The organism is Pseudomonas sp. GW821-FHT01E05 (assembly GCF_059422425.1).
The window spans coordinates 1-115,343 of record NZ_JBWKWW010000009.1; the positions used below are offsets into that span (position 1 = coordinate 1).

Annotated in this window: 108 protein-coding genes and 4 pseudogenes (1 of these 112 running past the window's edge); 50 read left to right on the forward strand and 62 right to left on the reverse strand. The window is 57.3% G+C overall.

Translation table 11 applies throughout. From position 1 onward, the window contains the following. Positions 1-217: 217 nt before the first annotated feature. Positions 218-1,105 (forward strand): threonine/homoserine exporter RhtA, encoded by an 888-nt coding sequence (rhtA, locus tag AC07W5_RS19955; RefSeq protein WP_494993852.1) that lies wholly within the window; start codon positions 218-220, stop codon positions 1,103-1,105. 168 nt (positions 1,106-1,273) lie between these two features. Continuing rightward, positions 1,274-1,555 carry a hypothetical protein gene (locus tag AC07W5_RS19960; RefSeq protein ID WP_494993851.1) on the forward strand — a complete coding sequence of 94 codons (282 nt, stop codon included), beginning with the start codon at positions 1,274-1,276 and terminating at the stop codon, positions 1,553-1,555. A gap of 12 nt (positions 1,556-1,567) precedes the next feature. Here AC07W5_RS19960 and AC07W5_RS19965 read toward each other — a convergent pair whose 3' ends face one another. Then, the gene (locus AC07W5_RS19965; protein ID WP_495024190.1) at positions 1,568-2,137 is read right to left on the reverse strand and encodes a TetR/AcrR family transcriptional regulator; all 570 of its coding nucleotides are present in this window, start codon (positions 2,135-2,137) and stop codon (positions 1,568-1,570) included. Positions 2,138-2,229: 92 nt separating this feature from the next. Here AC07W5_RS19965 and AC07W5_RS19970 point away from each other — a divergent pair, with 92 nt between their 5' ends. Together AC07W5_RS19970 and AC07W5_RS19975 are read left to right on the forward strand one after the other, a co-directional pair. Next, entirely contained in the window at positions 2,230-2,970 is a 741-nt protein-coding gene (locus AC07W5_RS19970; RefSeq protein WP_495024191.1) for an SDR family oxidoreductase, read from the forward strand. A 36-nt stretch (positions 2,971-3,006) separates the two neighbouring features. Further along, a complete protein-coding gene (locus AC07W5_RS19975; protein WP_495024192.1) occupies positions 3,007-3,597 on the forward strand; it encodes a 2-hydroxychromene-2-carboxylate isomerase in 591 nt (196 codons plus the stop codon). Here the strand turns inward: AC07W5_RS19975 and AC07W5_RS19980 are convergent. Continuing rightward, positions 3,594-4,592: a zinc-dependent alcohol dehydrogenase family protein gene (locus AC07W5_RS19980; RefSeq protein WP_495024193.1), complete on the reverse strand. Its 999-nt coding sequence runs from the start codon at positions 4,590-4,592 to the stop codon at positions 3,594-3,596. The genes AC07W5_RS19975 and AC07W5_RS19980 overlap by 4 nt on opposite strands. A 113-nt stretch (positions 4,593-4,705) precedes the next feature. Between AC07W5_RS19980 and AC07W5_RS19985 the strand changes: the two genes are divergently transcribed. After that, positions 4,706-5,620, forward strand: coding sequence for a LysR family transcriptional regulator (locus AC07W5_RS19985; protein ID WP_495024194.1), 915 nt, complete (start codon positions 4,706-4,708; stop codon positions 5,618-5,620). A gap of 15 nt (positions 5,621-5,635) precedes the next feature. Here AC07W5_RS19985 and AC07W5_RS19990 read toward each other — a convergent pair whose 3' ends face one another. The 4 genes from AC07W5_RS19990 to AC07W5_RS20005 form a co-directional block, all read right to left on the reverse strand. Next, entirely contained in the window at positions 5,636-7,444 is a 1,809-nt protein-coding gene (locus tag AC07W5_RS19990; protein WP_495024195.1) for an aminopeptidase P family protein, read from the reverse strand. 55 nt (positions 7,445-7,499) lie between these two features. Beyond that, positions 7,500-8,669: an aminotransferase class V-fold PLP-dependent enzyme gene (locus AC07W5_RS19995; RefSeq protein WP_495024196.1), complete on the reverse strand. Its 1,170-nt coding sequence runs from the start codon at positions 8,667-8,669 to the stop codon at positions 7,500-7,502. A gap of 207 nt (positions 8,670-8,876) precedes the next feature. Beyond that, the gene (locus tag AC07W5_RS20000) at positions 8,877-9,491 is read right to left on the reverse strand and encodes a LysE family translocator (protein ID WP_494993843.1); all 615 of its coding nucleotides are present in this window, start codon (positions 9,489-9,491) and stop codon (positions 8,877-8,879) included. A gap of 98 nt (positions 9,492-9,589) precedes the next feature. Then, positions 9,590-9,859, reverse strand: coding sequence for a hypothetical protein (locus AC07W5_RS20005; RefSeq protein ID WP_495024197.1), 270 nt, complete (start codon positions 9,857-9,859; stop codon positions 9,590-9,592). A gap of 399 nt (positions 9,860-10,258) precedes the next feature. On the opposite strand from AC07W5_RS20005, the pseudogene AC07W5_RS20010 reads away from it, so the two are divergent. From AC07W5_RS20010 to AC07W5_RS20020, 3 genes and pseudogenes are all read left to right on the forward strand, one after another. Continuing rightward, positions 10,259-10,369 (forward strand): annotated as a pseudogene (locus tag AC07W5_RS20010) (FMN reductase); the annotation flags it as partial. A gap of 53 nt (positions 10,370-10,422) precedes the next feature. Beyond that, positions 10,423-11,568 (forward strand): FMNH2-dependent alkanesulfonate monooxygenase, encoded by a 1,146-nt coding sequence (gene ssuD / locus AC07W5_RS20015; protein ID WP_495024198.1) that lies wholly within the window; start codon positions 10,423-10,425, stop codon positions 11,566-11,568. A 140-nt stretch (positions 11,569-11,708) separates the two neighbouring features. Then, positions 11,709-12,020: pseudogene (locus AC07W5_RS20020) on the forward strand (acyl-CoA dehydrogenase family protein); the annotation flags it as partial. A gap of 144 nt (positions 12,021-12,164) precedes the next feature. On the opposite strand, the pseudogene AC07W5_RS20025 reads toward AC07W5_RS20020, so the two are convergent. Next, positions 12,165-12,498 (reverse strand): annotated as a pseudogene (locus tag AC07W5_RS20025) (MetQ/NlpA family ABC transporter substrate-binding protein); the annotation flags it as partial. Continuing rightward, positions 12,478-12,680: pseudogene (locus AC07W5_RS20030) on the reverse strand (ABC transporter permease subunit); the annotation flags it as partial. The pseudogenes AC07W5_RS20030 and AC07W5_RS20025, both read right to left, overlap by 21 nt. Positions 12,681-13,120: 440 nt before the next feature. On the opposite strand from AC07W5_RS20030, the gene AC07W5_RS20035 reads away from it, so the two are divergent. Continuing rightward, positions 13,121-13,582, forward strand: a complete 462-nt coding sequence (locus AC07W5_RS20035) for a VOC family protein (RefSeq protein WP_495012801.1) — start codon at positions 13,121-13,123, stop codon at positions 13,580-13,582. A gap of 69 nt (positions 13,583-13,651) precedes the next feature. Here the strand turns inward: AC07W5_RS20035 and AC07W5_RS20040 are convergent, their stop codons facing one another. Together AC07W5_RS20040 and AC07W5_RS20045 are read right to left on the reverse strand one after the other, a co-directional pair. Next, positions 13,652-14,086 carry a DoxX family protein gene (locus AC07W5_RS20040; RefSeq protein ID WP_494993839.1) on the reverse strand — a complete coding sequence of 145 codons (435 nt, stop codon included), beginning with the start codon at positions 14,084-14,086 and terminating at the stop codon, positions 13,652-13,654. Between the two features lie 103 nt (positions 14,087-14,189). Next, complete coding sequence (locus AC07W5_RS20045) at positions 14,190-15,611, reverse strand: MltF family protein (RefSeq protein WP_494993838.1); 1,422 nt, start codon at positions 15,609-15,611, stop codon at positions 14,190-14,192. A 234-nt stretch (positions 15,612-15,845) separates the two neighbouring features. On the opposite strand from AC07W5_RS20045, the gene AC07W5_RS20050 reads away from it, so the two are divergent. The 3 genes from AC07W5_RS20050 (at position 15,846) to AC07W5_RS20060 (ending at position 18,924) form a co-directional block, all read left to right on the forward strand. After that, entirely contained in the window at positions 15,846-16,652 is an 807-nt protein-coding gene (locus AC07W5_RS20050) for a TatD family hydrolase (protein WP_495024199.1), read from the forward strand. A gap of 231 nt (positions 16,653-16,883) precedes the next feature. Further along, positions 16,884-18,365: a methyl-accepting chemotaxis protein gene (locus AC07W5_RS20055; protein ID WP_495024200.1), complete on the forward strand. Its 1,482-nt coding sequence runs from the start codon at positions 16,884-16,886 to the stop codon at positions 18,363-18,365. 196 nt (positions 18,366-18,561) lie between these two features. After that, the gene (locus AC07W5_RS20060) at positions 18,562-18,924 is read left to right on the forward strand and encodes a terminase (RefSeq protein WP_494993835.1); all 363 of its coding nucleotides are present in this window, start codon (positions 18,562-18,564) and stop codon (positions 18,922-18,924) included. A gap of 6 nt (positions 18,925-18,930) precedes the next feature. On the opposite strand, the gene AC07W5_RS20065 is transcribed toward AC07W5_RS20060, so the two are convergent. From AC07W5_RS20065 to AC07W5_RS20075, 3 genes are all read right to left on the reverse strand, one after another. Continuing rightward, the gene (locus AC07W5_RS20065) at positions 18,931-19,728 is read right to left on the reverse strand and encodes an acyl-CoA thioesterase (protein ID WP_494993834.1); all 798 of its coding nucleotides are present in this window, start codon (positions 19,726-19,728) and stop codon (positions 18,931-18,933) included. Between the two features lie 277 nt (positions 19,729-20,005). After that, a complete protein-coding gene (locus AC07W5_RS20070; RefSeq protein WP_494993833.1) occupies positions 20,006-20,773 on the reverse strand; it encodes a CHAD domain-containing protein in 768 nt (255 codons plus the stop codon). 91 nt (positions 20,774-20,864) lie between these two features. Beyond that, on the reverse strand, positions 20,865-21,143 hold the full coding sequence (locus AC07W5_RS20075) for a hypothetical protein (protein WP_494993832.1): 279 nt from the start codon (positions 21,141-21,143) through the stop codon (positions 20,865-20,867). A gap of 222 nt (positions 21,144-21,365) precedes the next feature. Here AC07W5_RS20075 and AC07W5_RS20080 point away from each other — a divergent pair, with 222 nt between their 5' ends. Next, entirely contained in the window at positions 21,366-22,406 is a 1,041-nt protein-coding gene (locus AC07W5_RS20080) for a patatin-like phospholipase family protein (RefSeq protein ID WP_494993831.1), read from the forward strand. Between the two features lie 21 nt (positions 22,407-22,427). Here the strand turns inward: AC07W5_RS20080 and AC07W5_RS20085 are convergent, their stop codons facing one another. From AC07W5_RS20085 to kdpF, 6 genes are all read right to left on the reverse strand, one after another. After that, a complete protein-coding gene (locus tag AC07W5_RS20085) occupies positions 22,428-23,123 on the reverse strand; it encodes a response regulator (protein ID WP_495012796.1) in 696 nt (231 codons plus the stop codon). A gap of 48 nt (positions 23,124-23,171) precedes the next feature. Further along, a complete protein-coding gene (locus AC07W5_RS20090; RefSeq protein WP_495024201.1) occupies positions 23,172-25,829 on the reverse strand; it encodes a DUF4118 domain-containing protein in 2,658 nt (885 codons plus the stop codon). Positions 25,830-25,965: 136 nt separating this feature from the next. Beyond that, the gene (gene kdpC / locus AC07W5_RS20095; RefSeq protein ID WP_494993828.1) at positions 25,966-26,511 is read right to left on the reverse strand and encodes a potassium-transporting ATPase subunit KdpC; all 546 of its coding nucleotides are present in this window, start codon (positions 26,509-26,511) and stop codon (positions 25,966-25,968) included. Between the two features lie 83 nt (positions 26,512-26,594). After that, positions 26,595-28,676, reverse strand: a complete 2,082-nt coding sequence (gene kdpB, locus AC07W5_RS20100; protein ID WP_494993827.1) for a potassium-transporting ATPase subunit KdpB — start codon at positions 28,674-28,676, stop codon at positions 26,595-26,597. A gap of 17 nt (positions 28,677-28,693) precedes the next feature. Next, positions 28,694-30,397, reverse strand: coding sequence for a potassium-transporting ATPase subunit KdpA (gene kdpA / locus AC07W5_RS20105; RefSeq protein ID WP_495012793.1), 1,704 nt, complete (start codon positions 30,395-30,397; stop codon positions 28,694-28,696). Between the two features lie 8 nt (positions 30,398-30,405). After that, positions 30,406-30,495, reverse strand: a complete 90-nt coding sequence (kdpF, locus tag AC07W5_RS20110) for a K(+)-transporting ATPase subunit F (protein WP_007899818.1) — start codon at positions 30,493-30,495, stop codon at positions 30,406-30,408. Between the two features lie 450 nt (positions 30,496-30,945). Here kdpF and eat point away from each other — a divergent pair, with 450 nt between their 5' ends. Together eat and AC07W5_RS20120 are read left to right on the forward strand one after the other, a co-directional pair. Next, the gene (gene eat, locus AC07W5_RS20115; RefSeq protein ID WP_495012792.1) at positions 30,946-32,310 is read left to right on the forward strand and encodes an ethanolamine permease; all 1,365 of its coding nucleotides are present in this window, start codon (positions 30,946-30,948) and stop codon (positions 32,308-32,310) included. Positions 32,311-32,428: 118 nt separating this feature from the next. Continuing rightward, the gene (locus AC07W5_RS20120) at positions 32,429-32,596 is read left to right on the forward strand and encodes a DUF2897 family protein (RefSeq protein ID WP_494993824.1); all 168 of its coding nucleotides are present in this window, start codon (positions 32,429-32,431) and stop codon (positions 32,594-32,596) included. 132 nt (positions 32,597-32,728) lie between these two features. Here the strand turns inward: AC07W5_RS20120 and AC07W5_RS20125 are convergent, their stop codons facing one another. The 13 genes from AC07W5_RS20125 to AC07W5_RS20185 all read right to left on the reverse strand — a co-directional run bounded on the left by AC07W5_RS20125 (position 32,729) and on the right by AC07W5_RS20185 (position 47,365). Further along, entirely contained in the window at positions 32,729-33,580 is an 852-nt protein-coding gene (locus AC07W5_RS20125; RefSeq protein ID WP_495012791.1) for an urea carboxylase-associated family protein, read from the reverse strand. A gap of 15 nt (positions 33,581-33,595) precedes the next feature. Then, on the reverse strand, positions 33,596-34,249 hold the full coding sequence (locus tag AC07W5_RS20130) for a GntR family transcriptional regulator (protein ID WP_495012790.1): 654 nt from the start codon (positions 34,247-34,249) through the stop codon (positions 33,596-33,598). A gap of 82 nt (positions 34,250-34,331) precedes the next feature. Next, positions 34,332-35,606 (reverse strand): beta-ketoacyl-ACP synthase II, encoded by a 1,275-nt coding sequence (gene fabF / locus AC07W5_RS20135; protein WP_494993821.1) that lies wholly within the window; start codon positions 35,604-35,606, stop codon positions 34,332-34,334. A 38-nt stretch (positions 35,607-35,644) separates the two neighbouring features. Further along, positions 35,645-36,439, reverse strand: coding sequence for an SDR family NAD(P)-dependent oxidoreductase (locus tag AC07W5_RS20140; protein WP_495012789.1), 795 nt, complete (start codon positions 36,437-36,439; stop codon positions 35,645-35,647). Between the two features lie 223 nt (positions 36,440-36,662). Beyond that, positions 36,663-36,995, reverse strand: a complete 333-nt coding sequence (locus tag AC07W5_RS20145) for a ComEA family DNA-binding protein (protein ID WP_494993819.1) — start codon at positions 36,993-36,995, stop codon at positions 36,663-36,665. Positions 36,996-37,427: 432 nt separating this feature from the next. Then, positions 37,428-38,534 carry a glycosyltransferase gene (locus AC07W5_RS20150; RefSeq protein WP_494993818.1) on the reverse strand — a complete coding sequence of 369 codons (1,107 nt, stop codon included), beginning with the start codon at positions 38,532-38,534 and terminating at the stop codon, positions 37,428-37,430. Further along, a complete protein-coding gene (locus tag AC07W5_RS20155) occupies positions 38,531-39,490 on the reverse strand; it encodes a glycosyltransferase family 2 protein (RefSeq protein ID WP_495012788.1) in 960 nt (319 codons plus the stop codon). Before AC07W5_RS20155 ends, AC07W5_RS20150 begins: the two co-directional genes overlap by 4 nt. 88 nt (positions 39,491-39,578) lie before the next feature. Further along, positions 39,579-40,250 carry an acetyltransferase gene (locus AC07W5_RS20160; protein WP_494993816.1) on the reverse strand — a complete coding sequence of 224 codons (672 nt, stop codon included), beginning with the start codon at positions 40,248-40,250 and terminating at the stop codon, positions 39,579-39,581. A 34-nt stretch (positions 40,251-40,284) separates the two neighbouring features. Next, positions 40,285-41,367, reverse strand: coding sequence for a DegT/DnrJ/EryC1/StrS family aminotransferase (locus tag AC07W5_RS20165; RefSeq protein ID WP_494993815.1), 1,083 nt, complete (start codon positions 41,365-41,367; stop codon positions 40,285-40,287). Positions 41,368-41,390: 23 nt separating this feature from the next. Continuing rightward, positions 41,391-42,299 (reverse strand): class I SAM-dependent methyltransferase, encoded by a 909-nt coding sequence (locus AC07W5_RS20170; protein ID WP_494993814.1) that lies wholly within the window; start codon positions 42,297-42,299, stop codon positions 41,391-41,393. Next, positions 42,286-43,602 carry an ABC transporter ATP-binding protein gene (locus AC07W5_RS20175; RefSeq protein WP_494993813.1) on the reverse strand — a complete coding sequence of 439 codons (1,317 nt, stop codon included), beginning with the start codon at positions 43,600-43,602 and terminating at the stop codon, positions 42,286-42,288. Before AC07W5_RS20175 ends, AC07W5_RS20170 begins: the two co-directional genes overlap by 14 nt. Beyond that, positions 43,592-44,410, reverse strand: coding sequence for an ABC transporter permease (locus tag AC07W5_RS20180; RefSeq protein ID WP_494993812.1), 819 nt, complete (start codon positions 44,408-44,410; stop codon positions 43,592-43,594). The genes AC07W5_RS20175 and AC07W5_RS20180 overlap by 11 nt, the downstream gene beginning before the upstream one ends. 960 nt (positions 44,411-45,370) lie before the next feature. After that, positions 45,371-47,365, reverse strand: a complete 1,995-nt coding sequence (locus tag AC07W5_RS20185; protein WP_494993811.1) for a polysaccharide biosynthesis protein — start codon at positions 47,363-47,365, stop codon at positions 45,371-45,373. 342 nt (positions 47,366-47,707) lie between these two features. Here AC07W5_RS20185 and AC07W5_RS20190 point away from each other — a divergent pair, with 342 nt between their 5' ends. Continuing rightward, on the forward strand, positions 47,708-48,700 hold the full coding sequence (locus tag AC07W5_RS20190) for a glycosyltransferase family 2 protein (protein ID WP_494993810.1): 993 nt from the start codon (positions 47,708-47,710) through the stop codon (positions 48,698-48,700). A gap of 143 nt (positions 48,701-48,843) precedes the next feature. On the opposite strand, the gene AC07W5_RS20195 is transcribed toward AC07W5_RS20190, so the two are convergent. The 16 genes from AC07W5_RS20195 to mtnA form a co-directional block, all read right to left on the reverse strand. After that, positions 48,844-49,854 (reverse strand): MraY family glycosyltransferase, encoded by a 1,011-nt coding sequence (locus AC07W5_RS20195; RefSeq protein WP_494993809.1) that lies wholly within the window; start codon positions 49,852-49,854, stop codon positions 48,844-48,846. Then, entirely contained in the window at positions 49,851-50,813 is a 963-nt protein-coding gene (locus tag AC07W5_RS20200) for a UDP-glucose 4-epimerase family protein (protein ID WP_495024202.1), read from the reverse strand. Before AC07W5_RS20200 ends, AC07W5_RS20195 begins: the two co-directional genes overlap by 4 nt. Beyond that, a complete protein-coding gene (locus tag AC07W5_RS20205) occupies positions 50,810-51,733 on the reverse strand; it encodes a glycosyltransferase (RefSeq protein WP_495024203.1) in 924 nt (307 codons plus the stop codon). The genes AC07W5_RS20200 and AC07W5_RS20205 overlap by 4 nt, the downstream gene beginning before the upstream one ends. Before the next feature lie 56 nt (positions 51,734-51,789). Beyond that, positions 51,790-52,680 carry a glucose-1-phosphate thymidylyltransferase RfbA gene (gene rfbA, locus AC07W5_RS20210; protein ID WP_495012810.1) on the reverse strand — a complete coding sequence of 297 codons (891 nt, stop codon included), beginning with the start codon at positions 52,678-52,680 and terminating at the stop codon, positions 51,790-51,792. After that, entirely contained in the window at positions 52,680-53,573 is an 894-nt protein-coding gene (rfbD, locus tag AC07W5_RS20215; RefSeq protein ID WP_494993806.1) for a dTDP-4-dehydrorhamnose reductase, read from the reverse strand. Before rfbD ends, rfbA begins: the two co-directional genes overlap by 1 nt. After that, positions 53,570-54,646, reverse strand: a complete 1,077-nt coding sequence (gene rfbB / locus AC07W5_RS20220; RefSeq protein ID WP_494993805.1) for a dTDP-glucose 4,6-dehydratase — start codon at positions 54,644-54,646, stop codon at positions 53,570-53,572. The genes rfbD and rfbB overlap by 4 nt, the downstream gene beginning before the upstream one ends. A 250-nt stretch (positions 54,647-54,896) precedes the next feature. After that, positions 54,897-55,136, reverse strand: a complete 240-nt coding sequence (locus AC07W5_RS20225; RefSeq protein ID WP_495024204.1) for a LapA family protein — start codon at positions 55,134-55,136, stop codon at positions 54,897-54,899. Between the two features lie 24 nt (positions 55,137-55,160). After that, on the reverse strand, positions 55,161-55,457 hold the full coding sequence (gene ihfB, locus AC07W5_RS20230) for an integration host factor subunit beta (RefSeq protein WP_065886416.1): 297 nt from the start codon (positions 55,455-55,457) through the stop codon (positions 55,161-55,163). A 293-nt stretch (positions 55,458-55,750) separates the two neighbouring features. Further along, complete coding sequence (rpsA, locus tag AC07W5_RS20235) at positions 55,751-57,445, reverse strand: 30S ribosomal protein S1 (RefSeq protein ID WP_494993803.1); 1,695 nt, start codon at positions 57,443-57,445, stop codon at positions 55,751-55,753. A 123-nt stretch (positions 57,446-57,568) separates the two neighbouring features. Further along, a complete protein-coding gene (gene cmk, locus AC07W5_RS20240) occupies positions 57,569-58,255 on the reverse strand; it encodes a (d)CMP kinase (protein WP_494993864.1) in 687 nt (228 codons plus the stop codon). Further along, the gene (locus tag AC07W5_RS20245; RefSeq protein WP_495024263.1) at positions 58,255-60,462 is read right to left on the reverse strand and encodes a bifunctional prephenate dehydrogenase/3-phosphoshikimate 1-carboxyvinyltransferase; all 2,208 of its coding nucleotides are present in this window, start codon (positions 60,460-60,462) and stop codon (positions 58,255-58,257) included. Before AC07W5_RS20245 ends, cmk begins: the two co-directional genes overlap by 1 nt. Before the next feature lie 28 nt (positions 60,463-60,490). Further along, positions 60,491-61,603: a histidinol-phosphate transaminase gene (hisC, locus tag AC07W5_RS20250; RefSeq protein WP_494993802.1), complete on the reverse strand. Its 1,113-nt coding sequence runs from the start codon at positions 61,601-61,603 to the stop codon at positions 60,491-60,493. Positions 61,604-61,613: 10 nt separating this feature from the next. After that, complete coding sequence (gene pheA, locus AC07W5_RS20255; RefSeq protein WP_494993801.1) at positions 61,614-62,708, reverse strand: prephenate dehydratase; 1,095 nt, start codon at positions 62,706-62,708, stop codon at positions 61,614-61,616. After that, entirely contained in the window at positions 62,708-63,793 is a 1,086-nt protein-coding gene (gene serC, locus AC07W5_RS20260; protein ID WP_494993800.1) for a 3-phosphoserine/phosphohydroxythreonine transaminase, read from the reverse strand. The genes pheA and serC overlap by 1 nt, the downstream gene beginning before the upstream one ends. Before the next feature lie 220 nt (positions 63,794-64,013). Next, positions 64,014-66,674 carry a DNA gyrase subunit A gene (gene gyrA / locus AC07W5_RS20265; protein WP_495024205.1) on the reverse strand — a complete coding sequence of 887 codons (2,661 nt, stop codon included), beginning with the start codon at positions 66,672-66,674 and terminating at the stop codon, positions 64,014-64,016. 423 nt (positions 66,675-67,097) lie between these two features. Then, positions 67,098-68,174, reverse strand: a complete 1,077-nt coding sequence (gene mtnA / locus AC07W5_RS20270) for an S-methyl-5-thioribose-1-phosphate isomerase (protein ID WP_494993798.1) — start codon at positions 68,172-68,174, stop codon at positions 67,098-67,100. Positions 68,175-68,281: 107 nt separating this feature from the next. Here mtnA and AC07W5_RS20275 point away from each other — a divergent pair, with 107 nt between their 5' ends. The 5 genes from AC07W5_RS20275 to AC07W5_RS20295 all read left to right on the forward strand — a co-directional run bounded on the left by AC07W5_RS20275 (position 68,282) and on the right by AC07W5_RS20295 (position 73,260). Next, positions 68,282-69,613 (forward strand): TRZ/ATZ family hydrolase, encoded by a 1,332-nt coding sequence (locus tag AC07W5_RS20275; protein ID WP_495024206.1) that lies wholly within the window; start codon positions 68,282-68,284, stop codon positions 69,611-69,613. Between the two features lie 64 nt (positions 69,614-69,677). Then, positions 69,678-70,376 carry a bifunctional 2-polyprenyl-6-hydroxyphenol methylase/3-demethylubiquinol 3-O-methyltransferase UbiG gene (ubiG, locus tag AC07W5_RS20280; protein WP_494993796.1) on the forward strand — a complete coding sequence of 233 codons (699 nt, stop codon included), beginning with the start codon at positions 69,678-69,680 and terminating at the stop codon, positions 70,374-70,376. A 4-nt stretch (positions 70,377-70,380) separates the two neighbouring features. Further along, positions 70,381-71,052 (forward strand): N-acetylmuramic acid 6-phosphate phosphatase MupP, encoded by a 672-nt coding sequence (gene mupP / locus AC07W5_RS20285; protein ID WP_494993795.1) that lies wholly within the window; start codon positions 70,381-70,383, stop codon positions 71,050-71,052. Positions 71,053-71,227: 175 nt separating this feature from the next. Beyond that, the gene (locus AC07W5_RS20290; protein ID WP_494993794.1) at positions 71,228-71,968 is read left to right on the forward strand and encodes a YciK family oxidoreductase; all 741 of its coding nucleotides are present in this window, start codon (positions 71,228-71,230) and stop codon (positions 71,966-71,968) included. A 365-nt stretch (positions 71,969-72,333) separates the two neighbouring features. Further along, the gene (locus AC07W5_RS20295) at positions 72,334-73,260 is read left to right on the forward strand and encodes a GGDEF domain-containing protein (protein WP_494993793.1); all 927 of its coding nucleotides are present in this window, start codon (positions 72,334-72,336) and stop codon (positions 73,258-73,260) included. A gap of 15 nt (positions 73,261-73,275) precedes the next feature. Here AC07W5_RS20295 and AC07W5_RS20300 read toward each other — a convergent pair whose 3' ends face one another. The 7 genes from AC07W5_RS20300 to AC07W5_RS20330 all read right to left on the reverse strand — a co-directional run bounded on the left by AC07W5_RS20300 (position 73,276) and on the right by AC07W5_RS20330 (position 81,213). Continuing rightward, positions 73,276-74,028: an iron-containing redox enzyme family protein gene (locus AC07W5_RS20300; RefSeq protein ID WP_494993862.1), complete on the reverse strand. Its 753-nt coding sequence runs from the start codon at positions 74,026-74,028 to the stop codon at positions 73,276-73,278. Positions 74,029-74,106: 78 nt separating this feature from the next. Next, a complete protein-coding gene (locus tag AC07W5_RS20305) occupies positions 74,107-76,566 on the reverse strand; it encodes an EAL domain-containing protein (protein ID WP_495012783.1) in 2,460 nt (819 codons plus the stop codon). 202 nt (positions 76,567-76,768) lie between these two features. Next, on the reverse strand, positions 76,769-78,595 hold the full coding sequence (locus AC07W5_RS20310; protein WP_494993791.1) for an ABC transporter ATP-binding protein: 1,827 nt from the start codon (positions 78,593-78,595) through the stop codon (positions 76,769-76,771). Then, positions 78,588-79,190, reverse strand: a complete 603-nt coding sequence (locus tag AC07W5_RS20315) for a DsbA family protein (RefSeq protein ID WP_494993861.1) — start codon at positions 79,188-79,190, stop codon at positions 78,588-78,590. Before AC07W5_RS20315 ends, AC07W5_RS20310 begins: the two co-directional genes overlap by 8 nt. A 36-nt stretch (positions 79,191-79,226) precedes the next feature. Then, complete coding sequence (gene trhO / locus AC07W5_RS20320; RefSeq protein WP_495024207.1) at positions 79,227-80,165, reverse strand: oxygen-dependent tRNA uridine(34) hydroxylase TrhO; 939 nt, start codon at positions 80,163-80,165, stop codon at positions 79,227-79,229. Positions 80,166-80,376: 211 nt separating this feature from the next. Then, entirely contained in the window at positions 80,377-80,676 is a 300-nt protein-coding gene (locus AC07W5_RS20325) for a BolA family protein (protein ID WP_494993789.1), read from the reverse strand. 12 nt (positions 80,677-80,688) lie between these two features. Further along, positions 80,689-81,213 (reverse strand): DUF2059 domain-containing protein, encoded by a 525-nt coding sequence (locus AC07W5_RS20330; protein ID WP_494993788.1) that lies wholly within the window; start codon positions 81,211-81,213, stop codon positions 80,689-80,691. Between the two features lie 192 nt (positions 81,214-81,405). Between AC07W5_RS20330 and AC07W5_RS20335 the strand changes: the two genes are divergently transcribed. Next, positions 81,406-82,800: a class II fumarate hydratase gene (locus AC07W5_RS20335; protein WP_494993787.1), complete on the forward strand. Its 1,395-nt coding sequence runs from the start codon at positions 81,406-81,408 to the stop codon at positions 82,798-82,800. 163 nt (positions 82,801-82,963) lie between these two features. Here AC07W5_RS20335 and prmB read toward each other — a convergent pair whose 3' ends face one another. Continuing rightward, complete coding sequence (gene prmB / locus AC07W5_RS20340; RefSeq protein WP_495024208.1) at positions 82,964-83,872, reverse strand: 50S ribosomal protein L3 N(5)-glutamine methyltransferase; 909 nt, start codon at positions 83,870-83,872, stop codon at positions 82,964-82,966. A gap of 238 nt (positions 83,873-84,110) precedes the next feature. Here prmB and AC07W5_RS20345 point away from each other — a divergent pair, with 238 nt between their 5' ends. The 5 genes from AC07W5_RS20345 to AC07W5_RS20365 all read left to right on the forward strand — a co-directional run bounded on the left by AC07W5_RS20345 (position 84,111) and on the right by AC07W5_RS20365 (position 86,885). Next, positions 84,111-84,701 carry a cysteine hydrolase family protein gene (locus AC07W5_RS20345; RefSeq protein ID WP_494993785.1) on the forward strand — a complete coding sequence of 197 codons (591 nt, stop codon included), beginning with the start codon at positions 84,111-84,113 and terminating at the stop codon, positions 84,699-84,701. A gap of 132 nt (positions 84,702-84,833) precedes the next feature. Next, positions 84,834-85,154 carry a hypothetical protein gene (locus tag AC07W5_RS20350; RefSeq protein ID WP_495012780.1) on the forward strand — a complete coding sequence of 107 codons (321 nt, stop codon included), beginning with the start codon at positions 84,834-84,836 and terminating at the stop codon, positions 85,152-85,154. Between the two features lie 76 nt (positions 85,155-85,230). Then, positions 85,231-85,788: a Smr/MutS family protein gene (locus tag AC07W5_RS20355; protein ID WP_494993783.1), complete on the forward strand. Its 558-nt coding sequence runs from the start codon at positions 85,231-85,233 to the stop codon at positions 85,786-85,788. A 77-nt stretch (positions 85,789-85,865) separates the two neighbouring features. Continuing rightward, a complete protein-coding gene (gene folE / locus AC07W5_RS20360) occupies positions 85,866-86,411 on the forward strand; it encodes a GTP cyclohydrolase I FolE (RefSeq protein ID WP_494993782.1) in 546 nt (181 codons plus the stop codon). Positions 86,412-86,513: 102 nt separating this feature from the next. Further along, complete coding sequence (locus AC07W5_RS20365; RefSeq protein WP_495024209.1) at positions 86,514-86,885, forward strand: glutathione S-transferase N-terminal domain-containing protein; 372 nt, start codon at positions 86,514-86,516, stop codon at positions 86,883-86,885. A gap of 156 nt (positions 86,886-87,041) precedes the next feature. Here AC07W5_RS20365 and AC07W5_RS20370 read toward each other — a convergent pair whose 3' ends face one another. Together AC07W5_RS20370 and AC07W5_RS20375 are read right to left on the reverse strand one after the other, a co-directional pair. Next, complete coding sequence (locus AC07W5_RS20370) at positions 87,042-87,644, reverse strand: glutathione S-transferase family protein (RefSeq protein ID WP_494993780.1); 603 nt, start codon at positions 87,642-87,644, stop codon at positions 87,042-87,044. Positions 87,645-87,655: 11 nt separating this feature from the next. Continuing rightward, the gene (locus tag AC07W5_RS20375) at positions 87,656-88,822 is read right to left on the reverse strand and encodes an aminotransferase-like domain-containing protein (RefSeq protein WP_494993779.1); all 1,167 of its coding nucleotides are present in this window, start codon (positions 88,820-88,822) and stop codon (positions 87,656-87,658) included. 81 nt (positions 88,823-88,903) lie between these two features. On the opposite strand from AC07W5_RS20375, the gene AC07W5_RS20380 reads away from it, so the two are divergent. The 3 genes from AC07W5_RS20380 (at position 88,904) to AC07W5_RS20390 (ending at position 91,748) form a co-directional block, all read left to right on the forward strand. After that, positions 88,904-89,344: a MarR family transcriptional regulator gene (locus tag AC07W5_RS20380; RefSeq protein ID WP_495024210.1), complete on the forward strand. Its 441-nt coding sequence runs from the start codon at positions 88,904-88,906 to the stop codon at positions 89,342-89,344. Positions 89,345-89,707: 363 nt separating this feature from the next. Continuing rightward, complete coding sequence (locus AC07W5_RS20385) at positions 89,708-91,057, forward strand: NCS2 family permease (protein ID WP_494993777.1); 1,350 nt, start codon at positions 89,708-89,710, stop codon at positions 91,055-91,057. A 64-nt stretch (positions 91,058-91,121) separates the two neighbouring features. Then, positions 91,122-91,748, forward strand: coding sequence for a LysE family translocator (locus AC07W5_RS20390; RefSeq protein WP_495024211.1), 627 nt, complete (start codon positions 91,122-91,124; stop codon positions 91,746-91,748). A 225-nt stretch (positions 91,749-91,973) separates the two neighbouring features. Here the strand turns inward: AC07W5_RS20390 and uraH are convergent, their stop codons facing one another. Continuing rightward, positions 91,974-92,327, reverse strand: coding sequence for a hydroxyisourate hydrolase (uraH, locus tag AC07W5_RS20395; protein WP_489357023.1), 354 nt, complete (start codon positions 92,325-92,327; stop codon positions 91,974-91,976). Positions 92,328-92,763: 436 nt separating this feature from the next. On the opposite strand from uraH, the gene puuE reads away from it, so the two are divergent. The 8 genes from puuE (at position 92,764) to AC07W5_RS20435 (ending at position 100,418) form a co-directional block, all read left to right on the forward strand. Further along, a complete protein-coding gene (puuE, locus tag AC07W5_RS20400; RefSeq protein WP_495024212.1) occupies positions 92,764-93,693 on the forward strand; it encodes an allantoinase PuuE in 930 nt (309 codons plus the stop codon). After that, positions 93,690-94,205, forward strand: coding sequence for a 2-oxo-4-hydroxy-4-carboxy-5-ureidoimidazoline decarboxylase (gene uraD / locus AC07W5_RS20405; protein WP_494993774.1), 516 nt, complete (start codon positions 93,690-93,692; stop codon positions 94,203-94,205). Before puuE ends, uraD begins: the two co-directional genes overlap by 4 nt. A gap of 90 nt (positions 94,206-94,295) precedes the next feature. After that, positions 94,296-95,291: an allantoicase gene (gene alc, locus AC07W5_RS20410; RefSeq protein ID WP_494993773.1), complete on the forward strand. Its 996-nt coding sequence runs from the start codon at positions 94,296-94,298 to the stop codon at positions 95,289-95,291. 139 nt (positions 95,292-95,430) lie between these two features. Further along, entirely contained in the window at positions 95,431-95,934 is a 504-nt protein-coding gene (locus AC07W5_RS20415) for an ureidoglycolate lyase (protein ID WP_489072066.1), read from the forward strand. Positions 95,935-95,984: 50 nt separating this feature from the next. Continuing rightward, entirely contained in the window at positions 95,985-97,283 is a 1,299-nt protein-coding gene (locus tag AC07W5_RS20420; protein WP_495012774.1) for a urate hydroxylase PuuD, read from the forward strand. A 142-nt stretch (positions 97,284-97,425) separates the two neighbouring features. Beyond that, positions 97,426-97,956, forward strand: a complete 531-nt coding sequence (locus tag AC07W5_RS20425; protein WP_495024213.1) for a solute carrier family 23 protein — start codon at positions 97,426-97,428, stop codon at positions 97,954-97,956. A gap of 573 nt (positions 97,957-98,529) precedes the next feature. Then, positions 98,530-99,315: an outer membrane protein OmpK gene (locus tag AC07W5_RS20430; RefSeq protein WP_494993769.1), complete on the forward strand. Its 786-nt coding sequence runs from the start codon at positions 98,530-98,532 to the stop codon at positions 99,313-99,315. A 248-nt stretch (positions 99,316-99,563) separates the two neighbouring features. After that, positions 99,564-100,418: a pirin family protein gene (locus tag AC07W5_RS20435; protein WP_495024214.1), complete on the forward strand. Its 855-nt coding sequence runs from the start codon at positions 99,564-99,566 to the stop codon at positions 100,416-100,418. Between the two features lie 67 nt (positions 100,419-100,485). On the opposite strand, the gene AC07W5_RS20440 is transcribed toward AC07W5_RS20435, so the two are convergent. Further along, entirely contained in the window at positions 100,486-101,658 is a 1,173-nt protein-coding gene (locus AC07W5_RS20440; protein WP_494993767.1) for a patatin-like phospholipase family protein, read from the reverse strand. 39 nt (positions 101,659-101,697) lie between these two features. Beyond that, positions 101,698-102,630 carry a lipid A biosynthesis lauroyl acyltransferase gene (locus AC07W5_RS20445; protein ID WP_494993766.1) on the reverse strand — a complete coding sequence of 311 codons (933 nt, stop codon included), beginning with the start codon at positions 102,628-102,630 and terminating at the stop codon, positions 101,698-101,700. Between the two features lie 121 nt (positions 102,631-102,751). Here AC07W5_RS20445 and minC point away from each other — a divergent pair, with 121 nt between their 5' ends. From minC to AC07W5_RS20480, 7 genes are all read left to right on the forward strand, one after another. Beyond that, complete coding sequence (gene minC / locus AC07W5_RS20450) at positions 102,752-103,486, forward strand: septum site-determining protein MinC (RefSeq protein ID WP_495012808.1); 735 nt, start codon at positions 102,752-102,754, stop codon at positions 103,484-103,486. 200 nt (positions 103,487-103,686) lie between these two features. After that, positions 103,687-104,499, forward strand: a complete 813-nt coding sequence (minD, locus tag AC07W5_RS20455) for a septum site-determining protein MinD (protein ID WP_494993765.1) — start codon at positions 103,687-103,689, stop codon at positions 104,497-104,499. Beyond that, a complete protein-coding gene (gene minE / locus AC07W5_RS20460; protein WP_007928666.1) occupies positions 104,499-104,753 on the forward strand; it encodes a cell division topological specificity factor MinE in 255 nt (84 codons plus the stop codon). The genes minD and minE overlap by 1 nt, the downstream gene beginning before the upstream one ends. Positions 104,754-104,939: 186 nt before the next feature. Further along, positions 104,940-105,575: an RluA family pseudouridine synthase gene (locus tag AC07W5_RS20465; protein ID WP_494993764.1), complete on the forward strand. Its 636-nt coding sequence runs from the start codon at positions 104,940-104,942 to the stop codon at positions 105,573-105,575. Between the two features lie 224 nt (positions 105,576-105,799). Next, on the forward strand, positions 105,800-107,089 hold the full coding sequence (locus AC07W5_RS20470) for a M18 family aminopeptidase (protein WP_494993763.1): 1,290 nt from the start codon (positions 105,800-105,802) through the stop codon (positions 107,087-107,089). A gap of 135 nt (positions 107,090-107,224) precedes the next feature. Beyond that, positions 107,225-107,401: a hypothetical protein gene (locus tag AC07W5_RS20475; RefSeq protein WP_495024215.1), complete on the forward strand. Its 177-nt coding sequence runs from the start codon at positions 107,225-107,227 to the stop codon at positions 107,399-107,401. Positions 107,402-107,479: 78 nt separating this feature from the next. Continuing rightward, positions 107,480-109,639: a mechanosensitive ion channel family protein gene (locus AC07W5_RS20480; protein WP_495024216.1), complete on the forward strand. Its 2,160-nt coding sequence runs from the start codon at positions 107,480-107,482 to the stop codon at positions 109,637-109,639. A 158-nt stretch (positions 109,640-109,797) separates the two neighbouring features. Here the strand turns inward: AC07W5_RS20480 and AC07W5_RS20485 are convergent, their stop codons facing one another. Then, the gene (locus AC07W5_RS20485; protein ID WP_494993760.1) at positions 109,798-110,511 is read right to left on the reverse strand and encodes a UTRA domain-containing protein; all 714 of its coding nucleotides are present in this window, start codon (positions 110,509-110,511) and stop codon (positions 109,798-109,800) included. Between the two features lie 361 nt (positions 110,512-110,872). Here AC07W5_RS20485 and AC07W5_RS20490 point away from each other — a divergent pair, with 361 nt between their 5' ends. From AC07W5_RS20490 to AC07W5_RS20510, 5 genes are all read left to right on the forward strand, one after another. Continuing rightward, on the forward strand, positions 110,873-111,940 hold the full coding sequence (locus AC07W5_RS20490) for an ABC transporter substrate-binding protein (protein WP_495024217.1): 1,068 nt from the start codon (positions 110,873-110,875) through the stop codon (positions 111,938-111,940). 131 nt (positions 111,941-112,071) lie between these two features. Further along, the gene (locus AC07W5_RS20495) at positions 112,072-112,878 is read left to right on the forward strand and encodes an alkaline phosphatase family protein (protein WP_495012769.1); all 807 of its coding nucleotides are present in this window, start codon (positions 112,072-112,074) and stop codon (positions 112,876-112,878) included. 62 nt (positions 112,879-112,940) lie between these two features. Beyond that, the gene (locus AC07W5_RS20500) at positions 112,941-113,720 is read left to right on the forward strand and encodes an ABC transporter permease (protein ID WP_494993859.1); all 780 of its coding nucleotides are present in this window, start codon (positions 112,941-112,943) and stop codon (positions 113,718-113,720) included. Beyond that, the gene (locus AC07W5_RS20505) at positions 113,707-114,507 is read left to right on the forward strand and encodes an ABC transporter permease (RefSeq protein ID WP_495024218.1); all 801 of its coding nucleotides are present in this window, start codon (positions 113,707-113,709) and stop codon (positions 114,505-114,507) included. The genes AC07W5_RS20500 and AC07W5_RS20505 overlap by 14 nt, the downstream gene beginning before the upstream one ends. Then, on the forward strand, positions 114,504-115,343 hold the 5' portion of the coding sequence (locus AC07W5_RS20510; RefSeq protein ID WP_495024219.1) for an ABC transporter ATP-binding protein. It continues 150 nt past the right edge of the window; 840 of the gene's 990 nt are visible here — the first part of the coding sequence; the start codon lies at positions 114,504-114,506; its stop codon lies beyond the right edge, outside the window. The genes AC07W5_RS20505 and AC07W5_RS20510 overlap by 4 nt, the downstream gene beginning before the upstream one ends.

Genomic DNA, 115,343 nt, shown 5'->3' on the forward strand with positions numbered 1-115,343 from the left:
GACTGCGCCGGAAGTGGGGCGAATTATAGGCTTCCAGATTCTGCCGTCAAGGGTTAATTCAAATTATCTATCAACAATGGTCGAAAACGTCGAAAGCCCTGCTTATATAAGAGGCGCACAAACAGTGTGAGCAGTATATTGCTCATGACGTATGAGTTGAGCATCATGTACCGCGCATATACCTTTCTGTCTCTACTACTCCGGATGATGCCTCGTAATGACTGACCAGCCCCGCAGCCTCGCCTCGACTCTGTTCCCGGTCGGCCTGCTGCTTATTGCCATGGCTTCAATCCAATCCGGTGCCTCTCTTGCCAAAAGCATGTTCCCCGTTGTGGGAGCCCAAGGCACTACGACGCTACGCCTGATTTTTGCCAGCATCATCATGTTGCTGCTGCTACGCCCTTGGCGCGCCAAACTCACAGCCAGGTCCTTGCGCACGGTAATCGTCTACGGGATGGCACTTGGAGGCATGAACTTCCTCTTCTATATGTCACTCAGAAGCGTCCCTCTGGGAATTGCGGTTGCCCTGGAGTTCACCGGCCCCCTGGCGGTTGCTATATATGCGTCACGCCGGGCGATCGACTTTCTGTGGATCGGCTTGGCGGTCATCGGCCTGCTACTGCTGATCCCCGCGGGCGACACCAGTGCCGGAATCGACCTTATAGGTGCTGGTTATGCGCTTGGCGCGGGTATCTGCTGGGCGTTATATATCCTGTTCGGCCAAAAGGCCGGTGCAGACAACGGCGTTCAAACCGCCGCACTGGGTGTAATGATTGCCGCTTTATTCGTAGCGCCTATCGGCATCGTCCATGCAGGAGCAGCCTTATTGACTCCGTCCTTGATCCCGATAGCCATTGGAGTCGCCATTCTCTCTACTGCCCTGCCCTACACCCTGGAGATGGTGGCCCTCACCAGAATGCCAGCTCGCACCTTTGGCACCTTGATGAGCATCGAACCTGCTTTCGGTGCCTTGTCAGGGCTGTTGTTCCTTCACGAATACCTGTCCCTGGCCCAATGGCTGGCCATTGCTTGCATCATCCTCGCCTCCGTCGGTGCCACCATGACTATGCGCCGCGAATCCAGTCCCTTGCTCGCAGCCGATTGAAACTGGATTTGACGAAGCTCTGGCATTTACCGCTCAATTAGGCCATGTTTAGGCTGTAACTCTGTGTAAGCCTTGGATTTTTCGAATAGGGACATCGTCAACGCGACACGCTAGAGCGGATAAAGCCAGACTCGGGTGCCAGACCCGAAGCGAGCTAAAAGGAAGGGCATGAAACGAGTTTTGATACTGTTAGCCGTACTTGCCATTGCAGGCTGTGCTGCGACCTCAAAAACCGAAACAAAGCGCGGAAAGACGGGACTGCATATCAACTGCTCTGGCCTGTCCTCTTCCTGGGACAAGTGTTACACCAGTGCCGCCAATTCATGCGGCGCCAAGGGCTACAAAGTGATCGCCAAATCGGGCGACGCTGTAGAAGACCCCGGTGACTACCCCTTCGGCCTCAATCCCGCCGGCTATACGAGCCGCAGCATGATCGTCATCTGTAAATAAGCTGACACCGCTTCATTCAACGTGCAGTCTTCTGATCTGGTGACCGATCTCGGCGTAACTCGACTCCAGGACTTTGCGTTGAATCCGGGGATTTACCAGCATCCGCGCCACAACCAGCGCGCCAATGCATTGCGACAAAATCGCCCACGCCAGAGAGTCGCTGCCTAATGTCCGGGCCCAGCATTCCTGCAATCGGCAAATCCACTGCTCCGCCTGCTGCCGAACAGCGATGTCGGAGCGAGCGATTTCGGCTCCCAACGCCGGCAAGGCACAACCTGTCTCGGGCTGCTCAACGTGCGCCATGCTCAAATAATGTTTGAGACAACGCTCAAGCCTTGCCCGATTCTGCTCACCATCCCCGCTTAACCGCTCAAGACTCTGACTCAGCTCACGCTCGACAATCGAACTGAACAGCTCATCTTTTGACGAAAAGTGACTGTAGAAAGCCCCACCGCTGAGCCCTATCGCTTTCATCAAACCATCGACGCCGACCGTGGAAAAACCTTCTTTCTTGGCCGACACAGCACTGCTTTCCAGCAATCGCTCTCTGGTTTCCTGCTTGTGGCTGGCTGAATAACGCATCGTTCCCCCTATGAATCTATCACCTTGACGCATTTGAGATCGTAGCATAACGTTCGTTTAGCTAACGATCGTTTACTAAAAAGGCGATACCCATGACTACAGCCATAAATAACAACAAAGTCGTATTGGTGGTCGGCGCAGGCGATGCCACCGGTGGCGCAATAGCCAAGCGTTTTGCCCAGGAGGGATTTATCGCCTGCGTCACTCGGCGTAGCGCTGACAAGTTGCAACCCTTGGTCGATGCTATCCAGGCAGCAGGGGGCCAGGCACATGGCTTCGCCTGCGATGCACGCAAAGAAGAGGACGTGATTGCGCTGGTCGAACAGATCGAGAGCCAGATTGGCCCGATCGAAGCCTTCGTCTTCAACATCGGCGCCAATGTACCGTGCAGCATCCTTGAAGAAACCGCGCGCAAGTATTTCAAGATATGGGAAATGGCCTGCTTCTCGGGATTCCTGAACGCTCGTGAAGTCGCCAAACGCATGGCCACCCGCCAACGGGGCACTATCCTGTTCACCGGTGCGACAGCCGGGATGCGTGGAGCTGCCGGTTTCGCCGCGTTTGCCGGCGCCAAACATGGAGTTCGCGCATTGGCCCAAAGCATGGCCCGCGAACTGGGTCCTATGAACATCCATGTCGCTCATATCGTCGTCGACGGTGCCATTGATACGGACTTTATTCGCGACAGCTTCCCGCAGAAGTACGCGCTCAAGGATCAAGACGGCATCCTTAATCCGGAACACATTGCCGAGAACTATTGGTACCTGCACTGTCAGCCGCGAGATGCCTGGACCTTCGAGCTGGATCTACGACCATGGAGCGAACGTTGGTAAGCCCTCCCCCATAACAATAATCAGAGAGCACCCACCATGAGTAAAACCGTAGAATTCTTCTTCGACCTCGGCAGCCCCAGCACTTACCTGGCCTATACCCAATTACCAAAAATCTGCGCCCTAACCGGCAGCCAGCTTATCTATCAACCCATGCTGCTGGGCGGTGTATTCAAAGCCACCGGCAACGCCTCCCCCATCAGCATTCCAGCCAAAGGGCGCTACATGCTTGACGATCTGGAGCGTTACGCCAAACGCTATCAGGTTGCGCTCAATTTCAATCCACACTTTCCGGTCAACACCCTTTTACTGATGCGCGCAGTCACCGGCATGCAACTGCGTGATCCGGAACGTTTCCTCGATTTTATCGACTGTCTTTTCCGCGCATTGTGGGTTGATAAGCGCAACCTCAATGACCTTGCGATAGTCGCTGCGGTGTTGACGGAGAAGGGCTTTGACCCGACCGAAATCCTGGCGCTGACCAACGATGAGGAGATCAAAGCCGCCCTAAAGGACAAAACCGAACAGGCGTTGCAACGTGGCGTGTTCGGCGCGCCGAGCATGTTTGTCGATAACCAGCTGTTCTTCGGCCAGGACCGTCTGGACTTTGTCCTCGAAGCCTTGAGCTAAATCTCGATGACCAGCCGACCCTGCGCTTGCCCCGCAACAAGCAGGTCATAGGCGGCTTCGGCGGTTTGCAAACCGAACTGCCGAGGATCGAGCAAAGGAGTCAGCTTGCCGGCTTCGATCAACCGAGTCGCTTGAGCAAGAATTTGCCCGTGATGATCACGGCCCTTGCCCGTCAGCAACGGCAATAACGTGAACACTCCAGAATAAGTCGCGCCCCGAAAGGACAATGGCGCAAGGCTGTGTTGCCCCCAACCGAGGCAGCTCAGCACATGACCGTAATAGTTGCGCACAGCCTTGAACGACGCATCCAGCGTTTCACCGCCCACCGTGTCGTAAACGATATCGAACCCCTCGCCTGCCGTGTGCTCCTCTACATAGTGTTCAACCGGGCTTTGCCGATAGTCGATAAAGGTCGCTCCAAAACCTTCGATAATGCCCCGCTGCCTGGCTGAACCAGTGGCAAACACATCGGCACCGAAGGCTTGAGCGAGCTGCACTGCAATATGTCCGACGCCTCCCGCGCCACCGTGAATCAACACCGACTGCCCTGCTCGTACGTGAGCGCGATCCACCAACCCTTCCCATGCGGTAATCAGCACCAAGGGCAGCGCCGCTGCTTCACGCATACTCAAATTGCGCGGTTTGAGCGCCAACAATTGCGCATCGACGACGGCGAATTCGGCCAGAGAACCTTGCAAACCCGCGATACCGGTCGCCATGGCATAAACCTCATCGCCGATCTGCCATCCGCTTACGCCGGCACCCAGCGCTTCAACGGTTCCTGCCAGGTCCATACCCAGCACCGCAGGCAAAGGTTGACGTGCGTGGGCTGCTTGTCCCGCACGTATCTTTGCGTCCAGCGGATTGACCCCGCTGGCTGCAATCCTGACCAATACCTGGCCCGCTGCTGGTTCGGGGACGTTTAAAACAGCCAAGCGAAAAGGCGCATTAGCCGAATCGACAATCAGAGCATTCATCTCACGTATGTCAGTCATTTTCGCGATCTCATGTCAGGGAAGTTGAGTTGATCATCCACCACCCGACTCATACCGATAAGACGTTATATAACTATAGTGAGCATGCCCATTTGGCATGAATGAGAACACCCATGGACAAGCTCAATGCAATGGCGATTTTTGTTCGAGTGGTAGAGCGCGGCAGTTTTTCCGCTGTCGCCCGGGAATTGCAGACCAGCCAACCCACCATCAGCAAAGTGCTGAGAGCGCTGGAGATCGAGCTGGGCGGCAAACTGATTTCCCGTAGCACCCGGCAACTGTCGCTGACCGATGAAGGTCAGCGTTACTACACGCAATGTCGGCAAATCCTCGCCGCGGTGGACGCCGCGCAACACAGCTTTCAGTCGGGCCGGGAAACCGTGGCCGGCAACTTGCGGGTCGGCTCATCCGTCAGTTTCGGGCGTTTGCAGATTGCCTCGCGCCTGCCGGGCTTTCTGGCGAGTTATCCACAGGTGCAAATTGACCTGCAACTCAACGACCACAATCAGGATCTGGTCAGCGAGGGCCTGGACGTCACCTTCCGGATCGGCGAACTGAACGATAGCGGCCTTATCGCCCGCAAGGTCGGTACCACCTACCGTGTGACGGTTGCCAGCCCTGACTATCTCGCCCGCCAGGGCCTGCCACTCACGCCCGAAGAACTGAGCCTGCACAACTGTCTGCTGTTCAACCTGCTGAGTAGCCAGAACCAATGGATTTACAAGAAGAATGGAGAACGCCACAACGTGCGGATCAAGGGCAATGCCCAAAGTAATAGCTCGGAGGCGATACGCGAAATGGTGCTCACAGGGCTAGGCATTGCGCTGTCGCCCGTGTGGTTGTTCAGTGAGGATTTACGGGCCGGTCGGGTAGTGGCGATTCTGCAGGACTACAGCCCACAGTCGCTGCCAATTTATGCCGTGTCCCCGGCGAATCGTCGCCAATCCGCCAGGGTCAATGCATTCATCGACTATATGACCGAGGCGCTGGCTCACGCGCCTGAGCTTGCGCCACCGCCCCAGGGCTGATGACGCTGAGCTGATTTAAATAGCCGCCGTTCGGGTGTTCAGCCACTCCAGAGCGGCGCCTTCAAGCAGCGGACTCAAACGCTCACGCACTTGCGCGTGATAGCCGTTGAACCACTCTTTCTCGTCTTGAGTCAGCAACGCCGGCTCCAGGCAACGGGTATCGATCGGGCACAGGGTCAGGGTTTCGAACTTGAGGAACTCACCGAACTCGGTGCTGCCCGCTTCACGATTCAACACCAGGTTCTCGATCCGCACACCCCAGCGGCCAGGACGATACGTGCCCGGTTCTATTGAGGTGATCATTCCCGGCTGCATCGCCGTTTGTGGTGCCGGCGCCGCCTGGTAGGCAATCACCTGCGGACCTTCATGGACGTTGAGGAAGTAACCGACACCATGACCGGTGCCGTGACCGTAATCGACACCCTCGGCCCAAATCGGCGCACGGGCGATGGAGTCCAGCAGCGGCGACAGAATGCCCCGTGGGAATTGCGCCCGGGACAACGCGATCACGCCTTTGAGCACCCGCGTGCAGTCACGCTTCTGCTCTTGAGTCGGCGTACCGACCGGCACCATGCGGGTAATGTCGGTGGTGCCGCCCAGGTACTGACCGCCGGAGTCGATCAGCAGCAAACCATCGCCTTCGATCAGCGCGTGCTCTTCTTCGGTGGCGTGGTAGTGCGGCATCGCGCCATTCGCATTGAACGCCGCGATAGTGTTGAAGCTCAACGAGACATAGCCCGGACGACGGGTACGCGCTGCCGTCAGGTGCTCATCGATGGTCAGTTCGGTAATCCGCTCGCTACCCAACGCAGTGTCCAGCCAGGTGAAAAACTCACAGAGTGCCGCGCCGTCCTGCTCCATGGCCTGACGAATATGCTCGGCATCGGCGAGGCTTTTTTGCGATTTGGCCAAGGTGGTCGGGTTCAGCCCTTCGATCAGTTTTACACCGCTGCCCAGGTTATCCAGCAGACCCGCCGTCACCCGCGCAGGATCGACCTGCAGGCTCGCGCCGCTCGGTACTGTGCTCAATGCCGCGGCGACTTCGCTGTAATCGCGCAAGGTCACGCCATCCTGTTCGAGGATCGCGCGCAGTTGCGCATCGACTTTGCTCAGCGCCACAAACAGTGTCGCCTGCTGCTGCCCGATCAATGCGAACGAAACGAACACCGGGTTGAACGACACGTCAGCGCCACGCAGGTTGAACAGCCAGGCAATGTCATCGAGGGTCGCGATGAAATGCCAATCGGCACCGCGCTCCTTCAAGCTCTGGCGCAGCCTGGCGAGTTTCTCGCCACGGCTTATGGTGGCCTGAGGCGGCAAGTGTTGATAGATCGGTTGATTCGGCAGCGCTGGACGGTCTTGCCAGACTTCGTTCAACACATCGATATCAGTGCGCAGCCGAGCGCCACGCTCCTGGAGTTTACTGCCCAGACTACGCGCCGAAGCCAGCGCCATGACCGCGCCATCGACGGCCACCACACCACCTTCGGGCGTTTGCTCAGCGAGCCAGTCCAGCGGGCCTGGTTGCCCAGGCTGGAGTTTCACCAACTCGATGCCGCTGCCCTTGAGCTCCTTGGTCGCCTGCTCCCAATAACGGCTGTCAGCCCAGACGCCGGCGAAATCCGCGGTCACGATCAGCGTGCCGACCGAACCATGAAAACCCGACAACCATTGCCGTCCCTGCCAATAGCCCGGCAAATATTCCGACAGATGTGGATCGGCCGACGGCACCAGCAGGGCGTGGATACCCTCCCGGCTCATCAGCTCGCGTGTTTGCGCCAGGCGCCGGGAAACCACTCCGTTGGTCAAAGACTGCGTGCTCATTGTGTCTCCTGCTAATCACTCATCATTATTATTGGGTGCAGATGCGGATCAGCCCTTATGGCTGGGCAGCTGCCCAGAACGCCGGTGCACTGGCGAATGAAGCTTTAATCAATTGTGCCGCTTGATCGACATCCTGCTCGGTGGTGAAGCGCCCGAGGCTCAGACGGATCGTGCGACTCGCCGCCCACGCGTCATGTCCCAACGCAAGTAATACATGGGACGGCGCGTTACTCGCCGAGTTGCAGGCCGAGGTTGCCGAAAAAGCAATCGAAGCACTTAACGCCGCCGGATAGAACTCGCCCTCGTTGAACGTCAGGCTCAAGGTATGGGGAATGCGCTGGGTCGCGCTGCCGTTGAGCTGCAATCCAGGAAGACTGCCGAGTTGCGCCAGCAACCGCTCACGCAAGCGCACAATGGTTGCAGCCTCTTCGTCGAAGAACTCTGCCGCAAGGGCAAACGCCGCGCCCATGGCTGCGATCTGATGAGTCGCCAGGGTCCCGGAACGCAAACCGCCTTCGTGCCCGCCACCATGGATCTGCGCCTGCAAACGTTGCTGCGCACGTGGGCCGACGTATAGCGCACCAATGCCCTTGGGACCATAGATCTTGTGTGCGGAGAACGACATCAGATCCACCGGCCACTCGGCCAGATCGATCGCCACTTTGCCAGCGCCTTGGGCGGCATCGACGTGAAACAACGCGCCTCGTTCACGCACCACCTGGCCGATGGCCGGGATGTCGTTGACGGTGCCGAGTTCGTTATTGACCAGCATCAGCGACACCAGAAAGGTGTCCTCGCGCATCGCTTCACTGACCGCCTGCGCGGTGATCAGACCTTCGGCATCCGGCACCAGATAGGTCACGGCGACGCCGGCATCCTGCAACTGCCTGGCCGTATCGAGAATCGCCTTGTGTTCGATTTGACTGGTAATGATATGCCCACCCGCAACACCGCGAGCCTGGGCGACGCCCTTGAGAGCGAGGTTGTTCGATTCAGTGGCGCCGGAGGTCCAGACGATCTGCGAAGGCTCTGCGCCGACCAGCTCAGCCACCTGTCGGCGAGCGTGCTCAACTGTTTGTCGAGCCTGTTGGCCGAAGACATGGGAGCTGGAGGCCGGGTTACCGAAGTTACCGCTGAACCCCAGACAGTCGACCATCACCTGGATCACCCGCTCATCCACCGGCGTGGTAGCGGCGTAGTCGAAATACAAAGGACGTTTATTCATAAAAAGACTCGCAGAGCGTGTTCCGGGATCAGGTGTGCTCGGTGGTGAAAACGTTGGCCGGCGCCAACCCGGGAGCGGCGCAAAACGGTAAAACGTCAGCAATACCTGATCGGATGCAGTTAAAGGAAGACAACTTCTCTTAAAAGTGCGTAGGAACGCTCCTGAAGTTGAGCTTAACAGGCATCGGACTCCGGGTTGAAGCCTAAGTCAGCTAAAGCTTTCGTGCAGCATCGGGTACAGGGAGGCCACCAACAGCAGAGCCATGCCCCAATTGAACACTCGCAACCAGCGCCGATCACGCAGGACATTGCGCAACAGGCTGCCGCAGGCCACCCAGACGCTGACGCTCGGCAGGTTGATCACGGCGAAGACCGCGGCAATGACAATCACATTGGTGAAATAACCCTGCAACGGCGTGTAGGTGCTGATGGCACCGATCGCCATGATCCAGGCCTTGGGATTGACCCATTGAAATGCCGCCGCCCCCCAGTAACTGACAGGTTTGGCGTGACCTTGTCCGGTCTCGGAGACTGGACCGCTATGAGCGATTTTCCACGCCAGGTACAGCAGATAGGCCGCGCCGACATAACGCAACACGGTGTAAAGCAGCGGATAGGTTTGAAACACCGCACCCAGGCCAAACCCGACGGCGAGCACAAGAATGAAGAAGCCGCAGGTGATGCCAAGCATGTGGGGGATGGAGCGGTTGAAACCGAAATTGACGCCCGAGGCCAGCAGCATGGTGTTGTTGGGGCCTGGGGTGATCGAGGTGACAAGGGCAAACAGGGCGAAGCCCAATAGCAAATCCAGCGAGAGGGTCATGGGCGCATTCCATTAGGGTCAGTCAGGTGTTGACCCTATCGCAGCGCCTTGGCGAAACCCACGGACAGTTGCCTCAAAGTTTGAGCAGTACAGTCCACTCAGCTTGGGCGCCGATGGTGGCTCACGCCGCGCTCGGCGTTCATTTCGCCTTTCGTGTCGAAACCAAATGCTTTCTGTGGCTGGCCGAGCAGTTCGGCTTTTTTCATTTGGTATTCATCGTACGACAACCCGCGACGGTTCAATGCCTCCAGCGCCAATTCCTTGCTTTCCTCGGCGGTGTACGGCCGCAATTCAGGGGAAGGATGGCTCGCACAACCGGCGAGAACAGAGGCGGCAAGCAGCATAGAAGTGACGAATAAACGATTCATGAGGGGCTCCTGACAAGCTGGCGTTACGCAATGGATACAGGCTACTCCCGCGCCTTCACCGACAAAAATCAACGCTCTCGATAGTCGCTATTGGTTTGGGCAACAGCCGTTCAGGCAAATTCCACATATTCACTATAGTTCTATAAATATCTATTTACGATATTTTGAGGAATAACAAAGAGCCTTTATAACGGACCTGCGCCGCGCTGACTGTTGGCCAGGCAACTGTTGGCCCTGCAACAGTCAATCAACAAAACAGCGCCCAACAAACACACAGCAGCCTGAATAGAAACCGCTGAAAGCCCCGCAGACAAAGGCTTCGGCCGCTTGGTACAGCTCTTGCTCAAACCCGCTCACTACTCACTGCTCCTTGAGCAACTGCTTGAAAAGGAACTGTTCATGTCGCGCCCTATGAACGTCGTAGCCCTCTCGGGTGGCACTTACCGCCCCTCCCGCACATTGGTGCTGACCCAGGCCGTGCTCGCGGAATTGGCCAGGCAGTTGCCGATACGTTGTTTCGCGTGCACCCACACAATTTGCTGAAAATCGCTTAAGGACCTGTCATGGATGTTTTCTGGTTTCTCCCCACTCACGGCGACGGCCATTACCTGGGCACCACCCAGGGCGCGCGCCCGGTCACGCTCAATTATTTGAAGCAAGTGGCTCAGGCCGCGGACAACCTCGGCTATCACGGTGTGCTGATCCCCACCGGGCGTTCGTGCGAAGACTCGTGGGTGATCGCCTCGGCCCTGGTGCCGTTGACCGAACGCCTGCGTTACCTGGTAGCCATTCGTCCGGGGATCATCTCGCCGACCGTTTCGGCGCGCATGGCCGCGACCCTTGATCGGCTGTCCAATGGCCGTCTGCTGATCAACGTGGTGACTGGCGGTGACCCGGATGAAAACCGTGGCGACGGCAGCTTCCTCGATCACAGCGAACGCTACGAAGTCACTGACGAATTCCTCAAGATCTGGCGCCGGGTGCTGCAAGGCGAGTCGGTGGACTTCGAAGGCAAGCATTTGCGGGTGCAGAACGCCAAGGCGCTGTATCCGCCGGTGCAGAAGCCTTATCCGCCGCTGTATTTCGGTGGTTCTTCCGAGGCTGCCCATGATCTGGCCGCCGAGCAGGTCGACGTCTACCTGACCTGGGGCGAGCCGCCGGCGGCTGTCGCCAAAAAGCTGGCCGATGTCCGTGAACGCGCGGCTCGTCAGGGCCGTACCGTGAAATTCGGGATTCGCTTGCACGTGATCGTTCGCGAAACGGCCGACGAAGCCTGGAAAGCCGCCGACAAGCTGATCGAACACATCAGTGACGAAACCATCGCCTCGGCACAGAAATCCTTCTCGCGCTTCGATTCCGAAGGTCAGCGACGCATGGCCGCGTTGCATGACGGCCGGCGTGACAATCTGGAGATCGCCCCCAATCTTTGGGCCGGCGTCGGTCTGGTGCGTGGCGGTGCCGGGACAGCGTTGGTGGGCGATCCGCAGCAAGTGGCGGCGCGGATCAAGGAGTACGCGGATTTGGGCATTGAGAGTTTCATCTTCTCTGGCTACCCACATCTGGAAGAGGCTTACCGCTTCGCCGAGCTGGTGTTCCCGCTACTGCCGGAACCCTACGCCAGCCTCGCCGGTCGCGGTATCACCAACCTCACCGGGCCATTCGGCGAAATGATCGCCAATGATGTTCTGCCTACAAAAGCCACAGCCTGAACCCCACCTTGCCTCTGTAGGAGCGAAGCTTGCTCGCGATGCAGTCACCGCGGTTTGTCCAGTCGGACCGCGTTATCGTTCATTGCGGGCAAGCCTCGCTCCTACGCAGAGATTGGATCGTCACATAGAAGGAGCATCGCGTGACCGACAAGCCGCAAAGCGCCCTGTTGTCCCCGTTGCAGACCGCCCGTGCATTGGCTGCCGAGTTTGCCCAAACCGCTGTTGAACACGATGAACGCGGCGACACGCCGAAAGCCCAGCGTGACGCCTTGCGCCAAAGCGGTCTGCTGGCCCTGAGTATTCCTGCCCAATACGGCGGCCTCGATACTGGCTGGAGCGAAACCCTGAACATCGTCCGCGAGTTCGCCAAGGTCGACAGTTCGATTGCCCATGTCTTCGGTTTTCATCACCTGATGCTGGCCACGGTTCGGCTGTTCTCGCGACCGGAACAAATGATCATTCCCACGCTCCCGCGTGGGAATGCAGCCCGTGACGCTCCGCGTCACATAAAAGCGGACGCGGAGCGTCCAATGAGGCATTCCCACGCAGAGCGTGGGAACGATCAACGCCGCATGTGGGAACGATCATTGAATCCCTCAAAACCCCGGCGCAATCTGCCCTTTGTACCGGGTCAGGATGAACTGGCGGACCTCAAACGCGAGATCCACCTGGCTGATCGAACGCGCCAGCAACGTCCCTTCCAGCTCGCGAATTTTCAGATGTTTGGGGTTTTCAATGATCTCGCGCTGAGTCGCCAGGGTATTGCCCGGATCCTTGAGTTTGATCAATCCGGCTTCGTGCAGCAGCACCAGCGCCCGGCCGGTGTTCACCGGATCGTTAGGGATCGACACCGAGGCACCGTCCTTCAAGTCAGCGATGTTCTTGATCTTCGTCGAGTAGGCGGTGCACCCCGACCACCGGCACCAGATCCGCCGTGTAATCCACCAGCACAATGGCCCTAACGGTGACGGCTGCCAGCAGCCCGCCTCGGGCAATAATGTGTGGCGAATGATTTGCCAGGTGTTGGCGCCCATTGCCTGGGTCGCTTCCACCACACCACGGTCGACTTCGCGCAAAGCGGTTTCCACTGACCGAGCGAATGTTGGAATACAGATCAACAATGTCGACGGGCACCTGCCGACTGCGATCGCGCTCGGCGTCCTGTTCCAGCAGTACCGCAGCCACGCGCTCGGCCACGAGCTGGGCTTGGGCGTCCTCACGGATCAGATCGGCGGCCGGAGGATGGATCGGATAATCGGCAGATTCAGGCAAGGCAGACATACAACGCTCTCGGGTCAACAGTGATTGCAATGAGCAATTGCAGCTTCTGTGCCTGAACGCTTGCCCCTTTGTTTTCAGTGGGTTGGGAGCCTCTTATAGCCATTCGATTTAGTGCAGCGAAGCAAACTGCTGCTTTGCTGTTGATGGCTGAACAGTAGCCATGCTGCTGCCCGTCGGCCCCTCAGTTGCGCTACCTGTCGTGGCCTATAGTGAATCGACCGGAAAACGGTGAAGGATTACGTTCATCCCCAGCAAAAAAAGGAGAACCAACATGAGCGTTAAACCGATACCCGAGGGTTACCACAGCATCACGCCCTATCTGGGCATCAAAAAAGCCGCCGAAGCGATCGAGTTCTACAAGAAAGCGTTCGGTGCGACTGAAGTCATGCGTCTGGTGGCGCCCAACGGCGACATTGGCCACGCCGAACTGCGCATTGGCGACTCGGCCATCATGCTCGCCACCCCATGCGCAGCGGCGTCCCTGAGCAGCCCTGAACAGGCCGGCATCTCGGTGGGGCTGCATTTGTATGTGAACGATGTCGACAAGCAGTACAAGCAGGCGATTGCTGCTGGAGGTGTGGCTGTCTCTGAAGTGAAAGACCAGTTCTACGGCGATCGCTCAGGCACCCTGAAAGATCCATACGGTCATTTGTGGTTTATCTCCAGCCGTAAGGAAAATCTGTCGAAAGAAGAAATCGCCAAACGTGCCGCAGAGATGTTCAAGCAGGGATAAGCAGCAGGCATAAAAAATCCGGAATCTTTCAGATTCCGGATTTTTTACTGATCAAGGTTGTGTCGACAGTTACTTGGCAATGATGCGATCCAGCGACAGCTTGCCAGCACCTTCGAGCAGAACCGCTACCGTACCGCCCAGCAAGGCCAGAGCGAATTCATAACCATTGTTGGCCATGAACAAACCGTTGCTGATATGCACCGAGAAGATCGCCACCAGCAGCGTGAACGTCAGGCCCAGTGCCGCAGGACGGGTCAGTAAACCGATGATCAGTGCCAGGCCGCCGAAGAACTCGGTACCACCCGCCAACAGGGCCATCAGATGCCCCGGCGCCAGACCGATGCTTTCCATCCACTGCGCCGTGCCGGCCAGACCGTAACCGCCAAATAGACCAAAGAGCTTTTGCGAGCCGTGAGCAGCGAAGATGATGCCGACGAAGATCCGCAGTACAGCCAGGCCGTAGCCTGCGCGGGTAGACAGTGCGGTTTTGATCAGTGTGCTCATGCTGTGTCTTCCTTTTGATGTAGGGGTTGGTTGGTCGCTATATTAATCAGTAAATATCATGTTTAAAGCGCAAAAATCTCACCATAAGAATCAAATTTATCGATCATTTCCGTAAAGCAACCTTTTGCGGCTGGGTCTCCAGCGAACCCCGTTCCCGATCGAACGCCAGGTAGTACTTGTTGACGCTATTGACGTAGCTGACGGCGCCCATTCCCGCCTGCTCCAGGGCGATGCGTTCCACCTGGAAAAACCACTGGTCGGGATTCAAGCCGCGCCGTCTGGCCTCGGTGCGCATGCCCTGAACCCGCTCCGGGCCGATGTTGTAGGCCGCAAGCACAAAGGCCATGCGCTCGCGTTCGTTGAGCTTGGGGCTGGCGAAGAACTTGCGGCGGATCAGCCCCAGGTACTTGGCACTGGCCTGCACATTGCCGTCCAGTGACTGAATATCATTGACCCCCACCCGCTGAGCCGCCGAAGGGGTAATTTGCATCAAACCCGTGGGACCGCCGCCGCTCTTCGCGCTCGGTTGCAGCGCTGACTCCTTGAACGCCAGCGCGGCCAGGTTCAGCCAGTCCAGGCCCTGTTCGCGGGCATGTTTTTGCAGGACCGGGCGTAGTTTTTCCAGGCGCTGGCGGTCGGCGTGGGCCAGAGGATAGTGGACCTGATCCAGGCGTCGATAGATGCGCAGAAACGCGACGTCCTGGTCCGCTGGTGTTTTATAGGTTTTCAGGAAGCGATCGATACTCGCCCGGAGCATCGACGCGTCGCGCCGCACAAACCAATGCTCTTCGCCCGACTCACTGATGATCACCTGCCGATCGAAACGCAGCTTGGGCAGAATCTTGCCCCAACGCTCGGCAATCGGTTGCTCGACGATGGTCAGGTGGAAAATCCCGCCCTGAACCATTTCCAGCACATCTTCGACGGCAAGGCTGGGATCGACCCACTCGACCTTGACCGGCGGCAACTTGCGCAACGCCAGTTTCTGATTGATCTGATTGATCGCCTCACCCGCCGCGCTCCCCGTGGTCAGCGCCAACGTGTGCCCGGACAGCTGCTCAAGGCGGGTGAAATGCCGCTCACCTTTGATCCCTACCAACAACAACGGAACGTTACTGATGATCGGGTCACTGGAGCTGATGGCGTGTCCTGACTGAGGGCTCAGCAATTCGCCGGGAGCAACCAGATCTCCCTCGCCGCGCTCAAGGGCACCGAGCAATTGATCCTTGGCTTTGGGAATGATCTTCAGGTTGATTTCCTGACCGTCAGGGGCCTGACCGTTGAGGTATTGTTCGAAGGCACGCAGGCGATGGTATTCGACGCCAATGGTCTGGCCCTGGACTTCGCCGGAACTGTTGCGGCTCTGGTTGACCAGCACCCGCAGGACGCGACTGTCACGGATCTGCGCCAGGTCGCGAACCTTGCCTGACACAACAGCCACGGGGGGGCCGGCCAAACGTGCAACCGCGGGCATCGGCAGCAGCAACGACAAGCACAGCACAAGCAAAACCGAGGGTCTCGTCATCCGCTCTCCGGGAAGATACTGTCCAGCCTCTCGAGTAATTTCGGGAAGTTGGGCGACAGAAACAGAGCGCTTAGAGCGCTGGCAGCGTGCGAAAGACTGGCAAGCGATGGCTGGACGGCCAACCGAAGCTTTCTTCCGGCATCAAAAGACAGCTTTAACTCATTGTAGTTCTTGGTTTTTCTTATAAATCTACAGCTCTGATATGCTTTCCGGCCTTTGGTCCGAGGTAGCACCATGCAACTCATCGATATCGGCGTCAACCTGACCAACCCAAGTTTTGCCGACAAACACCAGGCAGTACTCGACCGCGCCTATGCCGCCGGAGTCTGCCAACTGGTCCTCACAGGCACCAGTGTCGAGGGCAGTGAGCAGGCGTTTGAACTGTGCCAACAACTGGATGAAACCGGGCAACGACTGTTCTCCACGGCGGGGATTCACCCTCACTCGGCCAGTGACTGGAACGCCGATAGCGCTCAACGCTTGCGCGGCCTGCTCAAAGAGTCGAGCGTGCGTGCCGTGGGTGAATGCGGCCTGGACTTCAATCGCGACTTCTCGCCACGCCCGCAGCAGGAAAAGGTGCTCGAAGAGCATTTGGCGATGGCGGTTGAACTGCAACTGCCAGTGTTCCTCCATGAGCGCGACGCCAGTCAGCGGCTGCTGGAAATCCTGCGCGACTTCCGTGACCGTTTGCCCGCCGCCGTGGTGCATTGTTTTACCGGTGAGCAACGGGCGCTGTTCAGCTACCTCGATCTCGATTTGCACATCGGCATCACCGGCTGGATTTGCGACGAACGCCGTGGCACTCACCTGCACCCACTGGTTCGCGAGATTCCGCGCGGGCGCTTGATGCTGGAAAGCGATGCGCCGTACCTGTTACCGCGCAGTCTGCGGCCGAAGCCGAAAAACGGTCGCAACGAACCCGCGTACCTGACAGAAGTTTTGCGCGAAGTCGCGTTGCATCGCGGTGAGAGCCTGGAAGATGTGGCAGCACACAGCACGGCGTGTGCCCGGACGTTTTATGGGCTGCCGTCGATAGAGTGAATCAGAAAAATCCACGTTGATTGTACCGTCGCCTCGCGGGCAACAGCCTCGTTCCTACGGGGATTACGGTGCCTTTGCAGGAGCGAGGCTGCCCGCGAAGAGGCCCTGACAATCAACAAAATCTGTCGCCCATCCCCCCACCATTGACCCACATCAACAACCCTTCGCCTGGATAGCGGCACAATAATGGCACCTTGCCAAAACTGTTTCCGCTATCAGAGAAGACCTTCCATGGGTGCCTGGCTTAGCAACATCTCGCTGAAGTACAAATTCTGGGCCGTCAACGCGGTCGCATTCATCACTACCCTGCTGTTGGTGCTGTATGCCGTACAGCTCGAACAGCAGGCTCGCAGCCAAGCCTCACAGACCTCAGCCCAGGCCCAGGCGCGCTTGCTGAATGCCTGGTCCGCCGGACAATCCTTGCCCAAGGCAGACCACCTGCTGAGCTTCAGTCGGGGCCAGACTCCCTCCCTGAACGGACAGCCATTACCGGCGTTGAACAACGCCAGCGGCTGGGTCGAGCTCAACGCTATGCCGCTGTTGGGCGACAACCCGTTGCTGGGCGCCGACATTGTGTCCCGAGCGGATGGTGAACAGGTCGCGGTACTGGCCTATGGCCCAAGCCTGAGCCAGGTGTTCGGTGAACGATTGGCCAACTACGCGGTGGCGGTGTTCATCCTGATGTTGGCAATGCTTGGTGCCTCGCAGTTGCTGATCCGTTTTTTGCTCAGCCAGCTCAACACCTTGAAAGACGTGATGCTGCACGTGGAAAGGACCGGCGACCTGTCGGCCCGCGTGCCATTGGCCTGCAAAGATGAAGTCGGGCAAATGGCCTGCGCCTTTAACGCCATGCAGGCCGGCTACCAACGGGTGGTCAACACCGTGGCGCACACCGCCGAACAATTGGATGTCGGCGCTGCACGGCTGGCCGCGAGCATGAATGAGGTGCGCCACGGCATGCTTGGCCAGCAAAGCGAGACCGATCAGGCCGCGGCCGCGATCAACGAGATGTCGGCCACGGTTTATCACATCGCCGAGCATGCCGGAGCGACGCGCGACTTGTCGCAAACCGCCGACACCCTGGCCGGCAGCGGGCAGGATGTGGTCAGCCGCGTGCAGCAATCGATTGCCGGGCTTTCCAGCGGCGTACGGCAAACCGCGGAGATGATTCAGCGATTGGCCGAAGACAGCCAGAAGATCAACGGTGTAGTCGGCGTGATTCACAGCATTGCCGAGCAAACCAATCTGCTGGCACTTAACGCCGCGATCGAAGCCGCCCGGGCCGGTGAAATGGGCCGTGGCTTTGCGGTGGTCGCCGATGAAGTGCGCAACCTGGCCAAACGGGTGCAGGCCTCCACCGACGAGATCACCCTTATGGTCTGCGCCCTGCAAGCCGGGACCCGGGATGCCGTGGACTTCATGCAGGAAAGCTCGTTCAAGGCTGACGATTGCGTGCAGCAGGCCGAGGAAGCGGGCCTGGCACTCGCAGAAATCACCGGTGCTGTAGCGCAGATGCGCACAAGCAACACACAAATCGCCGTGGCCGCCGAACAGCAGAGCCAGGTCGCAGAAGAAATGAATCGTGCGGTGGTGAGCATTCGCGACGTGACCGAGAACACCGTGCAACAGACCATCGACTCGGCCACCACCAGTAATGAACTGGCGACATTGGCCGGTGAGTTGAGCAAGGCGATAGGCCAGCTCAAGCTGTAAGGACGCTATCGCGGGCAAGCCTCGCTCCTACGGAATTGCCAGTGCCCTTGGAGCTAGGCTTCCCCGCGATGACAATAAAGCAGCTAACATCAATCTCGAGATACCTATTGCAGCGATAGCCAGCCTTGATTCGCCGAAGCCGTTTGCCCGACCTATTCTTTATTCATGGGTTTTACACGGATCGAGGATTTCCAGCATGGGCAAACGTCACCCCAATCTCCCCGCCTGGCAATGGCGGGCGCCCCCCGAAAACCATCGCAACCCGACTAATCTGGTGTTGCACCTGATTGCCGTGCCGCTGTTCATCCTGGCGTTTCTACTGATCGTTTCGGGTGTGTTCGGGATGAGCTTTCTGAACGTTGCCATCGGCGTCGTTGGCTTGCTCGCCGCGTTGGGCCTGCAGCGCCACGGCCACAGCCTGGAGGTGCAAGCCCGCGAGCCGTTCAGTGACCGCAAAGACGCCGTGCAACGCCTGATGGTCGAACAGTTCCTGACCTTTGCACGGTATGTCTTGAGCGGTGGATGGTGGCGCGCCTGGCGTGAGCGCCACCGGCATTGAGCGGTTTTAACCGAAGACGGTAACCGTCTGCCGACTCATGGCGATCAACTGTCCTTCTGGGCTCCACAACGCTGCTGCCGCATGGCCATAACCGTCGCGGGCATGCTCGATGACCACGCGATACTTGCACCAGTCCAGCGTGCTCAGCGCCAGCAATGGCTGCACGAATTCGATGGTCCAGGTCAGGGTGCTGCCCGCCGCCGGTTTGCTCAAGTGCGGCAACAGGGCCGGAGGCCAGGCATCCACCAGCGCCAGAATATGTGCCTCGGTCAGTGGCTCTTCCTTGACATCCCCACGCAAACGCACCCAACCGCCCATCTCCCGCGACTTGTTGCCAGTGAATGGCAAACCACCAACACTCCAACGCATCGCCAGGTGGCGCATGAATTCCGGGGTCACACCCTTGATATAAGGCAGTTCCTGACAGTCATCCCAGTGTTTCATTTCGGGGGCCGGTTCGGCCGCCACGTCGATTTCCGAAGCGCGGGAGGCGCCAAAGCTGCCCTGGACCAGCGTTACCACTTGCCCGTTCTGCATGGCCCGCCCCAGCACCTGGCTGACAGCCTTGCCTTCGCGCAATACATCCACTTCAAAGCTGACGGGCACACCAGGTTCGGCCGGGCCGACAAAGGTGATCGCCAACGAACGTACCGGACGATCTGCCGGAACTTTTGCGCGCATGGCCTCGTACTGCAATGCGGCCATCAGCCCGCCAAAACTGGCACGCCCCTGAGCCCATTCCGCCGGGATAGACAGCTCGAGCGGAGTGCTGCGCACGGCGTCGACTAAATCACAAAAGCGCATAAAAGCCTCAAGCCAGAAAAAAGACTCAAAGATCTTAACCATCGGACGGGGACTGCACAGCACTTATTCCGGCCAAAAAAGCGGACAGATAAGCCGAACGCTCCCGGTAACCCGCGGACTTGTAGCAGCTGCCGAAGGCTGCGTTCGGCTGCGAAGCAGTCGTGAATACGGTTATTGCGGTGTAACTGTTAATCCGCGTCGGCGGGTTTTACGACTGCTACGTCCGAACGCGGCCCGAGCCGAACGCAGCCTTCGGCAGCTGCTACGACGGGTGTGTTCAGGATTTGAAGCAAGCCGCGCTCAGCGTGTCCAGCACCAGATCTGCGCTTGCCTGGGCCTTGACCATGGTCACTCGCCAAACCGCCACACAGGGCTGCAAATCGGACTCTTGCTCAGCTTTGGCCAGCCATTGCCAGCAATCATGCCAGTTGCCGAGCGCCTCTTGAGCGGCTTTCAATCGAGGCATAGCCTTGACCGGTAACGGGTCCAGTTCAGGATAGGACTCGGCTGCGTAGCGCACGCGCTTGATCAACAGGCGCAAGCGATGTCGGTCATGCTCTGGATCGTGCAATGCCTTATCCAGAGCGTCCCACAGTTTGGCCAGACGCTTTTCGATGCGTTGACGCAAGCCTTTGAGTAATCCCTGACGCTGGGAGGCTCGCAGAAAGCGCGGAAACGCGTCGAGTATGAGAAACAGTTGCGCCAGCTCAGGACCCGTCGCCACCGCGGGATAGGCTTTAGCCATTTGCACCGTGCGGCGCAGGGCCGCTTCATGCTGACCATGACTGTGCAAGTAGGCGGCCAGTACTTCCCGGTCGCGCAAGGGGGTGGTCAGGTTGCCGACTCCGGCCGCCGCCGCTTCCAGTTGCTCGACTCCGGGCAAACCACGCAGGGGTCGCAGCAGACTGCGCAACCGGCGAACCGTGGTGCGCAGATCATGCAGCGCTTCATCATCAGTCGTCGCACTCAGTCGCGCCTGGCAGGCCCGCAAGCGAACTTCCAGGCTCAACACCTGAGCCACCAACCGATCCACCAAGGCAGACATGGTTTACTCCCGAATCGAACATTCAATGTTGCGACGGCAAACCTGCAGCAATGATGCCGCAAAGCCCTGCGCTACCTCATCAATCCTTTGATCAACGACCGGCACGCGACTCACGAATGTAGAAACGGGCCTTCTCGGCTTTTTTGGTACAGCCTTCGTACGCCTCGAACTGCTGCTGAGTCTTGGCTCCGGTCAACAAGGACAGTGCCTTGGAGTAACTGACGGTGCCCGCGAAACCTTCGGCCTTGGCCAGGTCCAGCTCCTGCCAGGCCGCGTCCAGCTGGCTACCGCAACTGTCACGATACGCCGTTTTACCGGCACAACCAGCCAGAGCCAACGCAATCAACGGCAGACAAATCCAGGCTTTCATTGATGACACCTCAAGATAGAAAAACAATCGTGCACGGTATGACGGCCAGCACCGTAAAAAGTGCCTTGCCCCCCTGATGAATATAGCTGGGGCGAGAATACTCGCCTGTCGCCATTGATTATCGAAAAAACGACCTTGCCCCCAAACCCTCGATCAGCAGCGATTGAAGCAAGGCCCATGATGGGTGCATTGTTGACTCAAGTTTGACGAAGGGGGCGAGTCATGAAAAAACGTGTCGCGTTGGTGCTGGGCTCCGGTGGCGCCAGGGGCTATGCCCATATCGGGGTCATCGAAGAAATTGAACGACGCGGTTACGACATCGCCTGCATCGCCGGTTGTTCCATGGGCGCGGTGGTCGGCGGGATCTATGCCGCAGGCAAACTCAACGACTACCGCGACTGGATTGAAAGCCTGGACTACCTCGACGTGTTGCGTCTGGTAGATGTCAGCTTCCGTCTCGGAGCGATTCGTGGGGAAAAGATCTTCGGGCAGATCCGCAAGATCGTCGGCGAAATCAATATCGAAGACCTGCGCATCCCCTACACGGCGGTCGCCACGGACCTGACCAATCAACAGGAAATCTGGTTCCAGGAAGGTTGCCTGCACCAGGCAATGCGCGCCTCGGCAGCAATCCCCAGCCTGTTCACCCCGGTGATGCAGGGCAACCGGATGCTGGTGGACGGCGGCCTGCTCAATCCACTGCCGATCGTGCCGGTGGTCTCGAGCCACTGCGACCTGATCATCGCGGTCAACCTCAACTCGACCAACCAAAGGCGCTATCAATTGCCGGTGATCCAGCGCCCAGCGGCGTTCAAAATCCGCTTCGACAGTCTGATCAACTCCCTTGGCTCGCGCTTACCGTTTCGTCGAAAACAAGCTGAAAAGTTGCTGTTACTCGAACAGGAAGCCCTGCGAGCAGATGCCGCCGACATCAATAACCCGTGGATCGAGTCCGCCGAACCTGAGGCTCAGCAACCGGCCGCCGCCCCGCAAACCCCTGGTGCACCGAAGTCAGCCACCGGCTCGTTCATTATCGACAACGTCGGCCCGGCATCATTGCTGGACTTGATCAACCAGAGTTTCGAAGTGATGCAGACCTCACTGGCACAATACAAAATCGCTGGCTACCCGCCGGATGTCCTGATCAACGTGCCGAAACGGGTGTGCCGGTTTTTCGAGTTTTACAAAGCGCCGGAGCTGATCGCCCTGGGCCGGGAGATCGCCCGCGATACGCTGGATCGCTATGAGAATGATCAGCTTTGAAGAGCGTTGCCGGGGCGCGACCTAACCCAAGGCATCAATCAACCGATACCCGACACCTGCCTCGGTCACGATAAACCTCGGTTGGGTCGGGTCGTCCACCAGTTTTTGCCGTAGGTGACCAACCACAATCCGCAGGTAATGACTGTCTTCGGTGTGGGTCGGGCCCCAAATGTCCTTGAGCAATTGCTGTTGAGTGATGACGCGTCCGGGGTGCCGAGCCAATTGCGCCAGCACCGCGTATTCCTTGCGGGTCAACGCCACTTCAGTGTCGTCCAGCAGCACGCGGCGATAGGCCAGGTCCACCGTCAACGGACCGAACCTGAGCGCCGCTTCCTGTGCCTCACCTGCGGGTGAGTGACGCAGCAAGGCGCGCACCCGGGCGAGGAACTCCTGAATGCCGAAAGGCTTGGTCACGTAGTCGTTGGCACCGCCATCGAGGGCTTCGACCTTCTGCCCCTCGCTGGCGCGTACCGACAACACCAGCACCGGCACCTTCGACCATTCGCGAAATTCGCGTAGCACTTGTTGGCCGTCCATGTCCGGCAAGCCGAGGTCGAGCACCAGCAAATCCGGTTTGTTCAGCGCGGCCTGAGCCAAACCTTCGCTGCCGGTGCCGGCCTCCAGTACTTTATAGCCCTGAGAAGCCAGGCTGATGCGCAGAAACTTGCGAATCTGTGGTTCGTCGTCGATGACCAAAATGGTCGCGGTCTGGCTCATGGTTTCTGATCAAGATAAAGAAGTGACGCTAGAGTAGCGCATGGAATGTCAGGCTTCACTTTCAAGTCCGGGCTGCTCCTGCAACGGTAAATGGATCGTGATGCAGGTGCCACGACCTTCGATACCGTCAGCCACACTGATACGCCCGCCATGGGCGCCGACCATGCCCTGACAGATCGCCAGACCGAGCCCCGTGCCCTGCCCTCCCCGATCACCGCGAGCAGCGGTGTAGAACATGTCGAAAATCTTTGCGCGCTCGGCTTCCGGAATGCCCGGCCCTTCGTCGCTCACCGCAAAGAACAGCTCGCTATCGGTCGAACCGGCGCACAGTTGCAAACGCCCCTGAGCCGGAGAAAAACGTGCAGCGTTTTCCAGTACGTTAACCAGCGCTTGCTCGATCAACGCGGCATGCACGTAGAGCAACGGTAATTCGCTCGGCACATCGATGCTGACTTGTAACGGTGCCAGTACCGCTCGCAGCCGATTCAGCGCACTGCCGACGATATCAGCCGGCGACACCCAATCGCGCGCCAGCTTCAGCGCGCCATGCCCAAGACGGGTCATGTCCAGCAGGTTCTGGATATAACGATCCAGTCGCTCGGCTTCATCGCGGGTACCTTCGAGCAACTCCCGACGGTCCTCCAATGGAATCGCCTCGCCCAAGGCCAGCAAGCTGTCGATGCTGCCACGCATGGAGGTCAGCGGGGTACGCAAGTCGTGGGACACCGACGCCAGCAAAGCGCTGCGCAGTTGCTCGGTTTCACCATGCAGACGTGCTGCCTCCAGATCCTCGGCCAATTGCGCCCGGGCCAGGGCTTGAGCCAATGGCTGACTCAGCGCAGTCAACAAACGCCGCCGCTGACCGCTGAGTGGCTGGCCGTCTTTGGTGCACACCCCGAGTAACCCCAGCGGCCCCTCTTCCACCGACAATGGCCACCACCACCAATGCCCGAATGGCAGGGTCCCGGTGCCCATGCCCGCGGGTTGATCGTGTTGCCAGGCCCAGTCGGCGGCAGCGCGCTCGGCCTCGGAAAACTGCAGCGGGCCGCCGGTTTCGACCTTCCAGCCGCCGGGGGCCAGGCCATCGCGGTTGAGCAGGCACAATTGCAGCTCGTTCCAGCCGTTCAGATGCTGCGCGCCAGCGCTGACTACCGCCTGGCGATCAGTCGCGGCGGTGAGTTTGCGCGACAGGTCGAGCAATTCGCTGGTCTCCTCCTGGGTGTCGCGCAGAGCCTGTAACTGTCGCCGTTGACGCGCGGCGAGGTTACCGGTCAACGCCGCCATCAACAGGAAGAACAGCAGCGTCAGCACATCTTCTTCGCGCTGAATGGCAAAGGAGAAGTTCGGTGGAATGAACAGGAAGTCGTAAGTCAGAAACGACAGCGCCGCGCAGGCCAGGGCCGGGCCGAGGCTGCTGCGCACCGCCACCAGCAGCACGGCAGCGAGGAACACCAGCGAGATGTTCGGCAGCGGCAACACACTGGCCACCGCCCAGGCCAAGGCAGTGGCCAGCACCGTCGCCAACACCGCCAGCGCATAGTCGAACCAGACCAACGAATGTGGCGCGCGCATACGCGGTGCTGGCCGGTCTATGTCACCGTCGAGGACGTTGATTTCCAGCCCTCGCGCATCGCGCAACAAGCGCGAGGCCAGCCCTCCGCCGAACAGCCGACGACGCAAACGCTGCCTTGACTGACCGACCAGCACCAGACTGGCACGGCGCTCGGCGGCGTGTTGAATCAGGGTTTTCGCGACCTCGCCGGCACGCAACAACACCACTTCACCGCCCAGACGTTCGGCCAGTTGTTGGGCGCTTTGCAGGCGTAAACGTGACTGCTCGTCGCGCACACCGCCGTTATCCACATGCACCAGACTCCATGGCAAATGCCGCCGCTGGGCAACCCGACTGGCGTGGCGCACCAGACGTTCGGCCTGCGCGTCACCGTCGACCCCCACCAATAGTCGCCCGCGTACCGCCGGTGCTGCCTGGCCCAACTGCCGATAGCCTTGCGCCAAGTCATTATCGACCTGGGCCGCAGCGGTTTGCATCGCCAACTCGCGCAATGCGGTGAGGTTGGTCTGGGTGAAAAACGCGTCGATGGCCGCCCGCGCCTGCTCGGGCACATAAACCTTGCCGTCGCGCAGACGCTCCAGCAGCTCCCGGGGCGGCAGGTCGATCAGCAACAGTTCGTAGGCTTCCTGCAACACCCAGTCGGGCAACGTCTCGCGGACCTGCACGCCGGTGATTCCGCGCACCTGATCGTTGAGGCTTTCCAGATGCTGGACGTTGACCGTAGTGAACACGTCAATGCCGGCCGCCAGCAGTTCCTGAATGTCCTGCCAGCGCTTGGCATGACGACTGCCGGGAGCATTGGTATGGGCCAGTTCATCGACCAGTACAAGCTTTGCTTTGGCTTTGAGCAGGCCGTCGAGGTCCATCTCTTCAAGCACCACGCCGCGGTATTCGGAACGAACCAACGGCTGCTGCGGCAAACCGCCGAGCAGCGCTTCGGTTTCCGCGCGGCCATGGGTTTCCACCACGCCGGCGAGGACCTTCACGCCCTGACGCAGTTGTGTGTGGGCCGCTTGAAGCATGGCGTAAGTCTTGCCAACGCCAGGGGCGGCGCCGAGGAAAACCTTGAGCCGGCCACGACCGTCGCTTGGTAAATCTGCTAACAGCGCGTCGGCTCGGCCGGAATCACTCATGGGCTATCTCTTTTGGCAGGTATTGATCGTTCCCACGCTCCGCGTGGGAATGAATCATTGGACGCTCTGCGTCCGCTTCTGGGACGCTCTGCGTCCCTGACTGCATTCCCACGCAGAGCATGGGAACGATCATCGTCTACAACTTTTCCAGCGCTGTATTCAAGGCCAGCACATTCACCACCGGCGGCCCCACCAGGGGCTGTTCGACATGCGTATCCACCAATTGCTGCAGGGTCGAAACCGGCAGGTTGCGTGCGGCCGCAACCCGCGCCAGTTGATAGACAATCGCTGCCGGTGGCAAGTGTGGATCAAGGCCGCTACCGGAGGTGGTGAGCAATGCCAGCGGTACGGCCCCCTGCCCCGGTACGAACAGTTTGTTGGCATCGTCAATCACACGAGTGGCCAGCGCCGGGTTGCTCGGCGACAGGTTGCTGGCGCTGCTTGACACCGTGGCGAAAGCACCCGCCGAAGGCCGCGGATGGAACCAGGCATCGCCGGTGAAATCCTGGGCGATCAGCGCCGAGCCACGAACCTTGCCGTCGGCATCGCGCACCAGGCTGCCATTGGCCTGAGCCGGGAACGCCACCTGCGCTACACCGGTCACCACCAGCGGATAGGCCACACCGGTAATCAGGGTCATCAGAACAATCAGGCTCAAGGCCGGACGTAACATAGTGGACATCATCGAATCCTCAAATTGGAAATACATAGCCCTGTGGCAAGGGAGCTTGCCCCAAGCCACAAGAACTCGCGCCTCAGGGAGCGTTAAACCAGATGCAACGCCGTCAGCAGCATGTCGATCAATTTGATGCCCACGAACGGCACCACGATGCCGCCGACGCCGTAGATCAGCAGATTGCGTCGCAACAACGCCGCTGCGCTCGCCGCCTGCACTCGTACGCCGCGCAGAGCCAGCGGGATCAGCACCACGATGATCAAGGCATTGAAGACGATCGCCGAAAGGATCGCGCTCTGCGGGCTGCTCAGGTGCATCACGTTGAGCACGCCCAGCTGTGGATAAATCGAGGCGAACAGTGCCGGCAGGATGGCGAAGTACTTGGCCACGTCGTTGGCGATGGAAAAAGTGGTTAGCGCACCACGGGTCACCAGCAACTCTTTGCCGATCTGCACCACATCCAGCAGCTTGGTCGGATCGCTGTCGAGGTCGACCATGTTCGCGGCTTCACGCGCAGCCTGGGTCCCATCGTTCATCGCCATACCGACATCAGCCTGGGCCAGCGCCGGAGCGTCGTTGGCACCGTCGCCACACATCGCCACCAGACGACCGTCATTCTGTTCATGACGAATACGCGCCAGCTTTTTCTCCGGTGTGGCTTCAGCCAGCACGTCATCGACACCTGCTTCAGCGGCAATGGCGGCGGCGGTCAGCGGGTTGTCACCGGTCACCATCACGGTGCGGATACCCAACTTGCGCAGTTCGGCGAAGCGCTCGCGAATGCCGGGTTTGACCACGTCCTTGAGGTGGATCGCACCGAGCAATTTGCCCTCGGCGCACACCAGCAACGGTGTACCGCCGCTCTGGGCAATCTTGTCGATTTCCCGCGACAGTACGGACTGCAGATCGCGACGTTGCAAACCGACGAAGTTCAGCAGCGAATCCACTGCGCCCTTGCGGTAAACGCGGCCCTGGTAGTCAACACCGGACAACCGGGTCTCAGCACTGAATGGCACCGCGGTCAGCACATTGGTGGCGGGTTCAGGCTGTGGATAATGTCCGCGCAAGTATTCGACGATGGACTTGCCTTCCGCCGTGTCGTCAGCGAGCGAGGCGAGCAACGCGCCTTCGGCCAGCTCTTTGGCGCTGACGCCTGGAGCGGGGTAAATCGCCGTGCAGCGACGGTTGCCGAACGTGATGGTGCCGGTCTTGTCCAGCAACAACACATGCACATCACCCGCAGCTTCCACCGCACGACCGGATTTGGCGATCACGTTGAGGCGCACCAAACGGTCCATCCCGGCGATACCGATGGCCGACAGCAGGCCACCGATGGTGGTCGGAATCAGGGTCACCAACAACGCCACCAGGAACACCAGCGGCAGGCTGCCGTTGGCGAAGTGAGCGAACGGCTGCAAAGTCACGACCACCAGCAGGAAGATCAGAGTCAGACCGATCAGCAGGATATCCAGCGCCACTTCATTCGGGGTTTTCTGACGTTTGGCGCCTTCCACCAGGGCAATCATGCGATCGAGTGTCGACTCACCGGGGTTGGCGGTGATGCGCACCAGCAACCAGTCGGACACCAGCCGGGTATTGCCGGTGACGGCCGAGCGGTCGCCACCGGACTCGCGGATCACCGGCGCGGATTCACCGGTAATCGCCGCCTCATTGACTGCCGCGATGCCTTCGATCACCTCGCCGTCACCCGGGATCATTTCCCCGACTTCGACGCGGACGATATCGCCTTTGCGCAGGCTGGTAGCGGGCACCACCTGAAAGCTCCCATCGGATTTTTTGCGCCGGGCGCTCAAGCCTTCGCTGCCAGCCTTGAGGCTATCGGCACGGGCCTTGCCACGGCCTTCGGCCAGGGCTTCAGCGAAGTTGGCGAACAACACGGTAAACCACAGCCACAAGGCGATTTGCGCCGCGACGTAAGTCGGCACTGCGGTATCGGGCACGAAGCACAGCACGGTCGTGAGGATCGCCGTCAGCTCCACCACCAGCATCACCGGCGCGCGCTGTAATTGCCGAGGATCGAGTTTGACGAAAGCTTGCACCAGCGCCGGACGCCACAGGGCCGAGATCGCGGTTTTCGGTTGCTCCGGCGCTTTAACGGCAGCGGCTTTTTTCGGTGCAGCTTTGTTTGATACAGGAACGGGCATATTCATTATCAAATCCCTCAGCTCTAGAGCCCAAAAGCAGCCATGCTCAGATGTTCAGCGATAGGACCCAGCGCCAGGGTCGGCAGGAACGTCAGGCCGCCTACCAGCAAAATGGTCACAGTCAATAAGGTCACGAACAGCGGGCCATGGGTCGGGAAGCTGTTCTGGCCAATGGGCGCGGTTTTCTTCATCGCCAGGCTGCCGGCCAACGCCAGTACCGGGAGGATGTAACCGAAGCGGCCGATCAACATGCCAAGACCGAGCATCAGGTTATGGAACGCGGTGTTGGCACTGAAGCCGCCGAACGCAGAGCCGTTGTTGGCGCTGGCCGAGGTGTAGGCGTACAGCAACTGGCTGAAACCGTGGGGGCCTGGGTTACTCACCGCTGCCACCGGACCCGGCAGACTCGCCGCGATCGCACCGAGCACCAGAACGCCGACCGGCATCACCAGCAAGGTCACCACCAGCAACTGGACTTCCCTGGCCTGGAGTTTCTTGCCGAGGTATTCCGGGGTGCGGCCAATCATCAAGCCGGCGAGGAACACCGCAATCAATACGTTGAGCAACATGCCGTAAAGGCCGGCACCGACGCCGCCGAAGATCACTTCGCCGACCATCATGTTGACCAGCGCGACCATGCCGGTCAGCGGGTTGAGGCTGTCATGCATCGCATTGACTGAACCGTTGGACGCCGCTGTGGTGGTCACCGACCAGAGCACCGTGGCGGTAGTACCAAAACGCGATTCCTTGCCTTCCAGTGGCGCGGTCTGTTCGACCGTGACGTTGTCCAGGGTTGGGTTCGGCTGGTACTCGGCCCACAGCGAGGTAGCGCCGCCGATCAGGAACAGCGCCAGCATGCAGGCGATGATCGCCCGACTCTGACGCAGGTCTTTCACGTAATGGCCAAAGGTAAACACCAGGGCAACCGGGATCAGGATGATCGACGAGACTTCGAACAGGTTGCTCCAGGCCGTCGGGTTCTCGAACGGATGGGCCGAGTTGACGCCGAAGAAGCCACCACCGTTGGTGCCCAGTTGTTTGATCGCAATCTGGCTGGCCGCAGGCCCCAGAGGAATCACTTGATCCACGCCCTGCATCGTCAGCGCGTTCACGTAATGGGCGAAGGTTTGCGGTACGCCTTGCCAGACCAGAAACAGCGCCAGTAGCAAGCACAACGGCAACAAGCCGTAGAGCGTGGCACGGGTCATGTCTACCCAGAAGTTACCCAGGGTTTGCGCCGATTTGCGACCGATGCCGCGACACAAGGCAACCAGCACGGCGAGGCCGGTGGCGGCGCTGACAAAGTTTTGCACGGTCAGTCCAACCATCTGGCTGAGGTAGCTCAGGGAGGCTTCACCGCTGTAGGACTGCCAGTTGGTATTAGTCATGAAACTGATGGCGGTGTTGAACGCCAGCGTCCACTCCTGACCCGGCAGGTTTTGCGGGTTGAGCGGCAAGTAGTCCTGAAACAGCAGGATCGCGAACAACAGCAAAAAGCCCGCGAGGTTGAAGGCGAGCAAGGCCAGGGTGTATTTCTGCCAGCTCTGCTCGGTCTGCGGGTCGACCCCGGCAATGCGATAACAACCGCGCTCCACCGGCCCAAGAACCGGCGTCAACCAGGTGCGCTGGCCTTCCATCACCTTGTAGTAGAACCGTCCCAGAAAGGGTGCCGGTATCAGCACCAGAGCGAAGAAGGCAAGGATCAGCCAATAGTCATAACTGTGCATAGCCGCTCCTAGTTCCGATCGGCGCGCAACAGCGCAACCAGTAGATAAATGAACAGCCCCACTGCCAGCAGCAGTGACACTCCGTCCAGAACGCTCATGGGATTTCTCCGTCGTACGGCGATTGCCGCGTGTGGAGCCATTGTCCGCAGGGAGGCTGTAAAGGAACGAGATCGAGGGGTGAGGCGCGGCATAAAAAAAGTGTAAAAAGTGGGGGTACTGCGGTGCCTGATCGTTCCCACGCTCTGCGTGGGAACGCATCCCGTGACGCTCCGCGTCACATCCAGAACGGACGCAGAGCGTCCATGGCAGCATTCCCACGCGGAGCATGGGAACGATCAAATAACACAGGTCTAGTGTGGAAGCGGACTTGCTCGCGATAGCGTCAGAACTTCCACCACCGCACTCAAGTAGCGCACAAACAGCGGGCATCCAGCCGCGAACATCCTCGATACGACAGTTTTCCGTCCATTACGACGTGCTTTCTCGATATGGCATGCCCGCTGCACACCTCCTCCCCCGAGCACTTCAAACCGTTCGGGGAGCAACGCATGAACACACAACTCAAGCCCACCTTGGGCACGCTGCATTTATGGGGTATCGCGGTCGGTCTGGTGATTTCCGGTGAATACTTTGGCTGGAGTTACGGTTGGGGCGTGGCCGGGACGCTGGGCTTTTTGGTGACGTCGTTGATGGTCGCGACGATGTACACCTGCTTCATCTTCAGCTTCACCGAACTGACGACCGCTATCCCTCATGCGGGCGGGCCATTCGCCTACAGCCGTCGAGCATTCGGTGAAAAAGGCGGGCTGATTGCCGGGCTGGCGACGCTGATCGAATTCGTCTTCGCTCCGCCGGCGATTGCCCTGGCCATCGGCGCCTATCTGAATGTGCAATTTCCCGCCCTCGACCCGAAACACGCAGCGGTCGGCGCCTACATCGTGTTCATGGGGCTGAACATCCTCGGGGTCAAACTGGCCGCGACGTTCGAACTGGTGGTCTGCGTGCTGGCCGTCGTCGAACTGCTGGTATTCATGGGCGTGGTGGCGCCGGCTTTCAGCTTCAGCAACTTTGCCCTCAACGGCTGGGCCGGTACCGATACCTTCGGCGCGCCGGCGATTGCCGGGATGTTTGCGGCGATTCCGTTTGCCATCTGGTTCTTCCTGGCCATCGAAGGCGCGGCCATGGCCGCCGAAGAAGCCAAGGATCCGAAACGCACCATTCCCAAAGCCTACATCAGCGGCATCCTGACCCTGGTGTTGCTGGCCATGGGCGTGATGTTCTTCGCTGGCGGCGTGGGCGATTGGCGCACCCTGTCGAACATCAACGATCCGCTGCCACAAGCGATGAAAGCAGTGGTTGGCGAAAGCTCTGGCTGGCTGCACATGTTGGTATGGATTGGCCTGTTCGGCCTGGTGGCAAGTTTCCACGGGATCATCCTCGGCTACTCGCGGCAGTTCTTCGCCCTGGCCCGCGCCGGTTATCTCCCTGCATCGTTGGCCAAACTGTCGCGTTTCCAGACCCCGCACCGGGCGATCATTGCCGGCGGGCTGATCGGCATCGCGGCGATTTACAGCGATGGCCTGATCAACCTGGGCGGCATGACCCTCACCGCGGCGATGATCACCATCGCGGTGTTCGGCGCCATCGTGATGTACATCATGAGCATGCTCAGCCTGTTCAAACTGCGCAAAACCGAGCCGCTGCTGGAGCGCACTTTCCGCGCGCCAGGCTATCCGCTGGTGCCAGCCATCGCGCTGTTTCTGGCGGTGGTGTGTCTGGTGGCGATGGCCTGGTTCAATACGTTGATCGGGATGATCTTTCTGGGTTTCATGGCGGTCGGTTTTGGGTACTTCCAGATGACCGCACAACTGCGCGCCGATGCCCCCGCCGATGCAATGCTGACCGGGCTGTAAACACTGAGGAAGCGCTATCCAGACGGATCAGGCCTACAATGGAACTACTCAAAGGTGGTATATGCATGACCGTTGCGCGAAATCCTTCGCCCGATGGCCTGCCCTTAAGGAGAGCCCTATGCCTTGGTATGCCTGGTTGATTCTGGTTCTTGCTATCGGCTCGATTGTCGGCGGATTAATGATACTGCGCGACACCGCAAACAAGGTGGAGCTGACCGAAGAGCAACGTAAACGCGTGGCTGAACGCAACGCGGAAGCGGACGCCAAGGATGCGCGGGATCGTTGACTAAAAACCCCCGCCATTGAGAACCAATGACGGGGGTTTTCTTATCTATCGCCATGCACAGAACTGTGGCGAGGGAGCCCCCTCGCCACAAATAGCGCCTGACTTCAAATCCCGGCAAGGGCTCCAGCGCTTCTATTTTTCCCATTCAGCCTTGGCAATGTGCAATCCGTGCATCCCCTTGTAGGCCGCGCGCTCAGGCTGGCTCCAGCCTTCGAGCAATGAATCTTCAAGCCGATAGATCTCCACCCCCAATGGACGACAGACGCTCAGCGGATCCTGCGCATCCGGCCCCCACATCGCGAGCGACAAATCACCTCCCGGGCACGTGGACAAGGCACAGAGCAAATCGATTTCGGCAAAGAACTCCAGATAGTCGCCCTTCTGTGCCGGGCAGGCCTTCATGAAGTACATGTCGTCGTGGTTGAGACCGGTGCACTGGAAGATATTCAGCACATCGTGTACGTCAAACTCGGTCAGGCCATGGGGCAATACAGCGCGGGTCAGGTTCGAATGGCAGTGATGGTGGAAATCTTCACCGGTGAGCATTTTGTTTACATAAGGATCGCAGCGGGTGCCCAGCAAATCGTGCAGTCGACCACCATGTTCATCGATACCGTAACTCGCCAGGCTGTCATCGGTGATGGTCACCAAAGGCCGCAAAAACGGCAGGTTCGACCAGAGCCGGTCATGGGTGCTGACATGCGCGCCCTGCAATTGACGGGTACGTGCAGCCCACAAACGTTCGCGCGGATCATTGGCATTCCAGACATTGAAATCCCCCACTTGCGGGCCGACCGGGGTGGTCACGCGAAAGACATGCCCGGCCGGGACCTTCCACGCACGACCCGTGCGGATCGGGACTTCGAACTGGTCGATCAGCGTGCGACCGTCCCTGGTGTCACGGATCCGCTCATAAAAGGCCTTGTCCACCTGCAGGGCCGAGCCTTTGCTGACCTGGTAAGCCGCGGGATAGTCTTTGTACATAGTGAACATCCTCGATCAGGGGTGGGAAGTGTGGCTGAGCATGTCGAGTAACTGCTGCTCGGAGTCGTCGAGGTAAAGACTCATCGCCTCCTGAGCTGCAGGTTTTTTGCCCTCGGCAAGCAAATCGTGAATCTGTCGATCGCGCGCAAGCCAAGGTGTTTGAAAGAGCTCCTCGTCGGGTGCAGCACAAAACACCAAGCGCATCTGGGCGACGATGTTCGTGAAGAACTCATCGAACAAGGGGCTGCACATCAGCCCAACAATATGCTGGTGAAAACACAGGCTGTGGGTGCCGACGGCTTGCCAGTCCTCGCGCTCGCGGGCAAGTTCCGTGGCTTCGATGGCCTCGAGCATGCGATCGGACTGATACTCGCGCAGTGGCTTGCTGGTGGCGATGGCCTGCAACTCCAGAGTGCGCCGGACCTGAAACAGATCGCGCACTTCATCGACGCCGAGGCGCCGCACCACCACACCCTTGTTGCGCACATAGCGGGTCAGCCCTTCCTGCCCCAAGCGATGCAGTGCTTCGCGAATAGTGTTACGCGAAGCGTTGTAGGCTGTCACCAGATCGCTTTCGATCAAGGCCATGCCCGGTAACAATCGGCCACCGATTATGTCGGTCCGTATCTCCAATGTGATGTGATCGGCCAGGGAAAGTCCGCTGCTCATGGTCATCGTCCCTCATGATTGTTCAACAATCGTCAGATAACGAATAACCACTATTCGTGCCAATTCTGCGAATGACGAAAGCTTACGCCTGCCATCGCTTGAACAACACGCTGGCATTGACCCCGCCAAAGCCGAAGCCATTGGACAACGCATACTCGATTGCCAGCGACCGTGCCTGACCATGGACGATGTCCAGCCCTTGCGCCGCTGCATCCGGGTTCTCGAAGTTGAGGGTGGCCGGAACGATTTGATCGCGAATAGCCAGAATCGTGAAGATCGCCTCAATTCCGCCCGCAGCGCCCAAAAGATGCCCGGTGGCGGATTTGGTCGATGTCACCGCAACCTCTTCGTGTGTACCGAATAACGACTTGATCGCGGCGATCTCGCCCAGGTCACCCACCGGCGTAGAGGTCGCGTGAGCATTCAGATGCTGCACCTGCGCCGCGCTGATTCCGGCCTGCGCCAATGCCAGCGCCATGGAACGCCGCGCACCGCTGCCATCTTCCGGGCCGGCGGTCAGGTGATAGGCATCGGCGCTGGTGCCATAGCCCACCAGTTCCGCCAACGGTCGAGCGCCTCGGGCCAGAGCATGCTCCAGCGCCTCAATCACCAGAATCCCCGCACCCTCCCCCATGACAAAACCATCGCGCCCACTGTCGAACGGTCGCGAAGCGCGCTCGGGAGTATCGTTATAGCCACTGGACAATGCCCTGGCCGCCGCAAAACCGGCAAGACTGACACGATCAATTGCAGCTTCCGCGCCGCCGCACACCGCAATATCGGCTTCGCCGCTACGAATCAATCGCGCGGCATCACCAATGGCTTGTACGCCTGCGGCGCAGGCGGTTACCGGCGCCCCCAGCGGCCCCTTGAAACCGTGCTGGATCGATACATGACCCGCCGCAAGGTTGACCAGAAACGATGGAATCGTGAACGGCGACAAACGCCGCGGGCCGCGACTATCAGTCGTTCTCACCGCATCGGCAATGGCACCAAAACCACCGACGCCGGATCCGATGATCGTCGCCGTGCGCTCTTGGGTCCGAGAGTCAGTGGCGGTCCAGTTCGCCTGCTCCAATGCCTCTTTCGCTGCCGCTATGGCGAACATGATGAAGCGATCCATTTTCTTCTGCTCTTTGGGCGGCGTCGTCCGATCAGGATCAAAGCCCGCTTCAGCATCCTCTGCCAGAGTTGGCACCACGCCGCCAACCTTGGCCGCCAGATCAGCCACCATCTCCTCCGGTAGCCGCCGCAACCCCGAACGACCGGCCAGCAAACGCTCCCAGACTTGCTCGACACCGCAACCCAGCGGAGAAACCAGGCCCATGCCTGTCACGACAACTCGACGACCGTTCATACGCTAAACACCTCAAATCGTGTCATGGACCAAGCCCCTCACTTGTAGCGAGCCGCCGCGCTGCTCTTCGACAAATTCGGCCCCAACCCATGGCGCGCCGCAACAAAGGCGTGCCAATCCGCCGCATCCGGCAGCGAAGGAATCGTAATCAACTCCCCTTGATCAAAGCCGGCCAATGCCGCGTCGACCATTTCCCCTGCGTCCATCACCATTTCCGGGGGGATCGCGCTGGCATCGATACCTGAACGCTCCCAGATTTCCGTATGCGTTGCCCCCGGCAACACGGCCTGCACCCGCACGCCCAACCCACTTAACTCGGCGTTCAGGGATTGGGTCAAACTCAAGACGTAAGCTTTGGTCGCGCTATAGGTTGCATTGAAGCGCTCCGGAATCAACGCCACCACCGACGCCAGATTGATAATCGAACCGCGCCCGACAGACGAAAAATTCTGCGCAGCGGCAGAAGCCAAACGCGTGACAGCCACCACATTGAGCTGAATCATCCGCTCCATCTGATCCATATCTGCACTGGCCAGCGCCCCATCGGCAGCGACACCGGCATTGTTCAACAACAGACTGATACTTGGGTCGCTGCGCAAGCGCTGTTCGACATCCAGCAGATCCGCCTTGAGCGTCAAATCCGCTTTCAACACTTCAACCTGCACACTGTACTCGTCACGCAACCTGATCGCGGCCGCCTCCAGTCGCCGTTCATCGCGAGCGACCAACAACAAGTCATAACCACGCGCCGCCAGCCGCTCAGCGTAAATCGCACCGATTCCGGACGATGCGCCGGTGATGAGGGCTGTACCTTGGGATTGGACCGGGTTCATAGCTGCACTCCTGGGAGAAGCTGTGGGGGATCTGAGTGCCTTGGCAGTCAAGGCACCTCAGGGGGATGTGCGTTTATTATAGTCATAATACAAACAAAATATGATAGTAGTAATTTTTTTGAATCTGACAAAAGGCGAAATGACTCGCCTCATTGGATTGCTCATACATCAGAAGACAAAAAAGGCCAGTCAATGACCGGCCTCGAGCACTAACGCATGGGCTTCAATTGACCTCAAGCTTGTCGCGATTCTTGTCCAGAATCGCCTTGCCGATCCCCTTGACCTCCAGCAACTCATCCACCGACGCGAAAGGCCCGTTACTCTCACGGTAAGCAACAATCGCCTTGGCCTTGGCCTCACCAATCCCCGAGAGCTCGCGCTGCAAGGTAGACGCATCGGCCCCGTTGAGATTGACCTTTGAGGTGGTTTGCCCAGCTGGTGCTACTTGCGCAGCGACAGGCGCAGTGGCCTCCTGTTTGGCAGGCGCAGCGTTGACAGCAAGAGAGGCGCTGGTCAGCAGAGCAAAGACCAGGGACGAGAAGTAGGCTGTACGCATAAGTGACACTCCATGACATCGATAAGGGAGAAGCAGCTTTTCCGAAGCTGCATCTCTAAATTAGGTCATATCATGTACATGTCAAAAATGGCTGCGTTACAGCATATGTAACGATTCACACTTTAACCAGGCTAAGCCAAGAATCACAACCAGACCGAAAAATGTAGCTGTGAGCAAACCAAATATCCACTTCGTCGCCGAAGTAGCAACTCGTTTATATTCATGGTAATACAATGTATTTGACCAAGGTTCCTGGAGCTAAAAATCTGACTACAGAGGAAGACTTCCGGAAAAAGCGGCTGAAAATCCCGCCTATTACATAGGTAGGGCCAATCCCTTAAAATCCAGCTAATCGATAACTATGGGACTTAGCACTAACAGCGGTATAGGCGAGACTTCCAGATACTCCGCACTAACACATGATTCAATGCGCTACAGGTTGCGATTTCCTGGGCTATGACGAAAAAACCTCGACAAGTATTGCTGCCAGACCCGAAGAATACGAGACTTCTGTTGGCTCATGACCGCAACAACTTTTGGTCGTAGAACATCTATTTCTCCAAGTTCCTTCTGAAACCATCGGTCGTCCAACCCGTACTCGTTGACCATGACAGCATAATGAGCCGGGCTATTAAGTAGTTTATTTAACTTCAGCAGCCCTATCATTTGATAAGGCTTCCCAAGCCACTGATTATAGCTCAGAAACAACATAGCCTTTTCGATATCCAAATGGAGTTCACTCGGAATATCCTTGCGCTTGAGCAAATCTCCAAAGCCCTCAGATATCTGCTCAGCTGTCACATCGTCGAAAAAACTATCGGCAATCAGGTAGTGCTCATTGATTGTACGAATTGAATTCGTCACCGTCTGGCTACTGGCGTTCTCACCCGGCAAGAGCCTGAAATTAATGAGCTCGCGTTCAAATATATGTATCGGATAGTGCTTGACCAACCGCACCCACATATCCAGATCTGGAAGTTGCCGTAGACGGTTACTATACATACCAAGATGATCATAGCAGGACTTGCGAATCAACATCGTTGGGTGGCAAATGCAATTGCCCAATTCAAAAAAGTGCCTCAGCCAAGCACCTTGCGAGCGATTATCCCGATCGAACGCACCGCCAAAAGAGATGGAGGCCTTATCCATCGCTTGACCGTTTTTGTCTACAAATCGAGCCCGCCCGAAACAGGCCCCGATTTCAGGATTATCCCGCATGAACTGCACTTGGTAAGCGAGTTTGTCACCGTCAATCCAAGAGTCATCAGAGTTAATCAGCGCGATAAATTCGCCTGATGCTCGTTCGATCAGTTCATTGGTAACGACACAGGCTCCCCGATTGACTTCATTAGGAAAGAACTTGATTCTTTCGTCATGAATAGAGGCAACAACGTCCCGCGTGTTATCAGACGACCCGTCATCGGAAATCAAAAACTCAAAATCCACGTCGACCTGACTAAGTACACTCTCAATTGCCTGAGCGACAAAATTTGCGTGATTATAGGTAGCCATAATCACAGAAACTGTTGGCGACGTCATACCGAGCGGCTCCGCTTCACAATTTTAACCAAAATATTTTTTAGTGCTACCGGAACAATTGCGCGAATGAAAACCAGAACGATAGGGGGCATATAATTCAACAGCGAAGGGATGACCCTCAAAACTGGCTGGCTTACCGTTTCGGCGACGTTTCCGATTTGCGAAGCCGTGATCACATGCCGCAGACGGGCAGAAAGGTGCTCAAAATCATCATGGAACACATGATCGGTGAGCGCATCATACGCAGGAATTATGTCTAACTGGAACTTCAGCTTTTCGATATGCGGTGTCTGAGTCCAGACGCCCGCAGTATGAAGCCGATAGACTGACATAGGCTCCTGAAGGAACCCAATCAAACTGCTTCGGGCGAGGCAGATATTTGTAATCCAGTCATAAGACTTAATCTCAAACATTGCCTTTGGCAACCTGGCCAATGCCGATCGTCGATACATGCACGTCGAGAAATTACCCACCAGATTGTCGGCAATCAACTCGCGAGCTGAAACCAGCCTGTATCCCTGCCCGGCAGCAACCCTAGGCGTCAGCTGAGCACGATCCTCCTCATAGACAAAATAATTAACGGAGCATAGGTCACTTTCCCAATGCTCCCTCAAAAAATCGGCCTGACGCTTGAGTTTCCACGGACTGGTCCAATAGTCGTCGCCCTCTAGAACGGCTACATACTCTCCAGAGCAGGCCTCATAACCTCTTTGGTAGTTCTTTGTTATGCCTAAATTGACGCTATTGTCCAGATATTTGAAGATAAACCTGTCGTCCACCCCATCAAACTCTTTGATGATCGAGAGAGTATCATCGCTGGAACCGTCATCAGCCACTACCAGCTCGATAGGCCCATCAATTATCTGACCAAACAGACCATTCATCGCCTGCCGAATGTGCTTTTGATGGTTATAGGTAACCAGCAGAATAGATACATCAACCGTTTCTTTGATCACTGACTTATTCCTCTGCGGGGGGAGAGATTGTGGGGAGCAAAAATCTCCGCATTCCCATCAACTATCATCAAACTTTTACTGAACGCCGTCATTTTCTCAATGGTTCTCTAGTGAGAGGGCGCGCAGGATTACCGACCACCGTCACGCCTGCGGGCACGTCTTTGATCACCACAGCGCCCATTCCAACAATAGCGCCGCGACCAATAGTGAGAGGCTTCCCTGATGCACCCTGAATGATGCACGCACCAGCACCAATATAGGCGTGATCCTCAATGACAACGTTACCGTTGCACCTGACCCCTGGAGCAAAAGTTACGAAGTCGCCGATAACACAATCATGCGCAATGTTAGAGTAGTTATTAGCGTGAAAGTATTTCCCGATTTTCACATTCGAAGTAACGGTGACAAACGGCGAAAGCATTACACCGCAGCCGATTTCATTTGAATCAAGAATGACAACGTTATCGGCGATAATTGCGAATGGCTTGGCACCTGTACGCTCGCACATTTCCGCGATACGGGCTCTGACTTGTGATGCGCCAATGGCTATATTGAAAAAAATATCGCCTTCCAGGTTTAAAAAAACATCAAGAGAAAGTACCGAATAATTATTAACCTTGTCAGTTGCAACGTCGCCTTCTACTACAAAAAAAAGCTCCGCCCGACCACTAGACAGTTCAGCGGCTAACGCAGCATTCGCTAAAGGCATCACCTCTCGGCCGTGACCGCCAGCTCCAATGATACCGTAATACTTTTTCATGACCGTTACCGCTCTAAGTAATATGGACTATTATTTAGTATCTGATCGAACGCTTAATATACCGACAGATCATATCAATCTCTTCACGCGAGAGGGTATGATAAAGTGGCAAGCACAGAATACGACGCGATATATCTTCCGAAACGGGAGAGCGTTGATCATGCACATAAGGAAGTTCAGATAGCGAAGGATAAAAATATCGCCGCGGGTACACATTATTTAAATTAAGTGCCTCCATAACCCTCAGAAGCATGGCTTCGCTTTCAAAGACCACCGGAAAATAAGAATTATTGTAGGTTGTATCGTCTGCAATTTTCTGAAAGCGTACAGGCAAACCCGAAAGCTCACGCTTATAATGATTACAAAGCTCTGCACGAACCTTCAGGATTTCTTCAACGTATTTTAAGTTGGTCAACCCCATTGCTGCGTGAACTTCGGAGTTTTTGCCGTTAATCCCCACACCGCCAAAATCGGTCAACGACGAATGACCAAAATTTCTCATCATCGCCATATTTTTCAGAATTTCAGGATTAGCTGTAACTACTGCACCACCTTCAATTGTATGAAAAAGCTTTGTCGCATGAAAACTGCAGGTTGCAATATCCCCGTATGACAAAAGCGAACGGTTTTTATATTGCGTACCAAAAGCGTGGGCCGCATCATAGATAACGCGCAGATTGTGCTTCTTTGCAATCAGCTCGATAGCTTCGACATCACAAGGATTACCAAACACATGAGTTGCCAGAATCCCGGTTGTTTCCGAAGTGATGGCTTGCTCGATTTTTTGCGGATCGATATTCAAAGTATCGGAACAAATATCCACCATAACTGGCTTGCAATGTTCCCAGACGATACTAGAAGTAGTAGCAACATAGCTGAATGGGGTGGTTATTATCTCACCGCGCAGATCGAGAGCTCGTATTGCAATTTGAAGCGCAATAGTGCCATTACTAAGAAACAATAAATGTTCAACATCAAGTTTTTCCTTGAGCTTCAGCTCGAGTTCGTTTACCAACGGTCCATTATTGGTAAACCATTCACGATCCCAAACCCCTTGCAGGTAAGCCTGAAATTCACCAAAGGGAGGTACAAACGGCTTCGTAACTGTAATATTCATGAGCGTCCCGAAAAGCAAAACTATTATTTAGTTCTATTAAATAGTGATTTGAGTTTTCCGCACCACGAGGAACGAAACACCTCCAACTCAGCCTCCGCCTCGCCAATACGAAGCTCCAGCATTTCAATTACCTGAGCCTGTTTTGAAGACTCTTCCGCCACTTTGAGTGCATGCGCTACTTGAGCCTCAATGGCCTGTGCCTGGACAAGAGCATTTTCTTCCATCTTGAGAATATGCGCCGCCTGCGTATCGATAAACTGTGCGCGAGCCAAAGACTCCTGCTCTACACGAGCGAGCTTTTGCTCTTGAACAGGAGGATTGTATGTGGAAAGCGAATTAATCCAATCCGCTTCATTTTTAGTAACCACATCAAAATCAACCTGCACTTCAGCTACATCAGATTTTCGTGCTTCAATGATCAGCTCATTGTGAAAAGGTCGAGACTCGAGGCCTCTAAACATCTGGTCAGCGCTGTCGCGGTAGGATTGAAAGGACACCGTCCTGAATCCGGCTTCAACTAGAACCTCAACCAACTCTTCCGCATCGTAAACAAATTGGTGTCCCCAAGAACGCATTCCTTCATTCAACATCATACAGCGCGTATTCGGTTGCCAGAGATCCCCCCACTCACCAATGGCCCCTGTCATATATGAGTATGTTAAAAAACGCAGATTGGGCGTCGTGATCCTTATGGCTCCGTCCGCAGAGAGCACTCTATGGCACTCTTGCAAAAACTGCACAGCTTGCGAACGTGTTATGTGTTCAATGAAGTGTTCATTGAACATATGAGTCGCAGAACCATCAGGGAAAGGCAATGGGTGTGTAAGATCCAGCAACATGTCCGCAGTTGGCGAGTCAAGATCAATATTTATCCACCCTGGGAAATTCACTGACCCACATCCAAGGTGAAGCTTATTATTAATCTGGGACATGCGTAATCTCTCGAACTTTTACTTCATTATGCCAATACGCTGCGGCGTATATTTGTGGATGGCCAGCACTCGACAGTGTAAATTTTGTAGAGATAGGAACGAAGTCTGCGACCACCACGTCCCCTATTCTCAGATCCACCGGTTCAGAAAGCATAGACGCTACCACATAGCTTCCCTCACGAAGATACGCAGTGAAGCGCCACTCTATTACGTGGACACTCCCAGCCTTGACATCCAGTAGGTGGTTGTCATGCTCGATTCCGGTATCTGAGTAAATAATATCCTGACCGTTCTTGTCGCGAATATGGTATGCCAACCCTAACCTGTGTGTGGCCTTGTTCACCTGCACGACTTGTCGGAGGATCACTTTCTGACCAAAGTTCACTGAATCTATCGCTTGGCCACTTTCATTCAACAACGCAACATTTATGAACTCTGCGACGCCGTTCTTTATCCGCTGAAAGCTGGCCATTGACTGAAAACTTTCAGCGCCATCAGTAAACTCAGCTGAGACCATCGCGGACGGCTCGACAGACTCATCTAATACTCGTTCGGCTCGCTGGCTCTCGATCAAAGCAGAGTAATACTTTTCAACTGCCGTATTTACATCGCCCAAAAACTGGCTTCGTCCGGAGTCCAACAACAGTGCACGACTACACAGTGACTTCACTGAAGCTGTATCATGACTGACGAACAGCACAGTGGAACCACCAGCAATTATCGTCTGGATCATCTTCGCACATTTCGCCTGGAAGTATGCGTCACCAACCGATAGCGCCTCGTCAACAATCAAAATATCCGGATCTACATGAATGGCAACCGAAAACGCCAAGCGGACCATCATTCCGCTCGAGTATGCTTTTACTGGCTGGCCGATAAAACTGCCTATGTCCGCAAACTCAACAATCTTATCGTAACGAGCGTCCGTTTCTTCCGTACTCAAACCCAGTACGGCCGCGTTCATATAAACATTCTCGCGCCCGGTGAACTCTGGATTGAATCCCGAACCCAATTCGAGAAGCGCGGCGATTCGACCATGGGTCTGAACGCTACCGCTGGTAGGATTCAACGTCCCGCAAATCATTTGCAGAAGAGTGGACTTACCACTTCCATTGCGCCCTATGATGCCAACGGTTTCACCTTTCTTGATCTCGAATGAAACATCATTCAGGGCCCAAAACTCTCGGTAATATTGGCGACCCGACATCAAAAACTGCTTCAATCGATCATGAGGCTGATCATAGATTTGATAGCACTTGCTGAGGTTTTCAACCTTGATAGCGATACCGGACTCAGAGGACATCAGCAAACCCCTTGCGTGTTTTCTGGAACCAGGCGAAACCCAGCCACATCACTAATGTCCCCACCAGTATATGAACTAAAATACTGAAGAAATTGGGCACCTGCCCCCAAAACAGCACATCTCTGGCTTGCTCAATCACAGGCGTCAGCGGATTCAGCATCAAGATAGGTCTATAAGCTTCAGGTAATGCACTCGCCGGGTAGAATATCGGCGACAAGAACATCAGCACCGATGTCAAGATCCCTATGAACTGCGCTATATCACGCAGGTAAACCCCCAGCGCAGCCAAGCCCCAGGACAACCCCATCATCATCAACACCAGTGGAAGTACCACCAGCGGAAGGTACAAAGCGGTGACGTGTGGCGCCCCAAAAAAAATCAGATAAGCAATCATCCATACCCCAAGACTTATCAGAGCATGAAACAGTGCCGCCCCGAGACTTACCCAAGGAAGTATTTCTAACGGATAAACCACTTTCTTGACATAATTCGCATTAGCAATAACTAACCCCGGAGCACGATTTATACATTCCGAAAAAAGGCTGAATACCATCAAGCCGGCAAAGAGAATCAGTGCAAACTCGGTTTTAGAGTCGCTGCCGCCGCTCCAGCGCGCCTTAAATACGACACTGAAAACAAAGGTGTATACCGCGAGCATGAAAACAGGGTTGAAGAACGACCAAAATACTCCCAACACTGAGCCGCGATAACGCCCTAACACCTCACGCTTGACAGAAGCCTTGATCAACGAACGATTTCGAACAAAACTTGCGATCATTTCGCGCGGCGATATTGAAAAATTCTGCATCAGGCAAACTCCCCTGAGTTAATAAGGGCTTTCGTTCTGGCCTCTTGGGTTATAAGTAACACCACTGGCGTTGGCATCCTGGACTGCTGCATGATGTTAGCGATCAAATGAAATTCAATCCATTGGCGAAAAATCGTTAAACTTTTTCGAAGGCTTGCGACCAGGCAAGAAGACTGGCTTGGCCCTATCCGAAAAAAACCATCTTGTATTTCTTCTACTCGGCGAACCAGTCTCTGGCACACGTCACTGATTGAGAATAAACACTCAAACTGCCGGGAAAGAGCTAACTGGCACAGTTCTTCAATACTATTCATTTGTTGATGAAAAATAGCTTTCGACCATGCTGTAACACTTCCCTTATAGCTCTTTAGAGTAGAGAAAAAATTACGTGAGACAATGTCAGAGCCCAGGAGTTTCAAAATTCACGAAGCCTTGGATCTATTAGCTGAACAAACACAAAAAGGTTGTTGATCATAGACACCCGCAAAAACCAATACACCTGATAAAATGGAGCCCTGGCTGAACGCCCTAAAGGCGCGTCGAGGATACCTCAAAACGTCAACGAATAATACCTGCGAGCCCGTACCAAGCGGGCGGTTCAGGCCAAGTAGAGCCTCCCCCGCGGGGTTAGGGCATATACCATTTTCCGCCGATGTGCGCGGCCAGGTGCATGCCACCTGCAGGCGCCTTGACCCAATGGCATGAGCCCCGCCATACAGGCACTCGTGAGAAGGGGGTAAGTTTTTTTTGCGCCCGGAGCTGTCAATCAACCACCGAATGCACGCAAACACGAAAAGGCGATCTTGTCGAAAGTCGAGATTGACACGACCGAAGACTGGTGGCGCAAGCACGCAACACCCTTCTCAAAGGAAACCTCGTGATTACCACCGCAGAAACGACATGGCCGACTCATGAATCAACTGCGCGCATAGAATCGGCCATCGTATCAGCAAGCGCTCGTCAGGGCTCGAGGCGGCGCTGCTGGTAAATCCAGTCGACAATCTCTCCATCAGGGGTATAGCCACTCACGGTGTCACGCAGCAGCTGTCTGACTCGAGAGTAATCATCCACCTCTACCGCAGCAAGCAACTCAGTCAACCTTGCCTTGAGCACATCCCAAGGCAGATAGTCTTCATTCGCGCTCATGATCATCGGATGCTGGGTCGCCGAGACATTGTCGCCAATCAGCAACTCTTCATACAACTTCTCACCGGGACGCAAACCGGTGAACTCGATGGCGATGTCGCCATGCTGATTCTTCTCCGAACGAACGCTCAAACCAGACAGATGAATCATCTTCTCTGCCAATTCAACAATCCTGACCGGCTCGCCCATGTCCAACACAAACACGTCACCGCCCTGCCCCATGGATCCAGCCTGAATCACCAACTGCGCCGCCTCGGGTATGGTCATGAAATATCGAGTGATTTTCGGATGGGTAACGGTTAATGGTCCGCCGGATTTTATCTGGTTGTGGAATAGTGGAATTACTGAACCAGAAGACCCCAGCACATTCCCAAAACGCACCATAGTGAATCGGGTCTTGTTGACGCGGGATACATTGGCTTTGTCACCAAATAACACCGGCGCCAATTCGCAACTGAGCGCTTGCAAGGTTAGTTCAGCAAGTCGCTTGGTGCTGCCCATCACATTGGTAGGACGTACCGCTTTGTCCGTCGATATGAGTACAAAGTTCTCAACACCCGCCTGCAAAGCCGCCTGCGCCGTATTAAGCGTACCAATAACATTATTCAGCACGCCTTCGGCAATGTTGTGCTCCACCATCGGAACGTGTTTATAAGCGGCAGCATGATAGACCGTATCTACATTCCAGGCGTTCATTACATCAAGGAGTTTATGGGGATGACGAATAGACCCCAGGATTGGTAGCAACCGGACAGACGATGACTCACGGTCGATTCGGCGCTCCAGCTCGGATAAAATGCTATAAAGATTGAACTCACTATGATCAAACAACAAAAGCGTGATCGGGCCAAGCGAGAAAATCTGCCGGCAGAGCTCCGAGCCAATTGAGCCGCCAGCGCCAGTCACCAGAACCACTTTTCCCTTGATGCAACGAGCCAACAAATCGGGTTGCGCCGGCACAGAGTCTCGACCCAACAAGTCGGCTATATCTACCTCCTGGATATCATCGACCTTCACCCGGCCGCTAGCCAGATCGGTGAAATTCGGCACACTTCGTATGTGAAGCGGAAAACCTTCGAGAAAATTGAGTATCTCTCGACGCCGGGCACGAGTCGATGACGGCAGCGCCAGAAGAATCTCCTGAGCACCGGTAACATCGATCATCTGTTGAATATGCTTGGGCTTATACACCTGCAAACCGGATATTGATCGATCCGCGATACTCGCATCATCATCAATAAACGCCACGGGGCGCATCACACGCCCCATGCGCAACGCTGCGACCAGTTGGTTACCCGCCACACCGGCGCCGTAAATGGCAACCTTGGTCAAACCGTCATCCCGGTTGGTGAACGGCACATGCTGAGCGGCGGTAAACCAGTCCCCCATGAAATACTGGCGCATGCAAAGGCGCAGGCCACCAATGATCACCAGGCTCAACCACCAGTAATTGAAAATGATGGAGCGCGGAACCACGTTCTCATGGTTGCTGTACCAATAGACTACAACCGCCAGAATCAACGATGAAAGGCTGACTGCCTTGATGATGGCAATGAGGGCATCATTGCCAAAATAGCGCATGACCGCGCGGTACATTCCGAATCGGATGAATAGGGGGATCGCGACCAATGGCGCACAAATGAAAAGCCAGGAATGCACTTTTAGCGGATTGTACATATCATCGACACCCAGACGGACGATGAAAGCCAACCACAGCGCAACCCAGACAAGGAAAACGTCAGTGCCAACCTGCAACAGCCTTTTCTGCCGTCGCGGCAAGCCCAATAAAAACGATCGTAATTTATCCATTGACTCGCCCGATCACCGCTCCCACTCCCACTCCCACCCCCCAAAACTTAGTAACTCCCGGCATTGTAGCCTCCTTCATGAACAGAATACGACCACCGGGGCACCCCTCGTCGGTCCACGCCTGATATGACTGTCTGGACGATCAAAGGTTGCGGGGCAAGCCCGCTCGTCAGCGCCTCCCCAATCCTGTTAAGCTTGCCAGACAATGCCTACCTCGTGATGACTGCTGAAACCACCGCCGCAACTGACGTATCCCAAAGACAAAACCGTTCGAAATCATACTCATCCCTTCTTTATCGGTACTAGATTTACTATATAGCTGGCGCGCGAGAGATCGAAATCATGGAAAATCAAAACAACGGCCGTCATTTTCGAGCCCCCGCCCCCTCATCGTCGCGAGAGACTCGGCCGGACGGCACTGACAAAGTTGCAGTACTTATTTGCACTTACAACGGTGCAAAATTTCTTTCTGAGCAGCTTGATTCGATTTTAAACCAGTCGCACAAAAACTGGTCAATTTACGCCTCGGACGACGGTTCGGAAGACGAAACACTGAAAATACTGCAGAGTTACCAACAGCGACTCGGCGCCGATCGACTTTCCATTCTGTCTGGCCCACGCCAAGGCTTCGCCAGAAACTTCTTATCACTAATAAAAAACACGACAATAATTGCCGACTACTTTGCGTTCAGCGATCAAGATGATATTTGGCTTGAGAACAAGCTAGAGAGAAGCATCGCTCAGATAAATGGTACCCCAGGACAGCCAGCCCTTTATTGCTCAAGAACAAGACTGGTAAATTCAAAACTGGAGCCCATGGGCTACTCCCCTCTATTCAAAAGTCGTCCATGCTTTAAAAACTCATTGGTGCAAAGTATTGCAGGTGCCAATACGATGCTAATAAACAATGCAGCCCGAGAACTCATGCTGCGCATCGCCGCCGATGCCCCTGTTGTGGCACACGACTGGCTGGCGTATCTTTTAGTGAGTGGTTGCGGCGGAAAAATCGTATATGACCCTCTACCCACGCTAGACTATCGCCAGCATGAGGGCAACCTTATTGGTGCCAACGCCGACTTGAAGAACCGACTTCTGCGAATTAGAAAAATGTTGACCGGTAGGTTCAGAGAGTGGAGTACTCAAAACCTTATCGTCATTAATTCAGTCAAAGAAAGTTTAACACCTGAAAACAAACAGACACTTCAACAGTTCGAGCTCGCGCGACAAAGCGGATTAATTTCACGACTTCGCCTTATAAAAAACAGCGGTGTCCATCGCCAGACACTGAAGGGAAACGTCAGCTTAATAGCAGCCGCAATTCTTAATAAAATTTGACCCGTGCCACCCTTCACGCCCCTTTGCAAAGCTTCCAGCTACAACTTAAAACTGAAAAGAAAGGGGCGTTTGCAGTAGCCGCCCCAAAGGAAAAACCATTTAATCAGCACTTTTTATCCGTGTGCCGGCCTCGCAGCGAGCGATCAGCGCACCACTCCCGCGTGGAATTTCCACGCAAGATAAAAGAGCGGGGAATAAGCAAGAAGGCATCCCCAACCTCCCCCCAAGCCTCCAGCACCAACGAATAGTGATATGGGTAATAACCAGCCTATATTTATCAAGATAACGGCTACTGTGACCACCAGATGATTTTTTGAGCCTTGAGCTGCATGCTGATAAGCGTGACTACGATGAGCCTGATACACCTTATCCCCTCTTACCAGCCGCCGCACTAAAGTCCATGTTGCATCGACAATAAAAACACCCAGCAATATCAGCCAGCTCCATAACAGCTCAGGCTTTTCCCAAGCCGCGTGGAGCACTAATCCGCCTAGAACGATGCCAAGAAACCCGCTTCCGGCGTCCCCCATGAAAATCTTAGCAGGTGGGAAATTCCAGCAAAGAAACCCTGCGACTGCCCCAGCCAAAATAAGCGGAGCCCACATTAGATTCGTGTTTCCACCAAGCCAATAAACCAGACAAATCCCCAGGCACACACTTATCGCCTCAGCACTAGCCAGGCCATCGATGCCGTCCATGAAATTGTAAAGATTAAGCATCCACACCAGATAGATCAGCGCAAGGATGTTACCAATCACACTTAAGTCAACCAGAACTCCAAACAGTGAGATGGGGGCAAGGCCATTGAGCCAGAAGAGTGCCCAGCCGGCTGCTATAAAATGCCCCAACAGCCGCCATCTGGCGGCGATATGCCCATGATCATCGGCAAACCCAATGACCGCTACCAGCAACCCCGAGCCCAAGAGCCCTATAAGCGCTGGCGCACTCAACAGCCCCAACGCGGTCAGTACAGGGAGAGCCAATGCAAACGCGACCACGATAGCCACCCCTCCGCCACGTGGCGTAGGAACGGAGTGGGAACTGCGCTCATTGGGGATGTCCATCAGGCTTTTGGCCAAAGCATAACGGCGCAAGACCAGGGTAAAAATCCAGGAAACGGCGAATACTGCCAGTAACACCCACCAAAAAATCATTTAATTTCTTTGTCCCGATAATGGTCCGCGGTCTGACGCAGGGCTCTTGCAGTACTTATAGAAGGAGCCCAGTGCAGAAGCACCCTTGTCTGGCTGATATCAACTTGCAGCGAATCGCATAAACGCTGAGCAATCGATTTTTTTCCAAAAGTTGAGGCCGCTAGATTCAACATACCTGTAGGTATCGGCAACAATCGAGCGCTCTTACCTAATGAGTGAGCCATGCGTTGAAGCAACTGGGTTGTGGATAAGTCCTCACCGTCGCTGACTAGAAATGTGTTATCCGCGGCGGCCGGATGATCGATGCAGGTCACTACGAGATCTACCAAGTTACCTAATGCCACCAGACTGCGCTGATTGCGAATAGCGCCCAACGGCAGCGGTATGCCCTTGTCCAACCAACGCATCATGCTCAGAAAGTTGGCTTTTACTCCCGGACCATAAACAAGCGGCGGACGGATGATCACGACTTCCATACCTGTATCCAGGCCGATTTGCCTTAACGCATCTTCAGCTTCTCGCTTCGATATCCCATATGGGTCGACAGGTGCGGGACGATCGTCAGCTTTGAAAGGTGCACCTGAGACGGTACTTTCGCCGTTAACCTTGATCGAGCTGATAAAGATGAAACGTTTTACGCCAGACTTTGCGGCTTTCTGAGCGAGTCGCACAGTCCCGTCAACATTGACCTTTCGAAACTCCACCAGGGCATCCACCGCGGTTTCGTTCATCACATGCACTCGGGCAGCGCAGTGAATGACAACCTGAACATCATTCAGGGGGGGCAACACCGTTGTCTCATTCAGATCGAATGGCACAACGCGACACAAGCCTCTCAAGCGTGTAACACCGCGAACGGCCGCCACAGGGGTGAACTTCTTATCGAGCAATAACCTGAAGACCACAGCCTCGCCTACAAACCCCGTCGCGCCTGTGACTAAAACCTGCGGGCCTTTCATTTAGCTTTTTTCCCGATCACCGCCGTGGCGCAACAAATACAAAAGAAGAACACCTTATCGCGCGCACGTCGTCGGCATTTCCAGGCACTCAGTGAAAGCTTTAATAGTTGCCTGCGCCCAAGGCGCAGCCACCCTTGGACAAAGGGATTGCCACTTTGCCCAACCAGGCATGTGATGAGCCGGACTTGAGAGAACCACCAGCCGTCATGAATGGTTTTATAGCGTGCAATCAACGGGTTTATCCCGGTATTGGCTCCCACCTGATTTCGCTCATGTTGACGGTAGTGCATGGTCGGTAGCGGGTCGATGAACCATACATAGCCATGGCTTCGCGCATAGGCATAGCAGTACCAGTCGTGCAGGCTGACGTCTTGCAGTTGCTGCCAATTGGCGAGCATGGAAGCCTTCAACGACGTCGCCAGACTCTTGCCAAACACGTAAGTGCAGCCTGGCCCGGCCGCCTCGAACAAGAAGTCCCAAGTGACCTGCGGCTGAGCCTTATCCAGTAACAGGGTTCTGCCATTCGGCCAGAAGGCGGTGACGTTACTCGAATAAGCAGCATATTCGCCGGTATTCAGAGTCCGAGTCGCCCTCGAGAGTTTATCAACGTGCCAAACGTCATCCTGATCGGCAAAGGCAATAAAGTCATAGCCATCGAAATCAACATCACGGATCAGCCGGAAAAAATTACGCGAGGCACCACCAAAAGAGCCGGCAGTCGGCAGAAGGACCACGCGAGTATGCTCAGCCGCATACGCTGCACACCAAGCCTCGGTACCGTCCGTTGAAGGGTCGACGCTGATATAGATCGTTACGTCTACCGCTGACTGAATGAGGATCGAGGCAATCTGCTCCTCGATCCATTGCATTCCGTTGTAAGCCGCCAGTAAAACCGCAACTTTGGGATGTTCTACTGGCATACCTATCCTGCTTGCACCGGCTGAACGTAAGCGTTCGAAAGGATAACGCTCGCCGGTCAGTGGGAGCTCGAGTCCAGCAGCTTCTGCAGGTACTGACCATAACCGGTCTTCTTCAGAGCGTCAGCTTGAGCGCCCAGTTGTTCGGCAGTGATCCAGCCATTGTGGTAAGCAATCTCTTCCAGGCAAGCTACTTTCAGCCCCTGGCGCTGCTCGATCGTGTGCACGAAGTGGCTGGCTTCAAGCAGCGAGTCGTGGGTACCGGTGTCCAGCCAGGCAAAGCCGCGCCCAAGCATTTCGACGTTGAGGGTCTTCTGCTCGAGATAAGCACGGTTGACGTCGGTAATTTCCAGCTCGCCGCGCTCGGAGGGTTTGATGTTCTTGGCGATTTCGACAACCTGGTTGTCGTAGAAATACAGACCGGTCACCGCGTAGCTGGATTTTGGCTTGAGCGGTTTCTCTTCGATACTCAGTGCGCGGCCCGATGCATCGAACTCAACCACACCGAAGCGTTCGGGATCGGAAACGTGATAACCAAATACCGTGGCGCCATGCTGTTGAGTGCTGGCGGAGCGAAGATTGTCGGAGAAGTGCTGACCGTAGAAGATGTTGTCGCCCAGGATCAGGCAGCATGGATCCTTACCGATGAACTCCTCGCCAATGATGAAGGCTTGAGCCAGGCCATCCGGGCTTGGCTGTTCGGCGTAGGTCAGCTTGATGCCGTACACGCTGCCGTCACCCAGCAGCTTGCGGAAGCACGGCAAGTCTTCCGGGGTGGAGATAATCAGAATTTCACGCATGCCCGCGAGCATAAGCACCGACAGCGGATAAAAGATCATCGGCTTGTCGTAGATCGGCAGCATCTGCTTCGAAACACCCAAGGTCAACGGGTGCAAACGTGTGCCCGAGCCGCCAGCGAGGATGATGCCTTTGCGATTTGTCGTGTTGATCATTTATCTAGAACTTCCATAAGCATTCGGGTTACGCCACTTTGCCAATCCGGCAAGTGCAAAGAAAAGTTATCACGCAGCTTCTGAGTATTCAGACGCGAATTCAGCGGCCGACGCGCAGGTGTTGGGTAGGCCGTGGTATCGATCGGATTGATTGCCGTCACCATCAGTTGTTCGCCATGGCCACGAGCGAAATCGATCACATGACTAGCATAGCCGTGCCACGAGATTTCGCCGCCAGCCGCCAAGTGATACACGCCTCCCAGCTCAGGGCGCTTAACGACTTGCTGAATAGCCAAGGCTGTAACGTCTGCGATCAAGTCTGCACCAGTGGGCGCTCCAACCTGATCGGCAATGACGCTCAGTGTTTCCCTGCCTTTGGCAAGACGCAGCATGGTCTTGGCAAAATTGTTACCACGAGCACCATAGACCCAGCTGGTGCGGAAGATCAGGTGTTTGCAGCCGGTACCTCTAATGGCCTGCTCACCAGCGAGCTTGCTCGCGCCGTAATGATTCACTGGCGCGACTGCGTCATCTTCTTTCCATGGCGCTTGTCCGCTGCCACTGAACACGTAGTCCGTAGAATAGTGAATCAGCCAGGCATCAAGGGACAATGCTTCTTCGGCCATGACCCGACTTGCCAGGGCATTTATGCGAGTTGCGAGCTCAGGCTCTGATTCGGCTTTATCCACCGCAGTGTAAGCCGCAGCGTTGACGATGATGTCGGGTTTGACCTGACGAATCGCTGCTCGCAGCGAGTCAAGATCGGACAAGTCGCCACACAGCCCATCGACCGTTTGACGGTCGAGCGCTATCACTTCACCGAGTGGCGAAAGGGAGCGTTGCAGCTCCCAGCCGACCTGGCCGTTTTTGCCAAGAAGAAGGATTTTCATGCTTTGCTTGAACGGTCAGTGTAGTTTTTATCAATCCACTGTTGATAGCTGCCACTTTTCACGTGAGCAACCCATTCGGTGTTATCGAGGTACCACTCGACGGTTTTACGAATCCCGGTCTCGAAAGTCTCTTCAGGCACCCAGCCCAGCTCACGCTGGATTTTGCTGGCATCGATTGCGTAGCGCTGGTCATGGCCAGGGCGATCCTGGACATAGGTGATCAAGCTGGCGTGAGGGCGATGCGGTGAATCGGGACGCAACTCATCAAGCAGAGCGCAGAGCGTGTGCACCACTTCAATATTTTGCTTTTCGTTATGGCCGCCAATGTTGTAAGTCTCGCCGACGACGCCTTCGGTCACGACTTTATACAGGGCACGTGCGTGGTCTTCGACGTAGAGCCAGTCACGAACCTGATTGCCTTTGCCATACACCGGAAGCGGCTTGCCTTCCAGCGCATTGAGGATGATCAGCGGGATCAACTTCTCAGGGAAATGGCATGGGCCGTAGTTGTTCGAGCAATTGGTGACCAGGGTCGGTAAGCCGTAAGTGCGGCTCCAGGCACGAACCAGGTGATCGGAACTGGCTTTACTGGCCGAATACGGCGAGCTTGGCTGATAAGGCGTGGTTTCGGTGAAGAGGTCTTCCGGACCTTCAAGGTCTCCGTAGACTTCGTCGGTAGAAATATGGTGAAAGCGGAAATTGGCTTTGCGCTCATCATCCAGGGTGCTCCAGTAGTGGCGAGCAGCCTCCAGCAAGGTGTAAGTGCCAATAATGTTGGTCTGGATGAATTCAGACGGGCCGGAAATCGAGCGATCAACGTGGGATTCGGCCGCCAGGTGCATGATCGTATCGGGCTGGTGCTCGCGCAGGACGCGATCCACCTGATCCCGGTCGCAGATATCCACGCGCTCGAACACATAGCGCTCACTCTGAGCCGCTTGCGCCACAGACTCAAGGTTGCCAGCGTAAGTCAGCTTATCGAGGTTTACTACGGAGTCAGTAGTATTGGAAATGATATGACGAATGACTGCAGAGCCGATAAACCCGGCGCCGCCGGTTACTAGAATTTTCACGCGGAAACCATACCCTTGAGTTGCTGACAAAGCTGCACACTGAGCGCTGTCTAATCCATGAATGCAAAAGCTATCGTATTAGCCGTAGCCTCTGACGAGTGATCCATCCGTGCCAATGCCGAGATCCCTATGGAATCTCCAACTATTCAGACAGACGTAGCATTTTACAGTTTAAAGGAGGATTTACTAACGGATATAGACAAACAACGCGTGAAAAGTTCGATGCCCCTCCCCCCGACCCGCGCCTTAATCAGACCAAGCGCTTGCGCCGCGCTCTTGCGGTGCGACCGGCAAACCAGCCGATAAGAGGCCCAATCAGCATCCCTATCAACAACGCCAACACCGTTATGACTGAGATTGGCAGTTGCGGCCCGGCCCAGCCAAGGAACAGCAAGGAAACTGATTGCTGGTTCTCTAGCACAAAAGCCAGAATCGCCAGCACAAGCAAGAGAACAGCTACCACGAGGAGTACGCGTTTCAAATTACGCATGAGTTGCTCCTTGAGCCAACACTATCAAATCCCCTCCTCCTCATCCTCATTCACCCGATCCCGGAGCTCTTTGCCCGGCTTGAAGTGGGGAACGAATTTACCGTCAAGGCTGACGGATTGACCGGTTTTCGGGTTGCGACCTACACGCGGTGCGCGGTAGTGCAAGGAGAAGCTGCCAAAGCCACGGATCTCGATGCGATCACCGGTAGCGAGGCACTGGGACATTTGCTCAAGCATGGTCTTGATGGCCAGCTCGACATCCTTGGATGAGAGCAGCCCTTGATGGGTGACAATTCGTTCGATCAACTCCGACTTCGTCATATTTTTCCCTTCTTTTTCAAGCAGCTAGATCAGCGCTTCAAAGGTTTTAGCACGCCCGGAGGATTTTGAACAGCCCGTGTATTGACTTATCTGCACGACGCCAGAGATGCCGTGCACGGACCAAGAACCACGGCATTTACCGAAGCCAAAAGCCCGGACCTTATACCCGGGTAGTACGTAACTTGCGCTGCTCATCGACAGATAGCCGGCAGCATACAACGCAAGTTGCGGGTCAAATCGCAGACACAAAAAAGGGCGACCGAAGTCGCCCTTTTTCTATGGTCTGACAGAACTTAGTTCTGCTTTTCCATTTGTGCACGCAACAGGTCGCCCAGAGTGGTAGGACCAGCAGCGATATCCGAAGTAGCTGGCTTCTCGCGCAGGCTCTGGATAGCTTCTTTCTCGTCTTCAACGTCTTTCGACTTGATGGACAGCTGGATTACACGGCTCTTGCGGTCAACGCTGATGATCTTGGCTTCAACTTCTTCGCCTTCTTTCAGAACGTTACGCGCATCTTCGATGCGGTCACGGCTGATTTCGGAGGCTTTCAGAGTAGCTTCGATATCGGTAGCGAGAGTGATGATGGCGCCTTTGGCGTCAACTTCTTTCACGATACCCTTAACGATTGCGCCTTTGTCGTTCTCTTGAACGTACTCGGAGAACGGATCGCTTTCCAGCTGCTTGATACCCAGGGAGATGCGCTCACGCTCTGGATCAACAGACAGGATGACGGTGTCGAGCTCGTCGCCCTTCTTGAAGCGACGTACGGCTTCTTCGCCCACTTCGTTCCAGGAGATGTCGGACAGGTGAACCAGGCCGTCGATGCCGCCGTCCAGACCAATGAAGATACCGAAATCGGTGATCGACTTGATGGTGCCGGAGATTTTATCGCCCTTGTTGAACTGGCCAGAGAAATCTTCCCATGGGTTAGATTTGCACTGCTTGATGCCGAGGGAGATACGACGACGCTCTTCGTCGATGTCCAGAACCATAACTTCCACTTCGTCGCCGACTTGTACGACTTTCGAAGGGTGGATGTTCTTGTTGGTCCAGTCCATTTCGGAAACGTGTACCAGGCCTTCCACGCCTTCTTCCAGCTCAGCGAAGCAGCCGTAGTCGGTCAGGTTGGTTACACGCGCGGTAACGCGAGTGCTTTCTGGGTAACGTGCCTTGATAGCAACCCATGGGTCTTCGCCCAGTTGCTTGAGGCCCAGGGAAACACGATTGCGCTCGCGATCGTACTTCAGAACCTTGACATCGATCTCGTCGCCAACGTTGACGATTTCGGAAGGATGCTTGATACGCTTCCAGGCCATGTCGGTAATGTGCAGCAGGCCATCGACGCCACCCAGATCGACGAATGCGCCGTAATCGGTGAGGTTTTTGACGATACCTTTGACTTGCTGACCTTCTTGCAAGGATTCCAGCAGAGCTTCGCGCTCAGCGGAGTTCTCGGCTTCGAGGACGCTACGACGGGAAACGACAACGTTGTTGCGTTTCTGGTCGAGCTTGATGACCTTGAATTCGAGCTCTTTGCCTTCCAGGTGCGTGGTGTCGCGCACTGGACGGACGTCAACCAGAGAACCTGGCAGGAACGCACGGATGCCGTTAACGTCGACAGTGAAGCCGCCTTTAACCTTACCGTTGATAACGCCCTTGACCACTTCTTCAGCTGCGAAGGCTGCTTCCAGAACAATCCAGCATTCAGCGCGCTTGGCTTTTTCACGGGACAGTTTGGTTTCGCCAAAGCCGTCTTCGACCGCGTCCAGCGCAACGTGAACTTCATCACCAATGTTGATGTTCAGTTCACCAGCATCGTTGTGGAACTGTTCCAGCGGAATGAGGCCTTCGGACTTCAGACCAGCGTGAACGGTTACCCAACCAGCTTGGTAATCGATATCGACGATGATAGCGGTGATGATCGAGCCAGCCTGAAGGTTCAGGGTTTTTAGGCTTTCTTCAAAGAGTTCTGCAAAGCTTTCGCTCATTTTAATTCCTGTTGATAAGGGCGAAGAATACGCCCATCTGCCACATCCCAGACGATGTGGGTTACGTTCATATAAAAGAAAAACCGCAGGACTATGCCTGGTGTCCCCTGCGGAGTTTCCTGGTCACCCGGCGATATCGCGAATGGCGATCTCGCTCATGATGCGTTCCAGCACCTGCTCGATGGACAATTCCGTGGAATCCAGCTGTATGGCGTCAGCCGCCGGTTTGAGCGGGGCTACCGCTCGCTGGGTGTCACGCTCATCACGTACACGTATCTCATCTAGCAGACTCGACAGACTAACATCATCACCTTTGGCCTTCAACTGCAAGTAACGGCGACGTGCACGCTCCTCGGCGCTGGCGGTCAGAAAAATCTTCAGCGGCGCATCGGGGAAAACCACCGTTCCCATGTCCCGACCATCGGCCACCAGTCCCGGAGGTTCCTGGAACGCCCGCTGGCGTTGCAGCAAAGCGTCCCGCACCGCCGGCAGCGCGGCTACCTGGGAAGCCCAGGCGCCGACTTGTTCGTTGCGCAAGTCATCAGTGACATCATCACCCTCGAGAATGATCCGCTGCGGCTGACCTTCGGTCGCCCCGACGAACTGCACGTCAAGATGCGCCGCCAGCAACTTCAGCGATTCTTCGTTGGTCAGGTCGACCCCGTGATTGCGCGCAGCAAATGCCAGCAAGCGGTACAACGCCCCCGAATCCAGCAGGCACCACTCCAGACGTTTGGCCAGAATACCGGCGATGGTGCCTTTACCCGAACCGCTCGGCCCATCAATGGTAATTACAGGCGCTTTGATCATCACGATTGAGCCTCTTGCGCAACGCGGATACCGACCTGCGCGCACAACGCGAGGAAGTTGGGGAACGACGTAGCAACGTTGGCGCAGTCATGGATACGGATTGGAGCGTTTGCCCGCAGCGACGCCACGCTGAACGCCATGGCAATGCGGTGATCGCCATGACCATGCACCTCACCGCCCCCGATCTGGCCGCCATCGATGATGATGCCGTCCGGGGTTGGCTCGCATTTGACGCCCAGCGCCAGCAAACCATCCGCCATCACCTGAATGCGATCCGACTCCTTGACTCGCAGCTCTTCTGCACCACGCAGCACCGTGCGCCCGTGGGCACAGGCAGCAGCCACGAACAGTACCGGGAACTCATCAATGGCCAACGGAACCAGCTCTTCCGGGATCTCGATACCCTTCAGTTTAGCCGCACGTACACGCAGATCAGCCACTGGCTCGCCGCCGACTTCACGCTGGTTTTCCAGAGTGATATCAGCGCCCATCAGACGCAGGATATCGATAACACCGGTACGGGTCGGGTTGATACCGACATGCTCAAGCACCAGCTCAGAGCCTTCGGCTATCGATGCTGCGACCAGGAAGAACGCCGAGGAAGAAATATCCCCCGGAACCTCGATGTGCGTCGCCGTCAGTTTGTGCCCGGACTCGACCGAAGCCGTAGCGCCATTCACCGTTACCGGATAGCCGAAACCACGCAGCATACGCTCGGTATGGTCGCGAGTCGGAGCGGGCTCGGTTACGGTAGTTTTGCCATCGGCGTACAGACCAGCCAACAGCAGGCAGGATTTAACCTGGGCACTGGCCATCGGCATGGTGTAGGTGAGGCCTTTGAGCTTGTTACCACCACGAATGGTCATCGGCGGACGACCATCTTCAGCGGTCTCGATGACCGCCCCCATTTCACGCAGCGGATTGGCCACACGGTTCATCGGCCGCTTGGACAACGACGCATCACCGGTCAAGGTGCTGTCGAAGCTCTGCGCCGCCAGCAACCCCGACAACAGACGCATCGACGTACCGGAATTACCCAGATAGATCGGCCCGGGGGCCGGCTTCAAGCCGTGCAGGCCGACGCCGTGAATGGTCACACGGCCATGGTGCGGACCTTCGATCACTACCCCCATGTCACGGAAAGCCTGCAGCGTCGCCAGGGCGTCTTCGCCCTCGAGGAAACCTTCGACTTCGGTAGTGCCTTCGGCAAGAGAGCCGAGCATGATCGAACGGTGGGAAATCGATTTATCGCCTGGTACACGAATCCGCCCAGTCAGGCGGCCACCAGGATTAGCCAGGAAAATCAGGTCGTTGGAGTTCATAGCGTCCACATAGGCCCGGCGGGCCAGGATTTTACTGAAATGCTCGCGGGCAACCCGGGCGCGCGTGAAAACGCCCAACAGCTGGTGCCCGTCCCCTGCATCGACCGCGTCGCGCAAGGCGTCGAGATCGCTGCGAAATGTATCGAGTGTGCGCAGGACAGCTTCGCGATTGGCGAGAAAGATGTCGTGCCACATGACCGGGTCGCTACCAGCGATTCTCGTGAAATCGCGGAAACCGCCCGCAGCGTAACGAAAGATCTCAAGGTTTTCACTGCGCTTGGCCAATGAATCGACCAAACCGAATGCCAGCAAGTGCGGCAAGTGGCTCGTAGCCGCCAGCACTTCATCATGACGCTCGACCTGCATGTGCTCAACATCCGCACCCAACTCGCGCCAAAGCCTGTCAACCATTGTCAGCGCTGCTGGATCGGTCTGTTCCAGCGGTGTCAGAATCACTTTGTGTCGACGGAACAACTGCGCATTGGAGGCTTCTACCCCGCTCTGCTCGGAGCCGGCAATCGGATGTCCCGGCACAAAACGCGCGGGCATGCCGCCGAACGCTTCGCTCGCAGCACGCACCACATTGCCCTTGGCGCTGCCGACGTCCGTCAGAATTGCTTGCCCCAGGTCCATGCGCGCCAAAACGGCCAGCAATTTCTCCATAGCCAGAATCGGCACCGCCAACTGAATGACATCGGCACCGCTACAAGCCAGAGCAAGGTCTTCTTCGCAGCGATCCACCACACCAAGCTCAACCGCCAGCTTGCGCGACTGCGGATCAAGATCGACACCCACGACCTCGCGACACAGGCCGCTTTCGCGCAGGCCCTTGGCGAAGGAACCACCGATCAGCCCGAGACCGACCACCACCAGGCGACCGATCATAGGCACAGCAGGTTGCACTGCAATGACATCAACCACGAGCCATAACCTTGGCCAGCGCCTCGAGGAAGCGGCTGTTTTCAGCCGGCAAACCAATGGTGATGCGCAGATGGTTCGGCATGCCATAGTTGGCCACCGGACGCACGATCACACCTTCACGCAGCAAACCCTGGAACACCGGAGCCGCGACGCGCCCCAGATCGACCGCAATGAAGTTGCCTTTGGACGCAATCCAGCTCAGGCCCAGCTCGCGAAAGCCCGCTTCCAGCTGCTGCATACCGGACTCGTTCAAGCGACGGCTTTCAGCCAGATATTCTTCGTCCTGCAGCGCCGCACAAGCCGCGGCCAGGGCCAGGCTGTTGACGTTGAATGGCTGGCGCACGCGGTTCAGGACATCAGCGACGATCGCCGTAGACAGGCCATAACCGACACGCAACGCGGCCAGACCATAAGCCTTGGAGAAGGTCCGCGAGACCAGCAGATTCGGGTAAGCCGCGAGGAAGTCCAGACCATCCGGAAGATCGCTACCTTCGGCATATTCGATATAGGCCTCGTCGAGCACCACCAGCACGTGCTCAGGCACGTCCTGAAGGAACTCATCCAGCGCCTCTGCACCGAACCAGGTGCCGGTCGGATTGTTTGGATTGGCAATGAAGACCACGCGAGTATTGCTGTCGATGGCTTTGAGCATCGCCGGCAAATCGTGCCCCCAGTCTTTGGCTGGAATCACGCGCGCCTGCGCACCTACGGCCTGAGTGACGATCGGATAGACCGCGAACGCATGCTCGCTGAACACCGCATTCAGACCGGGCGCCAGATAGGCACGAGCCACCAGCTCCAGAATGTCATTGGAACCGTTACCCAGGGTCACCTGATCGAGCTGCACACGGCACTGCCCGGCCAGCAAACTCTTGAGAGCGAAGCCGTTGCCATCCGGATAACGAGTCAGCTCGGCCAGCTCTTCGCGAATCGCCGCCAAGGCTTTAGGGCTGGCGCCCAGCGGGTTTTCATTACTCGCCAGTTTGACGATTTTTGCCGGATCGATATCCAGCTCGCGAGCCAGTTCATCCACGGGTTTGCCCGGGACGTAAGGCGAAAGTTGTTGCACACCCGGCTGCGCCAGAGCGAGGAAGTCACCACTCATTGTTAAAGCCTCAGAGAACCGCTTTCGGGTAGGAACCCAGCACTTTGAGTGCTACTGCTTCCTGACTGATCTTCTCCAGCACAGCCTTGATCAGCGGATCACGGTGATGGCCAACGAAGTCGATGAAGAACACATAGGTCCATTTGCCACTACGCGAAGGCCGGGTTTCGATCCGCGTCAGGTCGATACCATTGTCGTGGAATGGCACCAGCAACTCGTGTAGCGCGCCAGGCTTGTTGCTCATGGAGACGATGATCGAGGTCTTGTCGTCGCCGGTCGGCGGCACTTCCTGACTGCCAATCATCAAGAAGCGCGTGGAGTTGTCCGGACGGTCCTCGATTTTTTCGGCCAGACGAGTCAGGCCGTACAAGCCTGCCGCCATGTCGCCGGCAATGGCTGCCGAGTTCCATTCACCCTTGACCCGCTTGGCCGCTTCGGCGTTGCTGGAAACCGCCACGCGCTCGACATTCGGGTAATGGGCGTCCAGCCACTTGCGGCACTGAGCCAGAGACTGGGCATGGGAGTAGATACGGCTAATGCTGTCGGTTTTGGTGTTTTCACCGACCAACAGGTGATGGTGGATACGCAGCTCGACTTCGCCACAGATCACCATATCGTGCTCGAGGAAGCTGTCGAGGGTGTGGTTGACCGCGCCCTCGGTGGAGTTTTCCACAGGCACCACGCCAAAATTCACCGCTCCGGCTGCCACTTCACGGAACACTTCATCAATTGCAGCCATAGGCTTGCTGATCACCGCATGACCGAAGTGTTTCAGGGCCGCCGCTTGAGTGAAGGTACCTTCGGGGCCTAGATAAGCCACTTTCAGTGGCTGCTCCAGCGCCAGGCACGAGGACATGATTTCACGAAACAGACGCGCCATTTCTTCGTTGCCCAACGGACCTTTATTGCGCTCCATGACCTTCTTGAGCACCTGAGCTTCGCGCTCAGGACGATAGAACACCGGCACTTCGCCTTCGGCCAATGAAGCCATCTTGACTCGCGCGACTTCCTGGGCGCAGCGCGCACGCTCACTGATCAGCTCCAGGATTTTATCGTCCAGGCTGTCAATACGCAGGCGCAGTGCCTTGAGTTCTTGCTCAGACATTAGCCGTGTTCCTTCTCGAACTCTGCCATGTACGCCACCAGCGCGTTGACCGCATTGATGTCGACGGCGTTGTAGATAGAGGCGCGCATGCCACCCACGGAACGGTGACCCTTGAGGTTCAACAGACCGCGCTCCTCGGCACCTGCCAGGAACGGCTTGTCGAGGCGATCATCCGCCAGACGGAATGGCACGTTCATCCATGAGCGGTCAGACTTGTTGATCGGGTTGCTGTACAGGCCACTGGCGTCGATGAAGCCATACAGCGTGCGCTGCTTGACGTCATTGAGCTTGCCGATGGCTTCTACGCCGCCCTGCTCCTTCAGCCATTCGAAGACCAGACCGGAAAGGTACCAGGCCAGGGTTGGCGGGGTGTTGTACATGGAGCCGTTGTCGGCCGCGACCTTGTAGTCGAGCATGGTCGGGCAGATTGAACGGGCGCGACCCAGCAGGTCTTCGCGAACGATGTTGACGACGATACCGCTCGGGCCGATGTTCTTCTGTGCGCCGGCGTAGATCATGCCGAAACGGGAGATATCCACAGGACGGGACAGGATATCCGAAGACATGTCCGCAACCAGTGGCACATCACCGGTTTCCGGGATCCAGCTGAATTCCAGACCGCCGATGGTTTCGTTTGGCGCGTAGTGCACGTAGGCCGCGTCTTGCGACAGCTTCCATTCGTTCTGGCCGGGAATTGCGAAATAGTCATAAGGCTTGGCCGTCGCCGCCACATTGACGGTGCCGAAGCGCGAGGCTTCTTCAATGGCTTTCTGCGACCAGATACCGGTGTCGATATAGTCAGCCTTGCCGGTTTCCGGCAACAGGTTCAGAGGAATCTGAGCAAATTGCTGGCTGGCGCCGCCTTGCAGAAACAGCACTTTATAGTTCGAGGGGATATCCAGCAGATCACGCAGATCCTGCTCGGCCTTGGTCGCGATGGAGACGAACTCATCACTGCGATGGCTCATTTCCATGACCGACAGGCCCTTGCCGTGCCAGTCGAGGAGTTCACCCTGCGCGCGCTGCAGGACAGATTCGGGAAGCGCCGCGGGGCCGGCACAGAAGTTATAGGCTCTCTTGCTCACATCCAATCTCGCTCTGATTTGGTGGGATCACGCAATAAATCATCGATCGACACGGGGGCCAATCACTGTAGGAGCGAGCTTGCTCGCGATGAGCCTGAGAGCGCCGCGGTGCTTCAGCTAGCCCGCGTTATCGTTAGCGACCATCGCGAGCAAGCTCGCTCCTACAGGCTGGAAAAATAACAAGGGGGAGAATTTTCATCCGCCCCCCTCGCGTATCCGTTTACTCCTGCGGTTCGGCGTCGTCAGCCACAGCGGCATCGAGTTGCTGATCTTCAACAACATCCTCGATGACTGCACCGCCCTGGAACTCAACAGCTTCCTCGCCCTCCAGCTCTTCGCCTTCGACTTCGGATGGCTCTTGAACACGCTCCAGACCAACCAGTGTTTCGTCGCTGGCCAGCTTGATCAGGGTCACGCCCTGAGTGTTGCGGCCGAGACTGGAAACTTCGTCGACGCGGGTACGAACCAGTGTGCCCTGATCGGAAATCAGCATGATTTCCTCGCCGTCGAGCACCTGGACTGCACCGACCAGACGGCCGTTACGATCGTTGCTGACCATGGCGATAACGCCCTGACCGCCACGCTTGTACTCAGGGAACTCGCTGATAGCCGTACGCTTGCCGTAACCACGCGCCGAAGCGGTGAGGATCTGGCTGCCTTCTTCCGGGATCAGCATGGAAATCAGCTTCTGACCTTCCGGCAGACGCATGCCACGCACACCGCGAGCGGTACGCCCCATGGCACGGACATCGGACTCTTTGAAGCGGGTAACCTTGCCGCCGTCGGAGAACAGCATGACTTCGCGCTCGCCATCAGTGATCGCAGCGGAAATCAATACGTCGCCTTCGTCCAGCTCCAGCGCAATCAAACCAACGCTGCGTTGACGGCTGAATTGCTCCAGCGGCGTCTTCTTCACCGTACCGTCAGCGGTAGCCATGAAGATGTAGTGACCTTCGGTGTATTCCTCGACCGGCAGCATGGTGGTGATGTATTCACCCTCACCCAGCGGCAGCAGGTTGACCAATGGACGACCACGGGCAGCGCGTGATGCTTCCGGAATTTCGTAGGTTTTCAGCCAGTAAACCTTGCCCTTGCTGGAGAACAGCAACAGCGTGGTGTGACTGTTGGCGACCAGCAGGTGGGCGATGTAGTCCTCATCCTTGACGCCGGTAGCCGACTTGCCTTTACCGCCACGACGCTGAGCCTGATACGCAGCCAATGGCTGGGTCTTGGCATAGCCACCGTGCGAGATGGTCACGACGCGCTCTTCTTCCGGGATCATGTCACCCAGGGTCAAATCGAGACGAGCATCGAGAATTTCGGTGCGACGTATATCGCCGTACTCGGCACGAATGACTTCCAGTTCCTCGCGGATCACTTCCATCAGGCGCACAGCGCTGTTGAGGATGCGGATCAGCTCACCGATCTGGTTGAGGATTTCCTGGTATTCGGCCAGCAGCTTTTCGTGCTCCAGGCCGGTCAGACGGTGCAGACGCAGCTCAAGAATGGCTTGCGCCTGCTCTGGCGAGAGGAAGTATTTGCCTTCGCGCAGACCGTATTGCGGGTCGAGATTTTCCGGACGACAGGAATCAGCACCGGCACGCTCGACCATCGCGACCACTGCGCTGGACTCCCAAGGCGTGCTTATAAGCGCTTCCTTGGCTTCCGACGGAGTTGGCGAAGCCTTGATCAGGGCGATGACCGGGTCGATGTTCGACAGTGCAACAGCCTGACCTTCCAGGATATGGCCACGTTCACGGGCTTTACGCAGTTCGAACACGGTACGACGGGTTACGACTTCGCGACGGTGACGTACGAAGGCTTCCAGCAGATCCTTCAGGTTGAGGATCCGTGGGCGACCGTCAATCAGCGCAACGATGTTGATGCCGAAAACACTTTGAAGCTGAGTCTGGGCATAGAGGTTGTTGAGGACCACCTCAGGCACTTCACCACGACGCAGCTCGATCACGACGCGCATACCGTCCTTGTCGGACTCGTCGCGCAGCTCGGTGATGCCTTCGAGCTTCTTCTCTTTGACCAGCTCGGCGATCTTCTCGATCAGACGCGCCTTGTTCAACTGGTAAGGCAGTTCGGTAATGACGATCTGCTGACGACCACCGACCTTGTCGATGTCTTCGATGATCGAACGGGCACGCATGTAGATGCGTCCGCGACCGGTACGGTAGGCTTCGATGATGCCGGCGCGACCGTTGATGATCGCAGCAGTCGGAAAGTCCGGGCCGGGGATGAATTGCATCAACTCATCGACGGTCAACTCAGGGTTGTCGATGAGCGCCAGGCAACCGTCGATGACTTCACCAAGGTTGTGCGGCGGGATGTTGGTCGCCATGCCCACGGCGATACCGCTGGAGCCGTTGACCAACAGGTTGGGGATCTTGGTCGGCATGACCGCGGGGATCATTTCGGTGCCGTCGTAGTTCGGCACCCAGTCCACGGTTTCTTTATGCAGGTCGGCCAGCAACTCGTGCGCCAGCTTGGTCATGCGCACTTCGGTGTATCGCATGGCCGCGGCGTTGTCGCCGTCGACCGAACCGAAGTTACCCTGGCCGTCTACCAGCAGGTAGCGCAGGGAAAAAGGCTGGGCCATACGAACGATGGTGTCATACACCGCAGTATCACCATGGGGGTGATACTTACCGATCACGTCACCGACAACACGGGCAGATTTCTTGTACGGCTTGTTCCAGTCGTTACCCAGCTCGCTCATCGCGAACAGTACGCGCCGGTGCACGGGCTTCAAGCCATCGCGCGCATCAGGCAGTGCCCGCCCGACAATTACGCTCATTGCGTAATCGAGGTAGGACTGCCTCATCTCGTCTTCGATATTGACCGGGATGATTTCTTTGGCCAGTTCGCCCATGAGAAGCCTGATTCCTTTTTCTGGTGAAACTTCGTCGCATCCATATGGGACGAACGAAGCTCGTCGATGCAGGCTTGGTGCCATGCCTCGACTTACGACAAATCAACGAGTTATGCCATGGATCTGCGCAGTAAAGGCAGCCACATCGGGCTACCTTGGAAACCGCCGGATGTTATCACAATCGCCGCCACGCACCTATCCCCCAGACGCGCATGGAGCATAGTTAGTGGACCGGTGACAGCCTGATAGGGGACCAGAGAAGCTTAGAGGTGTTATTGCGCCCGATTCGCAAGCGAAATACTGCTTCAGGTGCTGCAGACCGCGTCATCGTTCATCGCGGGCAAGCCTCGCGCCTACAGAACATCGGGGACTTGTAGGAGCGAGGCTTGCCCGCGAAAGCGATTTAACAGACGCCAACCACCATCAATGCAGCCGCTTGCGACACATCAACTGAGCCAGTTTCGCGGTATCGGGCCGCTCGACAATGCCTTTTTCGGTGACGATGGCGTCGATCAGGTCCGCCGGGGTGACGTCGAAAACCGGATTGAAAGCGCCCACATCAGCCCCGACGCGCTTGCCGCCGACTTCCAGCAGCTCACTGCCATCACGCTCTTCGATAGGAATATCGTCACCGCTGGCCAAGGTCATGTCGATGGTCGAACTCGGCGCCACCACCATGAAACGCACCCCGTGGTGCATGGCGCACACCGCCAACTGATAGGTGCCAATCTTGTTCGCCACATCGCCATTGGCGGTAATCCGGTCAGCACCGACGATCACCCAGGTCACGCCCTTGGTTTTCATGATGTGTGCCGCGGCCGAGTCGGCATTCAGCGTGACGGGAATACCTTCGTTGGCCAACTCCCAGGCAGTGAGCCGCGAGCCCTGCAGCCAAGGCCTGGTTTCATCGGCGTAGACCCGCTCCACCATACCTTCCAGCCAGGCACCACGAATCACTCCCAGCGCCGTGCCAAAGCCGCCCGTGGCCAAGGCGCCAGTATTGCAATGCGTCAAAATGGCTTGAGCATTGCCCTGATGCTTGCGGATCAGATCGACACCCAATTGCGCCATGGTCAGATTGGCTTCGCGATCGCTTTCATGAATGGCCAAGGCCTCCGCCTCAAGGACCGACAACGGATCGGCATGCCCTTTTAGCCGTTCAAGACGCTCGCGCATGCGGTTCAGCGCCCAGAACAGATTGACCGCCGTCGGCCGCGAATCCGCGAGCAAGGCAAAATCCTCCTCAAGAGCTGCCTGCCAGTCACCGCCGGCGGCAAACCGCGTGCGCGCCGCCAGCACTACACCATAGGCCGCACTGATGCCAATGGCCGGGGCACCACGCACAACCATCGAGCGAATGGCTTCGGCCACACCGGCTGCACCGGTGTAGGCAATCCAGCGCTCTTCGAACGGCAAAATGCGCTGATCGAGCAGATAAAGGGCATCATCCCGCCAATCGATGGCCTTTACCTTCTCCGCAGCCAACAGTCGATCGCGCATGCCTCACCCCGTACTCATGTACAAAAGCCGCCGATTATAGCGATCCGCCCGCGAAGACGCTCGGGTATACTTCGCCATCCTTTATAAAGCACTGGAACCCACCCTCGATGCCGAACCCTGCCGCTGCGCTCGACTTATTATTGCTGCCGACCTGGTTGGTACCTGTCGAACCCGCCGGTGTGGTCCTCAAAGAGCATGGCCTGGGCATCCGTGACGGCCGCATTGCATTCATCGGCCCGCGCGCCGACGCCTTGAAACTCAACGCCACTGAAGTCCGCGAATTGCCGGGCATACTGCTCAGCCCTGGCCTGATCAATGCTCACGGGCACGCGGCGATGACCCTGTTTCGCGGCCTGGCCGATGACTTGCCGCTGATGACCTGGCTGGAGCAGCACATCTGGCCCGCCGAAGCCAAGTGGGTCAATGAGGACTTTGTTCGCGATGGCACCGATCTGGCCATCGCAGAACAGCTTAAAGGCGGCATCACCTGTTTCTCGGACATGTATTTCTTCCCGAAAGTCGCCAGTGAACGCGTGCATAACAGCGGTATTCGCGCACAAATTGCCATCCCGATCCTCGACTTTCCGATTCCCGGTGCAAGCGATGCCGATGAGGCCATCCGTCAGGGCATCGAGCTGTTCGGCGATCTCAAGCACCATCCGCGCATCAAGATCGCCTTCGGCCCTCATGCACCCTACACCGTCGGCGACGAGAACCTCGAGAAAATCCGGGTCATTGCCGAGGAGCTGGATGCCTCGATTCATATGCACGTCCATGAGACCGCGTTTGAAGTACAGCAATCCGTCGAGCAGCGCGGCGAGCGACCAATGGCCCGCCTGGGGCGCCTGGGCTTGCTCGGTCCGCGCTTCCAGGCCGTTCACATGACACAAGTCAGCGATGACGACCTGGCTTTGCTGGTAGAAAGTAACAGCAGCGTGATTCATTGCCCGGAATCGAACCTGAAACTGGCCAGTGGTTTCTGCCCGGTCGAGCGTTTGTGGCAGGCCGGGGTCAACGTTGCGGTCGGCACTGATGGCGCAGCCAGCAACAATGACCTGGATCTGCTCGGCGAAATCCGCACCGCAGCACTTTTGGCCAAGGCCGTCGCTGGCTCGGCGACCGCCCTGGATGCCCATCGCGCATTGCGCATGGCCACGCTCAACGGCGCACGAGCGCTGGGACTGGACGCCGAAGTCGGCTCACTGGAAGTCGGCAAAGCTGCCGACCTGGTGGCCTTTGACCTCTCCGGCCTGGCGCAGCAACCCATTTACGACCCGGTCTCGCAGCTTGTATATGCCACCGGCCGAGACTGTGTGAAACACCTTTGGGTCGCCGGCAAGCAATTGCTCGACGACCGGCGCCTGACCCGCCTGGATGAACAACAGCTTTGCGCCACAGCCGTAGCCTGGGGCAAACGCATCAGCGGTCATCGCCAATAGATAGAAACCTTGAACTGACATTCAAGGCTTACCGCAGAATTTATTAGATTTAGAGGATGCCCCCATGAGCAACGTCGACCACGCTGAAATTGCCAAATTCGAAGCCCTGGCCCATCGCTGGTGGGACCGTGAAAGCGAGTTCAAACCGCTACACGACATCAACCCGTTACGGGTCAACTGGATTGACGAGCGGGTAAAACTGGCCGGCAAAAAAGTCCTCGACGTCGGCTGCGGCGGCGGCATCCTTAGCGAAGCCATGGCCCTGCGCGGCGCAACGGTGATGGGTATCGACATGGGCGAAGCGCCGCTGGCCGTGGCCCAGCTGCATCAACTGGAATCCGGCGTCAGCGTCGAGTACCGGCAGATCACCGCCGAAGGCCTGGCCGAAGAAATGCCGGAGCAATTCGACGTGGTCACCTGCCTGGAAATGCTCGAACACGTGCCAGACCCCTCTTCGGTGATCCGCGCCTGCTTCCGCATGGTCAAGCCAGGCGGCCAAGTGTTCTTCTCCACTATCAATCGCAATCCGAAGGCATTCCTGTTCGCCGTTGTCGGCGCCGAATACATCATGAAACTGCTGCCGCGCGGCACCCACGACTTCAAGAAATTCATCCGCCCTTCCGAACTCGGCGCCTGGAGCCGCTCGGCCGGTCTGACGGTCAAGGACATCATCGGTCTGACCTACAACCCGCTCACCAAGCACTACAAGCTGGCGACGGACGTTGACGTCAACTACATGATCCAGACCCTGCGGGAGGAATAAGCCCATGCGTATCAGAGCGGTTCTTTTCGACATGGACGGCACTCTGCTCGACACCGCACCGGACTTTATCGCCATTTGCCAGAGCATGCGCGCCGATCGCGGCCTGGCACCGGTTTGCGACAAGCACATCCGCGACGAAATCTCCGGCGGTGCGCGGGCCATGGTTGCCGTGACCTTTTCGATGGACCCGGAATCACCGGGTTTCGAGGAACTGCGCCTGGAGTTTCTGGAGCGTTACCTGAAAGACTGCGCAGTCCATAGCAAACTTTTCGATGGCATGGCCGAGCTGTTGGCGGACATCGAAAAAGCCAATCTGATCTGGGGCGTCGTCACCAATAAGCCGGTACGTTTTGCCGAACCGATCATGCAGCAACTAGGGTTGGCGGAGCGTTCGGCGGTGCTGATCTGCCCGGATCATGTGAAAAACAGCAAACCTGATCCCGAACCACTGATCCTCGCTTGCAAGATGCTCGACCTGGATCCGGCCAACGTGCTGTTTGTTGGCGATGACCTACGCGATATCGAGTCAGGCCGCGACGCAGGCACCAAAACTGCCGCGGTGACCTGGGGCTATATTCATCCAGACGACAACCCCAGTCATTGGGGGGCGGATGTGGTGGTCGATCATCCACTGGAGTTGCGTAAGGTTCTGGATAGCGCCCTGTGTGGTTGCTGAGCGACTTTCCTGATGGTTTGCGTGGCTGATCACCTTTCCTGTGGTGGGAGCGAGCTTGCTCGCGATGGTCGTTAACGATAACGCGTGTTTCCTGACCAAACGCGTCAGCTTCAAGTCCATCGCGAGCAAGCTCGCTCCCACAGGGGGGCTTCTGTGAATTTTGTTGAGGTTTCTTATGTTTGATTACTCCGCCCGCCCTGAATTGCTCAAAGACCGGGTCATACTGGTCACCGGCGCTGGCCGTGGCATTGGAGCTGCTGCCGCGAAGACCTTTGCAGCTCATGGCGCCACCGTGCTGCTGCTGGGCAAGACCGAAGCCAATCTGACCCGGGTCTATGACGAAATCGAAGCGGCCGGTCATCCACAACCGGCAGTCATTCCGTTCAACCTGGAAACCGCACTGCCGCATCAATACGATGAGCTGGCGGCCATGGTCGAAACCGAGTTCGGACACCTCGATGGCCTGCTGCACAACGCGTCGATCATTGGCCCGCGCACCCCGCTGGAACAGCTGTCCGGCGAAAACTTCATGCGCGTGATGCAAGTCAACGTCAACGCGATGTTCATGCTGACCAGCACCATGCTGCCGCTGCTCAAGCTATCCCAGGACGCATCGGTGGTGTTCACCTCAAGCAGTGTCGGACGCAAAGGCCGCGCCTACTGGGGCGCCTACGGGGTCTCGAAGTTTGCGACCGAAGGCTTGATGCAAACCCTGGCCGACGAACTGGACACCGTCGCGCCAGTGCGCGCCAACAGCATCAACCCCGGCGCTACCCGCACCAGCATGCGGGCTCAGGCATATCCAGGCGAAAACCCGAGCAACAATCCGACACCTGAAGAAATCATGCCGGTCTATCTGTACCTGATGGGGCCGGACAGCACCGGCATCAACGGCCAGGCCTTCGACGCTCAGTAATCCCCTTCAACCACCGCGACGGAATACCGTCGCGGCGCACGCAACAAGGTCATCAGGCCTGTTATTGAAGCCAAACAAATGCCGCGGCGTCCATACGCATTGACGCCATTACCGACCAACCGATTGAATTATAACGATTTTTAATTTACCGAACCGAATGGCACGACTTTCGCTCTAACACTGTTCAGACACGCAGCGTGTTAGCGAAGCGGGCATCGCCTGAGCCGGGGCTTATAACGTTCGGCAAAGCAGACTAGACTGCAGTTACTTGTCCTACGGGACTGATGGACCAGTATGACGCGCAGCCCGAAGCCGCTCTCACCCAGCCTGTAAGACAGCATTACGTGCTTAGGGGCTCACACCATATGAAATCACCTACCCAGACCAACGCAATTGACTTTGATAGCGCCAAATTGCAACGCCTGGGCTTTGGTCAGCAGTCACCCCTTCTACAACGCCCCGTCAGCCTTGCGCAATTGCGCCAGCAACTAGGCCTACAGCTGCAAACCAGTCTTGAGCCACAGCACATTCTGGGATTGTTCTTCCGCGAAATTCAGCGACTCGTTCCACTGGATGCCTTGAGCTACCAGCATCAGGCCAGCGATTTGCGCCTGGCGTTCGGCCAGCGCGGACACCATTGCGTGAGCTACAGCCTCAGCCATGAGGGCGAACACTTGGGTGAGCTGGTGTTCCGACGCAATCAGCGCTTTAGCGAACAGGATCTGGGCAACCTGGAGTCTCTACTGTCTTCCCTGCTCTACCCGATCCGTAATGCCTTGCTATACCGGGCAGCCACTCGTAGCGCGCTGCGCGACCCGCTGACGGACACCGGCAACCGGATCGCCATGGATCAGACGTTTCAACGGGAAATCGAAATGTCCCGTCGGCATCTGCAACCGCTATCGCTGTTGATGCTGGATATCGACCACTTCAAGAGAATCAACGACAGCCACGGTCACGGCGCAGGCGACAAGGTGCTCAAGGCCGTAGCCGCCTCGATCAAGGACCAGTTGCGCAATGTCGATATGGTGTTTCGATATGGCGGCGAGGAATTTCTGATCCTGCTCTCCAACACTGGCCGAGAGGCCGCCGCCATGGTTGGCGAGCGGCTACGTCATGCAGTACAGGCTCAGGATTATTTAGCGGATGACACGCTTATCGAACTCACAGTAAGCCTTGGCTGCGCCACCCTGTTACCCGGTGAGTCAGCCGAAAGCCTGTTGCGCCGGGCAGACAGCGCTTTGTATGTGGCAAAACGTGAAGGCCGCAACCGGCTGGCGATGGCGGGGTAAACCTGTCGGCTGGAGTCAATCCTCGGCCAGCGCCATGTGCTTACGAACCACCGGAGCCTTTTCCAGCTGCATGCAACGTTCCAGGAACAGGTACATGTAGTCGTAGCTCTTGCAAATGGCCTGGCGTAACTCGACTTGCAGTGATTTGTCTGGGTTCAGACCCGCCAGCGTGCAGATGATTTCCAACGCCTCCCATGGATGAGCATCATCGTACTGGGCATGCATTTTCAACCACTTCATCGCTCGCTTGCGGTCTTCCTCCGGGAACGCCGCCGCATAGATGCCATTGGAGCAAACCAGCGCCGACCACTCGCCCGTAGCCCCCTCAATGGCATAGTTGGTCGCGGCAATCGCCACGATCAGCGAATCGGCCGAACTGGTGTGCCAGCACCAATGACTCAGGGCATGAAGCTCTGGCGCTACCTGTTGCGCCTGTAAATCTTCCAGACTGACGCCATGCGCACGACTCCAGTGCACCCAATAATCAGCATGATTGAGTTCTACTCGAATGTTACGCATCAGCCAGCGTCGCGCCATGTCCTCGCCGGGATGACGTGCAAAGCGGGTCTTGGTCAGATTTTGTGCCATATACAAAGCGAACTGCTCAACGACAGGCCAGCCACCGATCAGGTACTGACGCATGGTTTTGGCGCTGAGCTTGTTGTCGCGCATGCGCTGATACAGTTCGTGCTCGACCACCCGGCGTTTGCTCTCGCTGCAATCCTGGATCAGCTTCTGAGCCCAGGCGGGATAACTTGCGGCTTCCATAAGCGGGCCGGTTCTGTTGAACGTGTCGATCACTGTCGAGCTCCTTTTGATTGTGATTGTACGGATCAGCAAGAGATTTCAACGGAACGTGCCAGGCGCCTTGAATAACAAAGGCTGTGGTCGCGCGGGCCGACACTGCAGGCTGTCACAGGTAAACAATTGCGGGCGTTGGATAATGTACCCTTGAGCGTAATCCACTCCGATTTCCAGCAAGGCCTGCTCAATCTGAGGTGTTTCAACAAACTCTGCAATCGTGCGCTTACCCATGACATGACCGATGTGATTGATCACTTCGACCATAGCGCGGTTAATCGGGTCGTCCAGCATATCCTTTACGAAACTTCCATCGATCTTCAAGAAGTCTACAGGTAAATGTTTAAGATAGGCGAACGAGGACATACCAGCACAAAAGTCATCTAGTGAGAAATGGCATCCCAAGCCTTTGAGCTCATTAATAAATCTAATTGCACTTCCCAGATTGGAAATTGCACTGGTTTCTGTGATTTCAAAACAAATCATTTCAGGAGGGACAGCGTAGGCAATGAACTGCTCACGCAGGAAGTCCAGGAAGTCGTCATCTCCGATAGTAATGCCCGAGAGGTTTATCGCACACATGGCCATCGGCCCTTCGCGCTCTTCAGCAATACATTGGGCGATGATCTTGAATACATTCTGTACCACCCAACGATCCAGCGATGTCATCAACCCGTAACGTTCGGCGGCAGGAATAAAGCTGTTGGGCAGAATCATTCGCCCTGCTTCGTCATGCAACCGCAGCAATATTTCGATATGCCCGCCCCCGCGCTCCGTCTGACCCAACGCAGCGATTTCCTGGGCATATAAACAAAAGCGGTTTTCCTCCAGCGCCATGTGCAGTCGTTGCACCCACGCCATCTCGCCAAAGCGCAAGGACAACTCCGAATCGTCGGCATGGTAGACCTGCACCCGATTACGCCCTTTCTCTTTGGCCATGTAGCAGGCCATATCGGCGGCACGCAATGACGCCTCAAGGGTTGTGGGCGTTTGCGCGACGTGAACCAGGCCGATGCTGACCGTGGTCAGAAAAGGCCGGCCCTTCCATACGAAATGGAGGTTCTGCACGGTCTGGCGCAACCCCTCGGCGATCTTCTCTCCGGCGTCCGGCGGGCAGTTTTCAAGCAAAATGCCGAATTCATCTCCACCCAGGCGCGCCAGGGTATCGCCTTCGCGCAAGCCCGATTGCAACAAGGCACAGATATGCCGAAGCAGTTCATCGCCCGCTGCATGCCCGCACGTGTCATTGACCAACTTGAACTGATCCAGGTCGAGAAACATCAAGGCATGGCGGCCCGGCTGGCGTGCCAGATTGTGCAGGGCTTGTTCGAGCCGATATTCGAATTCGCGACGATTGGCCAGGCCCGTCAGAGCATCGTGAGTCGCCTGCCATGACAGATTGGCGATGTATTGACGCTCTTGTGTCATGTCGTGCAGCACCAGTACCGTGCCGCTGACTTTACCGGCGTTCTGGATCGGCGCGCCGACCAGGGTGACCGACACGGTACTGCCGTCCAGGCGCTGAATGAGTTTGGAGTGCTCACTGCCACCACTGAGTTGACCACTCAAAATGTGCTCGATCAGGGTAAAACCATCAGTCTGGGCGTTTTCATCCAAAAGATTGAATAACGCAGCCAACGGCAGACCGTTGGCCTGCTCGGCTTTCCAGTGAGTCAGCTCTTCAGCCGCCGGGTTCATGTAAGCGATCGCTCCCCCGACATCCGTAGTGATAACGCCATCACCAATGGATTGCAGCGTGATTTGCGCCCGTTCTTTTTCCAGCTGCAAGGCATCGGCAAATGCGTGGCGCTGCTTCAGAAGCTTGTGGGTACGCAATAGTGCCAGGGCGATCAACCCCAGCGCTGTGGCCAGATTGGTGTACAGCAACAATCTCAGAATGACCCGCGACCCTTCGCCCAATGCATCGCTAAAGGCCTTGGCAGCGGGCGTCACACTGTCGTTAATGGCAAGTATCAAGGCCTTCCAGCGCTGAAAATCGGCAGGTTTGGCTTGATCACTGATGATGCCCCGGTGCATCTCCCTGGCGACAGTATCCAGTTGTAGCAGGTAGCTATCGCCCACAGTCCATCGACTGATGGCTTCTTCCAGGTAGCTGAAGTGGCGAAAGTTCAGGTACAACCAGATCAGGCTTGATATGTCATCCGGATGGTTACCACCATTGAGGATCCCCAGACGTGCAGCGTCAAGGTCCGGGGGCTGACGATCCAGGGCGATACGCAGCTCATGCCCACCCTGCGGCACGGCGATGGCGTGCTGGTACTTGAGAAAAATCGCTTCGTCGCGGCTGTCGGCATACAGATTGAGGTAATAGATAGCGTCTTTCTGGCCCTTGGACCATAGACTTTCACCCGCAACATAGCCGCGCACCGCTGACAGAACGTACAGGCTGACGCCGCCCAGCAATGCCTGAAATAACACAACGGCAATAAATGGCCAGACGATACCCAATAATCGTGGTGTTCCGAGAGTCCGCGTTTGCTTCATGAGGTCCCTTGCATAAGCACTGCCAGATGAACACCCGAGTGAGCTCTGCTCCTAACAGCACAGACTAGGCTAATTTCCAATAATTCGAACTGATCGATGCGTCGTTCGAAATCTATTTAGTTGCAAGGCAAAAGTTGAACGCCGCTAGAGCAACATTTTTTCTAAGGAATTCAAGCACTAAGCACAGAAAAGCGGTCAAAACTCAAGGTTGTTGAACTTGCTGCAGATGGCCATAAAGCTTGGCGTACAGGCCGCCGTCGGCAATCAGCTGCTGATGGTCGCCATCTTCGGCAATATGCCCGCCATCAAACACAAGTACTCGATCAGCCTGTTTTACCGCAGACAGACGGTGAGCAATGATTAATGTTGTCCTGCCGTTTAAATAGCGCGCCAGCGCCTGGTGCAGGTTGTACTCGGTAGCAGCGTCCAGCGCAGAGGTGGCCTCATCGAGTATCACCACCTTGGGTTCAGCCAGGACCATCCGCGCAATAGCCAGACGCTGTCGCTGACCGCCAGACAAGCGCACCCCGGAGCGCCCGACGATACTATCCAGCCCCTGCGGCAAGGCTTTGACGGTGGTATCCAGTTGGGCAATTTCCAGCGCCTGCCAGCAGGCCTCATCACTGCGTAAACGCCCCATGGTCAGGTTGGCCCGTACCGTATCGTTGAACAGCGCCGGGTGCTGCAGCACGACTGCGACATGCTCGCGCACGGTTTCCAGACCGATTTCCTGTTGGGTCGAACCGCCGAAGCGGATGCTGCCCGACAGCGGCGTATAGAGCCCTAGAAGCAATTGCACCAGGGTACTTTTGCCACCACCGCTGGCACCAACGATCGCGACTTTTTCGCCGGGAGCAATGGACAGGTTCATCTGATCCAGCACCAATTCGTCGCCGTAACCGAAGCTCAAACCGCGGACCTCGATCCCCACCGTCTCGCGCCCCTGAAAAGGGTTATTACCACCGGGATACTGCGGCTCATCGGCACGCGACAGCAACTCATTGATCCGCGTCAACGCCCCACCCGCCGAGTAGTAGGCGTACTGCAAATTGAGCAATTGCTCGACCGGACCGATCATGAACCAGAGATAACTGAACACCGCCAGCATCTGGCCAATGGACAGGTCAGAGAACAGCACGGTGAGCATGGCCGCCGCACGAAAGATGTCGATGCCAAACTGGAACAGTAAACCGCTGGCCCGGCTGGAGGCGTCGGTCTTCCATTGTGAGTTCACCGCATAGTCGCGAACTTCCTGCGCCCGCAGGCCCAGACGCCCGAGGAAAAAGCCCTGGCGATTGCCGGCGCGGACTTCCTGGATCGCATCAAGGGTTTCGGTGAGCGCCTGGGTAAATCGCGAAGTGCTGTCGTTCTCCAGTTTTTTCAGGTGTTTGACCCGTTTGCCCAGTTGCACCGTGGCGTAAATCACCAGCGGATTGAACAGCAGAATCAACAACGCCAGCTGCCAGTGCATCCAGACCAGAATGCCCGCGGTCCCGACCAGTGTCAGCATGGCCACCAGAAAGCGACTGAGGGTTTCACCCACAAATTTATCAACGGTATCCAGATCGGTGACCAAATGGGTGGTCACCGTACCGCTGCCCAGACTTTCGTACTCGCCGAGGGAGATGCGCTTGAGTCGCTCGATCAGCCTGACACGAATGCGGTAGACGATATCTTTGGCCAGGCTTGCGAACAATCGCGCCTGCAGCACGTTGAACAGCAACGCGCCGCAACGCAGTGTCAGGGTGATCAGCAACATCAGGCCGATGTAACCTGCGGCTCTTTGCCAGTCTGTCGGTAGAGCGTGATTCATGACCTTGAGCGCGGCATCGCCACGCCCCAGCAGCACTTCATCCACCAACAATGGCAACAGCAAGGGGATCGGCACGCTGCATAGCGTCGCCAACACCGCTACGCCGTTGGCAATCCACAGGGATTTCTTGTGATGTAGCGCCAAACGGCGGATTTCCGCCCAACTCAGTCGATCGATTCGCTTGGGTTGCTCCACACTATCGGGTTGATCATGCACAGGCGGCACGCTCCAGCCAACGACCGAGCAATGGGGAGAGTTCGTTCAGCGGCTGATAGCCATTGGTCAACAGCGCCAGTTGACCATCGCGCTCAGCGAGTAAGGTCGGGAAACCAGCGATACCCAGGTCCTGCACCCAGGTGAAATCCGCCGCCGTCGCCGCGTGCTGCTCGGCGCGATCGAAAGCTGCTGCAAACTCGATACGCGGCACACCAGCTTTTTCAGCCAGATCCACCAGCACACTGGCGAGGGTGACGTCGCGACCTTCAGCATAAAAGGCGTGCTGAATCAGCTTGAGCAGTTTCCAGGCGCAATCCGGTGCCAGACTGCGCGCGGTGACCACCGCCCGGCAGGCCGGCTCGGTGTCATAGACAAAACCGTCGGGCAAAGCGCCCTCGAACTTGAACGGTTGGCCAGTGGCCTCGGTGACCGCCTGCCAATGCTCAAGGATGTAACGCCGCGTGGTCGGTTCCAGTGCTGCACCACTGCCGGTCCTTAAGCCGCCGACCACCAGGTGCAATTCAACGCCCGCGGCTTGAGCCTGCTCTACCAGGGCCTCGGCCACCGGAGCAAAGCCCCAGCACCAGGAACACATCGGGTCCATTACATAGAGCAGGCGTGCGGACATGGCTCAGGCCTCGGATGGCTGACGGTAGTTGAAACCAATCGGGTGCGGCTGGTTGCGGGCTTTCGCCAGTTCGATCTGCTTCTGCCGGTCGATGGCACTGCGTCGGGTTTTCTCGCTCAGCTTATCCCAGCAATGCGGGCAACTGATGCCGGCCACATAGTGCTCGCTGGCGCGGTCTTCGACACTGATGGGTGTACGGCAGGCATGACACTGATCGTAGTCGCCTTCACTCAAATCGTGACGCACGGTAACCCGGTTATCGAAGACAAAGCAGTCGCCGCGCCACTGACTTTCTTCCTGCGGTACCTCTTCGAGGTACTTCAGAATGCCGCCTTTGAGGTGATACACCTCGTCGAAGCCCTGGCTGAGCATGTAGCTCGAAGCCTTCTCGCAACGAATGCCGCCGGTGCAGAACATGGCGACTTTCTTGTGTTTGCCCGGATCGAAGTTGGCTTTGATGTAGTCAGGGAACTCGCGAAAACTGGTGGTTTTCGGGTCGATCGCGCCTTCGAAGGTGCCGATCGAGACTTCATAGTCGTTGCGGGTATCAATCAGCAGTACTTCCGGGTCACTGATCAGTGCGTTCCAGTTCTGCGGATCGACATAAGTGCCGACCTGTTTGTTCGGGTCGACACCGTCAACGCCGAGGGTGACGATCTCTTTCTTGAGCTTGACCTTGGTCCGATAGAACGGCTGATCTTCGCAGTACGACTCTTTGTGATCGATGTCGTCCATGCGTGGATCGCTCTTCAACCAGGCCATGAGCCCGTCGATGCCTTCACGACTACCGGAAACGGTGCCGTTGATGCCTTCTTCAGCGATCAACAACGTGCCTTTGATGCCGTTATCGACCATCGCCTGCAGCAATGGCTCGCGCAGGGCGACGTAATCCTCAAGGGTGACGAACTTATACAGTGCCGCCACGACAATGTTTTGTGTCATGGGTAATCTCCAGGTGGCTACCCTCGTAAAGGGTGAACCGGACGCAAAAAAAACGCGCCGACTGATTAGCGGCGCGTTGCGGATTCTAGCAAAAACAGCTGCGATTGGCTCTAGATCGTCAAGATCGTCCGAACGCGGCCCGAACCTTCAGCAGTTCCTGCAAAAGCCCGCCCTGCGCGCCCCCGCAGGAGCTGCTGCAGGCTACGATCTTTTAATGCTTGCTGCCGCCGGCGCAGGTCGGCGATGCCGGAGCCGCGCCGATCTTCGCCCATTCTTCAGGCGTGTAGGTATGCAGCGCCAACGCATGAAACTCCCCCATCAGCTCGCCGAGAGTGGCGTAAACCTTCTGGTGGCGCTTGACGCTGTTAAGCCCGGCAAACTGTTCACTGACCAGCACCGCCTTGAAGTGGGTTTGCAACCCACGACTGTGCATATGGCTTTCATCCAGTACCTGCAGATGCTCGGGCTGCAATGCGCTCAGCGCCGATTCAATACGTTGTTGCATGGTCATTCCCGACTCCGCTCAAGGCTTTTTCTTGGCCGGCGCTTCTGCGGCTTTTGGCTCAAGTTCGGCGGTCATGTCAGCGAGCAGCTTGTTGACCACAGGTACCGCACTTTCCAGTTTGGCCTGAGTCATCTGGGCCGATTGCTGAGTCAGCTGCGGCATTTTTTCCAGGACTTTCTTGCCCAGCGGCGACTGGTAGAACGCTACCAGGTCCTTGAGTTCGGACTCGCTGAAGTTGGTGGTGTAGAGCTTGACCATGTCCGGCTTGAGTTTATTCCAGCCAATGGCCTGGTCCAGAGCGGCGTTGGCCTTGGCCTGGTAGGTTTCCAACAGGGCTCTTTTGGACTCCGGGGCCTTGGTTTGTTCAAAGCGCTGGGCGAACATTTGCTGCACTTGCATGTACACCGGGGTACCGAGCTTGTCGGCGTGTGCCAGAGTCAGGAAGGCTTCGGCACTGGCGTTGTGGCTGGCGGTATCGGCAAGAACCTGGCCGCTGGCGCAAACCAGAACAACCGCGGTACAGATGGCACGAAAACGAGTCATCAAGTTTCCTTTTCTAGCTGGCGAGGTAAAACCCCAAGGGCGACCATTCTGCGCCTAAAAAACTCTGTCGCTCAACCCCAAGCCTTGCCACACCTGATTTGCAAGGGTTGAACGGTAGAAAAATCGACTAATGGAACCCTAATGGCAGATCACGGCCTAAACTGGCGAATCAGACCAACAGGAGTGCGACCGATGAGCCGTATCGAAACCGACAGCCTTGGCCAGATTGAAGTCCCTGATGACGCCTACTGGGGCGCTCAAACGCAACGCTCGCTGATCAACTTCGCCATCGGCAACGAACGCATGCCGATTACGGTGCTGCACGCACTGGCACTGATCAAGAAGGCCGCTGCACGGGTCAACAACCGCAATGGCGACCTGCCCGCCGACATCGCCCGCCTGATCGAACAGGCCGCCGACGAGGTGCTCAATAGCGAGCATGATGCCCAGTTCCCGCTGGTGGTCTGGCAGACCGGCAGCGGCACCCAAAGCAATATGAACGTCAACGAGGTAATCGCCGGGCGCGCCAATGAACTGGCCGGCAATCCGCGCGGCGGCAAAAGCCCGGTGCATCCCAACGATCACGTCAACCGCTCGCAGAGCTCCAACGACTGCTTCCCCACCGCCATGCACATCGCTGCCGCCCAAGCGGTGCAGCAACATCTGCTGCCGGCAATCAACGAACTGTCCGGTGGTTTGGCACAGCTGTCGGCAGGGCACATGAAGCTGGTCAAGACCGGCCGTACGCACATGATGGACGCGACGCCGATCACCTTTGGCCAGGAACTCTCAGCGTTCATAGCGCAGCTCGACTATGCCGAACAGGCGATTCGAAGCGCGTTGCCTGCGGTGTGCGAACTGGCTCAGGGCGGCACCGCCGTTGGCACGGGGCTCAACTCGCCTCACGGTTTTGGCGAAGCGATCGCTGCCGAACTGGCCGCCCTCTCCGGTCTGCCGTTCGTCACTGCACCGAACAAGTTTGCCGCACTGGCCGGCCATGAGCCGCTGACCACGTTATCCGGCGCGCTGAAAACCCTCGCCGTGACCCTGATGAAAATCGCCAATGATCTGCGCTTGCTGGGCTCTGGCCCTAGAGCCGGTTTTGCAGAAGTAAAACTGCCAGCCAATGAACCCGGCAGTTCGATCATGCCCGGCAAGGTCAATCCGACCCAATGCGAAGCGCTGTCGATGCTCGCCTGCCAGGTACTGGGCAACGATGTGGCCATCGGCTTCGCCGCCAGCCAGGGCCACCTGCAACTGAACGTGTTCAAACCGGTGATCATCCATAACCTGCTGCAATCGATCCGTCTGCTGGGCGATGGGTGCAGCAACTTCCAGCAGCATTGCATTGCCGGACTGGAACCTGACCCTGTGCAAATGGCGGCGCACCTGGAGCGCGGCTTGATGCTGGTGACGGCGCTGAACCCGCATATCGGCTATGACAAGTCAGCAGAAATCGCCAAGAAAGCCTATGGCGAAGGCCTGACCCTGCGCGAGGCTGCGCTGCAATTGGGTTATCTGACAGATGCAGAGTTCGATGCCTGGGTCAGACCGGAGAATATGCTGGAGGCTGGCAAACAGGGGTAGAAGCTGGCGCAGCCTGCGATGATCGTTCCCACGCTCTGCGTGGGAACGCCTTACCGGACGCTCCGCGTCCGCTTTGTGACGCAGAGCGTCACGGGCTGCATTCCCACGCGGGAGCATGGGAACGATCAAAGATCGCAGCCTGCGCGATTGCGTTTTCCCGCCATCAAACCCTTGAAGCAAACAATGCCTGATGCTGACGGCACTGCTCGGCAGTGAGCATGAACACGCCGTGGCCGCCGCGTTCAAATTCCAGCCAGGCGAAATCCACTTCCGGGTACAGCGCTTCGACGTGCACCTGGCTGTTGCCGACTTCGACGATCAGTAAACCTTTTTCGGTCAGGTGATCCGCCGCTTCGCTGAGCATGCGTCGCACCAGATTCAAGCCGTCCTCACCACAAGCCAGCCCCAGTTCTGGCTCATGCTGGTATTCATCCGGCATGTCGGCGAAATCTTCAGCATCGACGTACGGCGGATTGGAAACGATCAAGTCGAAGCGCTGGCCCGGCAGCCCATCGAAACCATCACCTTGAACTGTGAATACGCGCTCGTCGACACCGTGACGCTCGATGTTCTGATTGGCAACTTCCAGGGCTTCGAACGACAGGTCGGCCAGCACCACTTCAGCGTTCTGGAATTCATAAGCGCAGGCAATGCCGATGCAGCCGGAACCTGTGCACAGGTCAAGAATGCGTGCAGGCTCGGCGCCCAACCACGGTTCGAAACGTTTTTCGATCAGCTCGCCGATCGGTGAACGCGGGATCAGCACTCGCTCGTCAACGATGAACGACATACCGCAAAACCACGCCTCGCCCAGCAAATAAGCCGTCGGGATTCGTTCCTCGATACGACGCTTGAGCAGCCGTTGCAGGTTGACCAGCTCGTCATCTTCCAGGCGGCAGTCCAGATAGCTGTCGGCAATTTCCCAAGGCAGGTGCAACGCGCCAAGCACCAATTGACGGGCTTCGTCCCAGGCGTTGTCTGTCCCATGGCCGAAAAACAAATCCTCCCCATGAAAACGGCTGACGGCCCAACGGATGTGGTCGCGCAAAGTGCGCAGGCGAGAAGTGATCACGGGGGCAAACTCCTGAAAAAACGACGGATGATTCTAACAGCCAAAACCGTCCCCGACGACGCATGAAAAACGCTGGTCTGATGTAGGAGTTATCCGTTTTTGAGTCTTTTGGTCGAACGCAGCAACCCTCTTGACAAGGCTGTAGGCCAGCAACCACGCAGCTTACGTTGGTAGCCATTCACAGAAGCGCTCTGCCAGAGGACAATGTCGCAAAAGCCCCACTCAAAGGAGCCCCAGAATGTCCGTTCCAAAGACGATGTTTCAACTCAGCGGCCGTGGTTATGCACCGGCCAATTTGGGCCATGCCAGTCTGGTCATCATCGACGCCCAGAAAGAGTACCTCAACGGTCCCCTGGCCCTGACCGGCATGGATGCTGCCGTCGCAAACATCAAGAAACTGGTTGCCGCAGCTCGCACTGCCGGTCGGCCGATCATACATGTACGCCACCTCGGCACCGTGGGTGGTCTGTTCGACCCTCAAGGCGAGCGCGGCGAGTTCATCCCGGGGCTGGAACCACAAGGTGACGAGACCATCATCGGCAAGTTGCTGCCGAGCGCCTTCCATGGCACTGAACTGGAAAAGCGTCTGCAGGACTTCGGCTCGCTGGACCTGATCGTCTGCGGTTTCATGAGCCATTCCAGTGTCAGCACCACGGTGCGCGCGGCCAAGAACCTCGGCTTTCGCTGCACGCTGGTGGAGGATGCGTGTGCGACCCGCGATCTACCGTACAAGGGCGGAATCCTCAGCGCAGAACATGTGCAGCAGACCGAGATGGCCATCATGGCGGACAACTTTGCCACCCTTGCGCTGACCAAAGATCTGATCTGATCGACCGCTCAATGAGCGGCCCATCCAGCCGCTCATCCGCAAAAACCTCCCGGTCTCTGCAATTGTCTTAGCCTCAGGAACCACCCGGTCATCTCCCGGTCGAAGGGCCGATACCCATTGAGGAAGGTCGGAATGAAGATATCCGATGGATTTGACGCACGTCGCTTGCGCCCCAAAGGCCCAAGTAACTGGCGTTTTCGCCTGGGCGTAGCCTTTTCGGCAGTGCTGGCGATGTTTGGCCTGTTATTGGCCATGGCCGGTGCCGCCAGCCTTTTGGGCCACGCACCCGCGCTCGGCGAACTGAATGCCAGCCGAACCGGTTCGGCAGTCATTTTGGTGATGGGTCTATTGCTGCTGTACATCGGTATCAAGTTATGGCGTCGCTTCCGTCGCCGCCGGCGCCAGTCCAACGGGCTGAACATCGCGCCACACCTGATGAAAAAAAATGACTGAGTGCAGCGCGGCAGCTTTTTGTCATGCCCGATCCGCCTGGACTTGGGTAAACTAGCCGCCCTTCGCGGAGGCTGACATGCAAGACGACGATTTTTCCCTGTTCAAAAGCGAGATCCGCGGCGTCAAGCCGATCAAACATGATCGTGCCGAGACGGGCAAACCCAAGGCCGACCGTGCGCAAATCGCCAAACTGCGCCAGGCGGCTACCGTGCGCGCCGATGTGACCACCGTCGATGGCCTGTCCGATCAGTTTGTCATCGATGTCGGCCCGGAAGACGAGCTGATGTGGGCCCGTGACGGCGTTCAGGAAAGCCAGATGCGCAAGCTGAAGGTGGGCCAGATTCCTTTTGAAGGTAGCCTCGACCTGCACGGCATGAGCGTGGAAAAAGCCCGCGAGACTCTTTGGGCGTTTCTCGCTGAAGCGACCAGATTCGAAATCCGTTGCGTACGTGTCACCCACGGCAAGGCTGTGCGACTGGACGGCAAGCGGCCGATGATCAAGAGTCACGTCAACACCTGGTTGCGCCAGCACCCTCAGGTGCTCGGCTTCACTTCGTGCCAGGCTAAACATGGCGGTGCCGGTGCAGTTTATGTGATGCTCAAACGCACCATGATGGAAGGTCGTGACGAGTAAAGCGGTGTTGTCACGCTTGCAGCGCCGTGTCCGTCACCGTACCCTTGCCCTTTGCGTAAAATCCCACAGGTAGTTTCATGTCCCTGGAACAGAATTACACGGCGATTCTCGGCCAGCTTGGCGAGGACGTCTCCCGCGAAGGTTTGCTCGACACGCCAAAACGTGCCGCCAAAGCTATGCAGTACCTTTGCCGCGGTTATGAGCAAACGCTGGAACAGGTCACCAACGGTGCCTTGTTCAGTTCCGATAACAGCGAAATGGTGCTGGTCAAGGACATCGAGCTCTACTCGCTGTGCGAACACCACCTGCTGCCTTTCATCGGAAAAGCGCATGTCGCGTATATCCCTAGCGGCAAGGTACTTGGCCTGTCGAAAGTCGCGCGGATCGTCGACATGTACGCCCGCCGCCTGCAGATCCAGGAAAACCTCAGCCGGCAAATCGCCGAAGCGGTCCAGGAAGTGACCGGCGCTCTGGGCGTTGCGGTAGTTATCGAAGCCAAACACATGTGCATGATGATGCGCGGTGTGGAGAAACAGAATTCGTCGATGATCACCTCGGTGATGCTCGGTGAGTTCCGCGAAAATGCGGCGACCCGCAGCGAGTTTCTCAGCCTGATCAAGTAAACCCGGCGAACAAAAGGACCGGCGTTCATCGCCGGTTTTTTTTCGTCGGTAAAAAATCAGGTAAGCTGCCGCCCCTTCACTTATGGGCAAGAGGCTTTAACCGTGTTCGTCAAAGCGCTTCGAGTCGGCCTGGGCCAACTCATCATCTTCATCGACTTCATCACCCGTCCGCGCAAGCAACAGCGCACCGGCGCCGCTCAGGCTAAGGTCGAGCAAGCCGCCAGGGACTTGACCCTGTATCAATTCCACGCCTGCCCGTTCTGCGTGAAGACTCGCCGCACCCTACGCCGTCTGAATGTACCGGTGGCCCTGCGCGATGCGAAAAACAACGAACAGGATCGCCAGACCCTGCTGGAGCAAGGCGGCAAGATCAAAGTGCCGTGCCTGCGTATCGAAGAGAACGGCCAGACCACCTGGATGTATGAGTCCAAGGTGATCATTGATTATCTGGATAAGCGGTTTGCGGCAGCCTGAGCAACTTGTGTAGCGCTTACTGACGCCATCGCGAGCAAGGACAACGCGGAACCTGCAGGAGCCGGGCTTGCCCACGAAGAGGCGGGCACAAGCAACACAGGCTTCAGACAAAATTAAACCGGCTCATTGGCCGGTTTAATTGTTTTTGCGGTCAGCTCAATCGAGCATTCCGATGTGCTTTGGATGGCTGGCCACACGCTGCATCCAGGCCTGAATCCCCGGATAGCGACTCAGGTCAAAGCCGCCTTCATGGGCGACATGGGTATAGGCATACAGCGCGATATCCGCGATCGAATACTGCTCGCCCACCAGATACGGCGTGCGGGTGAGCTGATGCTCCATCACGTCCAACGCCTTGTAACCGCGTTTTTGCAGCTTTTCATATTCGTGGCGACGATCTTCCGGCAGGCCCAGATAGAGCTGGATAAACCGCGCTACTGCAATATACGGCTCGTGACTGTACTGCTCGAAGAACTGCCATTGCAGAACCTGGGTACGCAAGCGTGGTTCGCCCGGCAGGAACTCACTGCCGTCGGCGAGGAAGTTGAGGATCGCGTTCGACTCCCACAAGTAAGTGCCGTCCTCAAGTTCCAGCACCGGGATCTTGCCATTGGGATTCTTGGCCAGGAACTCGGCAGTCTGGGTGTCGCCCTTCAAAATATCCACGCTCTGCCACTGGAACTCGAGGCCCAGCAGATTGAGCATCAGCTTGATCTTGTAGCAGTTGCCCGAACGGTAATCGCCATAAACCTTGTACATAGCCCCTCCCCTTAAGCTTCCTGCGCAGCTTGTGCTTGACGTACGACGGCGGCCAGCCGCTTGAGACCTTCGTCCAGACGCGCTGAATCGATGTGGCTGAAATTCAGCCGCAAGTGACCTGGATTGCGATCCGGGTCGGAAAAAAACGGTTCGCCCGGCATGAACGCCACGTCTTGCGCCAGCGCCGGCTTGAGCAAAGTGCGGGTGTCCAGCGGTTTTTTCAAGGTCAACCAGAAAAACAGCCCGCCTTGAGGCACCTGCCAATCAGCCAGATCGGCGAAGTGTTTTTCAAGCGCCGCCTGAAAGGCATCGCGGCGCACGCGGTAAAAGCCACGCAGTTCGACCAGATGGTTGCGAAATTTTTCGGTGCCGATCCACTGCATCGCCTGCCACTGACCGACACGATTGGTGTGCAGGTCGGCTGACTGCTTGAGCCGCAACAGGTGCGGGAACAGATCCGGACTGGCAATCAAATAACCGACCCGCAGACCGGGTAGCAAGGTCTTGGACACCGTACCGGTGTAAATCCAGCTGGCCTTTTTCAAGCGACTGACGATCGGTGTGGCGCTGCCGTCATCGAAAGTCAGCTCGCGATAAGGTTCATCTTCGATCAGGGTCACGCCAAACTCGTCCAGCAACGCCGCCACCGCATCGCGTTTGGTCTCGCTGTAGCGCACCGCTGATGGGTTCTGGAAGGTTGGGATCAGGTAAATGAATGCTGGCTGGTGTTTTTCCAGGCGGGCGCGCAATTCCAGCAGATCCGGGCCGTCAGCTTGCAGCGGCACAGTCAGGCAGTGCGCACCGAACAGCTGGAAAATTTGCAGTGCCGCCAGGTAAGTCGGCGCTTCGAGAATGATCTCGGTGCCTTTGTCGATGTACAGCTTGGCGGCCAGATCGAGGGTCTGCTGGGATCCGCTGACCACCAATACCTGGCTGGCCTGGCACGGCACACCCAAGGCTCGAGCTTCGGCCGCGAGTGCTTCGCGCAATGCCGGCTCGCCTTCGCTCATGCCATATTGGCCCATCGACAGCGGCATGCCGGTCCATTCGATTTTGGGCAGCATCGCTTCGGCGGGCAGACCGCCGGCGAACGACATCACTTCCGGACGCTGGGCTGCGGCGAGGATTTCACGAATCAAAGAACTTTTAAGGCGCGAGACACGTTCGGAAAAAGCCATGGTGGTCACCGTAGCGAGGCTTGAGGAAAATAAGTCAAACTAGTTGACCGAAATTACGATGACACACGCAGATACGTCAATATGCTTGACCTTAAAAATCAAATTACTCAACAAGCCGCCATGGAAGCTTTTTTCTTCGGTTACCAGGCGTTCACCGCCAAAGCCGACGAAATGCTCGCACGCCGGGGCTTGAGCCGGGTGCATCAGCGCATCGTGTTTTTTATCGCCCGCTATCCAGGCCTCAGCGTGAAAGAACTGCTGACGGTGCTCGGGGTGAGCAAGCAAGCCTTGAACACTCCACTGCGTCAGTTGATGGAAATGCACCTGGTAAACAGCGTTGCGCCAGATTCGGACAAGCGTAAGCGTCTGCTGGAGCTGACCATCGAGGGCGCGCGCTTTGAGCAGTCGCTGCGACGTGAGCAGGTGAAACTTTTGCAGCGAGTGTTTGCCGAGGCCGGCGAGACCGCGGTGAATGGCTGGCTGGCGGTGAATAAGGCGCTGGGGGAAAACTGCTCGAGTTGAAGCCCCCCGCTTTTCCTGATCGTTCCCGCGCTCCGCGTGGGAATGCCGCCCTGGACGCTCTGCGTCCGCTTTGAAGCGTGACGCGGAGCGTCACAAGATGCATTCCCACGCAGAGCGTGGGAACGATCAATCAACGGGATCTGCCCCCTCCCTCTCCATATATCCTTCCTTTCATCCTTTTCGCACACAAAAACAAAAACATTATTTGCTTTATTTGTATACAAAAGCATAATTCGCTTCGTGCGAGTTCCTGACCTTACAGTCAACAAAAGCCCGCAAGCCTTACATGCCTCAAAGAGCCGCTGCCCACCATCGCGTGTCCGGTTCTGGAAAAAACAATAAAACTCTTGAGGAGTACTCGCTGTGGAAAGCCGCAAATCCGAAGCCCCTACGCTGGACCTTTCACCGTCGTTGAACAACAGCTGGCTGGAACGCCTCTTCAAGCTCAGTTTGCACGGCACCACGGTGAAGACCGAGCTGATTGCCGGTCTGACAACCTTCATCACCATGGCCTACATCATCTTCGTCAACCCGAACATCATGGCTGACGCCGGGATCGACCACGGCGCAGCCTTCGTCGCAACCTGCATCGCCGCCGCGCTGGGTTGCCTGTTGATGGGCTTGTACGCCAACTGGCCGGTCGGCCTGGCGCCGGGCATGGGCTTGAATGCCTTCTTCACCTACACCGTCGTCGGCACCATGGGCTACAACTGGGAAACCGCGCTGGGTGCGGTGTTCATTTCCGGTGTGCTGTTCATGATTCTGACCCTGTCACGGGTGCGTGAGTGGCTGCTCAACAGCATTCCGGTGAGCTTGCGTTATGCGATGGGCGCAGGGGTCGGATTGTTTCTTGGCATCATCGGCCTGAAAACCTCCGGGATTATCGTCGACAGCCCGGCCACCCTGATCAAACTCGGCTCCCTGCGTGAGCCTGGTCCGCTGCTGGCAGCGGTCTGTTTCCTGATGATTGCGGTGCTCAGCTATCACCGGGTATTCGGCGCGATCCTGATCAGCATCATCAGCGTAACCGCTGCCGGCTGGGGACTGGGTTTGGTGCAGTACAACGGAATCTTCTCCACCCCACCCAGCCTTGCCCCGACCTGGATGGCCATGGACATCGCCGGCGTGTTCAACGTCAGCATGATCAGTGTGGTGCTGGCGTTCCTCTTCGTGCACATGTTCGACACCGCCGGCACCCTGATGGGCGTCGCGCAACGGGCCGGTCTGGTGAACGCTGATGGCAAGATCGAAAACCTCTCCCGCGCATTGAAAGCCGACAGTGCTTCCAGCGTGTTTGGCGCAATGGTCGGTGTGCCGCCGGTCACCAGCTATGTGGAGAGTGCCGCCGGTGTAGCCGCGGGTGGCCGTACCGGTCTGACGGCAGTCACGGTTGGCGTACTGTTCATTGCCGCGATGTTTTTCGCGCCGCTGGCTGGCATGATCCCCGCTTATGCAACCGCTGGCGCACTGATATACGTGGCGATGCTCATGATGGGCGGCATGGAGCACATCAAGTGGAGCGAAGCCACTGACAGCATTCCGGCGATTGTCACCATGATCATGATGCCGCTGACCTTCTCGGTCGCCGACGGTATCGCACTGGGCTTCATCAGTTATGTTGTGTTGAAGGCCGGTACCGGCAAACACAAGGAAATATCCATCAGCTTATGGGTGCTGTGCGCGATCTTTATCGCCAAGTTCATTTTCTTGTAAGCAACAGACGCTTTAACCAGCCTCACCCCGCCGGGTGGGGCTTTTGCACATTAGGAGAAAAGTGATGAATCTGGAAACCTGGCTGTTGTTCAGCGGCGCCGCGCTGGTGGTAATTCTGATCCCGGGACCACTGTCTTTATTGATGATCAGCAACAGTTTGAACTACGGTTTGCGCCGCTCTTACCCGGCGTTTCTGGGCGGAGTGATTGCCTCCATCTGCCTGCTCAGCGCCTCGGCTTTGGGTCTTGGCGCCTTGCTGCTGGCCTCTGAGCAGCTGTTCAGCGCACTGAAAATCGTCGGCGCACTGTACCTGTTCTACCTTGCCTGGCAGAGCTGGCAGCAATCGCGGCAACCGGCCCACACCACAGAAGTGCCACACGCGGCACCTGTTCCGCGCTTTCGCGCACTGTTTGGGCGCGCGTTCGTATTGGGTGCGAGCAATCCCAAAGACATCCTGTTCTTCGCCGCCTTTCTGCCGCAGTTTCTCAGCGCCGAGCAGCCGTTTCTACCGCAGTTGTTGATCATGATCGCCACCTGGACCGCGCTTGATCTGCTCTGCAAGCTGGCCTACGGCCTCGGTGCCCATGGTGCAGCGCGGTATCTGCGCAGCGGCAAGGGTCAGAGCTGGTTCAACCGGATCAGTGCCGGGTTGTTCAGTGGCGCGGGCGCGGCTTCGTTGTTGAGCCGCTAAATGCATCGCGGTGTAGGAGCAGCCGGTCGACGCTCGATTGCTCACGATGGACGTTAACGATAACGCGTGTTTTCTGAATAAACGCGCCGCCCTTGAGTCCATCGTCGGAACGCCGCCCGGACCAATCGAGCGTCGACCGGCTGCTCCTACACACAGACGAAAAAAAGCCCGCAGTGTGAGCGGGCGAAAGACCAAAGAAGCTTTTGCGCAGATTCGTGGGGGAGTCTAGCTTCCTCGGTAAGTCGAATAGCTGTAGGGCGAAATCAGCAGGGGCACGTGATAGTGATCCTGCTCGGCCGAGATACCAAAGCGCAGCACCACCACATCGAGAAATGCCGGCTCCGGCAGCTGTACCCCGCGGGCACGGTAGTAGTCGCCTGCATGGAACTGCAGTTGATAGACCCCGGAACGGTAATCATCGCCCTGCAACAACGGCGCATCGCAACGGCCATCGCTGTTGGTCAGCGCGCTGGCGACCAGCTCCAGCTGCGTGCCTTCAACCCGGTACAACTCAACCTTGATCGAGCTGCCAGGGCAACCGTGTGCGGCATCCAATACGTGTGTAGTCAAACGTCCCATTGATTCTGCGCGCCTGCCTGCGGTTCAAGCAGCCAGGCCTCGCGCCTCCCGAAGTCAGTTAAAAAGGAGACCGCACCGTTTCGGAGCACGAAAAAGGGCGGCGAGCGACTGATTAAGACACTTTTCAAAAAAATTGTACACAATAAAAATCACCTATCTGCCTTCAGCCCTGTCAGCCTTGGGTTGTAAGTGAATTTACAGCCACGCCTTGAGATTAGGCGATATCCCATTAATTAGCTGACCAATCAGGCAGGTTTCTTGCAATACCCTTTTTTGATGACAATCAGTGAAATTTGCAAAAATTCAGGCTTACAAAGTGCCAATAAAGTTGTATACAATCATTCCATCGCTGTGACACCAGCCTGTCATCTCATCGCCAGGTCGTCACACACCCCTTGTCACGAACAAGACACCACGAACAAGAAGGAAGACTGCAGTGAGCGCTGACTACCCACGCGACCTGATCGGTTACGGCAGTAACCCTCCTCACCCACACTGGCCGGGCAATGCCCGCATCGCCTTGTCATTCGTACTCAATTATGAGGAAGGCGGCGAACGCAACATCCTGCACGGCGACAAAGAGTCGGAAGCCTTCCTCTCGGAAATGGTCTCGGCGCAGCCACTGCAAGGCGAGCGCAACATGAGCATGGAATCCCTTTACGAGTACGGCAGCCGTGCCGGCGTCTGGCGGATCCTCAAGCTGTTCAAGGAATTCAACATTCCGCTGACCATCTTCGCCGTGGCCATGGCCGCCCAGCGCCATCCAGACGTTATCCGCGCCATGGTTCAAGCCGGTCACGAGATCTGCAGCCATGGTTACCGCTGGATCGACTACCAGTACATGGACGAGGCGCAGGAACGCGAGCACATGCTCGAAGCGATCCGCATCCTCACCGAAATCAGCGGCGAGCGCCCGCTGGGCTGGTACACCGGCCGCACCGGGCCGAACACCCGTCGCCTGGTGATGGAAGAAGGCGGTTTTCTCTATGACTGCGACACCTACGACGACGACCTGCCCTACTGGGAACCGAACAACCCGACCGGCAAGCCACACCTGGTGATCCCGTACACCCTCGACACCAACGACATGCGCTTCACCCAGGTGCAGGGGTTCAACAAGGGCGACGATTTCTACCAGTACCTCAAAGACGCGTTCGACGTGCTCTACGCTGAAGGCGCCGAATCGCCGAAGATGCTGTCCATCGGTTTGCACTGCCGCCTGATCGGCCGCCCTGCCCGTTTGGCCGCACTGAAGCGTTTTATCGAGTACGCCAAGAGCCACGAGCAGGTCTGGTTCAGCCGCCGGGTCGACATCGCCCGCCACTGGCACCAAACCCATCCTTACCAGGGAGGGGACTCGAAATGAGCGCCTTTCAGACCCTCAAACCATCGACCTTGAGCCGTGAAGCCTTCGTCGACGCCTTCGCCGATATCTACGAACACTCGCCATGGGTTGCCGAAAAGGCCTACGACCTGGGCCAGGACGCCGGGATCGACCAGATTGAAACCCTGCACCAGCGCATGAGCGATATCCTGTTGAGCGCCGATCACGCCAGTCAGCTGGCACTGATCAACGCTCACCCGGACCTGGCCGGCAAAGCCGCCGTCCAGGGCCAACTGACCGAAGCCAGCACTAACGAACAGGCTGGCGCCGGTATTCACCAATGCTCGAGCGATGAGTTCCAGCGCTTCACCGAGCTGAACGAGGCCTACAAAGGCAAGTTCGCGTTCCCCTTCATCATGGCGGTAAAAGGCAGCGATCGGCATCAGATCCTCGCGGCGTTCGAAACGCGCATCCACAACTCGGTCGACACCGAATTCAAATGCGCGCTGGCAGAGATCAACAAGATCGCCCTGTTCCGATTACTGACTCTATAGCAACCTTGGCCCTGACGATTTCATGAACGCCGAAACCGCCCCGGGCCCTGCGAGCATCCCCAGCCACTTATTTCAAGGCAGACAAGAAGAATGAAAGCTTACGCCGTACCTTTCGAGAAGTTCGTCAACCTGGCCGACGCCCGCCTGGGCACCAAAATCATCTCGGTCACCGATGACTGGTTCGCTGACGCCAACCGCCTGTTCCAGCCGACCCCGGCCGTGTGGAAGGAGGGCGTTTTCGATGACAACGGCAAGTGGATGGACGGCTGGGAGTCGCGCCGCAAGCGCTTCGAAGGCTACGACAGCGCGGTAATCCGCCTGGGCGTGCCTGGCTCGATCAAAGGCGTGGACATCGACACCTCATTCTTCACCGGCAACTTCCCGCCGTCTGCCTCCCTGGAAGCCTGCTTCGTGGCTTGCGGCGAACCGACTGAAAACACCCAGTGGGTCGAAGTGCTGTCGGCTGTCGAGTTGCAAGGCAACAGCCATCACTTCCACGAGATCAATAACGATCAGGCCTTCAGCCACCTGCGTTTCAACATCTACCCGGATGGCGGCGTAGCGCGTCTGCGCGTATACGGCATTCCGTTCCGCGACTGGTCGGCGGTCGGCGACAACGAACAGATCGATCTGGCAGCTGCCCTGAACGGCGGTCGCGCCCTCGCTTGCTCCGACGAACACTTCGGTCGCATGAGCAACATCCTGAACCCGGGTCGCGGCATCAACATGGGCGACGGCTGGGAAACTGCCCGCCGTCGCACACCCGGCAACGACTGGGTAATCGTCGCCCTCGGCCACCCGGGCGAGATCGAAAAAATCATCGTCGACACCCTGCACTTCAAGGGCAACTACCCCGACACCTGCTCGATCCAGGGCGCGTTCGTCAAGGGCGGTACCGACAGCCAGATCGAGACCCAAAGCCTGTTCTGGCGTGAACTGCTGCCGGCCCAGAAGCTGGAAATGCACGCCGAGCACACCTTCGCCGAGCAGATCAAAGCCTTGGGCCCTATCACTCACATCCGCCTGAACGTGTTCCCGGACGGTGGTGTGAGTCGCCTGCGTGTACTGGGCAAGGTTGCAAAATAACAGATGATCGTTCCCACGCTCTGCGTGGGAATGCATACCGTGACGCTCCGCGTCACAGCGGACGCGGAGCGTCCATGCCGGCATTCCCACGCGGAGCGTGGGAACGATCGATACTGAACTCAAAGAAAAGAAGAACAGCATGCGCACATTGATGATTGAACCATTGACCAAAGAAGCCTTCGCCCCTTTCGGTGACGTGATCGAAACCGATGGCAGCGATCACTTCATGATCAACAACGGTTCGACCATGCGCTTCCATCGTCTGGCCGAGGTTGAAACGGCCACGCCAGACGACAAGGCGATCATCAGCATCTTCCGCGCCGATGCGCAGGACATGCCGCTGACCGTTTGCATGCTGGAGCGCCATCCGCTGGGCAGCCAGGCTTTCATACCGCTGCTCGGCAACCCCTTTCTGATCGTGGTCGCGCCACTTGGCGATGAACCTGTATCAGGCTTGGTCCGCGCCTTCGTCACCAACGGCAGGCAGGGCATTAATTACCATCGCGGCGTTTGGCACCATCCGGTGCTGACGATCGAAAAGCGGGATGACTTCCTGGTGGTTGATCGCAGTGGCACAGGCAATAACTGCGATGAGCATTTTTTCAAAGAGGATGAGCGTTTGATCCTCGCCCCCCACCAATAAGAGAAGGTCTGATCACTCGACAACAGAGTGACAGGCGAGAGGTAAAGACTGTGCAAGCACATCTGATGGAATGGCTGAACCTGAGCATACGCTGGGTTCACATGATCACTGGCGTCGCCTGGATCGGCGCTTCGTTCTACTTTGTCTGGCTGGAAAACAACCTCAATCGGGTCAACCCGAAAGAAGGTCTGGCAGGCGACTTGTGGGCGATCCACGGTGGCGGTATCTACCACCTGGAAAAATACAAACTGGCCCCGCCGACCATGCCGGACAACCTGCACTGGTTCAAATGGGAAGCCTACTTCACCTGGATGTCGGGGATCGCGCTGTTGTGCGTGGTGTTCTACTCCAACCCGGTTCTGTATCTCGTGGCACCCGGCAGCGGCCTGAGCGGCCCTGAAGGCGTAGCCATCGGCATCGGCTCGTTGTTCATCGGCTGGTTCGTCTATTCCTTCCTGTGCGATTCGGCGCTGGGCAAACGCCCTGCCCTGCTCGGCCTGATCCTGTTCGTGCTGTTGATCGCTGCGGCGTACGGCTTCAGCAAAGTGTTCAGCGGTCGCGGTGCGTACCTGCATGTCGGCGCCATTATCGGCACCATCATGGTCGGTAACGTATTCCGTATCATCATGCCGGCACAGCGCGCGCTCGTCGCAGCCATCGCCGAAAACCGAACGCCCGATCCGGCGTTGCCGGCCAAAGGCCTGTTGCGTTCGCGGCACAACAACTACTTCACCTTGCCGGTGCTGTTCATCATGATCAGCAACCACTTCCCGAGCACCTACGGCAGCCAATACAACTGGCTGATCCTGGCCGGGATCGCGGTGCTGGCGGTGTTGGTGCGTCACTACTTCAACACCCGTCACGAGAGCCACAAGTTCGCCTGGACCTTGCCTGTCGCGGCATTGGGCATGATCTGCCTGGCTTACGTGACCGGCCCGACACAGATGTCGAGCGCCCCTGAAGTGGCCAAGGCACCGGCGAAGATCGAGTACCAGCCGATTCCGGAAACCGCCATCAGTGGCGCCAAGCCTGAAGCCGCCCCACCCGCTGCGGCACCGACCCAGGCTTCCACTGCCAACGCTAGCGCCCCGGACTTCAACAAGGTTCACAGCGTGATTCAGGAACGCTGCGCGGTGTGCCATTCGGCCAACCCAACCAGCCCGTTGTTCAGCGCAGCTCCCGCCGGGGTGATGTTCGATACCCCGCAACAGATCCAGCAACTGGCACCGCGGATTCAGGCCCAGGCTGTCACCACTCAGATCATGCCCCTGGGCAACATCACACAGATGACCCAGCAGGAACGTGACCTGATCGGCGCCTGGATTGCTCAGGGAGCCCGGACCAACTAAGCAACATTTGAAACCGCCTTCGCGGGCAAGCCTCGCTCCTACGGACGGTGAGATCCTGTAGGAGCGAGGCTTGCCCGCGATGACCGAGCAGCGGTCGCCAGAATCAAAAAATCACAAGAATAAAAAAGATCCGAGGTGTTGCATGTCCGAGCTATCCGAAGCGCGCATCCCCGACGCACCCGCCGTTCAGCGCTTGCCCCTTTTGCAACTGATTCTGGTCGGCCTGCAACACGTTCTGCTGATGTACGGCGGCGCCATTGCTGTGCCGCTGATCATCGGACAGGCCGCGGGCCTGAGTCGTGAAGAAATCGCCTTCCTGATCAATGCCGACCTGCTGGTTGCCGGGATTGCCACCGTGGTGCAATCGCTGGGCATCGGTCCCATGGGAATTCGTATGCCGGTGATGATGGGCGCCAGTTTCGCTGCGGTGGGCAGCATGGTGGCCATGGCTGGCATGCCAGGCATCGGCATGACCGGGATCTTCGGGGCGACCATCGCTGCCGGTTTCTTCGGCATGCTCATCGCGCCGTTTATGTCCAGGGTGGTGCGCCCCATCACCCACAGCGGCATCGCCATGGCGACCATCAGTGCCCTCTCGTTGAACCTGTTGTTCAACATATTGGGTGGTGCTGAACGAGCCGCCAGTAACGCTCGGCAAGCCCACCAGCACTGACCTGAGGGGCGGTACGCCTGCCGCCCCCGCGGTGTCAGCCGTTTTAGTCAACACCCACTACACACACATGACTGCGACCGGACTTGAAGCCTGGTCGCAGTCAGCGGCTGCCTGCGCCTTAACAATAAAAACAATCAGGGAGCAACACCATGAAACGCAAACACTCCAGCCTGCTGGTCAAGGGGCACCTCTAAGATGGCCCGCAACCGTGCCCTAATCTTGTTACAAGCGCTCTGTTACGGGGCACTTAAGCCATGCTGCGCGAGCCAGTATTCTCCGCGGCCGCCCGAATCCGCTCAAAAAAAAACTCCAGATATAAAACCTGACCAGATAGCCAGCTTATCCCGGCACCGGTTAGTCCCGAGGCATACCGAATCAAAATTGAATCAACTCTCAATCGACTGTTTCAAGGCAGCCGAGCGGGAGTTTTTTTGTTTTTTTTGCCTTGGTTCAGCTCTTGCTACCAGCAATAAAGCTGACCGATCGGATGATTTTTACAGCAACGAAAAAAGGCGCCACACCAGAGCGCCAACTTAAAAAATACGTGGAACAACCTACTTTGGGAGCAACCGAATGAAACGTACGTGCACCAGCCTGATGCTTGCCGGATCCTTGTTGGCGGGGGGGCAGGCGATGGCCGGCGATCTGCTGCAATGGCAGAACAACAGCCTGACTTACTTATGGGGCAAAGGCTTCAAGGTCAACCCTGCGATCCAGCAAACCGTCACTTTCGAACACGCCGATGCCTGGAAATATGGAGATAACTTCTTCTTTCTGGACCGGATCTTCTACAACGGTAAAAAAGACCACGATGTTGGCTCGGATACCTATTACGGCGAGTTCAGCCCACGCCTGTCATTCGGCAAGATCTTCGACCAGAAGCTGGAGTTCGGCCCGATCAAGGATGTCTTGCTGGCCATGACTTACGAGTTTGGCGAAAACGATACCGAGTCCTACCTGATTGGTCCGGGCTTCGACCTGGCGATTCCCGGCTTCGACTACTTCCAGCTGAACTTCTACCAGCGCCATCCCGAAGGCAACCGCCCGGGTAATAACGTCTGGCAGATCACTCCGGTGTGGTCCTATACCATCCCGATGGGCAAGTCGAACGTCTTGATCGACGGCTACATGGACTGGGTGGTCGACAACGACCAGACCGCCAAAGGCACCTACCACGCCAACCTGCACTTCAATCCGCAAATCAAATATGACTTGGGCAAGGCGCTGAACTGGGGCGAGAAGCAGCTGTACGTCGGTATCGAATACGACTACTGGAAGAACAAATACGGGATCGAGGACACCCCCTCCTTCACAACCAATCAGGACACCGCGAGCTTGTTGGTGAAATTTCACTTCTGATCGATAGTGCCGATCTTCCCGATGTGCCGTGACGGAAGATCAAAAGATCGCAGGCTTCGCCAGCTCCCACGGAATGTATGCAGGTTTTGTACAAGGAGCTGCCGCAGGCTGCGATCTTTTCGAGGCCATCACCCGTTCCCCTATAGATCAATCGAAAAACCAGATAACTACCCCGCAAAATTCGCAACCAATGATCAATTGGCCTGACGTAGCATGGGTCCATTCCACACTGATCAGGAGTTGCACCAATGACTCAATCTCGCAAAGTACTCAGCATTCATACCGGACAACCGGCGTCCGACGGTGCCGGGGTGAAACTGACCCGGGTCTTCGGTGGCCAGGGCGTTGAACGTTTCGATCCATTCCTGATGCTCGATGAATTTGGATCGCAAAATCCTGACGACTACATTGCCGGCTTCCCACCGCATCCCCATCGCGGTTTTGAAACCGTGACCTACATGCTGGAAGGCCGCATGCGCCACGAAGACCATCTGGGCAATGTCGGCTTGCTCGAGGGCGGTGGCGTGCAATGGATGACCGCGGCCAAGGGCATCATTCACAGTGAAATGCCGGAACAGGAAGAAGGCGTGATGCGCGGTTTCCAGCTGTGGCTGAACCTGCCGGGCAAGCACAAACTCGACACCGCCAGTTACCGGGATATTCAGCCGGCAGATATTCCACGGACAAAGACCAAAAACGGCGTCGAGGTGGTGGTGATCGCCGGTCGGTTCGATGACGGCCAGATACAGCAAGTCGGTGCGGTTGAGCGCCCGGATACCGAGCCGCATTACTTCGACATTCATCTACCGGCGGGCAGCAGCATCAGCCCTCGCCTGCCCGAGGGGCATCGTGCGCTGCTGTATGTCTACGAAGGCCAGGTGGAGCTGCCGGGGCAGGTCCAGAGCATCGGCGCCAGTAAGCTGATTCGCTTGTCCAATGAGGGCGAGTTACAGCTGAGCAGCCAGTCGGGCGCAAGGGTTCTGCTAATCGCCGGCAAGCCGCTGGACGAGCCGATCGTGCAGTACGGGCCGTTTGTGATGAACACCCGGGAAGAGATCGAGCAGGCACTGCGCGATTTTCGGGATGACCGGTTGACAGTCTGACTCAAGCTTTGCGTAGCCAGTCAGGGCTGCTATCGCGAGCAAGCTCGCGATAGCAGCAACCTAAATCTCAAGGCAACGTCGCAAACATCGGCAACCCCAGAAACCGGCATAACTGCTCGCGCTTGGCCAAGGCATCGCTGCGGCCAAGCTCGATCAGTTCGCTGCAATACCCCGCCTCGAACAGCAAATAACTGAGGACCCCGGCGCCACTGGTTTTGGTCGCACCCGGCCCGCGTAGAAACAGCCGCAAGGCCGCTGGCAGCTCTTGGCGATGGCGTGCAGCAATTTCATCAATCGGCTGGCTCGGGGCAATCACCAGCACCTCCACCGGCGTCAGCCCGAGGCTGCGGGTCGGCGTACCCGCAGGCAGCAGATGGCTGAGCTGGTTCAGACGTTGCAGCAACTCAATGTCACTCTCCAGGCTGTCAATGAAGGTACTGTTGAGCATGTGCCCGCCGATCTGCGCCAGGCTTGGCTGCTGGCCGGTGTAGGTGCGTTGCAGTGGTTGCTGTGGGTCAAAACCGCGCGGGTTGCCACTGACGCCGACCACCAGCACCCGGCTCGCCCCCAGGTGCAAGGCCGGGCTGATCGGCGCCGGCTGACGAACGGCACCGTCACCGAAATATTCCTGACCGAGTTTGACCGGAGCAAACAACAACGGGATCGCTGAGCTGGCCAGCAAGTGTTCGACCGTCAGCTGAGTCGGCACCCCAATACGTCGATGACGTAACCAGGCATCAATGGTGCCGCCGCCCTGATAGAAGGTCACCGCCTGACCAGACTCATAGCCGAAAGCCGTGATGGCCACCGCGTGCAATTGCTTTTGCCGGATGGCTTGCTCGATACCGGACAAATGAAGTTTGCGGTTCAACAAACGCCGTAACGGTGAACTGTTGATCAGCGCCACCGGCACTTGAGCGCCCACCCCCAGCAGGCTATGCCCGACAAACCGTGTGGCTTGGCTGATCACCCCTGGCCAATCGCTGCGCATCACCTGATGGCTGCGAATACCCTGCCAGAACGCCGTCAGACGCTGGATCGCGCCGCCAAAATCCATTGCCCCGCTGGCCAGGCTGACCGCGTTGATCGCTCCTGCGGACGTACCAACGATCACCGGAAACGGATTCGGCGTCCCCGCCGGCAATAACTCGGCAATCGCCGCCAACACCCCAACCTGATACGCCGCCCGAGCCCCACCGCCAGAAAGAATCAAACCTGTGACCGGTTCAGCTGAACTCATCGCAACACTCCATGGTGCCTGCAATCTAACGGCATTGCGTCAGCCACGCTTGGCATACAACTTCGGCTCACCCGGTGGCCGGCTCTTGAAGCGGCGATGGGCCCAGAGATATTGCTGCGGACATTCGCGCAGCGCACCCTCGACCCATTGATTGATCCGTAGACAATCAGCTTCTTCACTCTCTCCCGGGAATTGCGTCATCGGTGGATGGATGACCAAGCGGTAACCGCTACCGTCGGCCAGGCGTTCCTGGGTAAAGGGCACCACCAGCGCTTTGCCCAATCGAGCGAACTTGCTGGTGGCGGTGACCGTCGCCGCCTGAATGCCAAACAGCGGTACGAACAGGCTCTGCTTGGCGCCGTAGTCCTGATCCGGCGCATACCAGATCGCGCGGCCGGCACGCAGCAGTTTGAGCATACCGCGCACGTCGTCGCGCTCCACCGCCAGGGAGTCGAGGTTGTGCCGTTCACGGCCACGGCGCTGAATAAAGTCGAACAACGAGTTCTTGTGCTCGCGGTACATGCCGTCAATGGTGTGCTGTTGACCGAGCAAGGCTGCGCCGATTTCCAGCGTGGTGAAATGCAGCGCCATCAGGATCACGCCCTTGCCCTCGCGCTGGGCCTGCTTGAGGTGCTCCAGCCCTTCTACATGAGCCAGACCCGCCAGCCGCGACCTGGACCACCACCAGCTCATGGCCATTTCGAAAAAAGCGATGCCGGTGGAGGCGAAGTTTTCCTTGAGCAGGCGCTTGCGCTCGGCGGCGGACTTTTCCGGAAAACACAGTTCCAGGTTGCGCTTGGCAATGCGCCGCCGGTCAGTTGCCACCCGATACATCAACGCCCCCAAGGCGCGGCCGATCAGCAGCAGCACGGAATATGGCAACTGAACGATCAACCATAGCAGGCCGAGGCCAAACCACAGCGGCCAAAAACGCGGAAGAAAAAATGTAGTTCGAAAACGCGGGCGATCCATTACAGATTCCGGACAGACAACAAGGCCGCGCATTCTACAACGGTTCGACCCGGGTTGCGGCTAGCGGGCGTTCTCGTTATAAGTCTCGGCACTTTTAGTGACAAGCCGTTTAATGCCGACCATGACCCAAACCGAACCGCTAGACCAAGAACCTGTGTTCCAGTTGAAGGGCAGCATGCTCGCAATTACGGTGCTGGAACTGGCCCGCAATGACCTCGAAGGCCTTGACCGCCAGTTAGCGGCGAAAGTCGCCCAGGCGCCGAACTTCTTCAGCAATGCCCCGCTGGTGCTGGCCCTGGACAAACTGCCGGCCACCGAAGGCGCCGTCGACCTGCCAGGCCTGATGCGCATCTGTCGCCAACATGGCCTGCGCACGCTGGCCATCCGCGCCAGCCGGATCGAAGACATCGCCGCTGCCATTGCCGTGGATCTTCCGGTATTGCCGCCCTCCGGCGCACGGGAGCGTCCGCTCGATCCGCACGAAGGCGAGAAGAAAAAACCGGAAAAGCCGCCGGAACCGACTATCAAACCGACCAAAATCATCACCTCGCCGGTACGCGGCGGGCAGCAGATTTACGCCCAGGGTGGCGATCTGGTAGTGGTCTCCTCGGTCAGCCCCGGCGCGGAACTTCTCGCCGATGGCAATATCCATGTATACGGCCCGATGCGTGGTCGCGCCCTGGCTGGAGTCAGGGGCGACACCAGAGCCAGAATTTTTTGTCAGCAATTGAGTGCCGAACTGGTGTCGATTGCCGGCCAATACAAGGTTTCCGAAGACTTGCGCCGCGATCCACTGTGGGGCTCTGGGGTTCAGATCAGCCTGTCGGGTGACGTGTTGAACATCACTCGTCTTTAACGGATACTGCCGCATTTTCCAAGCATCTCTAAAACGTAGCGAAAACAGCTCAAACGAAGTAGGAATCGGCGCAAAGCAGTGTTTACCGCAAGTAAACCCCGCTTATTAATCGAATCCCAGCCAAGGCTGTCCGACTGCAGTAGTTTTCAAGAGATGTTTTTCAGGGGCTAAAAGTCCTTTTTCCTTAGGGGTGAAACACCTTGGCCAAGATTCTCGTGGTTACATCCGGCAAGGGTGGTGTGGGTAAGACCACCACCAGCGCCGCTATCGGTACCGGCCTCGCTTTGCGCGGTCACAAAACAGTCATCGTCGACTTCGACGTCGGTTTGCGTAACCTTGACCTGATCATGGGTTGCGAGCGCCGTGTGGTGTACGACTTCGTCAACGTGGTCAACGGTGAAGCGAACCTGCAGCAAGCGCTGATCAAGGACAAACGCCTGGAAAACCTCTACGTGCTGGCCGCAAGCCAGACGCGTGACAAAGACGCGCTGACCCAGGAAGGCGTGGAAAAAGTGCTCATGGCACTCAAGGAAGACTTCGAATTCGTAGTTTGCGATTCTCCGGCGGGCATCGAGAAAGGCGCCCACCTGGCCATGTACTTCGCCGACGAAGCGATTATCGTGACCAACCCGGAAGTGTCCTCGGTGCGTGACTCCGACCGCATGCTGGGTTTGCTGGCCAGCAAATCGCGTCGCGCCGAAAAAGGCGAAGAGCCGATCAAGGAACACCTGCTGCTGACCCGCTACAACCCCGAGCGCGTCAGCAATGGCGAAATGCTCGGCGTCGAAGACGTCAAAGATATTCTCGCGGTGACCCTGCTGGGTGTCATCCCGGAATCCCAAGCGGTACTCAAGGCTTCGAACCAGGGCGTGCCTGTGATTCTCGACGACCAAAGCGACGCCGGCAAGGCGTACAGCGATGCCGTCGACCGTCTGCTGGGCAAGACCGTGGAGCATCGTTTTCTCGATGTCACGAAGAAGGGATTCTTCGAGCGCCTGTTTGGAGGTAGATAATGAATCTTTTTGACTTCTTTCGTGCCAGCAAAAAGGTAAGTACCGCGTCGGTTGCGAAAGAGCGTCTACAGATCATCGTGGCGCACGAACGCGGCCAACGCACCACCCCGGACTACCTGCCAGCCTTGCAGAAGGAACTGGTCGAGGTGATTCGCAAGTACGTCAATATCGGGTCCGATGACGTGCATGTCGCGCTGGAAAACCAGGGCAGCTGCTCGATTCTGGAACTCAATATCACCCTGCCTGATCGTTGATCGATCCGGCTGGAGCCACGGCGACTCAGGTTCCTTCGGCCCTCTGTAGGAGCGTAGCTTGCTCGCGATGCAGGCAACTCGGTGAGTCTGGCACACCGGGTTGATGCTATCGCGAGCAAGCTACGCTCCTACAGAGGGCCGTGAGGGGCCCGAGTCGCCGTTGGCGTTTGTTACGAGGCTGTTTTAATGCCGTTGTCGAATATCCGCATCATCCATCAGGACGCCGCCGTTCTGGTGGTGGACAAGCCTACCCTGTTGCTTTCCGTGCCCGGTCGCGCCGAAGACAACAAGGACTGCCTGATCACCCGCCTGCAAGAAAACGGCTACCCGGAAGCGCGAATCGTCCATCGACTGGACTGGGAAACCTCCGGCATCATCCTGTTGGCCCGCGACGCTGACACTCACCGCGAGCTGTCTCGACAGTTTCACGACCGCGAAACCGAAAAAGCCTACACCGCGCTCTGCTGGGGCCAACCGGAACTGGACAGCGGTAGCATCGACTTGCCGCTGCGCTACGACCCACCGACCAAACCGCGACATGTGGTGGACCACGAGTTCGGCAAAAACGCCCTGACCTTCTGGCGTGTGCTGGAACGCTGTGGCGACTGGTGCCGGGTTGAACTGACCCCCATCACCGGCCGTTCACACCAATTGCGTGTGCACATGCTCTCCATCGGCCACCCGCTACTGGGCGACGGGCTCTATGCCCATCCACAAGCATTGGCCGCCTGGCCGCGGTTGTGCCTGCACGCAAGCATGCTCAGCTTCACTCATCCGCAAAGCGGCGAGCGCTTGCGCTTCGAGTGCCCGGCACCGTTCTGAGCCTGACGCCCCCCCCTGTAGCAGCTGCCGAAGGCTGCGTCCGGCTGCGTCCGGCTTCGAAGCAGTCGTAACAGGCGCGATTGCGATGTGTCTGGATAACCGCGAGCGCTGGATTACGACTGCTTCGCAGCCGGACGTAGCCTTCGGCAACTGCTACAGGAGCGTGCCGCGCCAAATCTGCAGTCAATACGGTAAACTTGCGCCACTGCTGTCTGGAGTTACTTATGCGCGAAGAGTTGAACCAAGGCCTGATCGACTTTCTCAAGGCCTCCCCTACCCCGTTTCATGCCACCGCCAGTCTCGTTCAGCGTCTGGAAGCGGCAGGTTATCAGCGCCTTGATGAGCGTGAGCCCTGGACCACCGAAACCAATGGTCGCTACTACGTCACCCGCAACGACTCCTCTATCGTCGCCTTCAAGCTCGGCCGACACTCACCGCTGCACGGCGGTATCCGCCTGGTGGGCGCACACACCGACAGCCCGTGCCTGCGGGTCAAACCGCAACCCGAGCTGCAACGCCAGGGCTTCTGGCAACTGGGCGTAGAAGTTTATGGTGGCGCACTACTCGCACCGTGGTTCGACCGCGACCTGTCCCTGGCCGGGCGCGTGACCTTCCGTCGTGACGGCAAGGTCGAGAGTCAGCTGATCGACTTCAAACTACCGATTGCCACCATTCCCAACCTCGCCATCCACCTCAATCGCGAAGCCAACATGGGCTGGGCAATCAATGCCCAAACCGAACTGCCGCCGATCCTCGCGCAGTTTGCCGGCGATGAGCGGGTGGACTTCCGCGCGGTATTGACCGACCAGCTTGCTCGAGAACATGGCCTGAACGCCGACGTGGTGCTCGATTACGAGCTGAGCTTCTACGACACTCAAAGCGCCGCGATCATTGGCCTGCATGGCGATTTCATCGCCGGCGCGCGCCTGGACAACCTGCTGTCGTGCTACGCCGGTCTACAAGCGTTACTCACTGCCGAGACAGACGAAACCTGCGTGCTGGTGTGCAACGATCACGAAGAAGTCGGTTCCTGCTCCGCCTGTGGCGCCGATGGCCCGATGCTTGAGCAAACCTTGCGCCGTCTGTTGCCCGAGGGTGACGAGTTCGTACGGACCATTCAGAAGTCACTGCTGGTCTCGGCCGACAACGCCCACGGCGTGCATCCCAACTACGCCGACAAACACGACGCCAACCACGGCCCGAAACTCAATGCCGGTCCGGTGATCAAGGTCAACAGCAACCAGCGCTACGCCACCAACAGCGAAACCGCAGGCTTCTTCCGCCACCTATGCATGGCCGAAGAAGTGCCGGTACAAAGCTTCGTGGTGCGCAGCGACATGGGCTGCGGCTCGACCATCGGCCCGATCACCGCCAGCCACCTCGGCGTACGCACCGTGGACATCGGCCTGCCGACCTTCGCCATGCACTCGATCCGCGAACTGTGCGGCAGCCACGACCTCGCACACCTGGTGAAAGTACTCAGCGCGTTCTACGCCAGCCGCGATTTGCCATAAGCCTGCATTTTGGGGGGCAATCGGGATCCCTTCCGGGCACCACGATCCCCCTGATTTCGTTTCTGATAGACATCAATCCGGATTGTGCAAAAGCCACCTAGACTTATGCCAATCCCCTCTGACAAGGCTGTCGCCATGTTTTCGATGTCTGCGTTCCACGCCATGCTTATTCCGATCCTGGCAGGCATGGTCCTGTTGGCCGTCGGTTTCAACTTCCGCGATAAAAACGCTGGCGTCTTCAGTATGTGGATCGGCATGTTGCTGATTCTCGCCACCGTGCTTTACAAGATCCTCGCCAAACTCGCCGAATAAATGCGCTCGCTGCGCTCGCATTGATTTTAAGTGACTCGTACACTCGGTCGACCCGCACTTCTCGAGGTTGACTGCCTAGTGTTCGCTCGTCTTTTTGCCCTGCCCTCCTGCTTCCTCATCTGTCTGTTGATGCTGCTTCCCATCGTTCCGGTTCAGGCTGTCGGTCTGCCGAGCCTGCTCCACAGCACGGCGAATCCCCAGCAGCAAGCGCAGGAACCCCTTGGGCAATCGCTGGACGAAGTGATCAAGTCGCTGGAAAACGATCAGCAACGCGCAAAACTGCTGACCGACCTGAAGAAACTCCGCGACACCACCAAAAAGGCCCAGCCCGTTACCGAAGAAGGCGTACTCGGGTTGATCGGCGGCACGCTGGCCAGTTTCGAAAAGCAGTTCTCAGGCGCTGACAGCCCCCTGTCCCGATGGTCAGAAGAGTTCGATCTGGCCAAGGATGAACTGTCCGAACTGATGCTGCCGGCCAGTGAGTGGCTGCCAATCATCTTCGCCTTCGCCTTGATTCTGATGCTCTGGAGCCTCCTGGCGGCCGCGCTGATCTGGCTCAGTCATCGGGTGCGCCTGCGCTTCGGTCTCACCGAAGAGTTGCCGCAACACCCCAAGACCTGGGACATGCTGCGCTTTGCCCTGCGCAAACTCGGCCCGTGGATGATCGCGCTGTTGATCACCGTCTATATGAGCTATTCCCTGCCCTCATCATTAGGCAAAGACCTGGCGATGGTGCTGGCCTACGCACTGGTGGTCGGCACCTGTTTCTCGGCGGTCTGCGTGGTGGCATTTTCCGTGCTCGACGGCCCGCACCGTCATCGCGCCCTGTACATCCTTCGGCATCAGGCCTTTCGCCCGTTGTGGCTGATCGGCAGCTTTGCTGCCTTCGGTGAAGCCCTGAACGACCCGCGCCTGGTGGCCAGCCTCGGCAGCCATCTGGCGCACACCGCCGCGACCTTTGCCAATGTGCTGGCAGCGCTGTCCACCGGCATGTTCATCCTGCGTTTCCGTCGGCCGATCGCACATTTGATCCGCAACCAGCCGTTGTCACGGCGCCTGACCCGTCGCGCCCTGAGCGACACCATCGAAATTCTCGGGACCTTCTGGTACTTGCCCGCGCTGGTGTTGGTGGCAATCTCGCTGTTCGCCACGTTCGTGTCGGCCGGCGATACCAGCACCGCATTGCGCCAATCGCTGATCTGCACAGTGTTGCTGGTGCTGTGCATGGTGATCAACGGACTGGTACGCCGCCATGCGCTCAAACCCCAGCGCGGGCTCAAACGCCATGCCCTGTATTCGGACCGTCTGAAAAACTTCTTCTATACCCTCGCGCACCTGGTGGTGTGGCTGGCGTTCATTGAACTCGGGCTGCGGGTCTGGGGGATGTCACTGATCCGCTTTACCGAAGGCGAAGGCCACGAAATCAGCGTCAAACTGTTCAGCCTCGGCGGCACGCTGATCTTCGCCTGGCTGATCTGGATTCTCAGCGACACCGCCGTGCATCACGCGCTGACCCGCTCGCGCAAAGGCCAGGCCAATGCCCGCGCGCAAACCATGATGCCGCTGATCCGTAACGTGCTGTTCGTGGCTATTTTCATCATTGCGCTGATCGTCGCCCTGGCGAACATGGGCATGAACGTCACGCCACTGCTGGCCGGTGCCGGTGTGATCGGTCTGGCCATCGGTTTCGGTGCCCAGTCGCTGGTCGCCGACCTGATCACCGGGCTGTTCATCATCATCGAAGACTCGCTGGCCATCGACGACTATGTGGATGTTGGCGGCCACCTGGGTACGGTCGAGGGCCTGACCATCCGCACCGTGCGCCTGCGGGACATCGACGGTATCGTCCACACGATTCCGTTCAGCGAAATCAAAAGCATCAAGAACTACTCGCGGGAGTTCGGCTACGCGATCTTCAGGGTAGCCGTTCCCTATAACATGGAAATCGACGACGCGATCAAACTGATGCGCGAAGTGGGTCAGAAAATGCGCACTGACCCGTTGCAACGCAGGGACATCTGGTCACCGCTGGAAATTCAGGGCGTAGAAAGCTTCGAGTCAGGCAGCGCGATTTTGCGGGCGCGCTTCAAGACCGCACCGATCAAGCAATGGGAAGTATCCCGAGCGTTCAACCTGTCGCTCAAGCGACATCTGGATGAAGCGGGGCTGGATCTGGCGACACCGCGCATGAGTGTGCAGGTTGTGACGCCGGGGGGTGGTGGGATGGAGAAGGAGTGAGGCTGTCGGGCGCCAGTCTGGACCTGCGTTGACGGTGTACATGTGCGTTTCAGCGGCAATGGATATGTACACCATCAAGAAATAGGCTGACTGTCAGGCCGTCATCGCGAGCAAGCTCGGCTCCTACAAGGGAAGGGATCTGTAGCCGGCGGGGCGCTTTACACCACGTCCACCCCGACATGAATCGCATCATGTCGCCAAAACTCCAGATCGCAATCGATCAGCCTTCCGTGCTGATCATAATTGACCCGGGCAATCCGCAGCCCGGGACTGCCCACCGAAACCTTCAACGCCGCCGCCGCATCCACCTGCAACGAAGTCGGAACGATCTCAAAACGCACCCGCCCGTAATGCAAATCGTAATGCCGCGCATAGAGCTCAGTGATCGACTGATTCAGGTCGAAATCAAGAATCTTCGGAAAATACTGCGGATTGAGGTAGTGCTCGACATATAGCACCAGGCGCTCATCGATACGTCGCGCGCGGCAGATCTGGATCACACTCGATAACGCCGGTAACTGCAGCCAGGCACAGACCGCCGCCGACGCGGGTTGCAAACGCGCCGAAATCACTTCGGTGGACGGCACCCGGCCCTGGGCGCTGACCATGGCGTGGAAGTGACTGCGCTGCATCAGGTTGTAGGCCAGGCGTGGCGGTGAGACAAACCAGCCGCGGCGCTCCTCACGGTAAATCTGTCCTTGCGCCTCCAATTGTAACAACGCCTCACGCACGGTGATTCGCGTGGTACCAAACAACTCGCTGAGTTTGCGCTCGGCCGGCAGTTTGACGCCGGGCGGCAACAGACCGTGTTCGATCTGTTCCTGCAAAACCTGCCCAATGGCTGTCACCGCTTTGGTTGCCTCTTCACGCATCAACGTTACCTATCTGGACTAGGCCAGCACTGTTTATGGGCAGAACCGCGCTTCAAATCGGCTCCTTCAACTCTATGCAAGCCTAGGCAATGCACATGACTGCCAGATGACAAAGCCGCCCAACGGTTGATCCAGACACCTGCAATTTAATAGCCAAGTCCTTTCAGATCAGCCTTTTAGCCATGGTCTACGCTTATCTCGCAGCGTCCACACAAGAGCTTCATAAATGCTTGCAGGCGAGATACCGACATCAAAGTGTCATCCCGCCCGCTTAAATTGGCTCAGGTATTGCTGACCTAGACCAACCAACCCCAAGACTGTAGCTAAAACGCAGCGTTGAAAACGCCCAAAGGAGCTTCGGATGAAACAGCTTTTCCTGGCATCACTGTTAGGCTCGACCATTGCCATGTGCACCTGTGCCATGGCAGCTAATACCGATTTAAAAGCCCTGGAAGCCGCTGCGAAAGCAGAAGGCGCGGTCAATAGCGTTGGCATGCCCGATGACTGGGCCAACTGGAAAGGTACCTGGGAAGACCTGGCCAAAAACTACGGCCTCAAGCACATCGACACCGACATGAGCTCGGCCCAGGAAGTGGCCAAGTTCGCCGCCGAAAAAGACAATGCCAGTGCTGACATCGGCGACGTCGGTGCCGCCTTCGGCCCGATCGCGGTCAAGCAAGGCGTGGTTCAACCGTACAAACCAAGCTCCTGGGCGCAGGTTCCGGACTGGGCGAAAGACAAGGACGGTAATTGGGCGCTGGCCTATACCGGCACCATCGCGTTCATCATCAACAAAAAACTGCTGCACGGTTCCGAAGCGCCAAAAAGCTGGGCTGACCTGGAGAAGGGTAAATACAAGGTTTCCATCGGTGACGTAAGCACCGCTGCCCAGGCGGCCAACGGCGTGCTGGCTGCGGCCATCTCCAAAGGTGGCAATGAAAAGAACATCCAACCGGCACTGTTGATGTTCGCCGAAATCGCCAAGCAAGGTCGCCTGTCGCTGGCCAACCCGACGATTTCCACCATGGAAAAAGGTGAAGTCGAAGTCGGTGTGGTCTGGGACTTCAACGGCCTGAGCTACCGCGACAAGATGGTCAACAAGGACGATTACGAAGTGCTGATCCCTTCCGATGGCTCGGTGATTTCCGGCTACACCACCATCATCAACAAATACGCTCAGCACCCGAACGCCGCCAAACTGGCTCGCGAGTACATTTTCAGCGATGCCGGCCAAATCAATCTGGCTCGCGGTAATGCACGTCCGATCCGTGCCGAGCACTTGACCCTGCCGGCTGACGTAAAGGCCAAACTACTGCCCAATGAACAGTACAAAAACGTGACACCAATCAAAGATGCCGATGCCTGGGAAAAGACCTCCAAGGCTCTGCCGCAGAAGTGGCAGGAAGAAGTCATCATCAATATGCAGTAATGCTGCATCTGTAGGAGCGAGGCTCGCCCGCGATGCAGACAACCCGGTCTGTCTGGCCACCGCGGTGATTGCATCGCGGGCGAGCCTCGCTCCTACAGATATTTCTCCTATTTTTGCGGAGTCCTCGCCCAATGAAGCACAACGTCATCCTTGTGGTGCTCGACGGCCTGAACTACGAGGTCGCGCGGCATGCCATGGGGCATTTGCAGGCCTACGTAAACGCCAGACGTGCCGCACTCTACAAACTCGAGTGCGAACTGCCGGCACTGTCCCGACCGCTCTACGAATGCATTCTTACTGGCGTTACGCCGATCGACAGCGGCATCGTCCACAACAACGTGTCGCGCCTGTCCAACCAACGCAGCGTGTTCCACTACGCCACCGCCGCCGGGCTCAGCACCGCCGCTGCGGCCTACCACTGGGTGAGCGAGCTGTATAACCGTTCGCCGTTCATGGCTGCCCGCGACCGCCACACCGACAACGCTGACCTGCCGATCCAGCACGCGCATTTCTACTGGTCCGATCACTACCCGGATTCACACCTGTTCGCCGACGCCGAGAACCTGCGTCTGCGCCATGCGCCGAACTTTCTGCTGGTTCACCCCATGAACATTGACGACGCCGGGCACAAACACGGCCTCGATACCCCGCAATACCGCAACAGCGCGCGCTCGGCCGACATCATCCTTGCCGACTACCTGCAAGGCTGGCTCGACGCCGGATATCAAGTGCTGGTAACTGCCGACCATGGCATGAACAACGACCGCTCGCACAACGGCCTGCTCACCGAGGAGCGGGAAGTGCCGCTGTTCGTCCTCGGCGATGCTTTCAGTCTTGATCGCAATGCTGCGCCGAAACAGACCGAGCTCTGCGGCACCATCTGCGAGTTGCTGGGCGTTGCCCACGACAAACCTGTCTGCCGGGAGCTGTTGAAGTGAATTCAATCACTCGAGGCAAATGGCTGGCGGCGCTCTGCCTGGCTCCTTTCGCCCTGTTCTTTATGGTGTTCCAGATTGCCCCGCTGTGTTGGGTAATGATCCACAGCGTGCAATCGGAGGAGTTCGGTTGGGGCCTGGCCAATTTCAGCAGGATCTTCAATTCGAAGTTCTATTTGCAGGCGATTCAATACAGCCTGGAGATCAGCTTCTGGTCCAGCGTGTTCGGGATCATCATCGCCGTGCTGGGCAGCTATTCGCTGCGCCGGGTCGACTCGCGACTGCGCAACTTCGTCAATGCATTCGCCAATATGACCAGCAACTTTGCCGGCGTCCCGCTGGCTTTCGCCTTCATCATCCTGCTGGGTTTCAACGGCACGTTCACCATCATGCTCAAGCAGGCCGGAATCATTCAGGACTTCAACCTGTACTCCAAGACCGGGCTGATCATTCTTTACACCTACTTCCAGATCCCCCTCGGCGTGCTGCTGCTCTACCCGGCCTTCGACGCCCTGCGCGAAGACTGGCGCGAGTCCGCCGCGCTTCTCGGTGCCAGCGGCTGGCAGTTCTGGCGGCACATCGGCTTGCCGGTGCTGACCCCGGCACTGCTCGGGACCTTCGTCATCCTGCTGGCCAATGCCCTCGGTGCCTACGCCACGGTGTACGCCCTGACCACCGGCAACTTCAACGTGCTGCCGATCCGGATCGCCGCGATGGTCTCCGGCGACATTTCGCTGGACCCGAACATGGCCAGCGCCCTGGCTGTGGTGCTGGTAGCGCTGATGACGCTGGTCACCGTCGTGCACCAGTTACTATTGAAGAGGAGCTACCATGTCACGCGCTGAAACCGGCTCAGTCGTCCTCTACCACCGACTCGTGGTTTATCTGCTGTTTGCGATTCTGCTGCTGCCGCTCGCCGGAACACTGATCTACTCGATCGCCAGCAATTGGTCGGCAACCATTCTTCCCAGTGGATTTACGATCAAATGGTATGTCCAGCTATGGAGCGACCCGCGCTTTCTCAATGCCTTCGGCCAGTCGTTGCTGGTCTGTGTCGGCGCTCTGGTGCTGTCAGTGGTGCTGATTCTGCCGCTGCTGTTCGTGGTGCATTACCACTTCCCCAAGCTCGATGCGCTGATGAACATCCTGATCCTGCTGCCGTTCGCAGTACCGCCAGTGGTGTCCTCGGTGGGGCTGTTGCAGCTCTATGGTTCCGGGCCGTTCGCAATGGTCGGCACGCCCTGGATTCTGGTCGGTTGCTACTTCACCGTGGCACTGCCGTTCATGTACCGGGCGATCACCAACAACCTGCAAGCGATCAACCTGCGCGACCTGATGGACGCTGCCCAACTGCTTGGCGCCAGCACCTGGCAGGCGGCATTCCTGGTGGTGCTGCCAAACCTGCGCAAGGGCTTGATGGTGGCGTTGTTGCTGTCCTTCTCGTTTCTGTTCGGTGAGTTCGTGTTCGCCAACATCCTCGTCGGCACCCGCTATGAAACCCTGCAGGTCTACCTGAACAACATGCGCAACAGCAGCGGCCACTTCACCAGCGCGCTGGTGATTTCCTACTTTTTCTTTGTGCTGGTTCTGACCTGGGCTGCCAATATCTTGAACAAGGACAAAAGCCAATGAGCTTCGTCAGCGTCCAACACCTGAAAAAAAACTACGCCGGCACCACAGTGTTCAGCGACATCAACTGCGAAATCCAGAAGGGCGAATTCGTCACCCTGCTCGGCCCCTCGGGCTGCGGCAAATCCACCCTGCTGCGCTGTATCGCCGGACTGACCTCGGTGGACAGCGGCAAGATTCTCCTTGACGGCCAGGACCTCGTCCCGCTGAGCCCGCAAAAACGCGGCATTGGCATGGTGTTCCAGAGCTATGCGCTGTTCCCCAACATGACCGTGGAGCAGAACGTCGCGTTCGGCTTGCGGATGCAAAAGGTCAATGCCGAGGACAGTCGCAAGCGTGTGCTTGAGGTGCTGCAACTGGTGGAGCTGAACGACTTCGCCGCACGCTATCCGCATCAGCTTTCCGGCGGTCAATGCCAACGGGTGGCCCTGGCCCGCTCGCTGGTGACCCGGCCACGCCTGTTGCTGCTGGATGAGCCACTGTCGGCGCTGGATGCACGGATTCGCAAACACCTTCGCGAACAGATCCGTCAGATCCAGCGCGAGCTGGGGCTGACCACCATATTCGTCACCCATGATCAGGAAGAAGCGCTGATCATGTCTGACCGGATCTTCCTGATGAACCAGGGCAAGATCGTCCAGAGCGGTGACGCGGAAACCCTCTACACCGCACCAGTGGACGTATTTGCCGCGGGGTTTATCGGCAACTACAACCTGCTCGATGCCGACAGCGCCAGCAAGTTGCTGCAACGCCCGATCACCGGTCGCATCGCCATTCGTCCGGAAGCCATCGAACTGAGCCTGAACGGTGAGCTCGACGCCCAGATTCGCAGCCACAGC

Bases quoted from the DNA above. Each gene is read 5' to 3' on its own strand.
- rhtA (WP_494993852.1), top strand. From the start codon at position 218: ATGACTGACCAGCCCCGCAGCCTCGCCTCGACTCTGTTCCCGGTCGGC.
- AC07W5_RS19960 (WP_494993851.1), top strand. From the start codon at position 1,274: ATGAAACGAGTTTTGATACTGTTAGCCGTACTTGCCATTGCAGGCTGT.
- AC07W5_RS19965 (WP_495024190.1), bottom strand. From the start codon at position 2,137: ATGCGTTATTCAGCCAGCCACAAGCAGGAAACCAGAGAGCGATTGCTG.
- AC07W5_RS19970 (WP_495024191.1), top strand. From the start codon at position 2,230: ATGACTACAGCCATAAATAACAACAAAGTCGTATTGGTGGTCGGCGCA.
- AC07W5_RS19975 (WP_495024192.1), top strand. From the start codon at position 3,007: ATGAGTAAAACCGTAGAATTCTTCTTCGACCTCGGCAGCCCCAGCACT.
- AC07W5_RS19980 (WP_495024193.1), bottom strand. From the start codon at position 4,592: ATGACTGACATACGTGAGATGAATGCTCTGATTGTCGATTCGGCTAAT.
- AC07W5_RS19985 (WP_495024194.1), top strand. From the start codon at position 4,706: ATGGACAAGCTCAATGCAATGGCGATTTTTGTTCGAGTGGTAGAGCGC.
- AC07W5_RS19990 (WP_495024195.1), bottom strand. From the start codon at position 7,444: ATGAGCACGCAGTCTTTGACCAACGGAGTGGTTTCCCGGCGCCTGGCG.
- AC07W5_RS19995 (WP_495024196.1), bottom strand. From the start codon at position 8,669: ATGAATAAACGTCCTTTGTATTTCGACTACGCCGCTACCACGCCGGTG.
- AC07W5_RS20000 (WP_494993843.1), bottom strand. From the start codon at position 9,491: ATGACCCTCTCGCTGGATTTGCTATTGGGCTTCGCCCTGTTTGCCCTT.
- AC07W5_RS20005 (WP_495024197.1), bottom strand. From the start codon at position 9,859: ATGAATCGTTTATTCGTCACTTCTATGCTGCTTGCCGCCTCTGTTCTC.
- ssuD (WP_495024198.1), top strand. From the start codon at position 10,423: ATGGATGTTTTCTGGTTTCTCCCCACTCACGGCGACGGCCATTACCTG.
- AC07W5_RS20035 (WP_495012801.1), top strand. From the start codon at position 13,121: ATGAGCGTTAAACCGATACCCGAGGGTTACCACAGCATCACGCCCTAT.
- AC07W5_RS20040 (WP_494993839.1), bottom strand. From the start codon at position 14,086: ATGAGCACACTGATCAAAACCGCACTGTCTACCCGCGCAGGCTACGGC.
- AC07W5_RS20045 (WP_494993838.1), bottom strand. From the start codon at position 15,611: ATGACGAGACCCTCGGTTTTGCTTGTGCTGTGCTTGTCGTTGCTGCTG.
- AC07W5_RS20050 (WP_495024199.1), top strand. From the start codon at position 15,846: ATGCAACTCATCGATATCGGCGTCAACCTGACCAACCCAAGTTTTGCC.
- AC07W5_RS20055 (WP_495024200.1), top strand. From the start codon at position 16,884: ATGGGTGCCTGGCTTAGCAACATCTCGCTGAAGTACAAATTCTGGGCC.
- AC07W5_RS20060 (WP_494993835.1), top strand. From the start codon at position 18,562: ATGGGCAAACGTCACCCCAATCTCCCCGCCTGGCAATGGCGGGCGCCC.
- AC07W5_RS20065 (WP_494993834.1), bottom strand. From the start codon at position 19,728: ATGCGCTTTTGTGATTTAGTCGACGCCGTGCGCAGCACTCCGCTCGAG.
- AC07W5_RS20070 (WP_494993833.1), bottom strand. From the start codon at position 20,773: ATGTCTGCCTTGGTGGATCGGTTGGTGGCTCAGGTGTTGAGCCTGGAA.
- AC07W5_RS20075 (WP_494993832.1), bottom strand. From the start codon at position 21,143: ATGAAAGCCTGGATTTGTCTGCCGTTGATTGCGTTGGCTCTGGCTGGT.
- AC07W5_RS20080 (WP_494993831.1), top strand. From the start codon at position 21,366: ATGAAAAAACGTGTCGCGTTGGTGCTGGGCTCCGGTGGCGCCAGGGGC.
- AC07W5_RS20085 (WP_495012796.1), bottom strand. From the start codon at position 23,123: ATGAGCCAGACCGCGACCATTTTGGTCATCGACGACGAACCACAGATT.
- AC07W5_RS20090 (WP_495024201.1), bottom strand. From the start codon at position 25,829: ATGAGTGATTCCGGCCGAGCCGACGCGCTGTTAGCAGATTTACCAAGC.
- kdpC (WP_494993828.1), bottom strand. From the start codon at position 26,511: ATGTCCACTATGTTACGTCCGGCCTTGAGCCTGATTGTTCTGATGACC.
- kdpB (WP_494993827.1), bottom strand. From the start codon at position 28,676: ATGAATATGCCCGTTCCTGTATCAAACAAAGCTGCACCGAAAAAAGCC.
- kdpA (WP_495012793.1), bottom strand. From the start codon at position 30,397: ATGCACAGTTATGACTATTGGCTGATCCTTGCCTTCTTCGCTCTGGTG.
- kdpF (WP_007899818.1), bottom strand. From the start codon at position 30,495: ATGAGCGTTCTGGACGGAGTGTCACTGCTGCTGGCAGTGGGGCTGTTC.
- eat (WP_495012792.1), top strand. From the start codon at position 30,946: ATGAACACACAACTCAAGCCCACCTTGGGCACGCTGCATTTATGGGGT.
- AC07W5_RS20120 (WP_494993824.1), top strand. From the start codon at position 32,429: ATGCCTTGGTATGCCTGGTTGATTCTGGTTCTTGCTATCGGCTCGATT.
- AC07W5_RS20125 (WP_495012791.1), bottom strand. From the start codon at position 33,580: ATGTACAAAGACTATCCCGCGGCTTACCAGGTCAGCAAAGGCTCGGCC.
- AC07W5_RS20130 (WP_495012790.1), bottom strand. From the start codon at position 34,249: ATGAGCAGCGGACTTTCCCTGGCCGATCACATCACATTGGAGATACGG.
- fabF (WP_494993821.1), bottom strand. From the start codon at position 35,606: ATGAACGGTCGTCGAGTTGTCGTGACAGGCATGGGCCTGGTTTCTCCG.
- AC07W5_RS20140 (WP_495012789.1), bottom strand. From the start codon at position 36,439: ATGAACCCGGTCCAATCCCAAGGTACAGCCCTCATCACCGGCGCATCG.
- AC07W5_RS20145 (WP_494993819.1), bottom strand. From the start codon at position 36,995: ATGCGTACAGCCTACTTCTCGTCCCTGGTCTTTGCTCTGCTGACCAGC.
- AC07W5_RS20150 (WP_494993818.1), bottom strand. From the start codon at position 38,534: ATGACGTCGCCAACAGTTTCTGTGATTATGGCTACCTATAATCACGCA.
- AC07W5_RS20160 (WP_494993816.1), bottom strand. From the start codon at position 40,250: ATGAAAAAGTATTACGGTATCATTGGAGCTGGCGGTCACGGCCGAGAG.
- AC07W5_RS20165 (WP_494993815.1), bottom strand. From the start codon at position 41,367: ATGAATATTACAGTTACGAAGCCGTTTGTACCTCCCTTTGGTGAATTT.
- AC07W5_RS20170 (WP_494993814.1), bottom strand. From the start codon at position 42,299: ATGTCCCAGATTAATAATAAGCTTCACCTTGGATGTGGGTCAGTGAAT.
- AC07W5_RS20175 (WP_494993813.1), bottom strand. From the start codon at position 43,602: ATGTCCTCTGAGTCCGGTATCGCTATCAAGGTTGAAAACCTCAGCAAG.
- AC07W5_RS20180 (WP_494993812.1), bottom strand. From the start codon at position 44,410: ATGCAGAATTTTTCAATATCGCCGCGCGAAATGATCGCAAGTTTTGTT.
- AC07W5_RS20185 (WP_494993811.1), bottom strand. From the start codon at position 47,365: ATGGATAAATTACGATCGTTTTTATTGGGCTTGCCGCGACGGCAGAAA.
- AC07W5_RS20190 (WP_494993810.1), top strand. From the start codon at position 47,708: ATGGAAAATCAAAACAACGGCCGTCATTTTCGAGCCCCCGCCCCCTCA.
- AC07W5_RS20195 (WP_494993809.1), bottom strand. From the start codon at position 49,854: ATGATTTTTTGGTGGGTGTTACTGGCAGTATTCGCCGTTTCCTGGATT.
- AC07W5_RS20200 (WP_495024202.1), bottom strand. From the start codon at position 50,813: ATGAAAGGCCCGCAGGTTTTAGTCACAGGCGCGACGGGGTTTGTAGGC.
- AC07W5_RS20205 (WP_495024203.1), bottom strand. From the start codon at position 51,733: ATGCCAGTAGAACATCCCAAAGTTGCGGTTTTACTGGCGGCTTACAAC.
- rfbD (WP_494993806.1), bottom strand. From the start codon at position 53,573: ATGAAAATCCTTCTTCTTGGCAAAAACGGCCAGGTCGGCTGGGAGCTG.
- AC07W5_RS20225 (WP_495024204.1), bottom strand. From the start codon at position 55,136: ATGCGTAATTTGAAACGCGTACTCCTCGTGGTAGCTGTTCTCTTGCTT.
- ihfB (WP_065886416.1), bottom strand. From the start codon at position 55,457: ATGACGAAGTCGGAGTTGATCGAACGAATTGTCACCCATCAAGGGCTG.
- rpsA (WP_494993803.1), bottom strand. From the start codon at position 57,445: ATGAGCGAAAGCTTTGCAGAACTCTTTGAAGAAAGCCTAAAAACCCTG.
- cmk (WP_494993864.1), bottom strand. From the start codon at position 58,255: ATGATCAAAGCGCCTGTAATTACCATTGATGGGCCGAGCGGTTCGGGT.
- AC07W5_RS20245 (WP_495024263.1), bottom strand. From the start codon at position 60,462: ATGATCGGTCGCCTGGTGGTGGTCGGTCTCGGGCTGATCGGTGGTTCC.
- hisC (WP_494993802.1), bottom strand. From the start codon at position 61,603: ATGAGTGGTGACTTCCTCGCTCTGGCGCAGCCGGGTGTGCAACAACTT.
- pheA (WP_494993801.1), bottom strand. From the start codon at position 62,708: ATGTCTGAGCAAGAACTCAAGGCACTGCGCCTGCGTATTGACAGCCTG.
- gyrA (WP_495024205.1), bottom strand. From the start codon at position 66,674: ATGGGCGAACTGGCCAAAGAAATCATCCCGGTCAATATCGAAGACGAG.
- mtnA (WP_494993798.1), bottom strand. From the start codon at position 68,174: ATGCGCGATCGACTGTTGGCTGCGGAGAAGGTAAAGGCCATCGATTGG.
- AC07W5_RS20275 (WP_495024206.1), top strand. From the start codon at position 68,282: ATGCCGAACCCTGCCGCTGCGCTCGACTTATTATTGCTGCCGACCTGG.
- ubiG (WP_494993796.1), top strand. From the start codon at position 69,678: ATGAGCAACGTCGACCACGCTGAAATTGCCAAATTCGAAGCCCTGGCC.
- mupP (WP_494993795.1), top strand. From the start codon at position 70,381: ATGCGTATCAGAGCGGTTCTTTTCGACATGGACGGCACTCTGCTCGAC.
- AC07W5_RS20290 (WP_494993794.1), top strand. From the start codon at position 71,228: ATGTTTGATTACTCCGCCCGCCCTGAATTGCTCAAAGACCGGGTCATA.
- AC07W5_RS20295 (WP_494993793.1), top strand. From the start codon at position 72,334: ATGAAATCACCTACCCAGACCAACGCAATTGACTTTGATAGCGCCAAA.
- AC07W5_RS20300 (WP_494993862.1), bottom strand. From the start codon at position 74,028: ATGGAAGCCGCAAGTTATCCCGCCTGGGCTCAGAAGCTGATCCAGGAT.
- AC07W5_RS20305 (WP_495012783.1), bottom strand. From the start codon at position 76,566: ATGAAGCAAACGCGGACTCTCGGAACACCACGATTATTGGGTATCGTC.
- AC07W5_RS20315 (WP_494993861.1), bottom strand. From the start codon at position 79,190: ATGTGTTCCTGGTGCTGGGGCTTTGCTCCGGTGGCCGAGGCCCTGGTA.
- trhO (WP_495024207.1), bottom strand. From the start codon at position 80,165: ATGACACAAAACATTGTCGTGGCGGCACTGTATAAGTTCGTCACCCTT.
- AC07W5_RS20325 (WP_494993789.1), bottom strand. From the start codon at position 80,676: ATGACCATGCAACAACGTATTGAATCGGCGCTGAGCGCATTGCAGCCC.
- AC07W5_RS20330 (WP_494993788.1), bottom strand. From the start codon at position 81,213: ATGACTCGTTTTCGTGCCATCTGTACCGCGGTTGTTCTGGTTTGCGCC.
- AC07W5_RS20335 (WP_494993787.1), top strand. From the start codon at position 81,406: ATGAGCCGTATCGAAACCGACAGCCTTGGCCAGATTGAAGTCCCTGAT.
- AC07W5_RS20345 (WP_494993785.1), top strand. From the start codon at position 84,111: ATGTCCGTTCCAAAGACGATGTTTCAACTCAGCGGCCGTGGTTATGCA.
- AC07W5_RS20350 (WP_495012780.1), top strand. From the start codon at position 84,834: ATGAAGATATCCGATGGATTTGACGCACGTCGCTTGCGCCCCAAAGGC.
- AC07W5_RS20355 (WP_494993783.1), top strand. From the start codon at position 85,231: ATGCAAGACGACGATTTTTCCCTGTTCAAAAGCGAGATCCGCGGCGTC.
- folE (WP_494993782.1), top strand. From the start codon at position 85,866: ATGTCCCTGGAACAGAATTACACGGCGATTCTCGGCCAGCTTGGCGAG.
- AC07W5_RS20370 (WP_494993780.1), bottom strand. From the start codon at position 87,644: ATGTACAAGGTTTATGGCGATTACCGTTCGGGCAACTGCTACAAGATC.
- AC07W5_RS20375 (WP_494993779.1), bottom strand. From the start codon at position 88,822: ATGGCTTTTTCCGAACGTGTCTCGCGCCTTAAAAGTTCTTTGATTCGT.
- AC07W5_RS20380 (WP_495024210.1), top strand. From the start codon at position 88,904: ATGCTTGACCTTAAAAATCAAATTACTCAACAAGCCGCCATGGAAGCT.
- AC07W5_RS20390 (WP_495024211.1), top strand. From the start codon at position 91,122: ATGAATCTGGAAACCTGGCTGTTGTTCAGCGGCGCCGCGCTGGTGGTA.
- uraH (WP_489357023.1), bottom strand. From the start codon at position 92,327: ATGGGACGTTTGACTACACACGTATTGGATGCCGCACACGGTTGCCCT.
- uraD (WP_494993774.1), top strand. From the start codon at position 93,690: ATGAGCGCCTTTCAGACCCTCAAACCATCGACCTTGAGCCGTGAAGCC.
- alc (WP_494993773.1), top strand. From the start codon at position 94,296: ATGAAAGCTTACGCCGTACCTTTCGAGAAGTTCGTCAACCTGGCCGAC.
- AC07W5_RS20415 (WP_489072066.1), top strand. From the start codon at position 95,431: ATGCGCACATTGATGATTGAACCATTGACCAAAGAAGCCTTCGCCCCT.
- AC07W5_RS20425 (WP_495024213.1), top strand. From the start codon at position 97,426: ATGTCCGAGCTATCCGAAGCGCGCATCCCCGACGCACCCGCCGTTCAG.
- AC07W5_RS20430 (WP_494993769.1), top strand. From the start codon at position 98,530: ATGAAACGTACGTGCACCAGCCTGATGCTTGCCGGATCCTTGTTGGCG.
- AC07W5_RS20435 (WP_495024214.1), top strand. From the start codon at position 99,564: ATGACTCAATCTCGCAAAGTACTCAGCATTCATACCGGACAACCGGCG.
- AC07W5_RS20440 (WP_494993767.1), bottom strand. From the start codon at position 101,658: ATGAGTTCAGCTGAACCGGTCACAGGTTTGATTCTTTCTGGCGGTGGG.
- AC07W5_RS20445 (WP_494993766.1), bottom strand. From the start codon at position 102,630: ATGGATCGCCCGCGTTTTCGAACTACATTTTTTCTTCCGCGTTTTTGG.
- minC (WP_495012808.1), top strand. From the start codon at position 102,752: ATGACCCAAACCGAACCGCTAGACCAAGAACCTGTGTTCCAGTTGAAG.
- minE (WP_007928666.1), top strand. From the start codon at position 104,499: ATGAATCTTTTTGACTTCTTTCGTGCCAGCAAAAAGGTAAGTACCGCG.
- AC07W5_RS20465 (WP_494993764.1), top strand. From the start codon at position 104,940: ATGCCGTTGTCGAATATCCGCATCATCCATCAGGACGCCGCCGTTCTG.
- AC07W5_RS20470 (WP_494993763.1), top strand. From the start codon at position 105,800: ATGCGCGAAGAGTTGAACCAAGGCCTGATCGACTTTCTCAAGGCCTCC.
- AC07W5_RS20475 (WP_495024215.1), top strand. From the start codon at position 107,225: ATGTTTTCGATGTCTGCGTTCCACGCCATGCTTATTCCGATCCTGGCA.
- AC07W5_RS20485 (WP_494993760.1), bottom strand. From the start codon at position 110,511: ATGCGTGAAGAGGCAACCAAAGCGGTGACAGCCATTGGGCAGGTTTTG.
- AC07W5_RS20490 (WP_495024217.1), top strand. From the start codon at position 110,873: ATGAAACAGCTTTTCCTGGCATCACTGTTAGGCTCGACCATTGCCATG.
- AC07W5_RS20495 (WP_495012769.1), top strand. From the start codon at position 112,072: ATGAAGCACAACGTCATCCTTGTGGTGCTCGACGGCCTGAACTACGAG.
- AC07W5_RS20500 (WP_494993859.1), top strand. From the start codon at position 112,941: ATGGTGTTCCAGATTGCCCCGCTGTGTTGGGTAATGATCCACAGCGTG.
- AC07W5_RS20505 (WP_495024218.1), top strand. From the start codon at position 113,707: ATGTCACGCGCTGAAACCGGCTCAGTCGTCCTCTACCACCGACTCGTG.